Consider the following 112,140-nt stretch of genomic DNA (forward strand, 5'->3'; position numbering starts at 1 on the left):
GCGCGCGCGCCGCCCCCCCCGCCGCCCCGACGGCGGTACCGACCCACCGGCGGGCCGCGGGGTTCGCCCCTGAGTGGCGCTCCCCGCGAGATGGCGCTCCCGTCGCGCCTAAGCGATCGACGTTCGTCGACCCTTGTCCCCGCAGGGCTCGCCGACTACCGTCTGATCGATGATCGACTACCTGGTCATCGGCGGGGGCATCGCCGGCGCCAGCGCCGGACACCACCTCGCCGCGTACGGCACCGTGGTGCTGCTGGAGATGGAGAACGTTCCCGGCCAGCACTCCACCGGCCGCTCGGCGGCGACGTTCTCCGAGTACTACGGCGGGCCGGCGGTGCGCGCACTGACCCGGGCCAGCCGGCGCTTCCTCACCGCGCCGCCGCCGGGGTTCGCCGAACACCCGCTGCTCACCCCGCGCGGCGTCCTCACCCTCTGCCCACCGGGCAGCGAGGAGGCCTTCGAGGCGGCGCTGCGCGACGGTGCCGAGGTGGACCCGCCGGCCCGCGAGATCGACGTCGCCGACCTGCCCCGGCACTGCCCCGTCGTGCGGCCGGAGTGGTGCCGGCGGGCGATGGTGAAGCCGGCCGTGCAGGACCTCGACGTCGCCGCGCTGCACCAGGGCTACCTGCGCGGCATCCGGGCGGCCGGCGGCCGGGTCGTGTGTGGCGCAGGGGTCCACCGGCTGCGGCGCGGCGGCGACGGCTGGCAGGTGGACACGGACGCCGGCGAGTTCACCGCCCGGGTCGTCGTCAACGCTGCGGGCGCCTGGGCCGACGAGGTCGCGGCGGCGGCCGGCGTACGGCCGATGGGGTTGACGCCGCTGCGGCGCACCGCCTTCCTGGTGGACGCGCCGGCCGGCGTCCCGGCGACGGACTGGCCGATGGTCGCCGACGTCGACGGCAGCTTCTACTTCAAGCCGGAGTCGGGGCGCCTGCTGGTCTCCCCGTGCGACACCACCCCGGCACCCCCCGGCGACGCCCGCCCGGACGACCTCGACGTGGCGATCGGCGCCGACCGGGTGCAGGCGGCGACCACGCTTGAGATCCGCCGCGTCCACCAGCCCTGGGCCGGGCTGCGGACCGCCGCCCCGGACGACGTGCCCGTGATCGGCCCGGCGACCGACGCGCCGGGCTTCCTCTGGATGGCCGGGCTCGGCGGCTACGGCGTCCAGACCTCGCCCGCGGCGGGCGCCCTGCTCGCGGCGCTGGCCGTCGACGCCCCGCCCCCGGTGGACCCCACCCCCCTCTCCCCCTCCCGCTTCCCCTGACCCCACCTCCCGGGGACCCCGGTGTCGATCATGGGGTTGGCGGCGGTCGAGGAGATCGACTTCGCCGCCCACCCCATGATCGACGGGATGTCCCGAGTGGGCGGGGGGAGGGGTCAGTCCGTCAGGGAGCGGCGGGGCAGCATCGTCAGCGCCGAGATGCCGGCCGACAGCAGTGCCGCCAGCAGCATCACCTGGAAGACCGCCGGATAGCCGGCCACGCTGGCGACCAGGCCGGCCAGGGGCGCTCCGGCCACCAGGCCGATGTCCCAGAACGAGGTGAACGCGCCGAGCGCCGCTCCCTGGTGGGCCGGGTCCGTCCGGTTGATCACCAGCAGGGCCAGCGCCGGGAAGAGCAGCGAAAGCCCGGCGCCGATCACCAACCCCCCGGCGACCGCGACCAGCAGGTTCGGCGCGAACGCGACGAGGAGCAGCCCCACCGCCTCCACCAGAGCCGAGCCGACGGCCACCCGGCCGGCGCCGAGCTTGTCGGGCAGCCCGCCCACGAAGAGCCGGACCCCGACATAGGTGAAGCCGAACGCGTTGAACGCGGCGATGCCGTTCTCGACGCCCCGGTCGGCCATGTGCAGCGCGACGAAGGCGGCCAGCGCGGCGTAGCCGAACCCGGCCAGGGAGAGCGCGACGCCCGGGGCCACCGCGCTGCGCGGCAGGATGCCGGCCCGGCTCGCCGAGGTCGCCTGCTCCGGCCCGGGCCGGACGGCGACGAGCGCGGCCCCGGCCACCGCCGCCAGGACCGCGAACAGCCACACCGCCGGATAGCCGGAGGTACGCAGCAGCACCGCGCCGAGCAGGGCGCCCAGCGTGATGCCCAGCCACATGTAGATGCCGTACAGGCCGACGACGCGGCCCCGCCGGTCGGCTGGCGCGAGCGCCACCAGCCAGGCCGCGCCGGCGGTGTAGACGGCCGCCTCGCCCACCCCGTGCAGGACCCGGACGCCGACCAGCACGCCGACGTTGCCGGCCAGGAAGTAGGCCGCCCCGGCGGCGGCGCACACCGCCGCGCCGGCGAGCATCACCGTCCGGTACCCGTGCCGGTCGCCGAGCCGGCCGGCGACGGGCCGGGCGATCACGGCGGAGACCGCGATCGCGGCGATCACCACCCCCACCTCGACCCGGTTGCCGTCCAGCTCGTCGAGCACGTAGAACGGCAGCACGGCCAGGGAGGCGCCCACGCCGAGCAGACACAGGAAGATGGCGGCGAAGAGCGGCACGATGGGCCGGTAGAACGAGAGTTTCCCGCCGGTCGTGGTCATACGGTGACGCTCCTAGGCGGTGTCTTCAAAGGATCTTGGTGTCGGACGATGTAGCGCGTGGGTCCCCGTTAAGAGTTTGTCTTACGTCGATTGAGAGCCGTTGTCTAGGTGCCTGCCGACGGTGGTGACCGGTGGTCGCCCGCGTGCCGATGATCGGCGGGTGCTCAACGGGATCGTGTGGAAGATCCGAGCCGGTGCGGCGTGACGTGGCGCGACGTGCCGGCCCGGTACGGGTCCTGGCAGTCGATCTGCACCCGTTTCCGCAGGTGGGACCTGGATCGGGTGCTCGCTCGGATGCTCGCTGGCGTGCGGGCCGACGCGGACGCGGCCGGGGACGTCTACTGGCTGGTGTCGGTCGACCCACGCCGGGCGCTCGGGACCTGGCCGACCTCGGGTCCGCCCGGACCACGTCATCGCCGACAGGGGCTACCGGCACCGGAGCGATCAGGGCTGGCCTGCGTCGGCGCGGCGGCCAGCCCGGCGGCGTGCCCGACCGGCGGTATCGGGCACACGATTCCCGAACGTGCTGACCAGCAGGCCAACCGCCGCCGGCAGGGCAGCCACGGCGGCCGGCCATCGGCGTTCGACAAGCAGCGCTACAAGCGTCGCAACGTCGTGGAGCGTCGCTTCGACCGGCTGGAGCAGTGCCGCAGCGTCGCGACCCGGTACGACAAGACCGCCACGTCGTACCAGGCCACCGTCACGATCGCCGCGCTACTGCAATGGTGGTGAGCTCTCCTGTGGTGAGCTCTCCAAGACACCGCCTAGGCCGGTACGACGTGGAAGAAGTGGGTCGGCAGGTGCACGGCCAGGCCCTCGTGGATCTCGGCGCAGACGGCCGGACCGTCGGTGGCGAAGGTACCGGGCGGCGGGGTGCCGACGCGGATCGCGGAGCGCCCGGCGTCCAGCAGGCGGGCCGCCATCGCGAAGTCACCCACCACCGCCTCCCCCGGCGCCACCATCCGGGTACGGCTGATCTGCACGCCGTTGCGGGTCAGGTCCGCCAGGAACGCGCCCCGCCCGAGCAGGTGGGTGTAGTAGTCCCTCGGGTTGACGATCATCGCGTGCGGGGTGGCGCCGGTCTGCTCGATCTCGTCGCAGGCGGCGAGCAGGCCGCTCAGCCAGTCGTGCCGGTACGGCAGCCGCCCGATCTCGGGGTGCCGCAGCAGGCCGCCCTCGCCGATGGTCAACGCCTGGTTCTCGGCCGTGGCGAGGCGGACCAGCAGCCGGTAGTCGATGAAGACGGCCAGCGCCTCCGGGTCGTCGGCGAGCTCCTCGGGGATGCGTACCCAGGCGCGGATCGGGTGCACCCCGGCGGAGGCGGTGCCGAACCGGAAGGCGGCCTCGCGGCGCAGGCCCGACTCGTGCACGGCGGCGGCCTCGCTCTCGTCCGGGCGGCCCTCGCACCAGAACCGGACCGGCTCCATGCCGACCGACCGCTTGCGGAACAGGTTGCGGACGGTCACCCGGGGGCGTTCCTTGGTCGGCTGGAAGGCGTCCGTGATGGTGTAGTCGAAGCGCACCTCGGCGCCGGCGGGATCGTCGGCGTACGCGCGGGCGAACAGCTCACCAGGCGACAGCGTCGACGACGCGGTCACGGGCGGCGCGGCGGTGGTGGTCATGAGTCCTCCCCGATGGAGATGGCGTGCCGGATCAGCCGCTGGTAGAAGGGCTGGTGGTGGTCGTGGTACGACCGCAGGGTGTCGTTGTTGGCGACGGTCGTCTCGAAGGACTTCTCGACCGGCGAGAAGCCCGAGGTGCGTTCGACGTCGAGGTGCCACTTGCGGGTGCGCCGCCACTCGGCGCGCTCCCCCGGCGCCCAGTTCAGCGCCTCCGGCAGGAACGGCAGCCCCACGGCCTCACACCAGGCCGCCACCGTCTCGCCGGGGTGCCGCAGCAGGTCCTCGGCGCGGATCACCACGGGCGGCCGGCGCGCGGTCCGGCTGACGAGGTCGAACAGCTCCCACTGGTGCTCGTAGCCGATCTCCGGGCAGGTCACCGTCGGCTTGATCGCGTAGTGCGAGCTGATCGTGCGGGCCGGGTCGCGGACGATGAAGGTGTGCGTGACGTCCGCGATCGCCTCGGGATCGGCGAACAGGTGCCGGTAGCGGTATTCGAGCGTGTCCTTGACGAAGACCGTCCGGTCCCGGCCCAACTCGATCAGGTGCGCGACGACCTCGGCCGCGTCGGTCACGGTGACGGTGCCGCCGTCGGCGGCGGGCAGCTCGACGTGCCCCTCGTCGACGAGGGTGACCAGCGGCTCGTGGACGACGGTGACGTCACCGCGGGCGATCATCATGCGCAGGAACGCGGTGGAGAGCGCCCGGGGATGCGCCCACATGGCGATCACCGGCATGCCGGCCTCCCGTACCGCGTCTCGCGCCGCCTGAGCGCGGCCCCGCGGCGGGCCGCGTTCACTGGGACCACGCCGTCGGCTTGCGGTCCCACCGGTGGCCGCGCAGCGTCTCCAGCGCCCCGGCGTCCAGCGGTACGCCGTCGCTGACGGCCAGGTTGGCGCGGACGTGCTCGACGCGGCGCATGCCGGGGATCACCGTGCTCACCGCCGGGTGGTGCAGGATGAACCGCAGCGCCAGCTCCGGCATGGTCATGCCCGCCGGCACGTCGGCGGCCAGCCGCTCGGCGCGTTCCACGCTGGGCAGCAGGTTCTCCGGCCCGAAGTACGTGCTGCGCCAGTCCTCCTCCGGCCAGGTGCTGTCGGCGGTCAGCGTGCCGGTCAGCGTTCCCTCGTCGAACGGGACCCGGGCGATGATCGCGATGTCGTCCCGCTGGGCGCGCGGGAACAGCTCGTCCTCCGGCGCCTGGTCGAAGATGTTGTAGATGACCTGCACGACGTCGATCAGGCCGGTGTCGAGGGCGGCGTGGCAGTTCGTCGGCTCCCACCGGTTGACGCTGATCCCGATCCCGTCGACCAGGCCCTCCCGCTTGAGGTCCGCGACGGCCTCCTGCCAGCGGCCGTCGGCGGCCCACCGGTCCTCCCAGACGTGGAACTGGAGCAGGTCGATCCGGTCCACGCCGAGGTTTTCGAGGCTGCGGTGGGTGAACTCGCGGATGTGCTCGGCCGGGAAGACGTCGTCCAGGGTGTCCTGCGGGCCGGGCGGCCACTCCCGGTTCTTCGGGGGAATCTTGGTGGCCAGGTAGAGCCGGCGGTCCGGGTGCCGGCGCACCAGCCCGCCGAGGAGCTGCTCGCTGACGCCCCGCCCGTAGACCCAGGCGGTGTCGAAGAAGTTGCAGCCCCGTTCCACGGCCTCGTCCAGGCAGGCCGGTGCGGTGTCGTAGTCCCAGCCGGTGAAGCCGCCGGGCCCGCCGCCGATGCCCCACATCCCGTACCCGACCTCGCTGACCTGCCAGCCGAGCCGGCCCATCCTGCGGTATCGCATTCCACTCCCTCATCCGTGCCGGTCACCGCGTCACGCGCGGCCGTTCACCCTGGTCCCGCCGGCAGCAGCAGCCGGTCGGCCTCCCGCCGCACGTGCTCGCCCAGCCAGACGCGGTAGGCGCCGACGGACGGGCCGAGCCGGTGGTCGGTGAAGCCCCGGCGCCGCTCCAGCTCGGCGCAGCCGTCGCGACGGAAGAGCCGGGGGTTGTCGGTGAGCAGCGTCGCGAAGACCGCGCGCAGCCGCTCCTCGTCGGCGCCCGCGCCGGGCGGGAAGAGGGCCAGCAGCACGGCGGCGTCGCGGTCGCCCTCGGTCGCCGCCTCGCGCAGCCCCGCCAGGAACCGCGCGCAGCTGACCCGGGGCAGGGCGTCGGCGCCGGCCAGCGGCAGGTCGGTGAAGTCGACGCTCACCGGGTGCAGGACGTGCAGCGTGCCGCCCCACTGTCGCGGGTCGACCACGGTGGCGACGATCCGCCGGGCGGCCCAGTCCACCGGCGTCCAGTCGGAGCGCACGGGCGCGTCGGGCCGCATCCGCAGCTGATGGCAGGCCGCCAGCAGCAGGTGGGTCAGGGCCCGGGGGTTGGGGTGCCCGTCGTCGGCCGCGGGCATCACCTCGCCGAGGCGTAGCACCGTGATGGTCGCGCCCCGCCGCCGGGCCTCGTCGAGGTACCGCTCCGCCACCCACTTCGACCGGCTGTAGCCGCTGGTCGGCGGGACGGCGAGAGCCGGGTCGTACGTCTCGGGCAGCGGCTGCGGATGGCGGGCGGCCTCGCTGTCGAGGACGCCGAGGGTGGAGACGTGGTGCAGCGGCTTCGGTCGGCCCGTCAGGCACAGCCGCAGCAGCTCGGCGGTACCGAGGACGTTCGCGGCGCGGTGGGCCCGGTAGTCGAACAGGAAGTTGACCAGCGCCCCGGCGTGCAGCACGAGGTCGCAGTCGTGGGCCAGCCGGCCCCAGGTCTCCGGGGTCAGGCCGAGGGCCGGGCGGCCGAGGTCGGCCGCGTACCCGTGCAGGCGCAGGCCGTGGCCGGGCCGCCACAGGCCCCGCTCGGCCAGCGCGCGCACGACGCGGGCGGTGGCCTCGGCGTCGTCGGCCGCGCGGGCCAGGCAGAGCACCCGGACGTCGGTGGTGGCGAGCAGCTCGTGGACCAGGCGCGCGCCGACGAAGCCGGTGGCGCCGGTGACCAGGACGGTACGCGGCGCACGGCGCCGGCCGACGGGACGTACGGGCAGGTCGGCCGGGACCTTCGCGTCCCGCTCCACCAGCTCGTCCTCGGTCTCGGTGGGGTCGGCCGCGCGCAGCCGCACGGCGAGCGCCCGGGCGAGCCGGGCGGCGCTGCGGTGGGTGAACAGGTCCTGCACGCCGACCCGGAGGCTCTGGTCCGCGCCGAGCGCGGTGACCACGTCGAGGGCCTGGAGCGAGTCGCCCCCGGCGTCGAGGAAGTCGGCGTCCGGGTCGAGGTCGGGCCGGCCGAGGACCGTCCGGAACACCCCCAGCACCCGGTCGGGCAGCGTCCGCGCCTCGGCGGGCGCGGCCGACGGGCGCGACCGCTCGACGAGCGTACGGTCCAGCCAGGCCTCCAGCGCCTGCCGGTCGACCTTGCCGTTGCCGGTCAGCGGCAGCGCGTCGCGCACGACGACGTGCCGGGGCACGTGGGTCCGGGGCAGCAGCCGGCGCAGGTGTGCCCGCACCGCCGGCTCGGTCACCTCGGGGTCGGCGGCGAGGAAGAGGGCCAGCGACTTCCCGCGGTGCTCGCGGGCCAGCAGGACCTTCGCCTGCCGTACGCCGGACAGCCGGGTGGCGGCGGTCTCGATCTCGCCGGCCTCGATCCGGACGCCGTTGACCTTGAGCTGGTGGTCGCGCCGGCCGGCGAAGTGCAGCCGGCCGTCGGCGGCGACGCGGCCGAGGTCGCCGGTGCGGTAGAGCCGCGGGCCCGGGATGCCGGGCAGCGGGTTGGGCACGAACACCTCGGCGGTACGGGCCGGGTCGCCGAGGTACCCCTCGCCCAGGCACACGCCGCCGATGACGATCTCGCCGGTCTCGCCCGGCGGCAGGGGCCGCAGCTCGGCGTCCACCACGGCGGCGTAGCAGTTGTCGATGGGCCGGCCGATGGGGATGACGTCGCCGTCGGCGCGGGCGACGGTGTGGAAGATCATCCCGATCGACGCCTCGGTCGGGCCGTAGCCGTTGGTGACCGCGACCCCCGGCACCAGCTCGACCAGGCGGTGCACCGCCCACGGGTCGATCTCCTCGCCGCCGACGATGACGTTGCGCAGCGTCGCCACCGCACGCCGGGCGGCCGGGTCGCGGTCCAGGACCGAGACGAGCGCGCCGAGCACGCTCGGCACGAAGTCGGTCATCGTGACGGCCTCGTCGGCGATGGTCCGCACGGTCCGCTCGACGTCGAGGAAGCCGCCCTCGACCGGCACCACCGTCCGACCGCCGGTGGTGAGCGGCCAGAACATCTGCCACACCGACGAGTCGAAGGTGTGCCGGCTGTTCTGGAGCACCACCTCGGCGCCCGTCGCCGCGAAGTAGCGGGTCATGAACCGCAGCCGGTTGGCGATCCCGTCGTGCCGGTTCAGCGCGCACTTCGGGGTGCCGGTGGTGCCCGAGGTGAAGATGCCGTAGATCAGGTCGGCCGGACCGATCGGCACGCCGGGCCGGCGCCGGGTCGGGGTGACCTCGTCGAGGTCCACCGGCAGGCAGGGGACGCCGCCGGTGTCGGGGCGCGGGTCGGAGCCGCGTACCACCGCGAGCCGAGGGCGGACCACCCGCAGCGAGGCGAGCAGCCGGTCCGCCGGCCAGCCGGGATCGACGGGTACGAAGGCCGCGCCGAGCTTCATCAACGCCAGGTCCACGACGGGCAGTTCGAGCCCGTCGGCGAGCAGGACGGGCACCACGTCGCCCCGCCGGACGCCCCGCCCGGCCAGGGCGGCGGCGACGCCGTTGGCCAGGTCGTCGAGTTCGCGGTACGTCAGCGAGCGGCCCCGGAACGACACCGCCCGACGGTGCGGGTGCCGGTCGACGCGCTCCTCGACCATGCCGGGCACGGCGAGGAAGGGCCGGTCGTCGTACGGCGTCCCGGCGGCCGCTTGAGGGGTGGCGGTGCACCGGCAGGTGGGTCCGTCCGAGACGGGAACCGCCGCCGCGTATCCGGTGTCGCCCGCCCTCATCACGCCTCCTGTCCCCGAGCTCGCCCGGCCTGTCGTCGCGCCGCGGACGGGACGAATCCGACCCGACGCACAGCAAGGGTGTTTATCGTCACCGGTCGATGCCCTGACTACTGGTCAAGGACACTAGAGGGCCGACCGGAGGGAGGGAATACGCAACTTTCCGCTACATTGATTTCCGTCACTTGGAAATGGCGACCGCGCCCCCGAGCGGCTCCCCGCGCGCCACCCGTCCGGCGGACAGGCTCCCACCAGGGAATCCTTCGCCCACACGTCGGCGTACGCGGAGATTCCACGCTGGACCGTCGGCCGCGCGCGGAGGCGGACCGACGGCGCGGACGGACCGTCCCCGCCACGCGAACGAGCAGGCACGATGACGGGCGGTAGCCGGCGACGTGCGGGCCGCTGGACCGACGGCGGCTTCAGCTGGCGCGGCCAGGAATCGGACGGGCACACGCGCGAGGCCCGACCGGACGAGCCGGCCGGACCCCCCGAGGGCGCTCCGAGTCGGCCGCCGACGAGGCCACGGCGCGCTCACCGTCGGCGCAGCCGGTACAGCGGGTCGCGGGTGTCCCGCTCGCTGATCGCCGCCGTCATCGCGGTCAGCTCACCCTGCGCTCGTGACCCTGCCAGAACCGCTCCCGCAGCTCGCGGCGCAGGATCTTCCCGCTGGGGTTGCGCGGCACCCGGTCGATGAACTCGTAGTGCAGGGGCTGCTTGAAGCCGGCGAGCTTGCCGCGCAGGTGCAGCGCCAGGTCGCGCTCGGTGAGCTGCTGGCCCTCCACCGGCACCACGAACGCGTACACGGCCTCGCCCCAGCGCTCGTCCGGCACGCCCACGACGGCCGACTCGGCGACCAGCGGGTGGCGGCCGATGACGTGCTCGACCTCCACCGGGTAGACGTTCTCCCCCGCGACGATGATCATGTCCTTGATCCGGTCGCGGATGAACAGGTAGCCGTCCTCGTCGAGCAAGCCCGCGTCCCCGGTGACGACCCACCCGTCGACAAGCGTCTTCGCCGTGGCCTCCGGCAGGTTCCAGTACTCCACCATCACGCCCGGCGACCGCAGCCATACCTCGCCGACCTCGCCGGGGGGCAACGGATCGCCCTTGTCGTCCACGATCTTGACCTCGAAGCCCGGGTACGGCAGCCCCGCCGACTGCATCTTGCCGCTGTCCGGGGTGTGGTCGGCCGGGGGCAGGCAGACCGCGGAGTTGCCGGTCTCGGTGAGGCCGTAGATCTGGGCGAACTCGCAGCCGAAGCCCTCGATGCAGCGGGCCAGCAGCGCCGTCGAGATGGGCGCGCTGCCGTAGACGATCTTGCGCAGCGAGGCGAAGTCCGCCTTGGTGACGCCGGGCTCCGCGAGCAGCAGTCGCAGCATCGAGGGCACCGCGAGGATGGTGGTGACCCGCAGGGTCCTGATCAGCTCGACCGCACCGGCCGTGGTGAACTCGCGCATCACCACGTTCGTGGCGCCCGCGGCGAAACCCATCGCCGCCCACGACAGGCCGCCGATGTGGAAGCCGCCGTTGCAGAGGAGGCTGACGTCGCCCTCGCGCAGGTCGAGCCAGTCCAGGTTCTCCGAGGCGAGCCCGTCGCGTACCGCGAGGAAGCTGCGGTGCGCGAGGACGACGCCCTTGGGCAGTCCGGTCGTTCCGCTGGTGTACATCTGCGCCAGCGGCGTGTCGGAGGTGACCTTGGCCAGCACGTTCGCGTCCGGCTGCGCCGACACCCAGGCCGCGAAGCCGGCGCGGGCCACGCCGTCGGAGTCCAGCGCCACCACCTGTCGCAGCATCGGCAGTTCCGGCGCCAGCTTCTCGGCGACGACGGCCGAGTCGGAGTCGACGAAGAGCAGGGCGGCCCCGGAGTCCCGCAGGATGTGCTCGACCTCGCCGGCGGCCAACCGCCAGTTGATCGGTACGAAGACCACGCCGGCCTTCGCCGCCCCGAAGAACAGGTCGTAGAAGTGCTCGGACTCCTTGCCCAGGTAGGCGATGCGGTCGCCGGGGCGCAGGCCCGCCGCCTGGAGGCCGCGCGCGACCTGGTTGCTGACGCGGTGCAGGGTGGCGTAGTCGACGCGCCGGCCCTCGCAGATGATCGCGACGGCGTCCGGCTGCTGGGCGGCGTGCCTGCGCACCACGTCGACGAGCGTGCGCAACTGAACAGTCACCGGAGTCCTCCTCAGGGGGCGTACGGGTGGGGGCGGCTCACGCCGCGTCGGACGCGATTCGCATGCCGGGCGGGTCGACCAGCGCCATCCGCACCTCGCCCTCGGCGATGCCGCCGTTGGCGTCCCGCAAGCGCCACGGCATGTCGATGATCTGGACGAACTCGCCCTCCGCGCTCGCCAGCCCGTCGGCCGCGGTGACCGGAGCTGACGTGAGGTACCGGGTCTTCGCGCCGGCGTACGGACGCAGGACGTCCGCCGGCAGTACCGGGTCGTTGGCGAATGTCGCCCGCCCGATCGGCGCGCTGTTCTCGACCGGCGATGGTGTCATCGCTGTTCCTCCTTCGTGCACGAGCGCGAACTGAACGTAATCAGCGCGTGTCCATCTCCCGGTAACAGTGGAAGAACTCGTCCCGTCCAGCGCGAAGCGCTCCGGCGCGCTGCCGACGCAGAAGCCCGAGCTGACGCATCGGTGGAGTCCACCGGCGCACACGCGGCGGTCGGGCGGGCGCACGGGCAGGGGTCAGCCGGAGCACGCGCGGGGGCCCGGCCGGACGAGCCGGCCGGGCCCCCGGGGGCGGTGCGGTTCAGCCGCCGAGGCTCGCCGCCGCCGAGGCGATCGCCGGGGCGAAGGTGCTCACCTGGGTGTAGACGCCGGGGTAGTAGGGCCGGGCACAACCGTTGCCCCAGCTCACGATGCCGACCTGGATCCAGGCGTTGTTCGCGTCCCGCCGGAACATCGGGCCGCCCGAGTCCCCCTGGCAGGTGTCGATGCCGCCGCTGGCGTAGCCGGCGCAGATCTCCTCGCTCGCGATGATCTGGCCGCCGTAGTAGGAGTTGCAGGTCGCGTCGCTGACGAACGGCACGGTGGCCTTGCGCAGGTAGCGCTGCTGCGCGCCGCCCTCGCGGGTGGCGCCCCAGCCGGCGACCGTGAAGGTGCCGTTGTCGTACGCGGTGCTGGTGGCGATATTCAGCGTCGGGAGCGTGGTGACGGGCGTGGCCAGCCGGATGAGGGCCCAGTCCTTGCCGTTGCCGTTATAGCCGGGCGCCCGGTAGACGTAGTTCGAGCGCACCTGGATCCGGCTCGACGACTGGAGGTCCACCACGCCGAGGGTGGCGGTGATGCTGGTGTTCGTACCGGTGCCGCCGACGCAGTGCGCGGCCGTCAGCACCAGGCGCGGGCTGTAGAGGGAACCGCCGCAGCCCATGGAGAGCCGGACCATGAAGGGGAACTCGCCCTGCGCGGCCAGCGTCCCACCCACGACGTACGGGGTCACCTCGGGCCCGGGCTTGGCGGAGGCCGGAACGGCCAGGACGAACGAGCCGGCGGTGACCGCCACCAACGCGGCGGCCAACCGGCCGACGAGTGTGCGCCAACGGACCATGGGAGCCTCCCGAACCCTCGCGACGCGCCAAGGCGGCGCGCCGGAAACCGATGGCGGGAGCCTATGGATATCTATCGATGGATGGCAATGCCCCGACACATCCCGCGTCGGTCATACCGCAGTCGACCAGGATTCGGCGCGCCGGACGCGCGCCGCCCGTTTTGCACCGGGACCACCCGGGTAGGGCGTTCACATGGACACGAACACGAAGGCACACCTCGTTGGCGGGCCCCGGGACGGCAGCACCCTCGACACGGGCGGAGACGCCCTGCTGGAGGTGGAGATCGACGGCATGATGCACCGGTACATCCGGACCACGAAGCAGCACGGCGAGGACGGCACGATCTACAACTACGACGGCATGGTGGCGCCGGACGGCGGGGAGCCCGGCGTCGAGGACCCCGAGGCCCGGGTGGCCTCCCCGAAGGCCGACGCGGAGGGCCACGGCGGGAAGCACTGAGCTGCGGATCAGCCCCGGCCGGGCGTGGATGAACCGCGGCCGGCCGGGTAAGCAGCCGGCGACCTGGTGGAACGACCGGAGGTCGCGAGACGCCGCGACCGGGCGCGCGGGCGGGCGGCGCAGGCCGGCCCGCCCGGGCGTACGGTCAGTTGTTGCTGATCCAGTTCCAGGCCGACACGACCCACTCGGTCTGCTGGAGATAGGCGACCCCGAGACCGGCCAGGAAGACCGCCGTCACCAGGTGCGCCCCGCGCGCGCTGCGCCGCACCCGGCCGAGCTGCCGCTCCAGCACCACGCGGCCGAGCAGCCGGGCCAACGCGAAGAGGCCGGCGGCCACGAGCAGGCTCAGCAGGAAGATCAGGAACGGGCCGGCGAGGTCCCCGCCGCCCGAGATGGCCCAGATCCCCCAGCAGACGAAGGCGAAGAGCGCCCCGGCGGCACTCCACTCGCCGCCTCGCTTCAACTGCTCGACGTGCCAGCTCAGCGGCCGGCGCGGGGCCGGCGTGTCCGGCCAGCCCGTGCCCGTCGGCTCGTGCCCGACGACGGGGAACGGCTCGGTGCGCGACGTACGGGACCGCCCGACCGAGGCCACCCCCCGTTGGTACGCATCGCGCTGCGGCGGCACCCCGGCACCGGGCTGCGGCGGCACCTCGACGGTCCGCTCGGCCCACGGCTGCGTCTGGTCGGCCATCTCGTCCCTCCCCTGGACCCGACGGCGACCACCGGCCACCGTCCGGTTCCGAGGGTAGCCAGCCGGCAAATGGGTCGCCGAGCCCGCACCGGGACGCGGGCCCCGATCCCCCCGCCCCGGCGAGGGCCGGCGGGCCGGACGGGGACGGACGACCCCGTCGTCGTGACCGAGGTCACCGGCCCACCGCTACGAGGTCGTGACCCGGCGCAGCTCGTACCGGCGCAGCAAGCGCGGCGGACGCACGAGCCGGCGTCGATCGCGCCGGGGCGGTACGGTCGGCTGATGGGCGACACGGAGCGACGCCGGCGCCGGCTACGGCACCCGACCGGTGACACGGGCGGGACCGACGGCCCGAACGCGACGACCGCCGAGGTGCACGACGGCTCCGAGCCGCCGCGCAGCCGCCGGGGCGGCTCGGGGGACGAGGGCGATCGCGGCCTGCGCGGTCTCGTCGGCCCCGGCTCCTCCCAGGTGAGCGTGACCGCCGCGATGCGGGCCCGCGACGCCGCCCGCCCCACGGACGAGGACCTGGCCGCGGCCGAGGAGCGAGTGGTGATCATCCGCCGCAACTGGACGCCCCGCGAGGACCTCCCCCGCCGCTGATCCCCGGTCCTGGTGGGAGAGGCATGGCCCCGTGGGAGGCATGGCCCCACCCAGGATCCACACCACCCCTCCGGCGTGCGGACGGCGCCCGGCCGCCAGGACGGTCAGGCGGTCAGGGCAGCGTGGGGAGCTGGCGGGTGTTCTCGTAGTCGGCCACCTGGGCGATCCGGCGGGCGTGCCGCTCGTTGCCCGAGAATGGGGTGGTCAGGAACGCCTCGACGATGGCGGTGGCCTCGTCCAACGTGTGCTGGCGGGCGCCGACCGCGACGACGTTCGCGTCGTTGTGCTCGCGGGCCAGCTGGGCGGTGTCGATGCTCCAGGCGAGGGCCGCCCGGACGCCGGCCACCTTGTTCGCGGCGATCTGCTCGCCGTTGCCCGAGCCACCGATGACCACGCCGAGGCTGCCGTCGTCCGCCACCACCCGGTCACCCGTGTGCAGGCAGAAGGCCGGGTAGTCGTCGTCCGGGTCGTAGGCGTGCGGGCCGACGTCGACCACGTCGTGCCCCTCCTTGGTCAGGTGGTTGACCAGGTGCACCTTCAACTCGAAACCGGCGTGGTCGGATCCCAGGTAGACGCGCATACCGCGCAGTCTGTCAGGCTCGCCTCCGGGACGACGCGCGGGCGGCGCCCCGGAGGCGGATTCGTCACAGGGTCAGCGGGACAGCTCGGCGACCACCAGGCCGCCGCGCGCCTTCGGGGTGAACCAGGTGCTCTTGCGCGGCATCTTCTCCCGCGCCAGGTTGACCGCGACGAAGTCGTCCACCGTCACCGGGGCGACCAGCACGGCCAACTCGGCCCGGCCCGCGTCGACCTCGCCCGTCAGCCAGCTCGCCGGGTAGTCACCGCCGACGTAGGTGATCCGCTTGTCGCCCGGGTCGAGCCCGAGCGCGTCGCGCAGCAGCAGCCGCTCGACCAGGGCGTGGTCCAGGTTCTCCAGCCGGTTGTCGCCGACGTGCGGCAGGGTGACCGCGTACCCCCGGCCGGCGAGGCGGAGGTGGACGGTGCCGCCGGCCGCCGGGACCTCGACCGGACCGTCGATCGGGCCGATCTCCGCGCCGGCGGCGCGGAGCCGGGCGAGCAGGTCGTCGGCGGTGGTGGTCAGCTCGCTGACCAGCCGGTTGTAGGGCTGGATCGCCACCGACGCCGGGGTCGTGATCACCGAGAGGAAACGCGGCAGCCCACCCGTCTGCGCGGCCAGGCTGCGGTGGTTGCCGTCGGCCACGACCAGCTCGCCGCCGCCCGCCAGGGCGGTCAGCTCGTCCTGGCGCGGGCCCGGCCCGAGTAACCAGATGGCGTGGGTGCGCCCCGCCTGGTCGGTGTCGGTCGCCGCCGGCGCGCCGGCCGCCTCGGTCGCCGCCGCGAGGGCGGCGTGCAGCTCGTCGCCGCGCCCGGTCTGCAACAGGAGTACGGGCGACAGCAGGTGGCCCAGCGCCTCGGCCAGGGCCACCCGCTCCCGCACCTTGGCGATGAAGACGTCCTCGTTGCGGATGACCAGACCCGGCTCGTCGGCTCGGGTGGATATCTGGTCGGTGTCGACCATGGCCCAGAGCCCGTACGCCGTCTCCTCCCCCGGCGCGCTGATCCGGTAGAGGACCACGACCTGCTCGGCCGGGGTGTAGCTGCCGTCGGCCTTGGCCTCGGCGAGGCGGCTCACCGCGTCCGGCAGGGCGTCGAGGAAGGACTTGCCCAGGCTCTCCGGCGCCCGGTGCGGCATCTCGATGCCGAGGGCACTGTGTGGGTTCGCCTCGATGATCGCGGTGATCTCCGCGTCGTCGGCGAACTCGTCGTAGTTCTGCGCGCCGGTGCCGCCAGTGGTGATCCAGGCCCGGGCGATCGGATGCACGACCGTCATGTGCGAAGACGCTACCGGCGACGTGGGTCCCGCCGGCGCGGGACCCACGCGGGGTCCACCAGATGAAAGGGCTACCGGGGCGGGGCGCCGGGTCAGGCGGTGCGGTCGGGCTGTCCCGCCGCCCGGCGGTGTCGGCCGCCCGGCGTGGGCGCGCCCGCCGGTCGGCGGCCCGGCACACCCGGTCCCGCCGGCACGATCCTCCGGGGCCCGGCCGACGCGGCCGGCACCGGCCGGTGCTCGACCCGCGGAGCGGGCCGGGGCTCGGCCGGCGCGACGGGGTGGGGCTCGGCCGGCGGGGTGAGCCGGGAGGTGGCCGGCACGCGGGCGACGCCGACCACGATCGGCGGGGCGAGCAGGTCCACCATGTGGGCCGGAAGGTCGGGGCGGACCGCCGGCCACCGGGAGTCGTCGACCGACCAGTACGCCGCGTCCGGGCGCTCGGTCACCCCCTCCCGGGTCGACGGATCGTCACCGGGCACACGGTGCTTGGCCATCGGAATTGCCTCCACGAGCTGCGGGGTGCGGCCCTGCGGGTCGCTGCGGCGGACACCGAGGCCAACGATCCCGCCGCCGCCCCGGTGACGCCCCACCCGCCCGACCCCCACCCTTCCCGGGCCCCGCCTCCCCCGCCCGCCTTCGTCGATCAAGGGGTTCGAGTCAGGAATCCGAGGCGAACCCCTGACCGACGCGGGATGAGCCACGGGAGGGAGGGCGGGACGGAGGGTCAGTCGAAGATGGGGCCGAGGTCACGGGTGCGCTTGAGCTCGTAGAAGCCCGGGGTGCCGGCGACCAGCAGGACGCCGTCCCAGAGCCGGCCGGCGGCCTCGCCCTTCGGGGCCGGGGTGACCACCGGGCCGAAGAAGGCGACCGTGCCGCCGTCCGGGCCGGGCGCGTGGATCACCGGGGTGCCGACGTCGGTGCCGACCGGACGCATGCCGGCCTCGTGGCTGGCCCGCAGCGCCTCGTCGTAGCCGGTGCCCTCGGCGGCGTCGGCCAGGGCCGGGTCGAGCCCGACGTCGGCCAGCGCGGCGGCGCACAGCTCCCGCGTGATCTTCTCCTGCCCAAGGTGGATCCGGGTGCCGAGCGCGGTGTAGAGCTTGCGGACGGCGTCCTGGCCGTACCGCTGCTCCACCGCGATGCAGACCCGCACCGGGCCCCAGCCGTCCCGCATCAGCTCCTGGTACTGCTCGGGCAGCTCCCGGCCCTCGTTGAGCACCGACAGGCTCATCACGTGGAACCGGATGTCCACGTCCCGGACCTGCTCCACCTCCAGCAGCCAACGGGAGGTGATCCACGCCCACGGGCAGAGGGGGTCGAACCACATGTCTACGGCGGCACGCTCGCTCACGGCTGGTCCCTTCACGACGGGTGCGCCAGCCTCCCGGCGCCTCCTGCGATCCTCACCCCCGCAGCTATCGACCGGCAGCGGAATGAGAGTTTGACCTCGAACACCGCAGGGTGTTCGTGCATGGAAGACTCGAATCCGGCCGTCACGAGCGGTCGATGACGGCGCCAATACGGCGTGCGGCGAAACGGGATGGAGACGAAAAGTGCCGGGAGTGCGCAACCTGACGCAGGTCGAGGCCACCGAGCGGGCCCGCCTGCTCGACGTGACCGGGTACGACATCAGTCTGGATCTCTCGTCCGCCGTACGGGCGGCCGAGGCTCGTACCTTCCGCTCGACCACCCAGGTCCGGTTCCGGTGCGCGCAGCCCGGCGCGAGCACCTTCATCGAGCTGGCCGCCGACTCCGTGCGGTCCGCGACGCTGAACGGCGCCCCGGTGGACCTGAGCGAATGGTCGGCCGAGAAGGGCCTGCCCCTGTCGGGACTGGACAGCGAGAACACGCTGGTCGTCGAGGCGGACTTCGCGTACTCGAACAGCGGGCAGGGCCTGCACCGCACCGTCGACCCGGTCGACGGCGAGACCTACCTCTACAGCCAGTTCGAGACCGCCGACGCCCAGCGGGCCTTCGCCTGCTTCGACCAGCCCGACCTGAAGAGCGTCTACACCTGGCACGCCACCGTCCCGGACCACTGGAAGGTGGTCTCGAACATGCCGGTGGAGCGGGAGGAGGCAGCGGGCGAGGGGCTGAAGACGGTCCACCTCGCCACCTCGGTGCGGATGAGCACCTACGTCACCGCCCTCTGCGCCGGGCCGTACCACGAGGTGCGCGACAGCCACGACGGCATCGACCTGGGCGTGTTCTGCCGGGCCTCGATGGCGCAGCACCTCGACTCGGACGACCTCTTCCTGGTCACCAAGCAGGGCTTCGACTTCTTCCACGAGCAGTTCGGCGTGCGCTACCCGCTGCCCAAGTACGACCAGCTGTGGGTGCCAGACTTCAACGCCGGCGCGATGGAGAACTTCGGCTGCGTCACGCACGCCGAGGGGCACTACATCTTCCGCTCCCAGGTGACCGACTACGAGTACGAGCAGCGGGCGAACACGATCCTGCACGAGCTGGCGCACATGTGGTTCGGTGACCTGGTCACCATGCGCTGGTGGAACGACCTGTGGCTGAACGAGTCGTTCGCCGAGTGGGCCAGCCACTGGTGCAACACCCACGCCACCCGGTTCCGCGAGGCCTGGACGACGTTCCTGTCCATCCGGAAGAACTGGGGCTACCGGCAGGACCAGCTCTCCTCCACCCACCCGGTCTACTGCGAGATGCCGGACCTGGAGGCGGTCGAGGTCAACTTCGACGGCATCACCTACGCCAAGGGCGCGAGCGTGCTCAAGCAGCTGGTCGCGTACGTCGGCGAGGAGCCGTTCCTGGCCGGCCTGCGGGCCTACTTCGCCAAGCACGCGTGGGGCAACGCCACCTTCGACGACCTGCTCTCCGAGCTGGAGACGGCCTCCGGCCGGGAGCTGCGCAAGTTCGCCGCCCAGTGGCTGGAGACGGCGCAGGTCAACACCCTGCGGCCGGAGCTGACGATCGGCGCGGACGGCACCTACGAGCAGGTGGTGGTGCTCCAGGAGGCGCCCGCCGGGCACCCGACGCTGCGTACCCACCGGATCGGGGTGGGTCTCTACGACCTGACCGACGGTCGGCTGGTCCGCCGCGAGCGCCACGAGGTCGACGTCACCGGCGAGCGCACCGAGCTGCCCGTGCTGCGCGGCCTGCCCGCCGCCGACGTGCTGCTGCTCAACGACGAGGACCTCACCTACACCAAGCTGCGCCTCGACGAGCGGTCGATGGCCACCGTGGTGCAGCACATCGCCGGCTTCGATTCGTCGCTGGCCCGCGCGCTGTGCTGGACCGCCGCCTGGGACATGACCCGCGACGCCGAGCTGGCCGCCCGCGACTACGTGGCGCTGGTGCTGGCGGGGCTGCCCGCCGAGACCGACATCAACCTGGTCAACGCCGCCCTGCGGCAGGCCAAGTCGGCGCTCAACTTCTACGCCGACCCGGCCTGGGCACCGACCGGCTGGGCGGAGCTGGCCCGCACCGCGCGGACGGCGCTGGCGGCGGCGGAACCGGGCAGCGGCTTCCAGCTGACCTGGGCCCGCGCGTACGCCTCGGCGGCCCGCTCGGCCGAGGACCTGGCCATCCTGCGCGGCTGGCTGGCCGGCGCCGACGTCCCGGCCGGCCTCGCCATCGACACCGAGCTGCGCTGGGCCGTGCTGGGCGCGCTGGTCGCCAACGGCGCGGCCGGTACCGCCGAGATCGAGGCCGAACTGGCCGGGGACCGGACGGCCAGCGGCGAGCGGGAGGCCGCGTACGCGCACGCGCTGGTGCCGACGGCGGAGAACAAGGCCGCCGTCTGGGCCGAGCTGACCGGCCCGGACGCACTGCCGAACTGGCGCAACCGGGCGCTGTTGCAGGGCTTCACCCACCCGGCGCAGATCGAGCTGGTCGCGCCCTACCGGGAGAAGTACTTCGCCGCGGTGGACAAGGTCTGGGGCAGCCGGGACAGCGAGCCGGCGCAGGAGTTCACGCAGCTGGCGTACCCGGCGTACCTGGTGGACGACGAGACCGTGGCGGCCACCGACGCGTGGCTGGCCGGCGACGGTCACCCGGCGTCACTGCGCCGGCTGGTGGCCGAGGGCCGCGACGGCGTCGTCCGCGCCCTGCGGGCCCGCGAGCGGGACGTCCGCAGCGCCTGACGCACGCGGCACACGACGAAGCCCGGTCCGCGTTGCGGACCGGGCTTCGTCGTGAGGCGGGAGGCGCGAGCCGCGCCGGGGTCGCTCAGCCCTTGCCGGCGTGGCTGGCGAGCTGGTCGAGGCCGTTGATGATGCCGCCGGCCAGGTCGCCGCCGCCGAACGCCGCCACCATGGAGAGCGCGGCGAGCCGGGCGTAGGTGTCGGGGATCCGCTTGCGGGCGTGGCGACCGGTGACGATCTCCAGCTGCCGCTGGTTGGGCGACACCGCGATCAGGACCGACCGGTCGGGCTCGGCGAGCTGGCGGTGCAGCCGCTCGGCGTGCTCCCGGATCGGCTCGTCGAGACCGCCGACGAAGACCGAGAAGACCAGGCCGGTGCCCTGGTCGGCCAGGCGCAGGGCCTCGTCGATGCGCAGCAGCTGGCGGGTCGAGAACGGCCCGTCCAGCACCTCGGGCGGGGTTCCCGTCCCGGCCTGCTTCTCACCAACGGTCACTTGCGCCTCCGGTTCCACCGGCCGGCGGCTCGACGCCGGCCCGCTCGAGCTTGTGGCTGGTCAGCGCCGGCGCCTGGGCGCCCGCTGCCAGGGCGGTGCCGGCCGAGTCGGCCAGCTGCTCCGGCCGGCCCAGGAACCAGACCGGAGTGAAGTCGAAGGGCCGGCCCGGTCGGTAGCGCTTGGCGCCGCCACCGCCGCCACCACGGCTACCGGCGTACGCCAGACCGGCGATCACCAGCACCGCGGCCGCCGGGATGCCGACGAAGACCAGCAACGTCTCGGTTACAGACAATCCCAACGCCCCCAGGCGGAAGAAGAGACCTCAAGGATCCGGGTCGGGTGGACGATCATGGCGCCGACCGCCCGACACCGCTGCCATTCACGTTAGCGGAGGCCACGGCCCGCCAGATTGCGGGGTGGCGATCCCATCCGCCACCGGCGTGCTCCAGCTGCGCAGCCGTCGCGATCAACCTCGCGTCGTCGCCGTACCGACCGGTCAGCAGGACCCCCACGGGCAGCCCCTCGGCGGTGACGCCCACCGGCAGCGACACGGACGGATCGCCCGTGACGTTGAAGACGGCGCAGTACGGCGAGAACCGGCGTTGCCGGTCGAAGTCCTCGACCGGGTCGCCGCCCTCGGTGAACCAGCCCAACGGCGCCTGCGGCGCGGCGAGGGTGGGGCAGAGCAGCAGGTCGCAGCCGGCGGTGCGGCGGACGCCGAGGCGTACCTGTGCCTGGAGCTCGCCGAGCGTGGCGCTGAGGGTGCCGGCGGAGATCTCCGCGCCCCGGGCCCGCAGGTGGCGGGTCAGCGGCAGCAGCGCGCTCTCCCGCCCGGGCGGCACGGGCGCGAGCGCCAGCACGTACCAGACGATCTCGAACAGCGGCCACACGGCGGGCCCGAGGGGCGCGGGCACGTCGACCACCTCGTGGCCGGCGGCGGTGAGCAGCGCCGCCGCCCGGTCCACGGCGGCGAGGCAGTCGGGGTGGACCGGCTCGTCGGCGAGCATCGGCGCGGTGAACCGCCCGACCCGCAACCGCCCCGGGTCGGCCGCCCGGGCCGCGCCGAGCCAGCCGCCTCCGGGCGCAGCGGGCGCCAGGTAGGGCTCGCCGGGCACCGGCCGGGCCAGCACGTCGAGCAGCGCCGCCACGTCGGCGACCGTGCGCCCGATCGGCCCGTTGGTCGGCAGGCCGTAGGCGCCGGAGCCGACCGGCCCGCCGGAGACCAGGCCCCGGCTCGGCTTGTAGCCGACCAGGCCGCACAGCGACGCGGGGATGCGCAGCGAGCCGCCGCCGTCGGAGCCCTGGGCGAGGGGCACCAGCCCGGCCGCGACGGCCGCCGCCGCCCCTCCGCTGGAACCACCGGCGGTGTAGGCCAGGTCCCACGGGTTGCGGGCCGGCGGCGCGACCAGCCCCTCCGAGTAGAGCGAACAGCCCAGCTCGGAGGTGGTGGTCTTGCCCAGGCTCACCAGCCCCGCCTCGGCCATGAACCGGACCACGTCGGCGTCCACGGGCGGCACGAAGTCGGCGAACGCCGCCGAGCCGAAGGTGGTGCGTACCCCGGCGGTGAGGGTGAGGTCCTTGATCGCGGTCGGCACGCCGTGCAACGGGCCGCGCTCGCCGGCGGGGACGGCGTCGGCGGCGCGGGCGGCCGCACGGGCCCGTTCGGGGGTGACCGTGACGAACGCGCCGACGGTGTCGCCGAGCGCGTCGACGCGGGTCAGATGGTGCTCGACCAACTCGACGCTGGACAGCTCGCCGGCGGCGATCGCGGCGGCCTGCTCCAGCGCGGTCAGGTCGTGCGGCTCGGCCATCCCCTCATCCTGCCCGCCCGTCCCCCGCCGTGCCGCACGACACGACCGGCCGGCGCTGCGACGAGCGCCATATCCCCCTGACATGACCACATCGGGATGACCGCCCACCGGCTCCGGCACCGAGGATGGACCCGATCAACGGTGATCACCGCACATCGGTGGCTCGGCGATCGAGGAGCACCGGGACACCTGCCCGCGCTCCTGAATCCCACGCTCCGGAGCCGTCGCGCGCACTGGGGGCCGCGACGGCTCCGGATTCCACCCCCGCCGGGCGGCGGGGGCGGCGTCGCCGCGCCGCTAGGGGCGGGTGCCGAGGAACCGCAACGCGTTGCCGCCGAGCAGCATGCCGCGCTGTTCCCCGGTGAGGAAGTCCGCCTCGCGCACCACCCGGCCGACCGGCCGCTCCCCCAACGGGTACGGGTAGTCGCTGCCGACGAGCACCCGCTCGGCGCCCATCGTGTCGACCAGCAGCCGCAGCGCGGGCGCGGAGAAGACCACCGAGTCGACGCAGAACCGGTCGACGTACGAGCTGGGCGGGGCGGTGGAGGCGCCGCGTACCAGGTCGCCCCGGCGGTGCCAGGCGTTGTCGGCGCGGCCCAGCCAGAACGGGAAGCTGCCGCCGCCGTGCGCGAAGCAGATCCGCAGCGTGTCGGGCACCCGGTCGAAGACGCCGCCGAGGATCAGCGCCAGCACCGACAGGTGCGTCTCGGCGGGCATCCCGGCGAGCCAGCGGGCCATCCACCGGTCCAGCCGGGGACCGCCCGGCATGTCCCACGGATGCACGAAGACCGGCGCCCCCACCTCGGCGCAGTGCGTCAGGAACTCCACGATCCCGGCGTCGTCGAGGTCGCGGTCACCGACGTGGTTGCCGATCTCCACCCCGGCGTGCCCGGCCGCGAGGCAGCGGTCCAGCTCGGCGCAGGCCGCCTCCGGGTCCTGCAACGGCACCTGGCAGAACGGCACCAGCCGGTCACCACCGGCGGCGGTGACCTCCAGGGTGAGGTCGTTGAAGATCCGGGCCACCTTCACCGCCTGGTCGGCGGGCCGGTCGTAGCTGAAGAAGACCGGGGTGGGCGAGACGACCTGCACGTCCACGCCGTCGGCGTCCATGTCGCCGAGCCGGGTGGGCGCGTCCCAGCACTCCGCCCCGACCGGGCGGAACTCCGTCTCCCCCACCATGATCATGGCCGCCCGCTCGGAGTCGACCCGCAGCCAGGGCCAGCCGGACCCGCCGCACGCCGCGCCGAGGTCCGGCCACCCCTTCGGTACGACGTGCGTGTGCACGTCGACCACCGGCAGCCGCGCCTGCCCCAGCAGGCCCGGGGCGGGACCGCGCATCAGCCCTTGCCCGGGTGCAGCGCGCCGCAGTTCGCGCAGGTGCGCGCGGCCTCGTCGGCGTAGAACGCCTGGAACACCGGGGGCAGGTCGGCGGCGATGTCCCGGACCTGCAACTCCACCTCGTGCACCTTGTGCCCGCACTCGGTGCAGTACCACTGGAACTTCTCCAGCGTGCCCTCCTCGCGGACCCGCTCCACGACCACGCCGATCGAGCCGGCCTCGGGCCGCTGCGGCGAGTGCGGGGTGTTGCGCGGCAGCATCCACATCTGGCCCTCGCGCACGTGCACCGTACGCGGCCCCTCCGGGGTCATCAGGTTGACGTGCATGTTGCCCTTGACCTGGTAGAAGAACTCCTCGTACGGGTCGACGTGGAAGTCGGTGCGCTGGTTGGGCCCGCCCACCACCATGACGATGAAGTCGTCCCCGCCCGGGAACATCTCCTTGTTGCCGACCGGCGGCTTGAGCAGGTGCTGGTTCTCCGCGATCCAACCGGGGAAGCTGAACGGCTCCGCGATCTCACTCACGACTGACCTCCTGACGGAAGAAGGGCCACGGCCTGAATCTCGACGAGCAGGTGCGGGTGCGGCAGCTGGTGCACCGCCACCGTCGTGCGGGTCGGGCCGGTCGCGTCGAAGAACTCGGCCCACACCTCGTTGTAGCCACCGAAGTCGTTCATGTTGACCAGGTAGCTGGTGACCTGTACGAGGTCGCAGAGGTCGGCGCCGACCGAACGCAGCAGGTCGCGGACGTTCTCGATCACCGCCCGGGTCTGCGCCCGGATGTCGAGGTTCGTCGTGCCGAACTCGTCCACCTCGACGCCGGCGAAGGTGTTGTCCGGCCGCCGCGACGACGTACCGGAGACGAAGACGAACCCGCCGGCGACCTTGACGTGCGGGAAGGCGCCCCGGGGGACGGCCTTGCCCGCGACGACGCGCGCCTGCCCGCTCATGCCGACGCCCGCAACGAGGCCGTGCCGAGCTTCTCGACCACGGCGCGGACGTGGGCACCGGGGCGCAGCGGGACGGCGGCGGTGGCCGCGCCGGCCAGGAAGACCCAGCCCTCGCGCAGCCGCACCCCGTGCCGGCCGGCCAGCCGGATGCCCTCGTCGAGGGCCCGTCGGGGATCGCCGAGGATGGCGGCGGTCGAGCCGACCTGCGCCACCCGTCCGTCGACCTCCAGCAGCACGCCCAGGTTCTCCAGCCCGTCGGGCACCGGGCTCCACGGCCCGATGACGAACGCGGCGGCGGAGGTGTTGTCGGCGATGACGTCCGGCAGGGAGAAGGTGAAGTTCGCGTACCGGGAGTCGATCAGCTCGATGGCCGGAGCCACCGCGCGGACCGCGTCGGTGAAGTCGCCGACCGGCTCCCCCGGCTCGGGCAGCCGGTCCAGCAGGAACGCCACCTCCGGCTCGGCCCGGGGGTGGATGAAGGCGGCCGGGTCGACGCTGCCGCCGTCGGGCACCCGCATGGTGTCGGTGAGCCGGCCCCAGATCACCTCGTCCACGCCGACCTGCGCCATCTTCGCCTTGCTGGTCAGGCCCATCTTCAGCCCGACGAGGCGCTCGCCGCGCTCCAGCCGGCGCTGCACCAGCGCGGTCTGCACCGCGTACGCGGCGTCGACGTCGAGACCGGTCTCGGCGGCCAGTTGCCCGATCGCGGTGGCGGTGTCCGCCGCCACGCCCAGCCGCTCGGCGATGCCCGCGGTGTCCGGCCCGATCATGCTCTGCCACCCTTCTGCTCGCGGTCGCCGGCGAGGTCCAGCGCCACGTCCACGATCATGTCCTCCTGGCCGCCGACCATCCGGCGGCGGCCCAGCTCGACCAGGATCGACCGGACGTCCACGCCGTAGCGGTCGGAGGCCCGCTCGGCGTGCCGCAGGAAGCTCGAGTAGACCCCCGCGTAGCCCAGCGAGAGCGTCTCCCGGTCGACCTGCACCGGCCGGTCCTGCAACGGCCGGACGATGTCGTCGGCGGCGTCCATCAGCGCGAAGACGTCGCAGCCGTGCTGCCAGCCGTGCAGCTCGGCGACCGCGACGAAGACCTCCAGCGGGGCGTTGCCGGCGCCGGCACCCTGCCCGGCCAGCGAGGCGTCCACCCGCACCGTCCGGCCGTGGGCCGCCTGCGGGCCGGCCGCGGCGTCGCCGAGGATCCGCCCGTGCTCGACCGCGACCACGCTGTTGGCCACCCCGAGGGACAGGTTGTGGTGCGCGTGGATGCCGATCTGCGTGGCCGGCTCCAACACCTGCCGGTACGCGTCGACCCGCTCCGCCACGTCCGACATCAGCAGCCGGCCGCCGGAGTCGGTGACGTAGACGCAGTGGGCGCCGTACGACTCCATCAGCCTGGCCTGGGCGGCGAGCCCGGCCGGATCGAACATGTGCGACATCATCAGGAAGCCGGAGACGTCCATGCCGTTCTCCCGCGCCCACGAGATGTGCTGGGCCGAGATGTCCGCCTCGGTGCAGTGGGTGGCGATCCGCACGCTGGTCACGCCGAGGGCCTTCGCCGCCTTCAGGTCGGCGATGGTGCCGATCCCCGGCAGCAGCAGCGTGGTCAGCTTCGCGGTCGTCATCACCTCGGCCGCCGCCGCGATCCACTCCGCGTCGCTGGCCGCGCCGTGGCCGTAGTTGACGCTGGAACCCGCCAGCCCGTCGCCGTGCGCCACCTCGATCGCCGCCACCCCCGCCGCGTCCAACGCGGCGGCGATGGTGCGCACCTGCTCGACGGTGTAGCGGTGGGCGACCGCGTGCATGCCGTCGCGCAACGTCACGTCCTGGATGTACAGGTCGGTCATGACAGCACCTCCGAGGCGGTCTCGGGGCGCAGCGCGACCAGCCGCTCCGCGGTGCGCAGCGCGGCCGAGGTCATGATGTCCAGGTTCCCGGCGTACGCCGGCAGGTAGTGCCCGGCGCCGGAGACCTCCAGGAACACCGAGACCTGCAACCCCGTCAGGTGCCGGCCCAGCGCCGGCACGTACGTGTCGACCCGGTCGAACTGCACGTCCTGCTTGAGCCGGTAGCCGGGGACGTACTCCCGCACCGTCGCCACCATCCGCGCCACCGACGCCGCGATCGCGGCCCGGTCGGCGTCGGCGTCCGGGCAGAGGCAGTAGACGGTGTCGCGCATCAGCAGCGGCGGGTCCGCCGGGTTGAGCACGATGATCGCCTTGCCCCGGTCGGCGCCGCCGACCACCTCGATCGCCCGCGCGGTGGTCTCGGTGAACTCGTCGATGTTGGCCCGGGTGCCCGGCCCCGCCGACCTCGACGCGATCGAGGCGACGATCTCCCCGTACGCCACCGGCGTGACCCGGCCGACGGCGGCCACGATCGGCACCGTCGCCTGTCCACCGCAGGTCACCATGTTGACGTTCCGCTCGCCCAGGTGCTCGTCCAGGTTGACCGGCGGCACCACGTACGGGCCGATGGCCGCCGGGGTGAGGTCGACCACCGTGCGACCGTGCGCGGCCAGCACCGCGTCGTTGTGCCGGTGCGCGCCCGCCGACGTGGCGTCGAACACCAACTCGACGTCGGCGAACTCCGGCATCGCCACCAGGCCGTCCACGCCACCGGCGGTGGTCGCCACGCCGAGCCGCCGGGCCCGCGCCAGGCCGTCGGACTCCGGGTCGATGCCGGCCATCGCCACCATCCGCAGCGACTCCGAGAGCCGGAGCACCTTGATCATCAGATCGGTGCCGATGTTGCCCGACCCGATCACCGCCACGCCGGTGGTCACGACGCCTCCCCGGAGAAGCAGGTGCGCACCGAGCCCAGACCGGAGATCCGCGCCTCGTACGCCGCGCCCGGCGTCACCGGCACCATCGGGCCGAGCGCCCCGGAGAGCACCACGTCGCCCGCGCGCAACGGATCGCCCGCGCGGGCCATCGTCTGTGCCAGCCACTCCAGCGCGTGCAGCGGATTGCCGAGGCAGGCCGCGCCGGCCCCGACCGAGACCGGCTCACCGGCCTGCTCCAGCACCATCCCGCACAGCCGCAGGTCCACGTCGGCGAGCCGACGCGGCGCGGTGCCGAGCACGAAGAGGCCGCTGGAGGCGTTGTCCGCGACGGTGTCCACGATCGAGATGTCCCACCCCGCGACCCGCGAGTCGACGATCTCGATCGCCGGCAGCACGTGGTCGACCGCCCGGATCGCGTCCGCGGTGGTGATCCGCTCGTCGGGCAGGTCGGCGCCCAGCACGAAGGCGACCTCCGCCTCCACCCGGGGCTGGAGCAGCCGGTCCATCGCGACCTCGGCCCCGTCGGGCACCGCCATGTCGTCCAGCAGCACCCCGAAGTCCGGCTGGAAGACGCCGAAGCTCTCCTGCACCGCCCGGGAGGTCAGCCCGATCTTCGCGCCCACCCGCCGGTGGCCCCGCTGCGACCACTGGCGCACCTGGAGCTGCTGGACGACGTACGCCGACGTGACGTCCCCCTCGGGCAGCAGCCGCCCGCGCAGCGGCGGGCAGGGCTTGCCGTTCTCCCGCGCGGCGACCAGTTCCCGGGCCGCCGCCTCGTAATCAACGCTCATGTCGGCTCCTCGCTGCCCTCGGAGCCGCCACGGGGCTCCACGGCACTGCGGCTGATGATCCGCTCGCTGCGCTCGCTCATGTCAGGTCCACGCAGACGTTGGTGAGTTCGGAATAGAAGTCGAGTGAGTGCACGCCGCCCTCGCGCCCGATGCCGGAGGCCTTCATCCCGCCGAACGGGGTGCGCAGGTCGCGCAGGAACCAGGTGTTCACCCAGACGATGCCGGCGTCGAGCCGGGCGCCGGCCCGGTGGGCCCGGCCGACGTCGCGGGTCCAGACCGTCGCCGCCAGGCCGTACTGGGTGCCGTTGGCCAGCACGTAGGCCTCGTCCTCGTCGTCGAACGGGGCGACGTGCACCACCGGGCCGAAGATCTCCTCGGTGTTGGTGCGGGCCTGCGGGCCCAGCCCGGTCAGCACCGTCGGCAGCACGTACGCGCCGCCGTCGCGGGCGTCGCCGAAGCGCGGCGCGCCGCCTCCGGTGAGCACCTCCGCGCCCTCGGTCCGGGCCAGTTCGTAGTGACCGAGCACCTTGTCGCGGTGTTGGTGCGAGATCAGCGGCATGTTCACCGTGGCCTCGTCGGCGGGCCACCCGTACGGCAGCGCGGCGGCCCGCTCGGCGAGCCGGGCGGTGAACTCCTCGAACACCGGCCGCTGCACGTAGATCCGCTCGGTGCAGAGGCAGACCTGGCCACCGTTGGTGAAGCTGGAGCGCACCGACCCCGCCACCGCCGCGTCGAGGTCGGCGTCGGCGAAGACCAGCCCGGCGTTCTTTCCGCCCAGCTCGAAGGAGACGGCCTTCACCCCGTCGGCGGCGGCCCGCATGATGGTGCCCCCGGTGGCCGACTCGCCGGTGAAGGTGATCGCGTCCACCCCCGGGTGCCGGGTGAGGAACTCCCCCGCCGAGTCCGGGCCGAAGCCGTGCACCAGGTTGAACACGCCGGCGGGCACGCCAGCGGCGGCCATCACCTCGGCGAGCAGCGTCGCCGAGGCGGGCGTCTCCTCGCTGGGCTTCACGATCACGGCGTTGCCGCAGGCCAGCGCGGGGGCGACCTTCCAGGTGAGCAGCAGCAGCGGCAGGTTCCACGGCACGATCACCGCGACCACGCCGACCGGCTTGCGGACCGCGTAGTTCAACGCCCGGCCGCCGGTCGGGGTGACCGTGGTGAAGGACTCCGTCGGCGCGGTCGCCACGATCTCCGCGAAGGCGCGGAAGTTCGCCGCGCCACGCGGGATGTCCAACGTCCGCGCCTGCGAGATCGACTTGCCGGTGTCGGCGACCTCGGCGGTGACCAGGTCGTCGAAGCGTCGCTCCAGCTCGTCGGCGACCCGGCGCAGCACCTCGGCGCGCTCCCGCTCCCCCATCCGGCCCCACGGCCCGCGCAGCGCCGCCCGCGCGGCGGCGACGGCGTCGTCCACGCACGCCCGGTCGGCCTCGGCCACCTCGAAGACCGGTTCGCCGGTCACCGGGCTGCGCTTGGTGAACCGCCGCCCGGCCTCGACGAACTCGCCGCCGACGAAGTTGCGCAGCAGGCCCGGGCCGTCGGGCGCCCGCCCCGCCATCAGCCGGGGATCCCAGGTCACGGTCATCGACGCCTCCCTCGCTTGATCGTGAGGCCGACCGCGCCGGCCAGCACCGCCGCCACCCCGGCGGCCACCGCCCCGAGCACCCGGTGCTGCCGGCGGACCCGGCGACGCACCTCCGCGTACGGGGTGGTCGAGAAGGACACCAGCTCGTAGCGGGAAACGTACCGGCCCGGCAGCACCCGCTCCAGCGCGTGCTCGACCTTCCGGCCGGCCTGGAACAGCGGCGAGGCGACCTTGTCCCGCATCTCCACGAAGTTCGCCAGCGCCATCTGCGCGATCGCCTCGGCGTTCTCCTGCCGCCGCTGCTGGAACAGCGGCAGCGCCTCCGACCAGTCGTCGGCGCACTCGTCCAGGCAGCGGTCCAGCTCGACCACGTCCTCAAAGGCGCAGTTCGCGCCCTGGCCGTAGAAGGGGACGATGGCGTGCGCCGCGTCGCCGAGCAGGCCGACCCTCCCGTACGCCTGCCACGGGGTGCAGCGGACGGTGCCGAGCACGCCCACCGGGTTGTGCTGGTAGTCGTCGACGAGGCCCGGGGCGAGCGGCGGCAGGTCCGGGTAGTGCTCGGCGAAGTGCCGCTCGATGGCCGCCGGGCTGCCCAGCGAGGCGAAGCTCGCGGTGCCGTGGGTGGGCCAGAAGAGCGTGCAGGTGAACGAGCGGTCCGGGTTCGGCAGCGCGATCATCATCGAGGTGCCGCGCGGCCAGATGTGCAGCGCCTCCGGGTCGAGGGCGAAGTCCCCGCCCAGCGGCGGGATCGTCAGCTCCTTGTAGCCGTAGTCGAGGAAGTCCACGCTCTCGGTCAGCAGCCCGTACGCCAACAGCTGCCCACGCACCGCCGAACCCGCGCCGTCGGCGCCGAGGACGACCGACGCGGTGGCCGCGACCGTGCCCTGCGGGGTCTCGAAGGTCATCCCGCCGCCGGTCGGGTCGAGCCCGACGAGCCGGTGGTCGAAGGCGACCCGCACCCCGGGCAGGGCGGTGGCCGCGTCCAGCAGGGCGTTGTTCAGCGCGCCCCGGCTGATCGAGTTGATCGCCCGGTCACCGGAGGCGCTGTACGACTGGAACTGCGCCTCGCCGTCCACGGGGTGGATCATCCGGCCGCGCATCGGCAGCCCGTCCGCCAGCACCTGCTCGTCCAGGCCGATCCGGCGCAGCGCGTCCAGGCCGCGCTCGGAGAGCGCCAGGTTGATGGAGCGTCCCCGCTCCACCGTGCCGGTACGCGGGTCGGGCCGGCGCTCGTAGAGCGCCACCGGGTAGCCGCGCCGGGCCAGGAAGCAGGCCAGCAGGCAGCCGGCCAGGCCCGCGCCGACCACCGCGATCTCGTTGCGTTCCTCCGTCATGAGCCCGCCTCCGCAACGGTCGCGGCCAGCGCCTCGGCGACCCGCCAGCAGTCGTGGAACGTGGAATAGAGCGGCACCGGGGCGAACCGGATGACGTCCGGCTCCCGGGCGTCGGCGATCACGCCGTGCTCGTGGCGCAGCCGCTTGGCCAGCCCGGCCGCGCTGCCCGCGCCGATGCGCACCGAGAGCTGGCAGCCCCGCCGCTCCGGCTCCCGCGGGGTGACCACGGTCAGCGGACGGTTCGCGGTCACCTCGTCGAGCAGCCCCGCCAGGTAGCCGGTGAGCCGGACGCTGCGCTCGCGCAGCGCGGGCATCCCGACGGCGTCGAAGAGCTCCAGCGAGGTCCGCACCGGGCCCATCGCGAAGATCGGCGGGTTGGAGATCTGCCAGGCCTCCACGGTGGCCGGCGGCCGGGAGACCGGGGTCATCTCGAACCGGGTGGCCGCCTCGGTGCTCCACCAGCCCTCGAAGCGGGGCAGGTCGGCGTCGCCGAGGTGCCGCTCGTGCACGAAGACCCCGGCGAGCGCGCCGGGCCCGGAGTTCAGGTACTTGTAGGAGCACCAGGCGGCGAAGTCGACGTCCCACTCGTGCAGCGCGAGCGGGACGTTGCCGGCGGCGTGCGCCAGGTCCCAGCCGACCACGGCCCCTGCCGCGCGGCCGGCGGCGGTGATCGTCGGGATGTCCATCAGCTCGCCGGTGAGGTAGTTGACCCCGCCGAGCAGCACCAGCGCCACCGTGTCGCCCTCGGCGGCCAGGTAGGCGGTCACGTCCTCGGTGCGCAGGGTGTCCTCGCCGGCGCGCGGCCGCAGCCGGACGACCGTGGTGTCCGGGTCGAGGCCATGGAAGCGGGCCTGGCTGCGCACGGCGTAGCTGTCCGAGGGGAAGGCGCTGTCCTCGATGACGATCCTGGTCCGCGCCCCGGCCGGCCGGTAGAAGCTGACCATCAGCAGGTGCAGGTTTACCGTCAGGGAGTTCATCACCACGACCTCCGCCGGCGTGGCGCCGACCAGTCGCGCGGCCGGCGCCGTCAGCAGCTCGTGGTACGGCAGCCAGGGGCGCTCGGCCTCCAGGTGGCCCTCGACGCCCAACCGGCTCCACGCGTCCAGGTCGGCGACGAGTTCGTCGCGGGTGGCCCGGGGTTGCAGGCCGAGGGAGTTGCCGGCCAGGTAGGCGGCCTCGGGGTACCGCCCGCCGTCGGCCGGCGGCACGTGGAACAGGTGGCGGTGCCCGGGATCGGCGGCGTCGAGGCCAAGGGCCTCGGCTTCGCCGGCGGCGAGCCCGGACGACTCAGGTGCTCCGGTGTTCATGGGGTGTTCTCGCTCTCGGGTCACATCGCTGTCCGGGCCGACCACAGCTCGGGGAAGACCACCCGGGCCATGCTGCGCTGCAACCACGCGAGCCCGGCGGAGCCGCCGCTGCCGACCTTGGCGCCCATTGTGCGCTGCACCGCCTTGACGTGGTGCTGCCGCCAGTCGCCGAACTGCTCGGCCACCTCGGTCAGCGCCTCGCCCAGCATCCGCAGGTGGTTCTCCGGCCCCGGCTCGGCGTAGATCCGCACCCAGGCCGCCTCCACGGCGGCGTGCGGCTGGTGCTCGGCGGCGACCTCCCGGTCGAGCAGGTCGGCCGGGAGGTCGTGGCCGTGCCGGGCCAGCAGGGCGAGCACGTCGTCCCAGAGGCTCGGCGCCGCCAGGGTGGCGCGCAGGTCCGCGTACACGTCGGTCTGTCGCCGGAACGGCCGGATCAGCGTCTCGTCGCGGAGGCCGAGCAGGAACTCCAGGTGGCGGTACATCGCCGACTGGAAGCCGGAGCCCTCGCCCAGCAGGTTGCGGAACCGGTTGAAGTCGGCCGGAGTCATCCAACGCAGCCCCTTCCAGGCCGCGTTCAGCCCTTCCAGATGCAGCGCGGCGCGGCGCAGCGGGGCCAGCGCGTCCCACACCCGGTCGGCGCGCAGCAGGCGCTGCGTCTCGCGCAGCTCGTGGCAGGTCAGCCCGAAGTACAGCTCCATGATCTGGCTGACCATCAGGAAGGACATCTCACCGGGGTCGTCGCTCAGCGGCTGCTGAAGCCGGTGCAGCGTGCTGGCCTGCACGTACGCGTCGTACGGCACCCGCTCGGCGAACTCCAGCGTCGGTTCGCCGCCGTTGCGGGCGGCGCGGGCCGCGCGCTGCCGCGGGGTCGCCGGGCGCACCGCCGCCTTGGCGGGTACGCGCACGTCCGTCTGCTCCACCGGTGGCCTCCATCTGCTCTTCGTCACCCGGGACGGCCGACGGTCGGCCGTTTTCGGGATGCCGACATGATCTCTCGGCGGAACCGCCGGATGGAATGCCGGATCAACGGCACTCATCCCGTCTGACCTGCGACGCAGAAGGCATGAGCCGGATTCGGCTTCGAGAAAGTAAGGTCGCCTCATGGACGACATGGACTGGGCGCTGCTGCGGGAACTGCAGGCCGACGCGCGCCTCTCCTTCAGCGAGCTCTCCCGGCGGGTGCACCTGTCGCCGCCGGCCGTGGCCGAGCGGGTACGCCGGCTGGAGGAGTCCGGGGTGATCACCGGCTACCACGCCCACGTCGACCTGACCCGGGCCGGGCGCACCGTGGTCGCGCTGATCCGGATGTCCTGTTACGGGGCGCGGTGCATCCTGCACGACCCGGATGTGGCGGGTTGGCCCGAGATCCTGGAGATCCACCGCATCACCGGCGACGCGTGCAGCATGCTCAAGGTGGCCGCCGGGTCGATCGGGGACTTCGAGGCGGTGATCGACCGGCTCGCCCCGTACGGGCAGCCGTCCAGCACGATGGTGCTCTCCACCCCGCTCCAGTGGCAGCCCGTCACCCCGCTGCCCCCCGCCGACCGGCCCCGCTGACCGGCCCCCGGGTTTGCCCTCCGGCCAGCGGGAAAGCAGGCCCTGTTGCCCGGGGAGGATTCCGGTGTTCGTCACCGGAAGGGGGGATCATGCCGGTGCTCACAGCGTTCCAACGTGCCCTGACCCGCGCTCTGACCGTGTTGGGCCTGGTCGGGGCGTTCGTCCTGACGGCCGTCGTACCCGCCTGGGCGGGTGAGGAGGCCTTCGTCGAGGTGGTGCCCAACAGCGCGCAGGCCGGCACCCGGGTCAGCATCCGGGCCGGTTGCGACAACGCCAACGACCGCCAGGCCGACGTGCACTCCGACGCCTTCGGGCGGGTGATGCTGCGGCCGGACGACGGCTTCCTGACCGGCCAGGTCACCATCCCGGGCAGCAAGGAGCCCGGCGACTACCCGGTGAACCTGCGCTGCGACAACGGCAGGACCGCGACCACCACGCTCACGGTGCTGAACATGGAGCAGCCCAGCAAGGGCCCGGCCACCGGGGGCGGCGGCACCGCCGGCGCCTCGGGCACCGGCTCGATGCTGATGGTCGGCGGCCTCGCGGTGGTGGCCCTGGCCGTGGGCTTCGGCTTCTTCGGCAACCGCCGCCGGACCGGGGCCGGTTCCTGACCCGCCGTCGCCATGGCCGGCTCCCGGAGGCGTACCAGGCGACCGGACCCGGACCGGATCCGGGCGACCGGCCGGCGGGCGCTGCGGGCGTCCGGCCGGGCGGCGGTCGCGGCGGCCCGGCGGCTGCGCCGGGTGGCCGGGGAGGCGGTGTCGGCGAGCGTCGCCACCACCGATCCGGGGGCCCGACCGCTGCCGGCCCGACCCCGCCACGGCCGGATCCCGGCCGGCCGCCGCCGGCTGGCCCCCGGCCGGGGGCCCGGCCTGCCGGTCCTCGTGATCGGTACGTTGATGGCGCTGATCATCACGATGCTCGGCGTGGAGCGGATCGCCGGCGTGAGCGTGCTGCCGGACCGGTTCCTCGCGGGGCTGCGACCCGCCCCGAAGAAGTTCCCGGTGCTGCCCGCCAGCCGGCCCGTCGGCATCGCCATCGACCCGATCGACGTCCGGGCGCCCGTGCACGGCGTCGGCATCGCTCCGGACGGCAGCATCGCGGTGCCGGAGGCCGCCCGCGCCCACGAGGCCGGCTGGTACGACCAGGGCCCGACCCCGGGGCAGTACGGTCCCTCGGTGATCGTCGGGCACGTCGACACCGGCACCGGGCCGGCGGTCTTCCACAAGCTGCGCGACCTGCGCGACGGGGACCGGATCGAGGTCGCCCGGCAGGACCGCTCGGTGGCCGTCTTCGAGGTGGACTCCGTCGAGCGCTTCGACAAGGACCGGCTGCCGGTGGACGAGGTCTTCGGGGACTTCAGCCGTCCCCGGCTGCGCCTGATCACCTGCGGCGGGCGCTGGGTGGGCGGGGAGACCGGATACGCCGACAACGTGGTGGTCTTCGCGTCCCTGGTGCGGGCCCGTACGACGTGACCGGCGGCCGCCCGGGGCAGCCGCGTCGGCCCGGCCCCGGTGCGGCTCGCCGCGTTCCGGGGGGGGGATGACGGTCAGGCCGCCTCGGGCTCGCGCAGGTCGAGCCAGTCGGCCCAGCGGGGGTCCGGCGCCCGGTGACCGAGCACCCGCCAGGCGGTGCCCTTCGGGGCCGCCGGCAGCGCGTGCAGGCGCCAGCCCAGCTCGGCCGGCGTCTTGTCGCCCTTCGTGTGGTTGCACCGGGCGCAGGCCGCGACGACGTTCTCCCAGGCGTGCCGGCCGCCCCGGCTGCGCGGAAAGACGTGGTCGATGGTCTCGGCGGGCCCCCGGCAGTAGGCGCAACGCCAGCCGTCCCGGGCGAAGATGGCCCGCCGGGAGAGCCCGACGTGGGTGCGGTAGGGCACCCGCACGAAGCGGGTGAGCCGGACGACCGACGGCACCGGCAGCGCGTCGCGGGCGCTGTGCAGGATGCCGTCGCCGTCGGCGACGCAGACCGCCTTGGCGGAGAGCACGAGAATGGCGGCACGACGCACCGACACGACGCACAGCGGCTCGTAGGTGGCATTGAGGACCAGCGCACCGGAGCCCACCGTGGGTCGTATGTCAGGCATCGCGTTCACCCTCCCGGTTCAGCGGCCCCTGCTCACCACCGCCGACCGGAAACGGGCACGGCGACCCACCACGGCCGACGCCGGCCGGATCACCGACGTCCGTGCGCCCATCGTCCCTGATCGGCCCCCGGATTGCACGTACTAATCGGGGGTCCCTCCGGAAGCGATCCCCACACGTGTCAGGATGACCGGTTCGCCCGCGTCCGGCGGCGGCGTCCCGCGAGGGGTGCCGGGCCGGTCACGACGCGGAGGGTCGACGGGATCCTGCCCCGCCGGGTGGGGTACGAAGACAGCGTGACCGCTGCCAGCCTGACGCCCCTCGCCCTGCCCGCCGTCGAGGCGCCGGACCCGGCTCCGTCGCCGACCTGCCTGGACGACGCCCTCTGCCGGAGCGTCTACGACATGACCGGCTCGGTCTGGTTCGCCGAGGGCAGCTACTGGATCCTGCTCAAGCCGCTGCGGGTCGTGCTGATCCTGCTGCTGGCGATCGCCGCCCGGTGGCTGGTGCACCGGACGATCCGCCGGCTGGTGCGCACCACCACCGACGCGGGCGTGCCGACCATGCTGCGTCCGCTACGCGAGCGGATCCCCACCGCCACCGTCGAGCCGGGCGAGTTCGTCCCGGAGCGACGCCGGCAGCGGGCCGAGGCCATCGGTTCGGTGCTGCGCAGCCTGAGCACCGCGTTCATCTTCGGCATCGCGCTGCTGATGATCCTCAAGGAGTTCAGCTTCGACCTGGCCCCGCTGCTGGCCAGCGCCGGCATCGCGGGCGTGGCCCTCGGCTTCGGCGCGCAGAGCCTGGTCAAGGACCTGATCGCCGGCCTGTTCATGCTGATCGAGGACCAGTACGGCGTCGGCGACACCGTGGACCTCGGCGAGGCGACCGGCGTGGTGGAGTCGGTCGGTCTGCGGGTCACCACCGTCCGCGACGGGCGGGGCGTGCTCTGGTACATCCGCAACGGCGAGATCGTCCGGGTGGGCAACAAGAGCCAGGGCTGGGCCCTGGTGGTGGTCGACCTGCCGATCGGCTTCGCCGGCACGGAGGAGGCCACGGCCGTGCTGCGGACCGCCGCCGCCTCGGTGGCGATCGACCCCGACCTGGCGCCGGAGATCGTCGAGGCGCCGGAGGTGCTGGGCGTCGAGCAGATGACGGTCGACGGCGCGGTCATCCGTACGGTGGTCAAGACGACCGCGGACGGGCAGTTCGCCGTCGGCCGGGAGCTACGTCGCCGGCTCGCCGAGGCGTTAGAGAACTCCGGCATCACCGCGAAGATCGCCGCCGCCCGGTTCTACCCCGGCATGCCGGTCCGCGCCCCCGGCGAGACCGGGCAGGGCGGCGCCACCTGAGGCGCCCGAACGCCGGGCGGCGGGGGTCGCGAGCCGGGTGGCCCCTCGGGTATCGTCCGTTCGTTCAGTCGGAGATGCGACGATCTACCCCTTCGCCCTAGCCACTCGTCGGACGATCGGGCAAAATCCGGTGCACGCTCCCCGGAGCGTGATCACGTCCTCGCTGATCCGTAGATCTGACGACGGTTCCCGGGCCGTCCATCACGAGTGGCCCGCCCAGGGGAACGATGGAGGCGACGGTGCCTGACGAGCGACCATCCCCGGAAGGGCCGGCAACCTTCCGCGAGGTGTTCGCCAATCGCGAATACGGCGCCGTCTTCACAGCGAGCGCTCTCTCCTGGATCGGCGACTACATCGCCAAGGCCGCGGTCACCCTGCTGGTCTACGAGGAGACCCGGTCAGTCGCACTCTCGGCCGCCGCCTTCGCGGTGAGCTACCTGCCCTGGCTGGTCGGCGGTCCCCTGCTCGCCACGCTCGCGGAGCGGCACCGCTACCGGCAGGTCATGGTGATCTGCGACCTCGTCCGGATGGTGCTGATGGTGTGCATCGCCATCCCCGGTATGCCCGTCCCGGTGATCCTGGCCCTGCTCTTCGCCACCACGCTGGCCAATCCACCGAGCCAGGCCGCCAAGTCGGCGCTGATTCCCCTGATCCTCACCGGGGACCGCCTGGTGGTCGGGCTGTCGATGATCAGCAGCGTCGGCCAGGCCGCCCAGGTCGTCGGCTACCTGGCGGGCGCGGCCATCGCCGCGTTCAACCCGACCGCCGCGCTCCTGGTGAACGCGGCGACCTTCGCCCTGTCGGCCGCGCTGGTCCGCTTCGGCGTGGCCGACCGGCCGACGGCGATGACCGCCGCGCACCGCAGCCACCTGCTGCGGGAGACCGCGCAGGGCTTCCAGATCGTGTTCGGCACCCCGGTGCTGCGGGCCATCGCCGTGCTGGTCTTCGCCGCCATGCTCTTCTCCGTGGTGCCGGAGGGCCTCGCCGCCGCCTGGGCGAGCGAGCACGCCGGCCGGCTGGACGCCGGGGCCGCCCAGGCCATCATCATGGCGGCGAACCCCGTCGGCTTCATCCTCGGCGGCCTGATCGTCAGCCGGGCGTTCGGGCCGGACCGCCGGCTGAGCCTGATGCGGCCGCTGGCGGTGCTCTCCCCGCTGGCCCTGGTGCCCGCCCTGTTCGACCCGCCGCCGCTGGTGGTGGCGCTGCTCGCCGCGGCCTGCGGGTTCGCCGTCGCGGGCATGCTGCCGGTGGCCAACGGGCTCTTCGTCCGGGCCCTGCCCGACGGCTTCCGGGCCCGCGCCTTCGGCGTGATGGCGACCGGCGTCCAGGTCATCCAGGGCATGGCCGTCCTGGTCACCGGGTTGCTGGCCGAGCGGTACTCCATTCCGCTCGTGGTCGGGGTCTGGAGCGCCGTCGGGGTGCTGCTGATGACCCTCGCCGCCCTGCGCTGGCCGAGCCGGTCGACCATCGACGCGGCCGTGGAGGCGGCCCAGCGGGCGAGCGGGGCGGCCCCCCAGCAGGCGGGCGGGCCCGCCACCGCGGCGAGCGCGCAGGGGCGCTCCGGGGAGGAGCGGCCCGGCGGGCCGGCGGACGGCTGGACGGTCGCCCCGGCGAGGCGGGACAGCAGCGGCACACGGTGACCCGACCCACAGCCGGCACCCCCGGTCGCCCGGCGCGGCACCTGGCAGGATGGAACGGTGAATGCCGCAGGTGAGTCCGACCGGCCCGGTGCGTCGATGACCCTCTTCGAGGCGGTGGGCGGCGAGCCCACCTTCCGCAAGCTGGTGGACGAGTTCTACGCCGGGGTCGCCGCCGACCCGCTGCTGCGCCCCATGTATCCCGAGGAGGACCTGGGCCCGGCCGCGGACCGGCTGGCCCTGTTCCTCATGCAGTACTGGGGCGGCCCCAACACGTACTCGGCGCAACGGGGGCACCCGCGGCTGCGGATGCGCCACGCGCCGTACCGGATCGGCGCCGCCGAACGGGACGCGTGGCTGCTCCACATGCGCCGCGCCGTCGACCGTCTCGACCTGCCGCCGGAGATCGCCACCGCGCTGTGGGACTACCTGGAGCGGGCCGCCTACTTCATGGTCAACGCGATGGAGGATCCGGCGGGGCCGGCCTGACCCGAGCGGCCGTCGGGCGACCCGGCGGCCGCCGGCCGGCCGCCGGGAGGTCCGGCCGACTTCGTACGGGCACCCGGTCGTCCGACGGGCGTCGGGCGGCTCAGAGCAGGGCGCCCTCGTCGTGCAGCCAGTCCACGAAGCTGGTGGCGACCGCCGCGCCACAGTCGAGCATCTCGACCAGCAGCGCGTCGTGCGCCCCGGCGCCGAACGGCACCTGCAACTCCGCGTAGATCGGCAACTGCCCGCGCTCGGTCGGGTCGCCGATGTAGGCCTTGCAGAAGCGGCGGGTGTGGTTCCACTCGTTGACCACCCGGTAGGCGCGGTCGGCCCAGTCCGGCGGCACCGTCGCGTGTGGACGGGCCCGCATCACCAGGATCTCGTCCTCCGGGCCCTCCAGGGTGACCAGCACGGCGTGTCGCTCCCACATGGCCAGCAGGTTGCCGTCGCCGTCGGCCAGGTAGCGCACGTCGAGCATGTCGAGCGCGTCGCAGACGCGGCGCAGGGTGACCGGCTCGACCGTGGCGGGCATGTCCGCTATCACGGCACGCTCCGTCGGCGGGCAGTCGTCTCCCGGCTGACGCGGGGTCGGTGGTCCGACCCGGACGGTGCTCTCCACTGTGATCCCGCTCTGCCTTTCCGGGTCGCCGCCGCCGTTGGCGGGACCGGGGCGCCATGACCACCACGGCATCGCTCGCGCACCTCACTCCCCAGCGGATCCAGCCGCCTACGGTGCGTTGGATCCGAGGATGGACGGTACCCGGACAGCCGGGTTGAAGCACCCCCCCAACGACAGCACCAGGACAGAAGAATGACCATGGGTCATCCGAACGGATGAACTCAGACGGGCCGCACGGCAAGATCGGTGGCCTTCTGCGACCAGATCGCTCCGTACGGTCCCACCAGACCGACCCATCGGCCGACCGTTCGCACCTGGACGTCGCCCCCGCCGCCCGCCTCGGCGGACCCCTCGGCCGCCCCGAGGAAGCCCATCCGGACCAACCCCTGGACCATCCGCTGGGTCACCTCGATCGGCTCGCCGGGCGGGTCGTCCGGGGTGACCACCACGGGCACGTGGTCGAGCAGCGCGTCCCGCAGCGCCCGCTGCCCGACCGCCCGCCCGCCGACGCCGTGGGCGCTGGCGTCACGCAGGGCTCCCGCGGCCGCCGCCGCGATCCGCCGCAGCTCCGCGCCCGGCAGCGTCTCCACCCGGCGGCTCGCCGTGGGCGGCAGCGGCCACCGCCACCGCTCGTCCCGCCGCGTCGGCAGGGCCGCGCCGCCCGCCGCGAGCTCGGCCAGCAGCTCGCCGGCCGAGACCGTGGCGTCGCCGGGGCCGTCGCCGGCCACCGGGCGGACGACCAGCACGCCCCACGGCAGGCGCCCCCAGAGGGCCGTGCGGCCCGTCGCGCCGGTCGACCGGAGTCGGACCGGCGCGTCGCGGTCCAGCCGGACGAGGCGGGCCAGGAAGGCCCCCGCGTCGGCGGCGTCGGCGATCCCGTGCCCGGCGACGGCCGGCCCGCCGCCGCCGGTCCGCGCCGGGGCGGCCGGCCCGTCGGTCGCCGTCACGCCACCGGACCCTGCGGCGCGTACGTGAGCAGGAACGTCCGCTCCTCCGGGGTGATCCGCCGGGGCCGCTGCCGGGTCAGGTCGAAGGGCACCAGCACCGAACGGGCGCGGCTGGCCAGGACGTCGCCGTCGAAGAGCTCGTAGGCGACGGTGAAGGACGCGCCCCGGATCTCCTCCACCCACAGCTCGATGCGCACGGTGGGGGCGGCCTCCGCGGTGGCCCGGCCGAGGGCGTACTCGACCGGGCGCAGGTAGTCGATCTCGTGCCGACTGATCACGACGCCGTCGGCGAACGAGCCCACTCCCCACGCCCGGCCGCCGGCGAACATCAACGCCACCCGCGCCTCCTCGTAGAGGGTGAGGAAGCGCGAGTTGTTGACGTGGCCGTACGCGTCCAGGTCGGACCACCGCAGGGTGCAGTGGTAGACGAAGCGGTCTGCCACGTCAGTCGCGGGTCAGCTTGCGGTAGGTCACCCGGTGCGGGCGGGCCGCCTCCGCGCCGAGCCGGTCGACCTTGTTCTTCTCGTACGCCTCGAAGTTGCCCTCGAACCAGAACCACTTGGCCGGGTTCTCGTCGTCGCCCTCCCAGGCCAGGATGTGCGTGGCGACCCGGTCGAGGAACATCCGGTCGTGGGAGATGACCACGGCGCAGCCGGGGAACTCCAGCAGCGCGTTCTCCAGGCTGGAGAGGGTCTCCACGTCCAGGTCGTTGGTCGGCTCGTCGAGCAGGATCACGTTGCCGCCGATCTTCAGCGTCAGCGCGAGGTTGAGCCGGTTGCGCTCGCCGCCGGAGAGCACCTTCGTCGGCTTCTGCTGGTCCGGCCCCTTGAACCCGAACGCGGCGATGTACGCCCGCGACGGCATCTCGACCTTGCCGACCATCAGGTGGTCGAGCCCGTCGGAGACGACCTCCCAGACCGTCTTGTCCCCGGCCAGGCCCTGCCGGTTCTGGTCGACGTACGACAGCGAGACGGTCTCGCCGACCCGGACGTCGCCGCTCGTCGGCTGCTCCAGCCCGACGATGGTCTTGAACAGGGTGGTCTTGCCGACGCCGTTGGGGCCGATGATGCCGACGATGCCGTTGCGCGGCAGCGAGAACGACAGGTTCTCGATGAGCACCCGGTCGCCGAACCCCTTGGTCAGGTTGTGCGCCTCGATCACGGTGTTGCCCAGGCGCGGGCCCGGCGGAATCTGGATCTCCTCGAAGTCCAGCTTGCGGGTCTTCTCCGCCTCGGTGGCCATCTCCTCGTAGCGGTCGAGGCGGGCCTTGGACTTGGTCTGCCGCGCCTTGGCGTTGGAGCGGACCCACTCCAGCTCCTCGGTGAGGCGCTTCTTCATCTTGGCGTCGCGGCGGCCCTCGACGGCCAGCCGGGCGGCCTTCTTCTCCAGGTAGGTGGAGTAGTTGCCCTCGTAGCCGACGGCCCGGCCGCGGTCCAGCTCCAGGATCCAGCCGGCCACGTTGTCGAGGAAGTACCGGTCGTGGGTGATCGCCATGACGGTGCCCGCGTACTTGGCCAGGTGCTGCTCCAGCCAGGAGACGCTCTCCGCGTCCAGGTGGTTGGTGGGCTCGTCGAGCAGCAGCAGGTCGGGCGCCTCCAGCAGCAGCTTGCACAGCGCCACCCGGCGCCGCTCGCCCCCGGAGAGCTGGGTCACGTCGGCGTCCGGCGGCGGGCAGCGCAGCGCGTCCATCGCCAGTTCGAGCTTGGAGTCGATGTCCCACGCGTCGGCGTGGTCCAGCTCCTCCTGGAGCTTGCCCATCTCCTCCATCAGCTCGTCGGAGTAGTCGGTGGCCATCTGCTCGGCGATCTTGTTGAACCGCTCCAGCTTGGCCTTGGTCTCGGCGACCGCCTCCTCGACGTTGCCGAGCACGGTCTTGGCGTCGTTGAGCGGCGGCTCCTGGGCGAGCAGGCCGACGGTGTAGCCGGGCATCAGCCGGGCCTCGCCGTTGCTCGGCCGGTCCAGGCCTGCCATGATCTTGAGGAGGCTGGACTTACCGGCGCCGTTGGGGCCGACCACACCGATCTTGGCCCCCGGGAGGAAGCTCAGCGTCACGTTGTCGAGCACGACCTTGTCGCCGTGCGCCTTGCGCGCCTTTTCCAGGACGTAGATGTACTGGGCCACGGTGCGGGCTACCTCCGTAGGTTGCGACTGGGGTCGGCGGGCGCGGGCGCGGGCTGCGTCTCCACCCGCCGCCGCCGGCCGGGCGGCCGGCCGCACGCACGCCACCGTCAATCCTGACAGGTTCGCGGCGCCACCCCCACATCACCCCGCCTCCGACGCTCCGCCCGCGCCCTGCCACCCCTGCTTCCGAGCAGGGGTATCGACAAGATCACGCCAGGGGTTGGACCATGGTGGGAAGGGTAGGTGACTCCGGCACGGGGCCCCAGAAGCCGCAGCTACGCTCAGTACGCTCATTCGCGGTTGACCCGTCAGCACCCGGAGGTGGCCGAACGTGACCGTCCGCAGCTCCTTTGTCGTAGTGGCGAACCGGCTACCCGTCGACGAGGTGAGCACCCCCGAGGGACGGCAGTGGCGTCGCAGCCCCGGAGGGCTGGTGACCGCACTGCACCCCGTCCTCGCCGAGCACCAGGGCACCTGGGTCGGCTGGGCCGGCGGCACCGGCGCCGCCCCCGAGCCCTTCGACCTGGAGGGCATCCGGCTGCACCCGGTGCCGTTGAGCGCGGAGGAGCTGGAGCGCTACTACGAGGGCCAGTCCAACGCGACGATCTGGCCGCTCTACCACGACGCGGTGGAGACGCCGGCCTACAAGCGCCGCTGGCGCGAGGCGTACCGGCTGGTCAACGCCCGCTTCGCGGAGGCCGCGGCGGAGGTCGCGGCCGAGGGGGCGACGGTCTGGGTGCAGGACTACCAGCTCCAGCTCGTTCCGGCGATGCTCCGCGAGCTGCGGCCCGACCTGCGGATCGGCTTCTTCCTGCACATCCCGTTCCCGCCGATCGAGCTGTTCATGCAGATGCCGTTCCGCACCGAGATCCTGCGCGGCCTGCTCGGCGCCGACCTGGTCGGGTTCCAGCAGCGCCTCGCCGCGCAGAACTTCGTCCGGCTGGCGCGGCACCTGCTCGGGCTGCGCTACGAGGGGCAGATGATCCAGGTCGACGGCCGCCAGGTGAAGGCCGGCGCGTTCCCGATCTCCATCGACACGAAGGAGATGGAGCGGCTGGCCGCCGACCCGGGCATCCAGGCCCGGGCGAAGGAGATCCGCGAGGAGCTGGGCAACCCGAAGACGATCATCCTGGGCGTCGACCGGCTGGACTACACCAAGGGCATCGAGTTGCGGCTGAAGGCCTTCCGCGAGCTGTTGGCTGACGGAAAGTTGACAGTTCCCGACGCGGTCATGGTGCAGGTCGCCACGCCCAGCCGCGAGCGCGTGGAGCACTACCAGGCACTACGCGTGAAGGTGGAGCGGGAGGTCGGCCGGATTAATGGCGAGTTCGGCAGGGTCGGCGTGCCGGCGGTGCATTACCTGCATCAGTCGTACAGTCGCACTGAACTGGCCGCGATGTACGCCGCCGCCGACGTGATGATGGTGACCCCGCTGCGAGACGGAATGAATCTGGTAGCCAAGGAGTACGTCGCATCGCGCGCCGACCAGGGCGGTGCACTCGTGCTCAGCGAGTTCGCCGGCGCCGCCACCGAGCTGCGTCAGGCGTTCCTGTGTAACCCGCACGACCCTGACGCGGTCAAGGATGCCCTGCTGAGGGCCGTGCACGTCGAGAAGCCGGAGGCACGCCGCAGAATGCGGACAATGCAACGCCATCTACGCACCCACGATGTGGGGCACTGGGCGAAGTCCTTCCTCACCGAGCTCGGTGTGCCTCAAGCGGAGGTCGCGTGAACGCCGCCAGCGAGATCATCACCCCGGCGGCCGGCACGATGGACCCGGAACTGCGCGCCGCCATCGGCCGCATCGCCCGGGTGCCTCAGCTTCTGATCGCCTGCGACTACGACGGCACCCTGGCGCCGATCGTGGAGGACCCGAGCAAGGCCGTGCCGCTGCCGGAGTCGGTGGCGGCCGTCCGGGCGCTGGCCGCCCTGCCCCAGACCACCGTGGCGGTGGTCTCCGGGCGGGCCCTGCGCGACCTGGCCGCCCTCTCCCGGCTGCCCAGCGAGGTCCACCTGGTCGGCAGCCACGGCTCCGAGTTCGACATCGGCTTCGTCGAGCGGCTCTCGCCCGAGCTGATCGCGGTCCGGACGCGGCTGCGCGACGCCCTGCGCGAGATCGCCGCGGCCCACCCGGGCATCCGGCTGGAGCGCAAGCCGGCGAGCGTCGCGGTGCACACCCGCGGGGTGGCCCCCGAGGTCGCGGCGGCCGCCATCGAAGCGGTCCGCAGCGGCCCCGCGACCTGGGAAGACGTCACGGTCACCCAGGGCAAGGAGGTCATCGAGCTGTCGGTGGTCGCCACCCACAAGGGCACGGCCGTCGACCAGCTGCGCACCCAGCTCTCCGCCAGCGCGGTGCTCTTCATCGGCGACGACGTCACCGACGAGAACGCCTTCGGCAACCTGCACGGGCCGGACGTCGGCATCAAGATCGGCCCCGGTGACACCAGGGCCGGCTACCGGGTCGCCGAGCCGATCGAGGCCGCCCGCGCCCTCGGCCTGCTGCTGGAGACCCGCCGGCACTGGCTCTTCGGCGAGCGGGCGGTGCCCATCGAGCGGCACTCGATGCTGGCCAACGGGCGGACGGTGGCCCTGCTCACCCCCGAGGCGAAGGTCACCTGGCTCTGCCACCCCAAGCCGGACTCGGCGGCGATCTTCGCCGACCTGGTCGGCGGCAGCCCGGCCGGGCACTTCAGCGTCGCGCCGGAGCGCGGGGGCATCCCGCTCGGCCAGCGCTACCGCTCGGGCACGATGACCGTCGAGACCCGGTGGTCGGGCCTGACCGTCACCGACTGGCTGGACAAGCCGGCCAAGGAGACCACGCCCGACGGCCCGGCCGTCGTGACCGGCGACTCGACCCTGGTCCGGGTGCTGACCGGCTCGGGCCGCGCCCGGCTGGAGTTCGCGCCCCGGCCGGAGTTCGGCCAGGTCGCGGTGCAGTTGCAGCCGATCGGCGACGGCCTGCTGGTGCTCGGCTCGAACGAGCCGGTCGCGCTCTACTCCCCCGGGGTCGAGTGGCAGGTCACCAACGACGGCGGCTACGAGACGGCCAAGGCGGTCGTCGACCTCTCCGCCGCCGGTGGGCAGGTCGTGCTGGAGCTGCGCTTCGGCACGCACAGCCTGGAACACCACCGGCTGCCGGTCCACGAGCGGCAGGCCCTGGCCGAGCAGCCGTGGAAGGACTGGGTCGCCACCCTGCGGCTGCCGAGCACCGCCCGGGACCTGGTGGTCCGCAGCGCGCTGACCCTGCGCGGGCTCTGCCACGAGGCCACCGGCTCGATCCTGGCCGCCGCGACCACCTCGCTGCCGGAGGAGCTGGGCGGCGTCCGCAACTGGGACTACCGCTACTGCTGGCTGCGGGACGCGGCGATGACCGCGCGCTCCCTGGTCGACCTGGGCTCGATCGAGGAGGCCGAGGCGCTGCTGCGCTGGGTCGACGGGTGCATCGAGCGCACCGGCGGGCACCCGGAGCGGCTGCACCCGCTCTACACGGTGGACGGCTACGAGCTGGGCGCCGAGGCGGTCATCGACACCCTGCCCGGTTACGCCGGCTCCCGGCCGGTCCGGGTCGGCAACCTCGCCAACCACCAGCTCCAGCTCGACGTCTTCGGCCCGATCGCGGACCTCATCGCGGCCGTGGCCGACGCCCGCGGCTCCGTCCGCGAGGACGAGTGGCGGGTGCTCGACAACATGGTCGAGGCGGTCCGCCGCCGCTGGCACGAGCCCGACCACGGCATCTGGGAGGCCCGCCTCCCCCCGCGGCACCACATCTTCTCGAAGGTGATGTGCTGGATGACCGTCGACCGGGCGCTGCACGTGATGCGCCAGCACGGCGGCGAGGACCGGCCGGAGTGGGTGGAGCTGCGCGACCGCATCGGCGCCAACGTGCTGGAGTACGGCTGGCACGAGACCGTCGAGGCCTACAGCGTGGCGTACGGGGACGAGGACATGGACGCCTCGTCGCTGTGGATCGGGCTGTCCGGCCTGCTCCCCGGCGACGACCCGCGCTTCCTCTCGACCGTCCTGCGGATCGAGGCGGACCTGCGCAGCGGCCCGGTCGTCTACCGCTACCACTGGGACGACGGCCTGCCCGGGCGCGAGGGCGGCTTCCACATCTGCACGGCGTGGCTCATCGAGGCGTACCTGCGCACCGGGCGGCGGACCGACGCCGAGGAGCTGTTCTCGCAGATGGTGGACACCGCCGGCCCGACGGGCCTGCTGCCCGAGCAGTACGACCCGCTGGCCGAGCGCGGGCTGGGCAACCACCCGCAGGCCTACAGCCACCTCGGCCTGATCCGCTGCGCCCTGCTGCTGGACAACATGCTCAAGCAGTGACCTGACCAGCGACGACGGCGGCCGGAGAGGGATCTCTCCGGCCGCCGTCGCTCATCCCACGGGATCAGACCCGACCCGAACGGACCCGAGCCCGCCCACGGGGATGTCCGGGGAGCCCGCTCGCGGAGGGATCAGGCCTGACCGCCCGGAGCGAGCGGGCTCCCCGGACATCCCTCAGGACCAGCCCCGGCGAGGGCGGTGACCACGTCCCCCAGCACCACCACCGCGGGCGGGCGCAGCCCCGCGGCGACCACGTCGGCGGCCACCGCGCCGAGCGTGGAGCGGAGCACCCGCTGCGCCCCGGTCGTCGCCTCCTGCACCACGGCGGCCGGCGTCTGCGCCGGCCGGCCGTGCGCGACCAGCGTCGCGGTGATCGCCGCGAGGTTCTTCAGCCCCATCAGGACGACCAGCGTGCCGCGCAGCCCGGCCAGCGCGTCCCAGCGGACCAGGGAGGCCGGCGAGTCGGGGGCGACGTGCCCGGAGACCACGGTGAACTCGTGGGCCACCCCCCGGTGGGTGACCGGGATGCCCGCCACGGCCGGGGCCGCGATCGAGCTGGTCACGCCGGGCACCACGGTCACCGGCACACCGGCCGCCGCGCAGGCCAGCAGCTCCTCGCCGCCGCGGCCGAAGACGTACGGGTCGCCGCCCTTGAGCCGGACCACGACCTTCCCGGCCAGGGCCCGGTCCACCAGGATCCGGTTGATCTCCTCCTGCGCGCGGGACGGCCCGTACGGGATCTTGGAGGCGTCCACGAGTTCGACGTCGGCGCGCAGCTCGTCGAGGAGCAGCCCCGGGACGAGCCGGTCGGCGACCACCACGTCCGCCTCGGTGAGCAGCCGCCAGCCCCGGACGGTGATCAGCTCCGGGTCCCCGGGGCCGGCACCGACCAGCGCGACCCGCCCGGTAGGGGTGCGGGGAAGGGTCCCCTCCTGCGCCGCGGGCGTCGACAGGGGGCCCGTCCGCACGCCCAGGAGGTCGCGGACGGCGTCGCGGACGGCCATCGCCCGGCGCGGGTCGCCCCCGCCGAGCACCGCCACGGTCACCGGCCCGTGCCGGGTCACCGCCGGGGTCCAGGCGGTGGCGGCGGCGCGGTCGTCGGCGCGTACGCAGAAGATGCGGCGTTCGGCGGCGGCGGCGCTGACCGACGCGGCGGCGAGCGGGTCGTCGACCGCGACCTGGACCAGCCACGCGCCGTCCAGGTCGTCGGGGGCGAAGCGGCGCGGCGCCCAGTGCAGCCGTCCGGCGTCGACGTGCGCGCGCAGCGCCGGGGTCAGCTCCGGCGCGACGAGGAAGACGTGCGCGCCGGCGTCGAGCAGGGCCGGCACCCGTCGGGTGGCCACCGCTCCCCCGCCGACCACGACCACCCGTCGGCCGGCGAGCCGCAGGCCGAGCGGGTACGGGTTGCCGCTCACGTCGCCGCCTCGCCACGGGGTCCGATGGTCCGCCCGCTCACTTCTCGGCCACCCCCGCCGAGTCGAAGGTGGCGACCTCGTGCAGCACCCGGACCGCGCCGGTGACCACCGGCAGCGCGAGCAGCGCGCCGGTGCCCTCGCCCAGGCGCAGCCCGAGGTCGATCAGCGGCTCCAGGCCCAGCCGTCGCAGCGCGACCGTGGCCCCCGGCTCGGCGGAGCGGTGCCCGGCCACCATGGCGGCCACGGCGTGCGGGGCGAGCGCCGCCGCGGCGAGCGCCGCGGCCACCGCGATCACCCCGTCCAGCAGCACCGGCGTCCGGCGGGCGGCGGCACCCAGGATCAGCCCGGCCAGCGCGGCGTGCTCCAGTCCGCCGACGGCGGCCAGCACGCCCAGCGGGTCGGCCGGGTCGGGGGCGTGCCGGCGCAGCGCGGCCCGCACGACGTCGACCTTGCGGGCGTACGTCGGGTCGTCGACCCCGGTGCCCCGGCCGGTCGTCTCCGCCGGGTCGATGCCGGCGAACGCGGCGATCAGGGCGGCGGCCGGCGTGGTGTTGCCGATGCCCATGTCCCCGGTGAGCAGGATGCCCGCGCCGGCGTCGATCAGCTCGTCGGCCACCCGGATGCCGGTCTCGACGGCCGCGCGGGCCTCGTCGCGGGTCAGCGCGGCGGTCACCGCCAGGTCCCGGGTGCCGGGGCGGACGTTCGCCGCGACCAGCCGGGGCGCGCCGCGGGTCGGCGGGGCGCCGACGCCCTCCTCGTTTGGCGCGGCGACCGGGAGCGGGGTGGCCACCCCGACGTCGACCACGGTGACCGTGGCGCCGGCCTGCCGGGCGAACGCGTTGACCACCGCGCCGCCGGCCAGGAAGTTGCCGATCATCTGCGCGGTGACCTCCTGCGGCCAGGGCGTCACCCCCTGGGCGTGCACGCCGTGGTCACCGGCGAAGATGGCGACGGCGGCCGGTTCGGGCAGCGGCGGCGGGCAGTGCCCGGCCAGGCCGGCGAGGCGTACGGAGAGTTCCTCCAGGGCGCCGAGCGAACCGGCCGGCTTGGTGAGCCGCCCCTGCAACTCCCGGGCGGCGGTCATCGCCGGCTCGTCCGGCGGCCGGATCGCCGCGATCGTGGTCTCCAGCATCATGCCTCCAGGATCTCCGCCAGTACCTCGGTGAACGCGTCGGTGGTGGCCGGGTCGCGCACGGCGATCCGCAGCCAGTCCGGGCCGAGACCGGGGAACGTGTCGCCCCGGCGCACCGCCCAGCCGCGCCGCCGCAGGGCGAGCCGCACGTCGGCGGCACCGGCGACGTGCACCAGCACGAACGCGCTGGCGGGGCGGCCGGCGACGCGTACGCCGGGCAGGGCCGACAGGCGGGCGACCAGGTGGTCGCGGTCGGCCGCGAGCCGGGCGGCGATGGCGCGCTCGGCCTCGACCGCGACGGGCGTGGCGCAGGCCGACGCGGCGGCCAGGGCCGGGGTGGAGACGGCCCAGAGCGGCTGGGCGGCGGCCAGCCGCTCCAGCAGCGCGGCCTCGCCGAGCAGGTAGCCGATCCGCAGGCCCGCCAGGCCCCAGGTCTTGGTGAGGCTGCGGACCACCAGCAGGCCCGGCAGGTCCCGCCGGGCGGCCAGCGACTCCGGCTCGCCGGCCACGCCGGGGGCGACGGTGGTGTCGGCGAACGCCTCGTCGACCACCAGCACCCGACCGGGCCGGGCGAGGGCGGCCAGGTCGCCGGCGGGGTGCAGCACCGACGTCGGGTTGGTCGGGTTGCCGATCATCACGAGGTCGGCGTCGGCGGGCACCCTGGCCGGGTCGAGCCGGAAGTCGTCGTCCGCGTCGAGCAGCACCCGCTCCACCTGGTGCCCGGCGGCACGCAACGCCGCCTCGGGCTCGGTGAACTGCGGGTGCACCACCACCGGCCGGCGCACGCCGCGCAGCGCCCGGGCGAGCAGCACGAAGCCCTCGGCCGCGCCGGCGGTCAGCAGCACCTCGGCCGGCGGGCGGGCGTGCCGGGCCGCGACGGCGGCCCGCGCCGGCCCCGGGTCGGGGTACGCGGCGAGGTCGCCGAGCGCGGCGGTGATCGGATCGGCCAGCCAGTCGGGCATGGCGTCGCGCCGCACGTTGACGGCGAGGTCGACCAGCCCCGGCCCCACCTCGGCGTCGCCGTGGTGGGTGAGGTCGGGCTCGCCCCCGGTGGGCTCGGTTCCTGGGAGGGTCTCGGTCGGCTGACCACGCATGTCCGCGATCCTGCCGGGAAGGTGGCGCGCGGGACAGCGGATCCCGGCGTGGGCCGCGTCACCACACGGGCGTTTATGAATATTTCTCAAGTACGAATCGGAAATGTCATAACTTGAGCTGGTGAGCAATCGACCCCTTGCTGCCGCTGGTCGTCTCGTTCCCCTCCTCCGCGCCGGACTGATCGCCGGCATCGTCGTCGCCGCCGTGGCGTACCCGGTGGCCGCCGCCACCGGCCTCGGCGCCAAGGTCACGGCGCACGCCATGGAACACAAGACCAAGATCCTCACCACCGCGCTGCCGGCCGAGACGTCGTACGTCTACGCGCCGGACGGCAGGACGGTGCTGACGATGTTCTACGAGGAGTACCGGCAGTACACGAAGCTGGCCGACATCTCGCCGAACATGCAGCAGGCGATCGTCGCCGCCGAGGACAACCGCTTCTACCAGCACCGGGGCGTCGACCCGAAGGGCGTCGCCCGCGCCTTCGTGGCGAACGCCCGCTCCAGCGGCGTCTCCCAGGGCGCCTCCACCCTCACCATGCAGTACGTGCGGATGGCGCTGCGGGACAGCGCGAAGACGCCGAAGGAGGTGCAGGAGGCCACCCAGCAGACCAGCCTGCGCAAGGTCCGCGAGATGCGGATGGCGATGGACCTGGAGAAGGAGCTGAGCAAGGAGCAGATCCTGGAGCGCTACCTCAACTCCGCGTACTTCGGGCACCGCGCGTACGGCATCTACGCGGCCAGCGAGATCTTCTTCTCCAAGGCCCCCCGGGACCTCAGCCCCGTCGAGGCGGCCACCCTCGCCGGCCTGGTCAAGTCCCCCTCCGAGTACGACCCGGCCAGCTCCGACCAGAAGGACGCCACCGGCCGGCGCAACTACGTGCTCGACCGGATGGCCCAGCTCGGCTACCTCTCGCCGGACGCCGTCGCGCAGGCGAAGACCGAGCCGATCCGGCTGAAGCTGACCTACCCGCCGAACGACTGCGCCGCCGTGCCCGAGAAGTGGAACAGCTGGGGCTTCGCCTGCGACTACCTGAAGAACTGGTGGAGCGCGCAGCCCGCGTTCGGCGAGAACCGGCTGGAGCGGATGGACAAGCTGCGCCGGGGCGGCTACCGGATCGTGCTCAGCATGGACCCGAAGATCCAGGAGGCCGCCGAGAAGAACGTCGGCGCCAAGGAGAACACCGGCAGCCCGTTCGCCAACGGCATCGTGGTCTCCGAGCCCGGCACCGGCCGGGTCAAGGCGATGGCGGTGAACCGGACGTACTCGCTGGACCTGAGCCAGAACGGGCAGAGTTCCAACCCCGAGGCCGGGCCGAAGGTCAAGGCGAACTACCCGAACACCGTGGCGCCCCTGCTGGGCGGCGGCGACCTGCCGGGCTACCAGGCCGGCTCGACGTTCAAGATGTTCCCGATGCTGGCCGCGCTGGACGCGGGCATGCCGCTGTCCACCTCGTTCAACGCCCCGCACCGGTACCGCTCCGAGGTCTACGACGGCTGGGCGCCGTCCAACGCCAGCGGCGCGATGAGCGGCAACCAGACCATGTGGTCCGGCTTCGGCAAGTCGGTCAACACGTACTTCGTGTGGCTGGAGGAGCAGGTCGGCGCGGACAAGGCGGTCCACCTCGCCGAGCAGCTCGGGCTGCGCTGGCGCACCGACGTCGACAAGGAACAGGCGTCCCCGGCCAAGGTCAAGAAGTGGGGCGCGTTCACCCTCGGCGTCTCCGACGCCACGCCGCTGGAGATGGCCAACGCGTACGCCGCGATCGCCGCGGACGGCCGCTACTGCGAGGCGATCCCGGTGCAGGCGATCTACAACCGCGACGGCACGCCGACCACCTGGAAGACGGCCTCCGGGATCGAACGCGAGGTCGCCAAGCCCCGCTGCCGGCAGGTGGTGAACGCCGACGCCGCCCGCGCCGCCACCGACGCCGCCCGCTGCCCGACCGGCGACACCCCGGCGCGCGGGAGCTGCGGCGGCTGGTCGACCGCGGACAGCGTGCGGGGCACCGTGGGCCGCCCGGTGGCGGGCAAGACGGGCACCACCGACAGCACCCGGTCGGCCTGGTTCGTCGGTTACACCCCGGAGCTGGCGGCGGCGAGCTTCATCTCCGACCCGGACAACCCGTTCAACGCGGTCGGCGACGGCCAGTCCCAGATCCCGATCAAGGCGGTGGCGCAGACCCTCCGCGACGGCCTCAAGGGCCAGCCCACCCGCCAGTTCACCCCGCCCTCGGACCGCATGGTCGGCTGAGCCGGGGAGCTCCGCCGGCCTCCTCTGATCGCCGTGCCGCCCGAGAGGGCCGGCGGCTCAGCGGAGGTCGGCGGAGACGAGGGACCAGACCTCCAGGTCGACCCGGCCGCCGCGGACGAAGCCGGCGTTGCGCAGCAGGCCCTCGTAGCTGAACCCGGCCTTCTCGGCCACCCGGCGGGAGGCCAGGTTGCCGGGGGCGACCCGCAGCTCGACGCGCTGGAAGCCGTGTTCGAGGATCAGCGCGATGGCGAGCGCGTCGACCGCCTCGGCCGCCAGGCCGAAGCCCCGCGCGTGCGCCGCCATCGCGTAGGAGACCTCGGTGCACCGGGCGCCCCAGTCGGTGCGCCGGGTCCACAGGCAGCCCACCACCCGGTCGTCCTCGCGGCGTACCACCGCGTAGTGGTCGCCGTCGCCGCTGTCGCGCCGCTGCCGCGCCAGGTCGGTGCACCAGGCCAGCCCGTCGATCCGGCCGGAGGTGTCGGCCAGCGGCAGCCACCGCTGGGTCTGCCGGTCGGCGAAGACCTCGTCGGCCGCCGCCGCGTCGGCCCCGGTCAGCGCGCGTACCTCGGTGCGGGGCGTGGAGACCGTCAGCGCCGGGAAGCGGCGGACCGCCACCTGGCCGATCACGCCGGCACCCCGTGGGGCCGGGCGGTCGCGGGGTCGGCCGCCGCCCGCGCCGCCGCGTCGACCAGCCGGGCCGCCAGCTGCGGGTACGCCGCCCAGTGCAGGGTGAGCTGCGAGGCGTGCACGCCCCGCCAGACGAAGCCCTCGGGCGCCCCGCCGTCCCAACTCCACGCCGGCCGCGCCCCGGCGCGCGGGGTGAGCAAGCTGCCGTGCTCCTTGTGCCCCGCCACCACCGTGCCCGCCGGCCCCACGAGGCTGTCGGTCAGCGCGGTCGCCTCCCGGTAGCCCACCACCAGGCCGTCGCGGCGGGTCGCCACCGCGTCGAGCACGCCGCACATGGGCAGCCCGTCCAGTTCCCGGGCCAGCCAGAGCAGGCCGGCGCCCTCGGCGACGACGGGCCGCCCGGTGCGGGCCAGCTCGGCGACCGCGATGCAGAGCCGGCGGTTGGCGGAGAGCTGCCCGGCGTACGACTCGGGCAGCCCGCCGCCGACGACCAGCCCGCCGGTGGCGGCGGGCAGCGCCTCGTCGTGCAGCGGGTCGACCGTCACCACCTCGGCGCCGGCCGCCCGGAGCAGCTCGGCGGTCTCGGCGTGGCTGTAGCTGCCGCCCGGCGCACCGGCGACCGCGACGACCGGGCGCGACCCGGCGGTCTCCCGCCCCACCTCCGGCGCCCAGGGCGGCGCGGGCAGCGGCGGGGCGGAGCGGGCCAGGCCCAGCAGCCGGTCCAGCTCGACGGTGGCGGCGACCGCCTCGCCGAGCCGGCGGACCGCGCGGGTGGCCTCCCCGGTGCGGGCGAGCGCGGGCACCGCCCCGTACCGGCGGGCGGGCAGCACGGACGGCAGGTCCTGGCGACGCAGCGCGCCGTAGACCGGCACCCCGATGTCGTCGAGCGCCTCGCGCAGCAGCTCCTCGTGCCGGGCGGACGCCACCCGGTTGAGGATCACCCCGCCGAGCCAGAGCTGCTCGTCGTACGACCGGAAGCCGTGCACCAGGGCGGCCACCGACTGTCCCGTCGCGGCGACGTCGACCACCAGCACGACCGGGCTGCGCAGCGCGGTGGCCACGGCGGCCGTCGACTCGCTCTCCGGGCGGCCGGCGAGGCTGTCGTACAGCCCCATGCTGCCCTGCACCACCGCGAGCCCGGCGCCGGCCGCGCCGTGGCCGACGAGCGGGGCGATCCGGTCGGCGCCGACCAGCCGGGGATCGAGGGTCCGACCGGGGCGGCCGGCGGCCAGCCCGAGGTACGCGGCGTCGACGTGGTCGGGGCCGACCTTGAATCCGGCGACGTCCAGGCCCCGGTCGGCGAACGCGGCGAGCAGCCCGATCGCCAGCGCGTTCTTGCCGTGGCCGGAGGACGGCGCGCTGAGCACCAGGCGCGGCACGACGGTCATCATCGACTCCCTGCGGGGCGGCTGGGGACCTGCGGCGGGCCGACCGCGCGGTCCGCCCGCGTGACGATAGCCCAACCGACCGGCGGGTGACCGCCGCCGAACGGCCCCTGTCGGCGCGCGGCCGGGCGGACCCGGCGGCGGCCCGCCCGGGCCCGGAGGGGGGCTGTCGGAGCGAGTGCCTCCGGTCACAGGGGTAGCCTCGTGGGCGTGTACCGGTTCCTGCTGACGCCGCGCTGGCTGGGCATTCTCGTGCTGACCCTGGTCGCCGCGGCGGTGATGGTGCTGCTCGGCAACTGGCAGCTGGACCGCTACCACGGCCGCACGGAGATCAACCAGCGGATCGACGCCGGCCTGCGGATGGACCCGGTGCCGCTGCGTGACGTGCTGCCCGCCCCGACCGGCGGCAGCGGCACGGCCGGCCCCGCTCCCGCCGCGGAGAGGGCCTGGACCAAGGTCACCGTGACCGGCCGCTACGACCCGGCGAACGTGGTCCTGGTCCGGGGGCGCTCGGTGGACCGCACGGTCGGCTTCGAGGTGGTCACCCCGCTCGTGCTGGCCGACGGCACGGCCGTGCTGGTGGACCGGGGCTGGATCCCGCCGGCCCGGGGTGGCGACGCGACCGTCCAGCCGGACGTGCCGGCCCTCCCGACCGGCGAGGTCACCGTGACGGGGCGGGTGCACCTGAGCGAGAGCGGCTCGGTCGCCGTGACCCGGCGTGACGGCAAGCTGGAGACCCGGCGGATCGGCGTGCCCCGGCTGGCCCGGGAGCTGCCCTACCCGGTGCACGGGGCGTACCTACTGCTGGACGAGCAGGCCCCGGCCGAAGACCCCGCCTTCAAGGACGTGCCGGTCGGATACACCAACAACTGGCAGAACTTCGGCTACGTCGTGCAGTGGTGGATCTTCGCCGTCATGACCCTGTTCGGCTACGGCTGGGTGGCCCGCCGGGAGGCCCGCCGGCTGGCGGGCGTGGGGCCGCGGGGGCCCGTCGACCGGGCCGCCGAGCCCGCGGCGCAGGGCGCCGCCTGACCGTCCTCGCCGGCCGGGCCCGCCCGCCCGCTCAGCCGGTGACGCGACCGGCGTGGATGGCGCGTACGGCGTCGATGGTGTCGGCCTCCGCCGCCGTCTTGTCGTCGCGGTAGCGCACCACCCGGGCGAAGCGCAGCGCCATCCCGCCCGGGTAGCGGGAGCTGGTCTGCACCCCGTCGAAGGCGATCTCGACCACCTGCTCGGGGCGGACCCGCACCACCCAGTCGCCGCGCTCGACGGCGAGGCCGAGGAAGCGCTCGGTCTGCCAGCGCAGCAGCTCGTCGGTGAGGCCCTTGAACGTCTTGCCGAGCATCACGAAGTCGCCGGTGCGCGGGTCGCGGGCCCCGAGGTGCAGGTTGGACAGCCAGCCCTGACGCCGGCCGCTGCCCCACTCCACCGCCAGCACCACCAGGTCGAGGGTGTGCCGGGGCTTCACCTTCACCCAGGCGGCGCCCCGCCGGCCGGCGTCGTAGGGGGCGTCGGGTGCCTTCACGACGACCCCCTCCTGGCCGGCGTCGATGGCGGCGGCGAACGCCTCGCCGGCCCGCTCGGGACCGTCGACCTCCATCCGGCCGACCAGCAGCGGGGCGTCGACCGCGGCGTCGAGCGCGGCCCACCGCTCCCGGCCGGGCCGGTCGACCAGGTCGTCGCCGTCGAGGTGGAGCAGGTCGAAGAAGTACGGCGTCAGCACCGTCCCGCCGGTGGCCGCGGCGGCGGCGAGCACGGCCGGTGCGACCGGGGCGCGGCCGGCGCTGCTGGGCGTGGTGCGCCGCGCCGCCCGGCTCGACGTCTGCTGGAAGGGCAGCGGCCGGCCCGTCTCGTCGAGCCCGATCGCCTCCCCGTCGAGCACCAGCTCGCGGGCGGGCAGCGCCCGCACGGCGGCGACCACCTCCGGCACCCGGGCGGTGATGTCGTCCAGGCTGCGGGTGAACACGGCGATGTCGTCGCAGGAGCGGTGCACCTGGATCCGGATGCCGTCGAGCTTCACGTCGACCACGGCGGGGACGCCCGTGGCCGCGAGCGCCTCGTCGACCGAGGGCGCGCTCTGGGCCAGCATCGGCGCGAGCGGGCGGCCGACCTGGAGGCCGAAGGCGGCCAGCGCCGGCGCGCCCCCGTCGAGCGCGGCGACCGCGACCGCGCGCAGGTCGCCGGCGAGCAGCAGCGCCCGGCGTACGGCGGCGACCGGCACGTCGGCGGCCCGGGCCACCGCGTCGGCGAGCAGCCCCGCCTGCGCGCCCTGGCGCAGCTCACCGCTGAACAGGCCGGTCAGCAGCCGCTGCTCCTCGGCGGTGGCGGCGGCGTAGAGCGCGCCCAACAGCGCCCGGCGGCGGGCCTGGGAACCCGGCCCGTGCACGGACGCGATCTCGTCGACGGCCGCGTCGACGGCCGCCACGGTCAGGGTCGGCTCGGCGGCCGGCGGCGGCAGGTCACGCAGGCTCGCCCAGCCCACCCCGGTCTGCCGCTGGCGCAGCTCGCCGGCCAGCCAGCCGGCGCCCGCCGGGACCTCGGGCGGGTCGAGCGCCCGCAACGCGGCGGCGAGCAGCTCCACCTTGGCCCGTCGGGCCCGGGTGGCGCCGACGGCGGCGGAGGTGGCTGCCAGGTCGAGGAACCGCACGGGCTCCATCCTGCCAGCCACCTCCGACACGACCCGGGCATTGCCGTGCCCCGACCGCCGGCAGACACCGCCCGGTCAGGGATGGGCGCCGCCGCGCTCGCGGTGGCGCTCCCTGCCTGGACGCTGAGCGGGTCAGGCCGAGACGGGTTCCTCGATGCGCAGGCCGCGGGCGCGGATCTCCTCGGCGACCCGGGAGAGCCCTCTGTCGAGCGCGACCAGCGCGGCGGACAGCTCGCCGAGCTGTTCCTTGAGCGTGTCCTCGGACCACGCGGAGACGTCGACGTCCCCCAGTGCGCTGACGGCGGCCTCGAGCCGGCCCATCACCTCGTTCGTACGCATGTTCGAGAGGCTATAACAACCGTGCGGCCGACACACCGCAAACTCCCACTTCGACCGCGAAGTTACGGTTCCGACACCTAACGCCCGTCGACGCCCGCCTCGGCGACCTTCTTGAGCAGCAGCGCCTCGGCCAGGCAGACCCGGGCGAACTCCCCGAGGTGCAGGCTCTCGTTCGGGCCGTGCGCCCGGGCGTGCGGGTCCTCCACGCCGGTCACCAGGATCGCCGCGCGCGGGAACATCTCCTGGAAGGTGGCGATGAACGGGATCGAGCCGCCGATGCCGAGGTCCACGGGGTCGGTGCCGTCCCAGGCGGTCCGGAACGCCGATCGGGCCGCGTCGAACATCGGGCCGGACGCGTCGATGACGCACGGGTTGCCGTCGTGCTCGAAGGTGATGGTCACCCGCGCGCCCCACGGCGCGTGCTTCTCCAAGTGGGCGCGCAGGGCCGCGTACGCCCGCTTCGGGTCGTCGCCCGGCGCCAGCCGTACGCTCAGCTTGGCCTTCGCGGTGGGAACGAGGGCGTTCGGCGCCTCGGCGGTGGCCGGGGCGTCGATGCCGAGCACCGCGAGGGCGGGCTTGGTCCAGAGCCGGTCGGTGATCCGCCCGGTGCCGATGAGGCCCACGCCCTCGGCCAGCCCGGCCTCGGCGCGGAACCGGTCCTCGGGGTAGTCGACGCTCGCGCCCTCCCGGCCGACCAGCCCGTCGACGGCCACGTCGCCGGCGTCGGTGTGCAGGGTGGCCAGCAGCCGCACCAGGGCGGTCAGCGCGTCCGGCACCGCGCCGCCGAACATGCCGCTGTGCACGGCGTGGTCGAGGGTGCGCACCTCCACGAAGCAGTTGACGATGCCGCGCAGGGAGGTGGTCAGCGCCGGTACGCCGATGTCCCAGTTGGCGGAGTCGGCGATCACGATGACGTCCGAGGCGATCTCGTCGCGGTGCTCGGCGAGCAGCCGCTCCAGCGAGTCGGAGCCGTACTCCTCCTCGCCCTCGATGAAGAGCACCACGCCGACCGGCAGCGCGTCACCGTACGCGCGCAGCGCCGCCACGTGCGCCATGATGCCGGCCTTGTCGTCGGCGGCGCCCCGGCCGTAGAGCCGGCCGTCCCGCTCCACCGGCTCGAACGGGTCCGACTCCCACAGCGTCAGGTCGCCGACCGGCTGCACGTCGTGGTGGGCGTAGAGCAGCACCGTCGGCGCCCCGGGCGGGGCCGCCTTCTTCCCGATGACCGCCGGCTGGCCACCGGAGCGCACGATCTCGACGTCGAGGCCGCAGCCGCGCAGCAGCTCGGCCACCGCCTCGGCGGAACGCTCCACGTGCGAGTGGTCGAAGCCCTCGAACGCGATGCCGGGGATGCGGACGAGGCGTTCCAGGTCGGCGCGGACCCCGGGCAGCTCCCGCTCGACGGCGGCCCGGACCTCGGACTCGGACATGATCGGTGTGGTCATGACCGGCATCGTATGCCGGCCTTACCGACCGCACCGCCCGAGCCCGGCGCGACGGGCGGGTCCGGGCCTGGCCGGCGCTTCAGCGACGGCGCACGCGGCAACTGTTCGCGACGTCGCGCCGCCCGACGGGCTCAGCGCCGGCGCACGTAGTAGCGGTCGGCGTCGTGCGGCAGGCCCGGGGCGCCGTCGACCACCAGGTCCGCCCGCGCCTCCGTGCCGTCGGCGGCGAAGTGCGCCCGCTCGCCGAGATGCCAGCGGCGCAGTTCCGGCAGGATCCCGGGGCCGTCGCGCTCGAGCGCCCGGGCCAGCCGCAGCGGCGCCGGGGCGGTGACGAAGACGGCCAGGGTCAGGTCCGCGGCCGCAGCGGCCCGCGCCGCGCTCACCCCCTCGACGAGCAGCACCGGCACGACCGGGACCGGCACCGGGCGCGGCAGGAAGGCCCGGCGCACCCAGCTGTACCGGCGGTACGCCCCCGGCCGACCGGCGCGCAGCGGCCCGAGCACCCACTCCTCCAGTCGGGGCCAGAAGGTGAGCTGGTCGTCCCAGCCGTCGAGCAGGTCGTCGGTGTGCACCACCGCCGGCGGGCCGCCGCCGGGCAGGGCGGCGAGGGCGTCCGCGAGCCGCGCCGCGAACACGCTCTTGCCCGCGCCGCTCGGCCCGTCCACCGCCACCAGCCGGGTCCGTCCCAACCGCGCCGGGCTGGCGAGCACCCGCCGGGCCAGCCGGTCGTACGCCTCGACCACCGCCACCGCCACGTGGCCGACGGTAACCAGGCCGGATCCCCGGCCGCCGGGCGGGCCGGGCGGCGGGAAGCCCGGCGTCGGCGGGAAGCCCGGCGTCAACGGGAGGCCGGCGTCGGCGGCTCGCACGGGCACTCCGATCGGGGGTCGCCCGAACGAGCGGTCGTCGGGCGGGCCGAGGCGTTCGTCGGGCGGTACCCGGGACGGGGCGGGATGATCTGCTGGTGTCCCACAGCGTGATGAGTCCGGGCGTTGACGCCCTCCTGGAACAGGCCCGCGCCGGGGTACGCCGGCTGACCCCGCACCAGACCGTCGAGGCGGTCCGTACCGGGGCGTTGCTGGTCGACACCCGCACCGACGTGCAGCGGCGGGAGCAGGGCGACCTCCCCGGCGCCATCGTGATCGACCGGACGGTGCTGGAGTGGCGACTCGACCCGGCCAGCGCGTGGCGGATCCCCGAGGCCACGGGGTACGACCAGCGGATCGTGGTCGTGTGCCGCCAGGGCTACAGCTCCAGCCTCGCGGTCGCGAGTCTGCGGGCGCTCGGGCTGCACCACGCGACCGACATGATCGGTGGCGTGCAGGCGTGGCGCGAGGCGGGGCTGCCCATGTCCGACCGCCCCGCCGACATCCGCCACTGACCCCGACCCCAGTCCCCGCCCGGGTCGCGCCCCCGCCGAGGCCCCGTGCAGCTAGCCGCCACACCAACCCCAGGGCGCGTGCCTCACCCGCCGAACACCGGTGATCAAGAGGTTTGCGTCATGATTCGCGGCTCCATCGGACGCAAACTTCTTGATCAACTCGCGAGCGGGGGGAGGGAGCGGTGCGGCGGTGTGGAGCGAGCGCAGGGGCGCGGGGGCGCGGGGGCGCGGGGGCGCCGAGGGCGCGGGTGCACCAGCGGTGCGGGGGTGCGAGGGCACGGGTGCGCCGGCCGTGCGGGGGCGCAGGGGCGCTGGCGGTGCCGGGGTGCGAGGGCACCGGGGCGCCGGGGCCACCAGGTGCGGCGGCGCGGGTGGATGGGTTTCAGGGGCGGGGTGGGGCGCCGGGTGGGATGAAGGGGAGGCCGGCGGGCGGGCCGGACTCGATGAGGCGCCAGAGGGCGTCGGTGTCGAGGTGCTCCTCGACCAGGTCGCCGAGCAGGTCCAGGGAGCGCTCGCGGGCGGCGGCGAAGACGGTGTCGGGGGCCACCATGAAGCCGGTCCGGCCGGCGAGCCGGGCCACCTCGGTCAGGAACCGGCGGCGGAACGCGTCGGACTCGAAGGCGCCGTGCCAGTGGGTGCCGTGCACGGCACCGACGACCGCACCCTCGCCGCTGCCGTCCGCGCAGGTCAGCAGGGGGGTCAGCGCCGGGTCGGCGTGTGAGACGTACCCGTGGTGGATCTCGTAGCCGCGAACCGGGACGTCGCCGGCGGTGCCGGCCGACTGGCGGACGGTCTTGCGCGGGTCGAAGGTGACCTCGATCGGCAGCAGGCCCAGCCCCGGCACGCTCCCCTGCCGGCTCTCCACCGGGTCATGGATCGCCCGGGCCAGCATCTGGAAGCCGCCGCAGATGCCGAGCAGCGGCCTGCCCGCCGCCGCGTGGGCCAGGACGGCGTCGGCCAGGCCGGTCTGCCGCAGCCAGGCCAGGTCGGCCACGGTCGACTTCGAGCCGGGCAGTACGACCAGGTCGGCGGCGGCCAGTTCGGCCGGCTCGACGGTCAGCCGGACCCGTACGCCCGGCTCGGTGGCGAGCGCCTCGACGTCGGTGGCGTTGCTGATCCGGGGCAGCCGGACCACGGCCACGTCCAGCCAGTCGGTGCCGCGCGGGGCGGCCGGTCGGCCGAGCACCCGGCCGTAGGCGAGCGAGTCCTCGGCGTCGAGCCAGAGGTCGAGCGCCCAGGGCAGCACCCCGTACGTCGGCCGGCCCGTGACCTGGCGCAGCATGTCCAGCCCCGGCCGGAGGAGCCCGAGGTCGCCCCGGAACTTGTTGATCACGAAGCCGGCGATCAGCGCCTGGTCGGCCGGGTCCAGCAGGGCGACGGTGCCGAACATCGAGGCGAAGACCCCACCCCGGTCGATGTCGCCGACCACGATCGTGGGCAGGCCGGCGTGCCGGGCCAGGCCCATGTTCACGTAGTCGCCCGCGCGCAGGTTGATCTCCGCCGGACTACCGGCGCCTTCACAGATCACGACGTCGTACGCGGCCCGCAACTCGGCTAGCGCCGCGTACGCCGTCTCGGCGAGCCGGGGACGCAGCTCGCGGAAGTTGCCCGCGGTGACCGTGTCGACCGCCTTCCCGAGCAGCACCACCTGGCTGGCCAGGTCACTGCCCGGCTTGAGCAGCACCGGGTTGAACCGCAGGTCGGGGGCGAGCCCGCAGGCGGCGGCCTGCATCGCCTGCGCCCGCCCGATCTCGCCGCCCCGGCCGTCCGGGCCGACGACGACGGCGGAGTTGTTGGACATGTTCTGCGCCTTGAACGGCGCCACCTGCACACCCCGGCGGTGCAGCCAGCGGCAGATGCCGGCGGTGAGCACGCTCTTGCCGGCATCGGAGGTGGTGCCGGCGACCAGCAGGCCGCCGCTCACCGCTGGCTCCCCCGCCCCGCTGACGCCACGACGCTCCCGACGACGGGCCGACCGACGACGGGCCGGCCGACGCCGACGCGCCCGAGGACTCCCCGCCCGAGGAGGCGCTGTGGGAGGACACGCTGTCGGAGGACGCGCTGCCCGAGGACATCACAGTGCACGGCCCGGCGGCCGACGGCGCCCACCAGCCGACCGAGGGTCAGCGGGTACGCGGCGGCCAGCCCGAGCGCGGCCAGCCCGACCGCGCCCGAGATCCGGGCGGCCCGCTTGAGGTGCCGCGCCTCGGGCCGGGGGCCGTCGCCGAGGAACGGGCGCACCTCGGAGCGCCCGAAGTAGACGTTGCGCCCGCCCAGCCGTACGCCGAGGGCGCCGGCCATCGCCGCCTCGCACTGCCCGGCGTTGGGGCTGGGGTGGTCATTGCGGTCCCGGCGCCACACGCGCCACGCCCGCTCCCGGTCGCCGTGCGCGATCGGCGCGACCGCGACGGTGAGCAGGCCCGTCAGTCGCGCGGGCGCCAGGTTGAGCAGGTCGTCGAGGCGGGCGGCGGGAGTGCCGAACCGGGCGTAGCGCGGCGAGCGGTGGCCCACCATCGCGTCGAGGGTGTTCGCCGCGCGGTACCCGAGCAGGCCGGGCAGCCCCGCGACGGCGCCCCACAGCAGCGGGGCGACGACCGCGTCCGAGGTGTTCTCGGCGACCGACTCCACGGTGGCGCGGGCCAGCTCGGGCTCGTCGAGCGCGGACGGGTCCCGGCCGCAGAGGTGGCCGAGCCGCTGCCGGGCCGCCGGGAGGTCGCCGGCGCGCAGCGCACGCCCCATCACGGTGGCCTCGTGCCGCAGGGTGCGCCCACCCAGCACCGTCCAGGTACCGGCGGCGACCAGGGCCGCCCGGGCCACCGGCCGACGTCGGGTGGCGACCGTGGCGGCCACCCCGAGCAGCACCGGCGCGCCGACCGCCAGCGCGGTGAACGCCGCTCCGGCAAGTCGCTCCGGGCGGTACAGCCGCCGCTCCAGTGCCCCGGCGGCGCGGCCGAAGCCGGCCACGGGGTGGTACCGGCGAGGGTCGCCGAGGAGCGCGTCGAGGGCGTACCCCGCGACCAGTCCCGCCGCAGTCGCCACCGGCGTTGCCTGTCGCACCCGCCACCACCTCCGGCCGGCCAGCCTAGCCGAGCGCCCACCCGTCCCCACCCGAGAACCCGACCACCCGCGCCCTGTCCGTCGCCGTCCCCGATCGCCCCGGACCGTGCCCGCCCCCCTGCCTCGCGCCCGCCCGGCCGGCCAGGCGGGCCGAAAGGATCAACGACCACACGGACGGGGGCGGACGGACGCCGGCACGCAGCCCCACGACGCCCGTGATCATTTGACGTCGGCCCGGGCGAGACGACGGCCCACGCCCGGCTGATCCGCAAACGATCACCGCGCGACCGAAGCCGCGATCGGGCAGCGCCCAAGGGTGAGCGTTGGTGGCCCGTACCGGTGGGCGACCTGACCGCCGCGCCCCGAAGCGCCGCCCGCCGGAACGCCACCCGCCAACGCACCGCCCACCGGAGCGCCGCGAGCGACACGCGGGGTGACGACGGCACTGCCGGCGCCACCCCGCCCCCGTCGTGTCGCCCGGGCGCGGCCACTCACCCGGGCTGCGGCACCCGGCCCCGCCCCCGTCATGTCGCCCGGACGCGGCCACTCACGCAGGCTGCGGCACCCGCCCCCGCCCCGTCGTGTCGCCCGGACGCGGCCACTCACGCAGGCTGCGGCGCCCGCCCCCGCCCCCGGCGGCCACGGCCGGTCGGGGAGACGCCCGCCCCGACCTCCTCGAACGCCGGGCCCGGCTCTCCCGCCGCCAGGTCGCGCCGGTCACCCCGAGCACCCGGCGCGTCCTGCGAAAGACCGGTCACCGGCGTCGGACCGCCGGCCTCCGGCGACGGGCCGTCGGTGTCCGGCGCGTGGCCGCCCGGCCCTCGGCCCTCCTCCGACCCTCGGCCGTCCCCCGACCCTCGGCTCTCCCCCGGCTCTCGGCCGTTCTCCAGCTCCGGGCCGTCGGGCTCCTCGTCATGGGGGCCGTCCGCCGGGTCGTCGAAGGGGTCGAGCGAGCCGTCGACGGCGGCGTCGGTCGGCAGGGCGCGGCCGGCGGGGTACGCGCCGAAGTCGGGCTCGAAGTCGTCGTCGAGCGGTCGGCGGTCCGGCAGGACGGGGGCATCCTCGTCCGGCACCGGCTCGGTCGCCTCACCGTGCACCCGGTGCTCGGCCTCGGTGTCCTCGACCGTGCTGGTCGTCATCGTCGGCCGGTTGCGCTGGAACCGGCTGCGGCCCCGGGACAGGTCGTGGCCGACGGCGACCGCCTCCAGCTCGTAGAGCGAGCGGTGGTTGCCCGCGTCGTCCGTCCAGTCGCGGGTGTAGAGCCGGCCGCAGACCACCACCGGGTCCCCGACCATCACCGAGGCGGCCACCCCCTCGGCGAGCTTGCGCCAGCAGTTGACCCGGACACGCAGGCTGTTGCCGTCGACCCAGCGCCCGCTGTCGCGGTCGAGCCGGCGGGCGGTCGAGGCGACCTTGAAGTTGGCCACCAGGGTGTTGCTCTGGGTGGTGCGACGCCACTCTGGCGCGGTCAGCACGTTGCCCACGATCGTGACGTAGGTGTCGAACATCGTCCCTCCAGGGGGAGATCGGGCTTGCCATCGCGAGTCGACTCGGTGCCGAGCCTGGGCCCTCGGCCCGGGCGCCGCCAGCACCGCGCGCCGACCTGTGGACAACCGGACCGCCTGTGGACAACAACCTGATCAAGGTCCCGGTGTGCTAGGGCCGGGCGGCCCTGGGGAGCCCGCGCGATTCGGCTCGATGATCGTGTGACCGGCCGCCGCCACGGACGGGGCGACACGTCACGTTCCGGACGGAGCGCGGCGGGGTATGGATTCGATCAACCGCACCGCCGACAGCACGACGAACGAGAGGTCAGCGATCATGAAGATGACCAGCACCGCAGCCGCCACCGTCTCCGGCGAGGCGCGGCGATGAGCGCCGTCGCCAACCCGGCCACCGTGGCGGAGTGCCTGCGGGTCGGCGCGGGGTTCTCCCAGGGCGACCGGAACTGGATCGCGGAGCAGTTCGCCACGCTCGACTCCCGGCTGGCCGGGTTCCACGCCGACGCCACCGAGCTGGAGGTGTCGGTCAAGGACCGGGAGGCCAAGGGTCAGAAGGTCACCCTGGAGTGCTGGATCGCCGGCCGCCAGAAGATCGTCACCACCTCGGCCGAGGAGGACCTGCACGCCGCGCTCAACGACGTCCGGGACGACCTGCGGCGACGACTCAACGACGCGAAGACCAAGCAGGAGCCGCGGCACAACAAGCACCTGCGCGACGTACCCCCGCCGGCCGCCGAGCTCGAGCCCGACACCGACCCGGCCCGCGCCGAGGCGGAGACCGTCTGACGCGTGCGCCCGAGGCCCCGTCCGCCGGGTGCGGGCGGGCGGGGCCGGGCAGCGCCCAGAGCTACCGCCCGGTAGCTTCCCGGCGTACCGTCGGGGTCGTGGAACCGGACCTGCTGGGCCCGCCGTACGAGCGGGAGACGATCGACCTGGGCACCGACGACGAGGGGCCGGTGGTCGCCACCCTCGTCCGTCGCCGGGCCGACCGCCCGACGGGGCGGGCCGTGCTCTACGTGCACGGCTTCACCGACTACTTCTTCCAGAGCCACCTCGGCGACTTCTTCGCCGAGCGGGGTTGGGACTTCTACGCCCTGGACCTGCGCAAGTACGGTCGCAGCCTGCGGCCGCACCAGACGCCGAACTTCTGCCGCGACCTCAGCGACTACTTCCCCGAGCTGGACGCCGCCGCGAGGATCATCCGCGAGGACGACGGGCACGACACGCTGCTCGCGATGGGCCACTCCACCGGCGGGCTGATCATGCCGCTCTGGGCGCACGCCCGCCGCGACGCCGGCATCATCGACGGGCTCTTCCTGAACAGCCCCTTCTTCGACATCAACGCCCCGTGGCTGGTGCGCCGCCCCCTCGCCGCCGCCGTCGGCCAACTGGGTCGCCGGGCGCCGCGCCGGGTGCTGCCGTTCGGGCTGGGCACGGTCTACAGCGAGAGCCTCCACGCCGAGCACCACGGCGAGTGGACCTACGACCTGGCCTGGAAGCCGCTCGCCGGGTTCCCCGTCCGGGCCGGCTGGCTCAACGCCGTCCGCACCGCCCAGCGGCAGCTCCGCGCCGGCCTGGACATCCAGGTGCCGGTGCTGCTCGCCTGCTCGACCCGCTCGTTCAAGGGCACGAAGTGGCACGAGTCGGCCGCTCTCGCCGACGCCGTCCTAGACGTCGAGCACATGGTCCGCTGGGCGCCCCGCCTCGGCCGGCACGTCACCGTGGCGCGCTTCGACGGCGGCATGCACGACCTCACGCTCTCCGGCCCCGCCGTACGCGAGAAGGTCTTCGCAGAGGTCGGACGCTGGGCCGACGCGTTCTTCGACGCCGGGCCGACGGTCCGCGCCGGGGAGCGCCCACCGGCGAGCCGGCAGCCGGCGGACGAGGCCGACCCGGCGACCGCCCCCGCGCAGGGCGGCTGAGCGCCCACCGCCGGCCGCGCGCCGCGCCGCCGGCCTCACGCCCCGTCAACGGCCGCCCGGATGCGGTCGAAGGTGGCCAGCGGGTGGCCGCCGTCGCGGGCCGGCAGGACCAGGCCCAGGCACCGCAGTCCCACCTCGCCGTCGTCGCCGACCTGCACGCCGAACACCGGCGCCCCCACGTAGCCCGTCGGCAGCTCCGCCATGAGCCGGACGCCCCCGCCCACGCGCGCCACCCGCTCGATCGCCACCTCCAGCGGCCGAGCGCCGCCCGCGCCGATGCCGTGGGCGAGCACGACGGCCGAGCCGGGCTCCGCGCCGATCCGGGCGATCGCGTCCCGGTCGGCCGCGATCGCATCCGGCACCTGCTGGGTACGCCACCGCCAGCCCTCCCCGGCGGCGTGCTCGTGCAGCCCGGTGGTGGGCATCACGGCGACACCGGGCTCCTCGTGGTGCCGCCACCGGTCGGCGAGGTCGGACAGGGCCACGGCGTCGGCGGCGACCCCGGCCGGTTCGGTCACGCTCGCCCGCAGCCCGATCTCCCCCGCCCCGGCGTGGGTGAGCGCGTCGGCGGTCAGCAGGTGTTCCCGCCCCTGCCAGGTGAAGAGGAACGCGGTGCCCTCGCCCCGGTCGCCGTCCGCCGCCCCGGCGTCGGTCCGGCGGGTGGGCAGGATCGCACGGCCGAGGAGCTGGCACAGCTCGTAGGCGACGTCGTTCTCGGTGTCCGGGTCAAGCAGCACCAGCCGAGGGTACGACCCGAAGGTCCCTTGGCCGCGCGGACGCCGGAACCCGCGTGACCGGCGCCGGGGTCGCGTGCGACCCTGATCCGCGACGTGGCACGCGACCACCCGATCCACCGGTCACCCGGTGGGCGGCGGTACCCTTCTCGCGCGACACGCACGCGCGCGCCCGTAGCTCAGCGGATAGAGCAGGGGACTTCTAATCCCAAGGCCGCAGGTTCGAATCCTGCCGGGCGCACAGGTACTTCTCTCGGCCGAACGACTCCCGTGGAGCTATTCGTGGAGCCATCGAGCTACTGCCGGGCCCGTGGCAGGCGTCAAGCGGCAACGTGGCGAGATCATGAAGCTCCCCAGCGGGTCACTCCGCGTGAGGGTCTACGCAGGTGTCGACCCGCTCACTGGCAAGCGGCACTACCTCACCGAGACGGTCCCGGCCGGTCGGACCGCCGAACGAGAGGCGGAGAAGGTACGGACCCGCTTCCTCAACGAGGTTGACGAGAAGCGCAGCCCACGCACCCGAGCGACGCTGAACCAACTGCTCGACAAGTGGTTGGATGTCGCCGACATCGAGCCGACCACCCGCATGGGCTACGAGAACAAGCTGAACAAGCACGTACGGCCGGTGCTCGGCAAACTGGCGCTGACCCGGCTCGACGCCGAGACGTTGGAGTCGTTCTACGCGAGCCTGCGCCGCTGCCGCGACTGGTGCGGCGGCAAGGCGTACGTGAAGCACCGCATGGAGGGCGAGCACACCTGCACCGCGAAGTGCCGGCCGCACGTCTGCAAGCCGCTCAGCCCGTCGTCAGTGCGGCAAATCCACTGGATCCTCAGTGGCGCCCTCAGTCGCGCCGTCCGGTGGCGCTGGATCGCCGTCAACCCTGCGGGACAGGCCGAGCCACCCGCGCCGCCACACCCCGACCCGCAGCCGCCGAATCCGGCCGACGCCGCGCGCATCGTCAACGAGGCGTGGCGCGACCCTGATTGGGGCGCGCTGGTCTGGCTCGCCATGACGACCGGCGCCCGGCGCGGCGAGCTGTGCGCGCTGCGCTGGCAGCATCTCGACCTGGGCGCCGGTGTGCTGACGCTGCGGCGCAGCTCCTACCTGGACGCGGACGGCGAGCTGCGGGAGAAGGACACCAAGACGCACCAGCAGCGGCGGGTGGCACTCGACCCGGAGACGATCGAAGTGCTGCGCGAGCTACACGGCCGGTACCTCGACCGCCTGGCGCAGCTCGACGCCGAGGCCGACGCCGCTGATTACGTCTTCTCCCCCGAACCAGACAACAGCCGTGGCTACCGGCCCGACACCATCACCCAGCGGTATGGCCGGCTCGCCACCCGGCTCGGCATCAGCAGCCACATCCACGCCCTGCGCCACTACTCGGCGACTGAGCTGATCAACGCGGGTGTCGACGTACGGACGGTCGCCGGCCAGCTTGGTCATGGTGGCGGCGGAACAACCACGCTCAGGGTCTACGCAGCCTGGCTATCGGAGTCGGACCAGCGTGCGGCCGGGACGCTGGCCGCTCGGATGCCACCGCGCCCGGTCGCGCCGACGCAGCGCACGGTGGCAAGCAGTCCGTATCAGAGGATCGCCGCCGAGGTGCGCGAGCAGATCACGGCCGGTCGGCTACGGCCCGGCGACCAGCTCCCGGCAGTTGCTGAGCTGGCTTCAACGCATGGTGTTTCGATCGGAACCGCTCACCGCGCCGTGGCGCTGCTGACTGCCGAGGGCTTGGTGAATGTTGTCCGAGGTCGCCGGGCAATCGGCACACACTCTCATCTGCAACGGTGACACCCGCATTACGAGATCAAGTTGCCTACCCCGACCACCTGCGTAGACCGGGGTCTAGCAGCGGAAACGGCTCTCGACATCTCACACCGCTCCCCTGCCGTCCGTCGCCCTCTTGGGGACTGAATGCGGACTGCCAGCACCAGGAGTGGCCTTGGGGCTAGAAGAAGATCTTGAAGGCTGTACCGGGACGATCCGTGGGGATCGTGAGTGCGCGGGCCCGGCCGGGTGCGTGCACACCCGGCCGGGCCGCGTCAGATCGCCGCTGTGCGGCGTGCGCTCACAGTGCGGGGACGAGGGTGCGCAGCACGGGGGACGTGCCGTCGTGGTGGGTCACGACCGCGTACAGCCGCGTGTCAGCGGCGCCCCAGGCCAGGCCGCGCGGCGCGAGGTCGTTGGTGGCGGTCTCCCGCACCCCGAACTCGTACATCCAGGTCGGCTGGTCGCCGGTCACCTCGTAGCCGAACAGGTCGGTGCCGTCGGCGTTGGGGCTATCCGAGCCGAGCGCGAGCTGACCGGCGGTGGCCACGCCCACGGCGGTGGGGTAGGCGCCGCTCGGGTAGGTGCGCTCGATCGACAGGCCGACGACCGACCTGAGGGTGTGGTACTGCGCGCCGTCGGCGGTCACCAGGTTCGCGCCGTCTGCGGTGACCGCCATGTCCTGCACGATGTTTGGCACGTCGATCGCGCAGGGGCCCGGCCCCCAGCAGATCGGATCCGGTGAGCCGGTGGTGATGTCGTACGTCTTCAGCTGGGTCATGCTGAGGTCGCGGGCCGCGACGACGAGCCTGGTGCCCCAGCCCTCCCGCTCGGAGACCGCGAGCAGCGGCACGCCCTGGACAGTCGGCAGCGAGGTCACGTGAGTGGTGATCACTCCGGTGGTCGGGTCCAGGGCGCTGACGCTGCCGCCGAAGTTCTGCGAGCAGCCGGCGCTGAACCAGAGCTTGCCGACGGCGAGCGCCAGGTCGCCCGGGCAGGCGGCGCCAGTGTCGTACCGCTTGAGTTCCCGCCGCTTCTTGAGGTCGTGGACGGCGATCGCGTTCGCGCCATTGAGCGCGGCGTAGAGGCGGGTGCCGTCCGCGCTGAGGGCGAGCCCCGAGACGCGGGTCTGTCCGTCGATGATCCGCAGGACGGTGCCGTTCTGGTCGGTCACGACGATCCGGTCACCGCCGGCGAGGTACACCTCGTTGTGCGCCGCGTTCACCTGCATGTCGGCATACGAGGACAGCGGAAGCGGGGTGGCCGTGTCCCCGGTGATCCCCGCGGCTGAGGCGGGACCCGCCACGGCGAGCGCCCCTGCCATGGCGATCATCGATGCCAGCACTGAACCGGTCACTGTGCGAAACCGCACGCGCGGTCTCCCTTCGGTCGTCGTCCTCGTGACGCCCGGCGACCCGTTTCGGGCCACTCATAGGCGGGCGACAAGTTTTCGCTTCACCGGATCAAGCGGCCACCCGGCCATGATCGTTACATGATGGACCAATTTCTGAGTCGATGGCTTGTCTGCCGTCGACCCGCAGCGGGATAGCACTGCACTGAGGCGGATCTCCTCTCTCCTCGTCGGGCAGTCGCCAGACCGTCGAGCCTCCCCGGACGGGGACAAGGTGGAGCGCTCTACCGGACGAACGGCCTTGGCCCCGTCCGGGGGGAGGCTGGTAGCCCTTGTGGTGCCCGGCGAGGTGATCCGCGGCGGCATCTCTGAGGAGGGCCGGGGTTCGGGGCGGAGCCCCGAGGTCTTCAAGGTCTTGTGGTCGACCTGCCCGGCCACGCACGGGCCGTTCTCGTCCGCGTCCGCGCCAGCGACGGCCGCGAACACGCCGAGATCCGCGTACGCGTCGCCCTGGCCGACGTCGACCCGGCCGCCCGACGCCAGCTCGGCACCCTGCTCGCCGACCTGCGCGACCTGGTGACCCGCGCCGCCGCGACTCGCCAGCCGCGCCCCGGCCGCGCCGCCGCCTGACTTTCCCTCCCCGACTCACGACAGGAGCACGTCATCGTGACCCGACCGCCCGCACACGACCACGCCGCCGAGCAGGCCGTGATCGGCGCTGCGCTGCTCAACCCGTCCGTCGTCGCCGACCTCGCCGCGACGCTCACGCCGGCCGACTTCCACCGGCCCGCGCACGGCCGACTGTGGGAAACGCTCTGCGCGATGCACGCCGCCGGCGAACCCGTCGACCCGATCGCCCTGGCCGCCCGACTCGCCGCAACCGGCGACCTCGCCAAGGTCGGCGGCGCCCCGTACATCCACACGCTGATTGCCGCCGTGCCCACCACCGCGAACGCAGGCCACTACGCCCGCATCGTCGCCGACCACGCCCGGCGCCGCCAGGTCGCCAACCTCGGCGTCTACTTCGCCGAAAAGGTCGACCAAGGCGCCGACGTTGCCGACATTCTCGCCACCGGCCGCGCGATGCTCGACCACGCCGCCACCGGCACCCAGTGGGCACCGCTGATCCCTCTCGGCGACCGCCGGCACCTCCCCGAGTTCCCGGCCTACGTGCTGCCCGAATGGGTCGCCGAGCACGTCTACGCCGTCGCCGAGTTCACCCAAACCCCCGTCGACCTCGCCGGCTGCATCGCCCTGGCCGCCCTGTCCACCGCCGCCGGGGGCCGCGCCGACCCGCCCTCCATGGGAGCGGGCCGCCGCCCGGCCCGCCACGTCAGGCGAACCTTGACGCACATACGGACGCTGGCGGGCCGGGCGGTGGTCTGCTCGGCTTGCCCGGGTCGGTGGCAGGCGGGATGGCCCTGCACCACCACCCAGCCTCACAGGGTCGACTAACAGAGCGTTACTACGCCTCGATACGTCCGCCCCCGTCAACCCGATCAGCACGTGGAGCTATTCGTGGTGCGAAATGCAGGCCACCACGGAAAGGCAGGAACACCAGGGAAGAAGTTTTTGCAGCTAGAGCGCCTGCCGAAACCAGAGACAAAGAGGTTAACGCCACTTCTAATCCCAAGGCCGCAGGTTCGAATCCTGCCGGGCGCACCACCATCGCAGCAGGTCGACGGGCTTGCCGCAGGGCTCTGCCCCCGAACCCCGACCCGATCAGCCGCAGATCACCTTGCCGGGCACCACAAGGGCTACCAGCCGCCCCGGCCGGCAAGGCTGGACGGTCTACGACTGCCCGGCAAGGAGATGGCTCTCCGTGGCCGTCGCATGTACCCGTGGCGCAGGGCTCGCGCGTCCCCTGCGGTCAGGCCGCATCAGGTGTCGAAAGGCGGGATTCGCCAAACGGTCGCAGAGAAGGACTTCCCGTCCCAGACGTCAGCAGCGAACACATCCTCTGCGACACCCAGCGTCGTCTCCACCTCAACGTCGCCGGCTTCTGACGGTGGATTCAGGCTGATCCACGCTAGAGGGCTGAGCTCGCCGGAGCACAGCAGCATCCCATGCTCGGAGGTTTTCACGAGGACCCGCTGGTCGCTGAGGAAACTTCCGTACAGGTCGAATGCGAAGTTCTCGATTGCCAGATCATCGGCGTGGAGCCGAGCGAAGATACGCCGGCTCGGCCATTCCAGGACGGAAATTTCGTCGTCGAAGCTGGGGTGAGGCATGAGCAGGAGACGATCTCCGGACGGTGCGAAGCTCGCCGCAACCACGTCTTCGGCGACAAGCTCCACCTTGACCCTGTCGCCCAGCACCTGAGCGACATAGATCAAGGTGCCGTCCTGCCCCATACCCGCGTCCAGAACCACCGATCCGTCGTGCGGATGTGGCACGGCGGACACGCCGGCATCCACCGCATCAAGAAGAACGGCCTGGTCAAGGATGTCTACCGAGCTCAGATCCACCAGGTACACCAGATGCTCGCCCTTGGCGTCGTACTCGCGGCCCTGGTATTCAAGTCGTTCGAGTCTCGGCGCGGTGACGAGCAGACGGCCGTTCGGCAGCATCGTTGCGGAATCCGCTGCCGCAACATCGACCGCGACTGCCCGCCCTGCCGTCACGATGATGACCGAACGGGTGTCGGTGACGACGACGGTCATCAGGTCCGGAGTTGCCGCGAGAAGCTTGGCTGTCGGCGGCACGTCCAGGACCAGCCGCCGGATGGGCTGCAACTGTTCGTCCAGCACGCTGACTGCTCCGTCGAGCAAGCGGTACCTGACCACCGGCCCAAGCGACAGCGGCGCAAGATCATGGCCTAGCCGCAGATCTGGGAGTCGACCTATCCGTTCCGCTGCGATCCGATGCACTTGATCATCCTGCCAGCATCGGACGAGTGGCGATCGACCTCGTAGCTCGCTGCCGCACAGCCGAACGCGTGGTCGTACAGCCGAGACAGCTTCCGGGCCCGACGCGGGCCGACCACTACGGACAGGCTGACCAGGGGAAGGTGACCTGACCGCAGCGTGCATCTGCTCACGGGGGTCACCGAGCAGGACGGCCGCCGACGCCGGGACAACCTGGGCGTCTTCCTCACCGAGGAGGCGAGGCGACTGGTCGAGCCCCACGTCGCGAGCTGCTGGGTCGAACCCCTTCCGGTGGTGCTCAGGTCTCAACATCCCGCAGCAAGGGCGGTTGACGTTTTCCGCCGACGTGACGGCGGTGCCGACTGCGGTCCGTCGACCACGGTCATCCCTTCAACGGCACCTGGATCGCCTTCCACTCAGGATGCCCTTGCCAGCGGACCCACAGCTCGCGCGGCCTCTGCGAGGGCCACCAATAGGTGATCTTGAACCGCCTCTCCTGGCCTGGGGCCATCTGAAGAGTCTTCAACTGACCCTTGAAGGAACAACCTCGGCCGATCCGCGACTCGTCGATCTCGACGTTCCGGGCGGTGGCGGTGCCGATGTTGCACAGGGCATAGAGGTAGTGCCCCTTGAACTCGATCCACCAGGCAACGTATGGGGGCTCCTGAGCCAACGCCTCCTGAACCGCCTCGATCTCGGTCGGGGCGTGGCTCGACGCTGACTGTCCGCCGGCCAGCCTCAACGATTCCCGGGCGATAGCTACCTGCTCTTCCGCTGCGGCAGCCTGCCGGACTCCGGCCTGGGCGGAGATCTCGGCCGACCGCGCCGAGGCCCTGGAGGATCTGGCGGAGCTGATGGGGATGATCGTGCCGACTGCGGAGAGTCCAAGGGCGGACCAGGCGGGAGCGTCACCCCAGTCGATGGCCATGGCTGCCAGTATTGCCAGGCCGGTCAACGGTCGGCCGGCAGCGCGTTCGCATCCTGCCGGGCGCACCACAGATGGTCAGCGGAGCCGGACGTCGAGGGTCGGGAAGTCGTACCAGCTCAGTTCGAAGGACGACCCGGCCTCCGGGACCGCCGGGAACACGCCCCAGCTCTCCACCCGCTTGCCGGGCGCGATGCTGAAGGACTCGTCGGGTCGCGTCGTGGTGCACCAGGTGGACTCGGGACGCACGGTCCGGCCGTCCGACAGGACGATCCGTGAGGAGGTCCGGTCGACCTCGACGGTCGGGCAGCTCACCGGCCACGCGACGGATGAGTCGTTGCGGTACGTGAGGTTCAGCCGCAGCTTGCCGCCGGTGGTCTCCGCGCTGACGAGCGTGACGGTCAGCCCCGCCCGGCTGTAGACCAGCTCGTCGAGCGGGTAGGTCCGGGCTGCCGGCTGCGACGACGACGGACCCGAGCCGGTGGCCGCAGAGCCCGCCGGCTGGCCGCCAGTGGTGGCAGCGCCAGTGCTCGCGGCGACCGGCCCGGACGCGGTGGGGTCGACCGGCCCGGATGCGGTGCGGTCGGCCAGGTACCAGCCGCCGAGGGTGCCGACCACGGCGAGGCATGCCGTCACGGCGATGACGGCGAGCAGGCCCACGTACCTCTTCTGCACGGTCGGCTCCCGGCTCGGTGCGGCGACGATGGCGCGAAGGTAGCACCACGGTCCAATGTCGGCGGTACGCCGGAGGCAGGGCGTAGCGTCGGGGCATGGACGTCGACTGGAACGGTGAGCTGCTCGAACAGCTCGACTGGCACTGGCGGGGGCAGGCCCGCCCGCGCCTCGACGGGCTGACCGACGCCGAATACCACTGGGAGCCCGTCCCCGACGCCTGGGGCGTCCGGCCGCGCGGGCGGAGCACCGCCCCGATGGCGCTCGGGCAGGGCGACCACCTGATCGAGTTCGCGTCGCCGCAGCCCGAGCCCGCGCCCGTCACCACGATCGCCTGGCGGCTCGGGCACGTCGTCGTGGGGGTGTTCGGCGCCCGCGTCGCCGCCCACTTCGGCGGTCCCCCGGTGGACTACGGCTCCTTCGCGTACGCCGGCACCGCCGACGCGGCGCTGGCGCAGCTCGACGAGGCGTACGACCGGTGGGTCGCCGGGGTGCGCGGCCTGGGCCGCGAGGGCCTGGCCCGGCCGTGCGGCCCGGCGGAGGGGCCCTACGCGGACCGGTCGCTGGCGACGCTCGTCCTGCACATCAACCGGGAGGCCATCCACCACCTCGCCGAGATCGCGCTGCTGCGCGACCTGCACCTGCGACTCGGCTGACCCCGGCGGGCGACCGCGGGGCACCCGGGCCGGCCCCGGGTGCCATATGCTGCGCCGGTTGTCACGGGGGCACGGGGAGGACCACATGCGACGCTGGTTGGGCGTCACGGCTTCGGCTGCGCTGGTCGCGGCGGCGGTGAGCGGGTGCGGCACGCCGGCCGGCACGGACGGGGACCTGACCGACGACTGGCGGCCGGTGGCCGAGGCCCGCCAGTTCGCGCCGCAGGCCGGCGAGTGCCACGTGGTCGCCGAGCCGTCCGCCTACCTCACCAGCCACCAGCCGGTCGACTGCGCGAAGGCGCACCTGGTCGAGACGTTCCACATCGGCACGTTCACCGGCGACCTCGCCGCCCGCCCGATCCCTCCCCGCGTCGGGTCGGCGGCGATGCGGGGCGCGTTCGCCGAGTGCGACGCCAAGGCCAAGGAGTTCGTCGGCGGCGACTGGCGCGACGCCCGCCTGTCGGTGCAGGTGGCGCCCACGTCGCCGGCCGGCTGGACGGGCGGCAGCAGGTGGTACCGGTGCGACCTGTTCGAGCTCGACGCGGTGAGCGGCGCCAACGGCGACAACGACCGGCCTGTCAACCGGGCGGGCAGCCTGCGGGGCGTGCTGAAGGCGGCCACCCCGCTGCGGTACGGCTGCGCCGAGGCAGACGAGTGGGGACACCTGCTGACGGTGGCGTGCACGAAGGTCCACCGCTACGAGTACGTGGGCGTGTGGACCGCCCCGGACGTGTCCTACGAGGACGCCATGAAGGACGAGAAGGCCGTCCACGCGCAGTGCCGGCCGGTCATCGCCCGCTACGCGAAGGTGCCGGTCGACGGCATGCTCCGCTACCGCACGGGCAGCACGTACCGCTTCCCGTCCGAGGAGGCGTGGGCGCGCGGCGACCGCGGGGTCCGCTGCTGGTACTGGTCCAGCGGGAAGAAGCTGACCCGGTCGATCGCCGGCGGGGGAACGAAGGCCCTGCCGATCAACTGACCGGGCGTCCGCGGGGGCAGCTCGGGCAGGTCACTGTATCTGTCGGCGGTTCAAACCCGCACCGGGAAGGGCTGACGGACCGGCGACACAGCATGCACCGAGGGTGATCACGGGCGGGTGCTCGTGCTATTCTCCGGCGTCGATCTCGCCGCGCGGACCCGATCGGGTCGTTGTCGCAGAAGGACGCCGCTTCCCCGATGCCGGCCGATGCCGCCCCCAGCACGTCGCCGACCACGCTGGACACTCCGGCCGGCGGCGCCTTCGCCCTCATCTTCACCCGGACGCCGGCGCTGCTGCGGCTGACCTGCGGTCTGGTCGGCGCGGTGGTCGCCCTGTCGGTGCGCACCCCGCCCGTCGAGCCGGCGCTGCTGGTTCCGGCCGTGGCGGCGCTGACCGCCTGGTCGGTCTGGTACGCGGTCCGCGCGCTGCGGCACGGCATCGGCGGCGCGCTGCTGGTCGGCGACGTGGCCGCGACCACCGCCGCCTGCCTGGCGATGCCGGTGCTGGTGGCCCCGGAGGTGCTTCCCGGCGAGGTGAGCTGGATCGCGGTGCTGGCCAGCACCACGGTGATCAACGCGCAGTTGAGCGGCGCGGTCCGGTGGTCGGTCCCGGCGGGGCTGCTGGTGACCGTCGCCTACGCGACCGGCGCGCACGCCGCCGGTCAACCCGACGAGGCCGCCGCGCACGCGGCGGCGCTGCTGGTGCAGACGGCCTGTGCCGCGCTGATGACCGCCATCATGCGGCGGCGGATCGACCGGGCCGACGGCGCCTTCGTCGCGCACCAGCGGCTCACCCGGGAGGCGCTGGTCGCCCGGACCGCCCGCGAGGCGGAGCGGCGGCAGAACCGGGACCTGCACGACACGGTGCTGGCCACGCTGACGATGGTCGGGCTCGGCGCGGTCGCCGGTCCGTCCGCCGCGCTGCGCGAGCGGTGTGCCGCCGACCTGCGTACCCTCACCGCGCTGGCCGACGCGCGGACGACTCCCGCCGGGGGGCGGGTGCCGCTGGACGAGCGGCTGCGGGCGGTGCGCGCCCGGTTGCCGGAGCTGCCGGTCACCACCGAGCTGGCGCCCTGCGCGGTGCCGGCGCCGGTGGCGGAGGCGCTCGCCGAGAGCGCGTACGCGGCGTTGTCCAACGTGGCCCGGCACGCGCCCGGCGCGACCGCCGCGCTGCGGCTGGCCCGGGTCGACGGCACCGTCGTGGTCGAGGTCGCCGACGACGGTCCCGGTTTCGACCCGGCCGCCGTCCCGGCGCACCGGTACGGACTGCGCGAGTCCGTACGCGGCCGGACGTCCGCGGTCGGTGGGCGCGCCGAGATCGACTCCCAGCCCGGCGCCGGCACCCGGATCCGGTTGGAGTGGTCCGGTGTCGACTGAGACGACGACCGCGTCGGCGCGGGCGGTGCCGGCAGCGCGTACGCCCGGCGGAGGTCCGCTCCCGGCGGACCCGGCGGCGGCCGTGGCCGCCGCCTCCGACGGGGGCGCACGGATCGTGGCGGTGGTCATCGCGCTGGCCTGGCACGCGGCGATCGCGCTGCCCGCGGCACTGGCCGCGCGGGCGGAACTCGCCGCGCCGGCGGTGGTCCTGGCCGGCTGGCTGCTCGTGGCGGCGGTCGGGGTGCTGGCCGGCCTCCGGCTGCTGCGCGGCGCTCCCCTGCCGGCCTGGCCGCTGGCCGCGTTGCTGCTGGTGGTCGACCCGGTGGTCTTCGCCGCGGCCGGCGAGCGGCAGCTCTTCACCGCCGCGAACTGGGTGTGGGGCACCCTCGGCTGGTTCTTCGTGGTGGTGCTGTGGGGGCGGCGGGCGGCCGGGCTGCTCGCCGTGCTGGGCGCGCACTCGCTGATCGCGCTGGCCGGGGTGCTCGGTCACGGCGCGACCGCCCCCGCCGACCTGGCCCGGTACGCGATGTACGTCTACGCCACCGCGACGCTCCAGGTGGGGGTCTTCGTGGGCAGCACGGCGATCGCGCGGCTGGCCCGGCAGCGGGCCGGCGCGGCGGCGGCCGCCCACGCGGCGGAGGCCGAACGGGACGCCGCCGAACGGGCCCGGCGGGAACGGCGCGCCCGCCTGACGCTGGTCAGCGGCGCCGCCGAAGAGGTGCTCGCGGAGCTGGCCGACGGCCGGGCGGACCCGGCCGACCCGGACGTGCAGCGGCGGGCGGTGCTGGCCGCCGCCCGGCTGCGCAGGCTCATCGCCGAGTCCGACGACGTGCCCGACCCGCTGCTGCACGAGCTGCGGGCCGCCGCCGACCTGGCTGACCGCAACGGGCTGCCGATCGACCTGGTGACGATCGGCGACCCGCCGCCCCTGCCGGTGCAGGTGCGCCGCCGGCTGGCCGACCCGCTCACCGCGCTCCTGGCCGACGCCCGGGGCTGGGCCCGGCTGACCGTGGTCGCCGGGCCCGACGAGGTGGTGGTCAGCCTGGTCACGCCCGACCGGCCCGGTCCCGACACCGCCGGACCGCCGGGCGACGACGGGCGGGTGGAGTACCTCTACGAGCGGGACGGGGAGATCAGATGGGCGCAGACCCGGTGGCGGGGGTGACCGGCGGTCGACCCGTCGGCGTGGCGATCGTGGACGACCACCCGGTCGTCATCGAGGGGGTCCGCGGCTGGCTGGCCGCCGAGCCCCGGCTGACGGTGCTGGCGACCGGCGACGACCCGGACGCCGTGCTGCGGGTCGCCCCCGACGCCGACGTGGTACTGCTCGACCTGCGGCTGCACGGGCGGATGGCCCTGGACAAGCTCGCCGAGCTGAGCGCGGCCGGTCGGCGGGTGGTGGTCTACTCGGAGCACACCGACCCGCAGACGATGCTCGCCGCCCTGGACGCCGGGGCGGTCGCGTTCCTGGCCAAGCACGAGGGGCGGGAGCACTGCGTGGCCACCGTGCTGGCCGCCGCCAGCGACCGCCCGTACGTGCCGCCGGCGCTCGCCGGGGCGATCGTGGGTGACTCCCGCCCGGACCGGCCCGCCCTGTCCGACAAGGAACGCGAGGCGCTGCTGCTGTGGTTCCAGTCGATGTCGAAGGCTTCGGTGGCCCGTCGGATGCGGATCAGCGAGCACACCGTGAAGCAGTACGTCGACCGGGCGCGGATCAAATACACCCGAGCGGGGCGCCCGGCCGCCACCAAGGCGGCGCTGCTCGCCCGGGCGATCGAGGACGGCCTAGTCCGGCCGGAGGAGATCGGCATCTATCGGTCACAGGCTTCCTACGACCGGCCGACCCCCTAACGGGCGTCATGACAGCCGGCCGGGGGTCGGCGACGCTCGTCATGAGATGCCGTCGGCACCGGAGGTCATGACGATGCACGATGACGCGTCCCCCTTCTTCATCGCCCCGCACCGCTTCGACGCGGACGACGAGGTGGCCCCGGCGCTGGACCGGCGGCACGAGCTGGTCGTCGAGGCCGGCGAGCGGGTGCTCGCCCGGCACCGGCTGCACGCCTCGGGGCACCTGCTCGGCCCGACCGAGGCGCGGCGGCGGTGGACGCTGCCCGAGCCGGTGGCGGTGACCGTCACCGACCGGCGGATCGCGTACGTCGGCGGCGGGCCGCAGCTCGCCCTGGTCGACGGGGCCGGTGACGGCGCGCGGCACCGCCGGGGCGTCCGGCTGCCGGGCCTGGTCAGCGGTCAGATCCGCTGGCAGTGGCCGTCCCGCCTGGAGCTGCTGGCGGCGGGGCCCGCGGAGCCCGCCCGTCTGCTGGTGGTCTGCGACGCGCTGCGCACCATCCAGCAGCCGGCCCTCGGCCTCGCTGGCCCCGCCGGGGAGGTCGTCGAGCTGACCCGGCGGGTGCGCCGGGCGGTGGCGGGGTTCCGGCTGGCCCACCCCGAGTTGGTGGACCTCTCGCCGCCCGAGCGTGACGTGCTGGTGGTGCGGGCCGGGGCCGGGCCGGGCGCCGGCGAGGCCCGGATCACCCTGCCCGGGTCGCTGCCGGTCGAGTTCCACTCCCGGGACGACTACTACCGGCCGGGACGCTTCGACCGTGGGTGGCACGGGCCCGCAGCCGGCGCAGCATCCGGGCATCGGTGAAGCCGACGGTGCGGGCGGCCGCCTCCACGGTGGCCCCGTGCCCGATGAGGTGCTCGGCGCGTTCCACCCGCAGCAGCTGCTGGTAGCCGAGCGGCGTCAGCCCGGTGGCCTGCCGGAACAGTCGGGTCAGCGTCCGCTCGGCCACCCCGCCGGCGGCGGCCAGGTCGGCCAGCGGCAGCGGCTCGGCGAACCGGCGGTCGATCAGGTCCTGCACCCGGTGCACCGCGTCGGAGAGGTGGGACCGGTGCCGCATCATGGCGCCGGCCTGCGGTTCGTGACCGTTGCGCCGGGAGTGCACGACGAGGGTGCGGGCGATCCGGGCCGCCACCGCCGGCCCGTGCCGGGTGGCCACGAGGTGCAGCGCCACGTCGATGCCGCTGGCGATGCCGGCGGAGGTGACCACCCGCTCGTCGACCACGTAGAGCACGTCGCGGACCACCCGCGCCGCCGGGAACCGGCGGGCCAGGTCGTCCTGCACGTCGTGGTGGGTGGTGCAGTGCCGGCCGTCGAGCAGGCCGGCCCGGCCGAGGGCGTACGCGCCGGCGCAGACGCTGGCGACGGTGCCCCCGCCGGCGTGGTGGTCGGCCAGCCGCCGCAGGTCGTCCGCCCCGACCGGCCCCTGCGGTCCGTGCGCGCGCAGCCGCCATCCGGGTACGACCACCAGGTCGTCGCGGGTCAGCTCGGGCCACCGGAGCCCGGCCACCAGCGGTACGCCCTGCACGGTCGGCACTACCTCCCGGTCGGCGACGTAGTGCAGCCGGTAGTCGTACCCGAGATCGGCGGCGGTGGAGAAGACCTGGGCCGGGCCGGCGAGGTCCAGCAGGTGCAGCTGCGGGACGAGCAGGAAGACGACCCGGGGCATCGGCTCAGGCCCGCGCGCCGGCCGGGACCGCGCCGGTCACCTCGGCCACGGTGCGGATGGTGGCGAAGCGGCCGGCGAGGGCGTACTCGGTGCGGGCGGTCATCTCCTCGTTCGACAGGGTGCGCGGGTCGGCGAGGATCTCCTCCTGCGTGGCCGTGGCCGGCAGGTCCCGGTGCGGGGTCGGGAAGGTCACCGTCGCGTCCGTCACGAAGGTCACCTGGTAGCCGAGGTCGCAGCCGACCCGGGCGGTGGTCTCGACGCACTGTTCGGTGCGGATGCCGCAGACGGTGATCTCGCGGACGCCCGCCGTCGTCAGCACCTGCTGGAGGTTGGTGGTGGTGAAGGCGTTGTGCGACGTCTTCACCAGCGTCGGTTCCCCGGGGGCGGCCGACAGCCCTTCGATCAGGCGGACGTGCCCGCTGGCCGGGTCGAAGACCCCGCCGGTGCCCGGCTCGGCGTGCAGGACCCAGACGACCAGGTCGCCGCGCTCGCGGGCGGCGCCGACGAGCCGGCCGACCTGGCCCACGATGTCGGGGTTCGAGGCGTACGCCCAGACGGGGCGGCGGCGGAAGGACTCCTGGACGTCGATGACGACGAGTGCTGATCTGCTCATGGGTTGAATCCTCGCCGGGCGCGCGTCGGCGCGGCAGGCACCATCCCGCCCCGCTGCGGAACGATCCGGCCACCCCGCCGAGATGGGGGCGTGGGAGTTCGGGTCAGGCGTCGGGGTTGACCGCGGCGGCCCGGCGGCGGACCTCCAGGGCGGCGGCCTCCTCCAGGGTGGGCGCGGTGCCGCCGAGGTGCACCGGCAGCCACCAGGTGTCGTCGGGGCCGGCGGGCGCGTCGGGGTAGTTCCGCTGGGCCCGGTCGACCAGCGCGCTCAGCCGCGTCTTCAGGTCGACGGTCATCGCGTTGGCGTCCGGGTAGTCGGCCGGGTCCATCGGCTCGCCGATCAGGATGGTGATCGGGGTGTGCCGGCGGGTGAGGGTGCGCGGCCGGCCCTTGGTCCAGAGCCGCTGGGTGCCCCAGAGCGCCATCGGCAGCACCGGCACACCGGCCTCGGACGCCATCCGGGTGGTCCCGCTCTTGAGCTCCTTGACCGTGAACGACCGGCTGATCGTGGCCTCCGGGAAGACGCCGACCACCTCACCGCGCTTCAGTGCGCTGACCGCCGTCGCGTACGACCCGGCACCCGCCCGCCGGTCCACCGGGATGTGCCGCATGCCCCGCATCAGCGGGCCGGACACCTTGTGCGTGAAGACGGACTTCTTGGCCATGAACCGCACCAGCCGCTTCGACTCCTGCGCGCCCAGCCCGCAGAAGATGAAGTCGAGGTAGCTGACGTGGTTGCTCGCCAGCACCGCTCCGCCCGTACGCGGGACGTGGTGGGCGCCCTCGATGGTGATCTTCAGGTCGAGGACCCGGAACATCGTCTTGGCGGCGGCGATCACGGGCGGGTACACGAGTTCCGGCATGGCGCGAACTTACCCTGCCAGGCTGAACCCCATGCCGACCCGCCGGGCCAGCGTGGCGGGCCGGTCCCCGCCCGCCCGTGCCGGCCAGCCAGGGCCTTCTGCGTGGTCACCGTCTCGATGATGGGCTGGCCGACGACGAACTGGCCGATGCCGTCGCGGCCGGCCGGCGGCGCCCGGTCCGCCCGGTCGCCGCCGGCCCCACGCACGCGGCTCGCGCTAGTCGGTGAGCCGGTGCATGTCGAGGCGGCCCCGGGCGAACGCGTCGACGCGACCCCACCGGCCCGGGATGTCCAGCACCTCGATGCGGCCCATCCCGATCGGCAGCCGGGGCTCCACCGCGAGGTGCCCCTCGTGCGGCTCCAGGCCGAGCATCGTGCGCAGCAGCAGCAGCGGCGTGCCGGTCGACCAGGCCTGCGGGCTGCACGCCGTCGGGTACTCCACCGGGAACTTGGTCAGCTCGCGGGGGTAGCCCCCGAACGCCTCCGGCAACCGGCCCTCGAAGTAGGTGGCCGCGTCGAGGATGCCGCTGGCGATGACCGCCGCCTCCTCGGCGAAGCCGTACCGGCGCAGGCCCCAGGCGATGAACGAGTTGTCGAACGGCCAGATCGTGCCGTTGTGGTAGCCGATCGGGTTGTAGCGGACCTCGCCCTCGGCCAGCGTCCGCACCCCCCAGCCGGTGAAGAGCCGGGGACCGACCAGGTGCTCGGCGATCTTCTCGGCCCGGTCGTGGTCGACGATGCCGCTCCAGAGCAGGTGGCCGATGTTGGAGCTGAGCACGTCGCACTGGCGGCCGTCCGGGTCCAGGGCCAGGGCGTAGTACTGGCCGTCCTCCACCCAGAAGTCCCGGTTGAACCGCTCCTTCAGCGCCGCCGCCTCCCGCTCCAGCCGGTCGGCGAAATCGGGGTCACCCCAGAACTCGCGGGCCAGGCGGGCAGCCCGCAGCTTCGCGTCGTACGCGTACCCCTGCACCTCGCAGGTGGCCCGGGGGAACGGCGGCAGCGTGCCGTCACGGTAGGAGATGGAGTCCCAGGAGTCCTTCCAGCACTGGTTCTCCAGGCCGGTGTCGGTGTTGCGCCGCTCGTACCAGATGTAGCCGCTGCCGACCAGGTCGGCGTAGTCGTCGATCCACCTCAGCGCGGCCCGGCACTCCCGCTCCAGCTCCATGACCAGCCCGGTGTCCCCGCTCCACTTCTCGTACTCGTCGAGCAGCACCAGGAACAGCGGGGTCGCGTCCACCGACCCGTAGTACGGCGAGTGCGGCTGTTCCTCGAAGGCGGCCGTCTCGCCGTAGCGCATCTCGTGCAGGATCCGGCCCGGGTCCTCGTCGCGGAAGTCGTCGAACCGGGTGCCCTGGAGGGAGGCCAGGATCCGCAGCGTGGTCTTCGACAGGTCCGGCGTGAACGGCAGCGTCTGCAGGCAGGTCAGGATGCTGTCGCGGCCGAACATGGTCATGAACCAGGGCAGGCCGGCGGCCGGCAGCGACGCCCCGCCGAGGGAGAGCGGCGAGAAGCGCAGCGCGGCCAGGTCGATCAGGCTGCGCCGGTACGTCGAGGCGACCCGGTCGTGCTGGCTGTTGACCTTGGGGGCCCGGGCGATCCACTCCTCGAGGTCGTGCTGGAGCGCGAGCCGCTCGGTGGTGTGTGCCCGCAGGCCCATCCGCAGGTCCCGCCCGCCCGGGGAGAGCGCCATGGTCCTGACGTCGATCTCGGACTCCCACCGCTCGTTGGGCTGGAGGTGGATGGAGTAGGCGAAGCCCTTGCGGTCGTACCGCGGTGCCGGGGACGCGGAGATCAACGTCTCCCGGATGAAGTTGCCCCGCCGGTAGCCCAGGCGCAGCCGGTCCGACTCGACCTCCGTGTAGATCTCGCCCTTCTTGTTGAGGATCTCGTCCTTGACCTGGAACAGATCGGCGAAGTCGGACGCCGCCTCCATCCTGATCTCCAGGTCGACCGGCTTCTCGTCGTGGTTGAGGATGGTGAGCGTCTCCCGGAAGCTGCCCCCCACCGCCCGCTCCCGGATGATCGAGAGCTTGGCGTCGATGTAGTGCGTCGCCATCCCCGGCACCAGGAAGAAGCGGGCCTCGTAGTACTGGAGGTCGTCGTACGACAGGGGGGTGAGCCGGTCGCCGTTCACCGTCAGCACCCACGTCGACAGGAAGCGGGTGTCCAGGGAGAAGAACCCGGTCGGCTCGCTCGGTGTCGCCTCGATGTCCCCGGTTTCCTCCGACACCACGAAGGTGCTGCCGTCCAGGATCCGGACCGTGTTGCTCTGTGCCATCACCGCACCTCCCGATGGACCTCGAAATGCCGGCGTGGTCCGCGGGCGTCCGGATGGCCGGGGAAGAGCCGCTCCAGCTGCACCACCAGTCGGAGGTCCCCGCTCACCGTCATGTCCCCCCGCAGCAGCGCCGCCACCCCGTGCTCGCGGCCGGCGGCGAGGTCCTCGAAGAGGTCGGGGCTGGTGCCGAGCACCGTGTCGGCCTCCTGGTCCTCCCGGCTCACCTGCAGGTGCCCGTGGTCGATCCGCAGCAGCCAGTGCGTCGTGTGCGCCCCCTCGTGCAGGTCCAGGCGCAGGGTTCCCGAGGACTTCGCCAGCAGGGGGTCGTACCCCCGCCGGTCGAGGTCCTCGAAGAACCTCGTCGTCGCGTCCACCATCGGGTCATCTCCTCCCCGTCGGTCAATGTCCCGAGCAGGGGGTCCCCGTCCGGTGCCGGGCCAACCTCGCCCGGATCGGGTGAGTCGCCCCCATCCGGCGCGTCGCGACGCAGCGGCTCGCTCCCCCGTGCCGGGCCGCACCGGCTAGATCACCAGGGTGTCGTAGCGGCCCTTCCACCGGCGGACGTGGCCACGCCACCCGGCGAGCAGCGCGATGACGGTCCAGCCGACGCCGCCGAGGAGCAGTGCCGCCAGCATGCCGCCGGAGTCGACCCGGTCGGCGACCTCAAGCTCGACCACCCCGTCCGGGTCGGTGAGCACGGCGAGCCTGTCGCCGACCTGGTAGCCGGGATTGCTGCCCTGGTAGACCAGCGGCTCATCGAGGCGCCCGTCGGCACCCTGGAGCGTGAACGCGTGCCGCTTGCCGACGACCTGCACGTCGACGATCGTCACCTCCTGGCGGACGCCGCGCGTCTCCAGCACCGCCTCTGGGGCCAGTTGCACCGATCCCACGAGGACGAACAGGGCCGGAATAACCGCGAGGAAGGCCAGCCACGCTGCCCGGTGCAGCAGACGTACGGCGAACACGAAGGCCAGGCAGAGAAGCAGGCCGGTGACGATCGGGACGACCGTCGCGCCGACCGCCACGTACGCGACGGCGGTGTTCAACCCGATCACGACCAGACCGAGCAGCACCACCAGCATCGTCGTCGTGATCGACCTGCCGGCCGACCAGGCTCCCGCCATCGGTCCGGAACTCGTTGCCGCGGATGATGCCGTCATGGTGCGTCGCTCGTGGGGTCGCCATCCGGTCGACGGGATCCGGCCTGGTGTGGGGGGCTCTGCAGACACGGCAGGATCATAGGACTGGCAGCCCACCCGGGGCCGACGTCCCGGAGCGGGCGGACCCCCGCCAGCAGGCCGATGCCGTTCGGCCACCTCCGGGCGCCGCGCGCGAAGGTAGCCGTCGGCGAGTGTCGCCCGGGGCGTCGGCGCCACGCCCATCACGGCGAAGACGCGACGCCGGCTCCCGCTTCGGGGAGCCGGCGCGCCGCGGCGGACGGTCAGTTGTTCGGTTCGTCGGCGCTGATGTCGGCGAGCACCGACTGCGGCTCTCGCTCCACGGCGAGGTCGCCCATCGAGACCAGGCCGACCAGCCGCCCGTCGTCGATGACCGGCAACCGGCGGACGGCGTAGGTCCGCATCAGGTCGGCGGCGGCCACCGCGTCGTCGTACTGGCTCACCGTGATCACGTCCTTGCTGGTGACCCGGTTGAGCGGCGTCGAGTTCGGGTCCAGGTTCTCGGCCACGCCCCGGACCGTGATGTCCCGGTCCGTCACGATGCCGATGACGTCGTCGCCGTCGGTCACCACCACGTCGCCGATGGCGCTGTCGCGCATCTCCTGCGCGGCGGCGGTCAGCGTGTCGTTGCCGTCCATCGTCACCAACCGGGTCGTCATGAACTCTCCGACCGTTGTCATGGTGCTCCCCTCTCGGTGTCGGCACCGCCGTCTACCCGCCGACCGGACGGGGTAACGCGACGCGCCTCGGGCGAGCCCGGGTCAGGTGGTCCCACCGACGGACGCGACGGGCCCCCGCCGAAGCCGGCGGGGGCCCGGGGAAGGCGCGTCGGTCAGCGGCGCTCGGCGGCGACCAGCTCGGCGAGCTGCACCGCGTTGAGCGCGGCGCCCTTGCGCAGGTTGTCGTTGGAGCAGAACAGGGCGAGGCCGTGCTCGACGGTCTCGTCGGCGCGGATCCGCCCGACGTAGGTCGGGTCCTGCCCGGCGGCCTGCAACGGGGTCGGCACGTCGGCGAGCGCCACGCCGGGGGTGCCGTCGAGCAGCTCGCGGGCCCGCTGCGGGGTGATCGGGCGGGCGAAGCGGGCGTTGATCTGGAGCGAGTGGCCGGTGAACACGGGCACCCGGACGCAGGTGCCGGAGACGCGCAGCCCGGGGATCTCCAGGATGCGGCGGCTCTCGTTGCGCAGCTTCTGCTCCTCGTCGGTCTCGAAGCTGCCGTCGTCGACGATCGAGCCGGCCAGCGGGAGCACGTTGAAGGCGATCGGCCGGGCGAAGGAGCGGGGGGCCGGGAACTCCACGGCCGCGCCGTCGAAGGCGAGGCCGGCGGCGTGCTCGGCGACCTTGCGGACCTGCTCGTCGAGCTCGGCGACGCCGGCCAGGCCCGCGCCGGAGACCGCCTGGTACGTCGAGACGACCAGGCTGACCAGCTCCGCCTCGGCGTGCAGCGGGCGCAGCACGGGCATCGCGGCCATCGTCGTGCAGTTCGGGTTGGCGATGATCCCCTTGGGGCGTACGGCGGCGGCGTGCGGGTTGACCTCGGCGACGACCAGCGGCACCTCGGGGTCCATCCGGAACGCCGAGGAGTTGTCGATGACGACGGCCCCGGCGGCGGCGACCCGCGGCGCGAGTTCCTTCGCGGTGCCCTTGCCGGCGGAGAAGAGCACGATGTCGAGCCCCGAGTAGTCGGCGGTGGCCGCGTCCTCCACGGTCACCTCGCCGTCCCGCCAGGGCAGGGTGCGCCCGGCCGACCGCGCCGAGGCGAACAACCGCACCTGCTCCGCCGGGAACTCCCGCTCCGCCAGCACCTGCCGCATCACGCCACCGACCTGGCCGGTGGCCCCCACAATGCCGATCCTCATGCCCGCGAGGCTACCCAGCCCGGCCACCCGGCCGGGAACGCTTTCCCACCGACCGGGCCGGCGGCGGCCCCGCCCGGCGGTGGCCGTCGTCACCCGGGCGGCCGCCGGGACGGAACGACGGCGCCGGACGGGCCGGTGGGACGGAAGAATCGTGGGCCGGCGGGACGGCTCGCCGAAGCATCCACGTCGGCCGCCCGGCCACGGCCACGGCACCGGCCGGGGGCGGCGCGACCGAAGTCACACCGCCCCCGCCGGTCAGGAGGCGGGCTCGACCAGCTCACCCAGGCCGGTGGCGACGAGTTCGTCGCGGATCACCGCGGCGTCGCCCTCCACCACGAGGGCCAGCTCCTCCGGGCGCAGGTGCGCGGCGGCCGCCGCCGAGACCTCCGCCACGTCGGCGGCGAGCAGCGACTCCCGCAGCCGGGCGTGGTAGTCGTCCGGCAGGTCGTGCACGACCAGGGTGGTCAGCGCGGAGGCGATCGCCCGGGGGGTCTGCAGCTCGACCGAGAGCTGCCCGGCCCGCCAGGAGCGCGCGACCGCCAGCTCATCCTCGGTCACCCCGGTCTCCCGGGTACGGGTGATCTCCCCGACCGCCTCGACGACGGCCGGCGCGGTGACCGCCGTCTGCACACTGGAGCTGACCCCGAACCGGCCGAACCGGCGGGCCGAGGCGAAGTCGCCCCGGATGCCGTACGTGTAGCCGCGCACCTCGCGGATCAGGTGGTTGAGCCGGGAGGTGAACGCCCCGCCGAGCACCGTGCCGGCGAGCGTCATCGGCACGTGGTCGGGGTGGGCGCGGTGCGGCGACGGGTGGCCCAGCCGCAGCGTGGACTGCACCGAGCCGGGCCGGTCCACCAGGATGATCCGCCGGCCGGAACGGGTCGGCACCTCGATCGGGCCGCCCCGGTCGACCGGCCCGCCGCCGGTGCCGCCGAACGCCGCCGCGCCGAGCGCGTCCAGGTCCAGCCGGTCCAGGTCACCGGCGACGATCAGCGTGCCGGGGCGGATGAACCACTCGGAGTGGAAGACGGTGACGTCCTCGGCGTCCAGCGCGGCCACCGACTCCGGGTCGCCGTAGAGGGGGCGGCCCCAGCGGTTTCCGGCGCCGAACAGGTCCGCGCGCAGCGCCGCGTCGGCCCGCGGGCCGGGGTTGGCCCAGTCCATCCGCAGCGCGGTCGCCTCGTCGTCGCGAACCCGCCGGACGTCGTCCGGGTCCAGCTTCGGGGTGCGCACCGCCTCGGCGAGCAGCTCCACGGCGGCGCTCAGCCGTTCCACCGGCACCTGCACGCTGACCTGGAAGGAGTCCCAGTCCAGCCCGATCACCAGCTCGGTGCCGAGCCCCTCGATCGCCAGCGCGTACGCCGTCGCGTCGCGCTGCGCGGTCCCCTCCTCCAGGGCCTTGGCGAGCACCGCGCCGAGCCCTTCCTTGCCGGTCGGCTCGCGGCCGGCGCCCGCGTCGAGCAGCAGCAGCGCCACGGCCAGGTTCTGCCCGGGCAGGTGCGCGGCGACCACCTGACCACCCGCCACCGTGCGGCGGACCACCTGCGGGAACCGGTACGGGCGGGCGGCGCCCGGCCCGGGACGGTCAGCGATCAGCGTCATCAGGGCTTCTCCTCGGGCAGGTAGGTCAGGGTCACCCGGTCGTCGGCGGCGAGCACCTCGGCGGCGGCCTCGGCGATCTGCTCGGCGGTCACCGCGAGCCAGGCCGGCAGTCGCTCCGCGGCCTTCGCCGGGTCGCCGAACTGGGTGGCGTAGCGCCCCAGCGTGTCCGCCCGGCCGTCCACCGTGGACATCTGCCGCCACCAGGAGGTGCTCAGCAGGGACTTGGCCCGGTCCAGCTCGGTGGCGGTGACCGGGACGGTCACCAGTTCGTCGACCACCTCGGCCAGCCCGGCGGCCAGCCGTTCGGCGCTCACCCCGGGGCGGGCCGTGGCGGTGGCGATCAGCGGCGCGGGGGCGTGCGCCAGGTCCACCCCGTACGCCCCGACCAGGTCGGGCTGGGCGATCCGCTCCCCGTCGGCGAGGCGCTGGTAGAGGCGGCTGCCCCGGCCGCTGCCCAGCACGGTGGCGAGCACCGTCACCACGTCGTAGCCGGGGCTGCCGAAGAGGTGGGTGCGGTGCGCGACGTAGACGCGCGGCGCCGGCACGTCGGCGGTGACCGTCTCCACGGCGGGTCGGCCGGTGGCCGGGACGCTCCGGCCGTCCGGCGCGGACGGAATCTCCGCGCGGGGCGGGATCGCGCCGAAGTACTTGTCGGCCAGTGCGAACACCTCGGCGGCCGAGGCGTCGCCCACCACGGTGAGCACCGCGTTGTTGGGCGCGTAGTAGGTCCGGTGGAACGCCTGGAAGGTGTCCAGGTCGGCGGCGTTCAGGTCGGCCATCGACCCGATCGTGGCGTGGTGGTAGGGGTGCCCGGGCGGATAGAGCAGCGGCAGCAGCCGCAGCCAGGCGTCGCCGTAGGGCACGTTCTCGTAGCGCTGGCGCCGCTCGTTCTTGACCACGTCCCGCTGGTTGTCCAGCGTCTCCTGGGTCAGCGCGGGGACCAGGCCGCCCATCCGGTCCGCCTCCAGCCACAGCGCCAGTTCCAGGTGCTCGGCGGGGACGGTCTCGAAGTAGTTGGTGCGGTCCGGGTTGGTGGTGGCGTTGAGGGAACCGCCCGCGCCCTGTACCAGCTTCATGTGCTCGGTCTTCGCCACGTTGGCCGAGCCCTCGAACATCAGGTGCTCGAAGAGGTGGGCGAAGCCCGTCTGCCCCGCGGGTTCGTGCCGGGAGCCGACGTCGTACCAGAGGTTCACGGCGACCGCGGGGGCGGTGCGGTCCTCACTCACCACCACGCGCAGGCCGTTGTCCAGTCGGGTGGTCTCGATGGGCCAGGGGTAACCGCTGTCGGGCATGGCACGACGCTATCCGATCAGGTACGCGGGAAGGGGACGCGCCGCACGTGGCGAGGCATCGACCGCCGGCGGCCGGGTACCGGGGGAGGATGCCGCCTGCCGCCACCGTGACCGACCGGGCCGCCGTCGCGGTCGACCGCGCGACCGCCGCCCTGACCCGGCTGCGCCGGGCCCGCCTGCTGCACCCCGCGGGCCGCTCGTTCGCGGGCGAGGTGGTCGTCTGGGGTACGCCGGGACCGCCGACCGGGGTGCCGCTGCTGGACGACCCGGGTCGCTTCCGGGCGACCGTCCGGCTCTCCAAGGGCGTGCCCACCCCCGGCGGCTGGCCGGACGTGCTGGGGCTGGCCGTGCGGCTGCACCTCGACGCCGGCCGGCCGTTCGACCTGCTGGTCAGTTCCAGCGGGGCCGCGCCGCTGCTGCGGAACCTGCCGCTGCCCCGGCGGCGCTTCGCGGGGACGTACAGCACGATCATGCCGTTCCGCGCGGGCCGGCGGCGGCTCTTCCTGGCCGCCCTGGCCGACCCGGAGTCGCCCGACCTGGGCCGCAGCCTGGCCGAGGTGGCCGCCGCGGCCCGGGCGGACGCGCCGCGCCTAGCGCTCGCGGTCGCGTCCGCCGTCGGGCCGTGGCGGCCGTTCGGCCAGGTCGTCCTCGGTGCCCAGCTCAGCGCCCGGGAGGACGCCGCGCTGGCCTTCGACCCGATCGGCAACCTGCCGCCCGGACTGCGGGCGGTCGGCCCGATCGCCTGGCTGCGGGAGCACACCTACCGGGGCTCCCGACGGGCCCGGGGTGCCGTAGCTCAGTCGGGGGGTTCGACGGGGGTCACCGTCTGATCGGAGGTACGCCGCTCCAGCACGGTGTCCGGAGCGGCGTTGCGGTCCTCCTCCCGGATGTCGGACTCGGCGAGGATGGCTTCCGCCTGCGCCTGGGGGTCGTCGCTGCCGACCGCCGCCTCCTCGGGCAGCAGGTGGGCGCGGGACTCCACCCGTTCCTGGTCGCTCTGCTCGTGACTCATGACCGCCCACATACCCCGCCGCCGCCTCCGGCACGCCGCATGATCGCGCCCGGCCCGGCGGGAGGGCCGCCCGCACCGGGCGGGGGCGGGCCGGCGCGCAGGTGGAGGCGGGCCGGCGCGGGCGGGGGCACAGGCGGGCCGGTCAGGAGCGGAACGGGCCGCGCACCTCGTAGGTGACGCCCCCGGAGGAGGAGCCGGACGTGCCGCGCTGCGACGAGAAGTAGAACCGGCTGCCGTCGGGCGAGAACGCCGGCCCGCAGATCTCCGACGAGGACTGGCCGGTGATCCGCAGGAACGGGGCGACCACCCCGGTCGGCGTGATCACGTTGATCTCCATGTTGCCGCCGTCCTCGGCGACGTAGAGGTCGCCCGAGCGGGCCCCGGTGATGTTGTCCACCCCGGTCAGCGGCGCCGTCCCGGAGACCAGCGAGTCGTCGTACGCCAGGTCGATGCGCTGGTCGACCGCGTCGTAGGCCCAGACCCGGTTGTCGCCCTTGGTGGTGAACCAGCAGGTGCCGTCCGCGTACCAGCAGCCCTCGCCGCCGTTGAACTTCTTCGCGCCCGCGACCTGGTCGCGGGTGAGCGTGGGCGAGCCGTCCGGGTCGGGCACCCGCGCCCAGCTCACCGGGCCGCTGGTGCCCGTGCCGGCGACCAGCACCTCCAGCGTGCCGGCGGAGAGGTCACCCCAGGTGGTCGGACGGAACCGGTAGAAGCAGCCGCTGGTCTCGTCCTCCGTGAGGTAGACGACCCGGCGGTCCGGGTCGCAGGCGGCGGCCTCGTGGTTGAACCGCCCCATGGCGGCCCGCCGCACCCCGGCCCGGTCGCCCTGCGGGTACGTCTCGTAGACGTACCCCCGGCTGACCTCCTCGCCGGAGAGCCAGGTCCCCCACGGCGTCGCGCCGCCCGCGCAGTTGCGGTTGGTGTTCGACAGGATGCGGTACGCCGAGACGACGCTGCCGTCGGCGGCGAAGCGCACCGCGGACGCCCCGCCGGTGGTGAGGATCTCGGAGTTCGAGACGTAGATCCAGCCCGTGCCGGCGACGAAGCAGGCGCCGCCGTCGGGCGCGTCGTGCCAGGTGTACGACGTGCCGGGCACCGTCTGCCGGGAGCGGGCGATCACCCGGCTGGTGAAGCCGGCGGGCAGTTGGATGCCGTTGGCGTCGGCCGCGCCGAGCGGCCCGTAGGGGCTGGCACCGGGCTGAGCAGGGGCGGCGTGGGCGGCGCCGGCCCAGAGACTGCCGGAGAAGGCGGCGGCGCCGCCGAGGACGGTGGCGCGCAGGACGGTACGACGGTCCATCGGGAACCTCCGGAGAACAGCGGTCGGTGTCGATGAAACTACCGCCGCAGACATCGACGAAGGTGAACGCAAGGCGAGTCTTTCCCGACGACCCGGGTGGACCTTCCCGCACGGTCGGGTACGCTGGGCCGCGTGACGCGTTCGTATCGATGGTTTAGGCAGCCGGCTCGCACGCCGGTGACTTCACCATGATCTGACGTCACCACATTCGAGCCGGCCGGGCAGGAGCTCTCGTTCCTGCCCTTTTGCGTACGAGCAGCCGGCTCGACCCGGGCACCGGCCCCGGGGCACGGTCGGCGGAAGGATTCCCACCGTGACGACCCCGGAGACCGTTCGGGTCAGCGACCAGCGGATCGACCGCGTCGTGCCGCTGACCACCCCGGCCCTGCTGCACCACGAGCTGCCCCTCGACGACACGCTCGCCTCGGCCGTGCTGGCCGGGCGACGCGCGGTCGGCCGGGTGCTGGACGGCGCCGACGACCGCCTCCTGGTGGTGGTCGGCCCGTGCTCGGTGCACGACCCGGCCGCCGCCCTGGAGTACGCCCACCGGCTGCGCGCCGCCGCCGCCCGGGTGGCCGACGACCTGCTGGTGGTGATGCGGGTCTACTTCGAGAAGCCGCGCTCGACGGTGGGCTGGAAGGGCCTGATCAACGACCCCGGGCTGGACGGCTCCGGCGACGTCAACACCGGCCTGCGTACCGCCCGCGCGCTCCTGCTCGACGTGCTGCGCCTGGGGCTTCCCGTCGGCTGCGAGTTCCTCGACCCGATCACCCCGCAGTACATCGCCGACACGGTGGCGTGGGGCGCGATCGGCGCGCGGACGGTGGAGAGCCAGGTGCACCGGCAGCTCGCCTCCGGCCTGTCGATGCCGATCGGCATGAAGAACCGTCCGGACGGCAGCATCGGCACCGCCGTGGACGCCATCCGGGCCGCCGGCGTACCGCACGTCTTCCCCGGCATCGACTTCTCCGGCACGCCGGCGATCCTGCACACCCGGGGCAACGCGGACGGGCACCTGGTGCTGCGCGGCGGGGGCGGCCGGCCGAACTACGACGCGGAGTCGGTGGCGGGCGCCCTGGAGCTGCTGCGCGCGGCCGGGCTCCCGGAGCGCGTGGTGATCGACGCGAGCCACGCCAACAGCGGCAAGGACCACCGCAACCAGCCGAAGGTGGCGGCCGACGTGGCCGCCCAGCTCGACGCCGGCCAGCGCGGCATCGTCGGGATCATGCTGGAGAGCTTCCTGCTCGCCGGCCGCCAGGATCTCGACCCGACCCGCGAGCTGACGTACGGCCAGTCGGTCACCGACGCCTGCATCGGCTGGGACAGCACCGAGGAGGTCCTCACCCACCTGGCCGCCGCCGTCCGCACCCGCCGCCGCACCCCCGCCCCCACCCCCGCCTGACCCGACTCTCCCCCACCCGCCCCGGGCCGGCCCGCCCGGGCCAGGCCTGGCCTGGCCTGGCCTGGCCTGGCGATCATGAGATTGGCGGCGAAGTCGATCTCCGTTTCTGCCGCCAACCTCATGATCACCCAGAACAGTGCGACGGGGGCAGCGCGGCCGGGAGCAGGGCGGCAGGAGGCGAGGGGGCGGGGACGGGGTGCGGCGGGACAGGGGAAGGTGGGAGAGACAACGCCGCCCCCGGGCCCGGAGGCTCGGGGGCGGCGCTGGTGTCGGTGTGCAGGTCGCCTCTCGGCGAGTGGCGCGACGCGGCTCCAGCCGAACGGTATTCCGCGAAGGCAATTTGGGTGAGGCCCGGGGACACTGGACACACCGACACCTGACTCAACGGGCGACCCGCCGCCGGTGTTCCGGCCCCCACCATGACCGCCGTCACAGCCCCGACGGCCACCACCCGGGTCAGCGGGCGCCGGTCGCGCGGTGACGTTTGACCGATTCGGACGCGGGTAGCTGACCGACGTGACCGACGACGCACCTGTGACGGACGCGCCCGTGATCGAGGAGCCGGACACCCGACGCCTCGACGAGCTGCTCGAGGATCTCTACCACGGCCAGGAGCGGATCAGTCAGGCGGACATCTACCGCCGGGCCGTCGCCGCCGAGCTTCCCGCGCAGCTCCTCACCCGCATCGCCGCCCTGCCCGGGGGCGAGTACGCCGTGGACGAGGTGGCCGACCTGCTCGGCGGTTCGGTCACCTGACGCCCCGCGGCTCCGGTCGGGCCGTCGGCGCGGCCCGACCGGGTCGTGCCGGCCCCTCGTCCGCGAGGCGAGACGCGCCACCCGTCCCCCGGGGGCGGCCGGCCTTCCCGCACCGGAGGTCGACGAGCAGTGAGGAGAGCGACATGTCCCACCACGAGGAAGAGCACGAGAAGCTGCCGGCGCTCGGTCAACCAGCCGAGGGCCGGGACACCCTGCCGGAGCCCGACTTCGCCAACGAGCACGACCGCACTGCGGTCGACCGGGACATCATCACCGGGGCGGACGCCGACGAGCGCGAGCCGGAGGCCTCCCGGGGCTGGGCCGGCGAGGACCACGGCACCACCCCGACCTGACGCTCCGGCGGCCGACGAGGCACGCCGAAGGACGGCGAGGACGGCACGACCAGGGGACGGCACGACCAGGGGACGGCACGACGAAGGACGACACGAGGACGGTACGACGGAGGGGGCCGGCTGCGCGCCGGCCCCCTTCCGTACGTCGTCAGTCCTCGTCGTGGTCGCCGCCCTCGGCCACCTGCTGGGCCACCGCGTACGCCATCTGGAGGAAGTCCGAGGCGGCCACGGCGGTCAGCGCGGTCGCCACCAGCCGGGTGAGCCGGGGAGCGAGCACCAGCCCGCCGGTGAGCCCGGTGGCGACCCAGACGGCGAGGCAGAACGGGCAGCTCAGCAGCTCCCCGATCGCGTGCCGGGTGGAGCTGCCCTGGTCACGTACCTGCTCCATCACCTCGCCGCTGCCGATCGGCTTGTCGTACCGGGTGAACGGGGCCCGCAACGGGCTCGTCACCGCGTCCTTCGACAGCAGCCGGCTGAGCTTGTGGGTGGCGATGGCAAGCAGCACCACGTCGGCCGGGGCGGGACGCTCGGGCACCGGGCGGCCGGTCGCCTTCACCAGACCGGCGATGCCGGCGGTCACCCCGGCGTAGGTTCCCATCGCAACCAGGTAGCCGCCCAGCGGCCGGTGCTCGTGCGGCGCGTACGCCTGGCGCAGCCGCGCCACCTTCTCCTTCAGGGCGGTCACCCGGTCTCCTCGATCTTCTCGGTCGTGCGACCGGCTCAGCCGGCCTGCAGGTTGTCGGCCACCTCACGGGCGAGGCTGTCCAGCGCCTCGTCGGCCAACCGCTCGGCGTCCGGCCCGCCGGTCAGGTCGAGCCGCGTCCGGGCGCCGCCCGCCTGGGCGGGCTCCACCCGGATCTCGGCCGACCACTCCTCGGCGGCGCTCCACCGGGCCCGCAGTTCCTCCGCGCTGACCTCCTCCGCCGGGGTGCCGTCGGCCCGCAGCGGCTCGGGCAGCCACGCCGACGCCCGGGCGGGGTCGGTGGCGGTGCTGAACACCACCTCCGGCGGCGCGGACATCCCGCGCTCGGCGTACGCCATCACGCGTCCCGCAGCCGGCTCGGGTCGACCTCGCGCCCGGGATGCCGGGCGAGGTACTCCGTCTCCAGCTCGGCGGTGCGCCGCAGGTGGTTGGCGAGCGCGGAGTCCGACGCGTGGCGCAGGGTGTCCAGGCGGGTGCGGTGCAGGCTGTGCATCTCCCGGATCAGGTCCTCGTCGGCCAGCTCGGCGGGGTCGACGCCGAGCAGCTCGCCGTCGGGCGGGTCCGCCTCGCCGGAGGCCCTGTCGTGGACATGGTCGCCGTCCCACTCGGGCATCCGCTGCTCCGGACTGCCGAAGTCGTCCTGCCGTACCGATCCCGTCATGATCGACCCCCTGCTCTGGTTTGGGCTCGCGTCTAGACGGATGCCCACACCGGGTGGCACCAAACCACCCGCGGCTACGACGCCGCGTCGGAGACCGCGTCGGCCCCCGGTACTCTCGATGCCATGAAACGGCTCTGGACCCCGGCGTGGATCGCGCGCCACGTGGCCATGGTCGTGCTGGTCACCGGTTTCCTGGGGCTGGGCTGGTGGCAGGTCAGCCGGGCCGCCGCCGGCAACGCGATCAGCTGGGGCTACGCGGTCGAGTGGCCGATCTTCGCGGGCTTCGTGGTCTTCGTCTGGTGGCGTGAGGTCCGGCACACGCTGCGGGGACCGGCGGCGCCGGCCGACGCGCCCGGTGAGGCGTCGACCGCCGCCGGGACGCGGCCGGCCGACGCCTCGGAGGCCGCGACGCGCCCGGTCGTACGCCGGCCCGTGCGGGTCGCCCGCGTGGCCGCGGCTGCCGACGGCGGCGAGGACGGCGACCTGGCCGCCTACAACCACTACCTGCAATGGCTGAACGACAACCCGGGTGCGAAGCCCGGCGACTACCCCGGCTGAGCCGGGCGCGAAAGGACGGACGACGGTGGGCGCAGCCCTGACCCGGTACCGAGTCATCGCCTGGATCGTCGGCGTGGCGCTGATCCTGCTGGTCGTGATCGGCATGCCGATGAAGTACGGCTTCGACGACCCGATCCTGGTGGAGACCGTGGGCCAGGCGCACGGCTTCCTCTACATGCTCTACCTGGTGGCCGCCTTCGACCTGGCCCGCCGGGCCGGCTGGCCGCTGAAGCGGATGGTCCTGGTGATGCTGGCCGGCACGGTGCCGTTCGTCTCCTTCTACGCCGAGCGGCGGGTCAGTTCCTGGGTGACCGCGGAACGCGCCGAGCGCGCCCCGGAGCCGGTCGCCGGCTGACGCCGGTTACCGGTTGGGCCGCCACGGGTCGACCGAGGCGAGCGGGTCCTCCCAGCCGCCGTACCGGTTCATCTCCCGGGCCCGGCGCAGGGCCCGGGTCACCTGGCCGAACTGCCGCTCGTCGTCGCTGCTGAACAGCAGCACCCGCTCGCCCCGGCGCCGGCCCCACAGCTCGTACGCGGGCGGTCGCCACCGGTCCCCCACCAACGCGACCAGCACGGGCAGCAGGAACACCAGGCCCAGGACGAGGTACGCCCCCGCGGTGAGCCGTTGCAGCCCGCCGGTGAAGCCGAGCAGCAGGCCGACGCCGCCGATCATGGCGCCGGTGACCACGACGGCCCGTACCGCGACGCGGTCGTGGGGGCCGCGGCCGGTGTGCAGGTGGGTCAGCTCGGTGACCCGCCAGCTGTTGCGGCCGACGGTGAACCGGTCGACCGTCACGATGATCCCGGGTCGGGCGTAGAGGAGGGTGTTCTTCCCTGCGGTCGGTCGCGCCGACCGCGTCTGTCGTGTGGCGCCTTGAGGGTTCACGGTTCTACCTCCCGCGGCTGGTGCCGGGTCGGCTTTCGTCGCCGGTCTCGCATCGGTGCCGGTCGACGGGATTCCCGGCTGCGCGCTTCATTGTGTGGCGCACGTGCCAGCCCGGAGGGCGATTTCGGCTCGCGTCCGAGGTCGGCGGGTGCCCGGGCCGCCGGTTGCGGCCACCATGTCGGTCTTGTCGGTCATAACTGCTCAGCTTCCGACGGCATACGTCGAGAACGACGAATGGCGCGGATCGCCCGACCGCCGGCAATAGCCGCGGTCACCCTGCGGCGAGCCGGAGAAGTCGATCACGCAGCGTGCCCGTCGTGATCAGCAATTTCCGTCACTCGGCCAACATTCGACCCTGCTTCAACTGCGCATCACTCCTGCCCCGGGATAGGTTGTCCGGGCCGGCCCGGTCGATCGCCGTCCACCCGGACAGCACCGGCCCGGTGTCGCCGGGGGCGTCAGCAGCCCGCGGCGGCCGGTGGGAGAGGAGCCTTCCGCTCTTGTCGTCCCTCAGGAACACGCTGCGCGCCCTGGCGGTCGCCGTGGTGTCGGCCACGCTGCTCGCCCCGGTGGCACCCGCCCGGGCCGAACCGTCCCCCGCCGAGCTGACCCGGCGGATCGAGAACTCCTCCAACCAGCTGGAACACGTCGTCGAGGCGTACAACAAGCTCCGGGAGGAGATCAAGACCAACGAGGCCGCCGTGGCGCGGGTGCAGAGCCGGATCGGCCCGCTGGAGCAGGAGACCGAGCGGAGCCGGGCGGACGTCGGCGAGCTGGCGGTGACCGCGTACAAGACCGGCAGCAACCTGACCACCGCGGACGCGCTGCTGCGTCCCGGCGGCGCCGACACCCTGCTGGACCGGCTGGGCATGCTCGACCAGCTCACCCGGCAGCGGCAGGAGAAGATCTCGAACTTCACGGGCAACCAGCGCCGGCTGCTCGACGAGAAGACCCGGCTGGAGATCACGCTGGGCCGGCAGGCCGCCCAGGCCCGCGAGATGACCGCCGCCAGGAAGCGCATCGAGCGCGACCTGGCCGAGCTCTACGAGCTGCGCCGGCAGGCGTACGGCCGGGCCACCGAGAAGCCGGCCGCCCGGCCCGACAGCGCCAGGGAGGCGCCGGCGGTCTCCGGCCGGGCCGGCGTCGCGGTGCGGTACGCGTACGGCGCGCTCGGCAAGCCGTACGTCTGGGGCGCCGACGGGCCGAACGGCTACGACTGCTCGGGCCTGACCTCGGCGGCCTGGCGGGCGGCCGGCAAGTCGCTGCCGCACAACACCCGGATGCAGTGGGGCGCGGTCACCCACATCAGCCGGAGCGAGCTGCGCCCCGGCGACCTCGTCTTCTACAGCGGGCTCGGACACGTGGGCCTCTACGTCGGCGGCGGTCAGGTGATCGATGCGCCGAGCGCCGGACGCAACGTGCTCAAGCGGGGCATGAACCTGATGCCCATCCAGGGCTACGGCCGGGTCCGCTGACCGCAGCCGAGGACAACGAACGGCCGGCGTCCCCCTATCGGACGCCGGCCGTTCGCCGTTCTTCCTACCCTGCTCAGGCCGCCTGGAGCCCTTCGGCCCGGGCCAGCTCGCGGAGCCGGCCGAGCGCCTGGATCTCCAGCTGCCGGATCCGCTCCCGGGAGAGCGAGAACCGCGAGGCGACCTCGGTGAGGGAGTGCTCCCGGCCGTCCTCGAGCCCGTAGCGGGCCCGCATGATGCCGGCCGAACGGTCGTCGAGGTGGTTGAGCAGGCCCTCGATCCGCTGCCGCTCCAGCCCGGTGAGGACGATCTCCTCCGGCGACGGCGCGTCGCTGTCGGCGACCAAGTCGCCGAGGTTGGTGTCGCCGTCGTCGCCCACCGGGGTGTCCAGCGAGACGGTGTCCTGCGACCAGCGGACCAGCTCGTTGACCCGCTCGACGGTGACCCCGAGGGACGCCGCGATCTGCTCCGGCTCCGGGTCGCTGCCCAGCTCACGGGTGAGCTGGCGGGCCACGTTGCGCATCCGGTTGACGTCCTCGACCAGGTGCACCGGCAGTCGCACGGTGCGCTCCTGCTGGGCGATCGCCCGGCTGATCGCCTGGCGGATCCACCAGGTCGCGTAGGTGGAGAACTTGTAGCCACGCACGTAGTCGAACTTCTCGACCGCCCGCACCAGGCCGGTGTTGCCCTCCTGGATCAGGTCCAGCATGGGCATGCCCGACCGGACGTAGCGGCGGGCGATCGACACGACCAGCCGCAGGTTGGCCCGGATGAACAGGTCCTTGGCCCGCTCACCCTCGGCGACCAGCCGCTCCAGGTCGTCCCGGTCGACACCGGCGGGGACGCGGTCCTCGCCCAGCAGGTGCTCGGCGTAGAGGCCGGCCTCGATCGCCTTGGAGAGGTCGACCTCCTTGGCGGCGTCCAGCAGTGGCGTCCGGGAGATCTCGTGAAGGTAGACGCCGACCAGGTCGCGCTCCTCGGCAACCTCGTCGGTTCGCATGCCGATGTTCTTGTCCACGTTGCCCACGGTCCCCTCGCTCGCGCCGGTTGCCCGGTTCCTTGCCATCCCCACGTCCATCAGCCCTCCCCCGTAACTTGCGCCGTGCCCACCGGTGCTGACACCTACACAACAGCTGAGACGCGTCGGGGATTCCATGTCGTGAGTCGAAACTGTCACGAATGCCTGATAATCCGCTGAGAGCGCGGTCCATGTTTGCTGTCAGCACCCCATGTGGCGGCTCTCCGATGGGCACCACACCAGGGGCGGCGGATCGACGCGTCGCCGTCTCCCGGACCATGGCAGCACCGCCCGCCGGGGGACGCAGCGACCCGGGTCACCGTCGCGCTGCGATCCTGGTCACTGTCAGGACACGCGCCGGTGCACCGGTCGGTTCATCCACGCCCGTGGTAATACCCCACCCCCCGGTGAACAATCCGCACCGGTGATCCATGCCCGTACGTGACGGGGGTCGCAGGGTGGGTGGGAACGCGGGGGTGGGTCAGGAGGCGAGCAGGGCCAGGGCGCCGCGGACCTGGTCGGCGGAGCGGGCCAGGGCGGCCCGCGCGGCGGACACCTCCACGCCGGAGACGAGCAGGACCAGCGCCACCTTCATGTCGCCGTCGGCCTCGTGCAGGGCCCGGCGGCAGATCTCCTCCGAGCAGCCGGTGGCCTCGATCAGGATCGAGATCATCCGACCCCGGAGCTTGGCGTTGGTGGCGACCATGTCGATCATGAGGTTCGAGTAGACCCGACCGAGTCGGACCATCACGGCCGTGGAGAACGTGTTCAGCACCAGCTTCTGCGCGGTGCCCGCCTTCATCCGGGTCGACCCGGTGACGACCTCCGGTCCGGTGTCCACCCCGATGAAGACGTCCACCGAGCGGGCGGCCGCCGCCTCCGGGTTGGCACAGAGCAGCACGGTCGAGGCCCCCTTGGCCCTCGCCGCGGCGAGCGCCCCCAGGACGTACGGTGTGCGTCCGCTGGCGGCGAGCCCGACCACGAGGTCACCGGCCCGCACGCAGTCGGCTGCCTCGGCCGCGCCGCCCCGGTCGTCGTCCTCGGCGTCCTCGACCGCCCGCCACATGGCCTCCGGCCCGCCGGCGATGTGGGCGCAGAACCAGTGCCGGGGCGAGTTGAAGGTGGGCGCGAGCTCGGCGGCGTCGAGCACGCCGAGCCGGCCGGAGGTGCCGGCGCCGAAGTAGTGCACCCGGTGCCCGCCGCGCAGGGCGGTCACCGCCAGGTCCACCGTCGTGGCGATCTCGTCGAGGACGGCCGCGACGGCGCCGGGCACCCGCCGGTCCGCCTCGTTGATCACGGTGAGCACGTCCCGGGTCGACATGAGGTCAAGGTCCGCGCTGAGCGGGTTGCGCCGCTCCGTCGGCGCGCCGACCCGGATCACCGGCCGGGCCGTCACCGGGGCCGTCACCTCGTGGGGTTCCACCGCGCCCGCCGTCATGCCCGCCTCCGTCCCGGGCCGACCCGGTGTGACCGGACCGCCTCGGCTGTCGCTTCGAGGGCCTTCCTGGCCCGGGACCGGTTGCGCGCGGCCACCCCGACGAAGAGGCAGTCGACGACGGTGAGCTGGGCCAGCCGGCTCGCCATCGCGCCGGAGCGGTAGGTGGTCTCGCGGGCGGCCGTGGTGAGCACGAAGTCGGCCACCTCGGTGATGGGCGAGCGGGGGAAGTTCGTGAGCGCCACCGTGGCCGCCCCCCGGGCCCGCGCCTGCTCCAGCACCTCGATCACGTCGGAGGTGGTGCCGGTGTGCGAGATGCCGACCGCGACGTCACCCCGCCCGAGCAGCGCGGCCGAGGTCAGCGCGGTGTGCACGTCCGGGAAGTAGAAGGCGGTGCGGCCGATGCGGTGCAGCTTCTGCTGGAAGTCCGAGGCGACGAAGCCGCTGGCACCCGCCCCGTAGACGTCGATCCGGCCGGCGCCCGCGATGGCGTCCACGACCTGTTCGCAGATCGCCGGGTCGAGCTGCTCGGCCGTCTCCTCGACGGCCCGCGCGTCGTTGAAGGCGATGGTCGCGATGATCTGGGCGAGGTCGGCGCCGGGCGGGATGTCGCCGCCGACGACCCGGGCGTCCGGCGGCTCGACCCGGCGGGCGGCCTCGGCGGCGAGCCGGATCCGCAGCTGCGGGTAGCCGTCCATGCCGACGGACCGACAAAAGCGGATGACGGTCGCCTCGGATGTCTCGGCGGCGGTGGCGAGGTCGGTGATGGTCCGACGCGCGGCGTCGGCCGGATCGGAGACCACCAGCCGGGCGACCCGCTGCTCGGCCGGCGACAACGACGGGAGCAGGCCGCTGATGTGGACGATCAGCCCACCCGGCTCGTGACTCGCAGAAATCTTCGGACTCTTCGCCACGGATGAAACTTACTTTCACGAAGCGTGAGCGTCAACCATGACTCCCCGTATTGAGAAAAGTACCGCCTGCCCGGTTGGGCCGTTTCGCCCTACATGCTGTTCCCACGGACGCCGTCGCCTCCCGCGCGACCTGGCCGGGGTCGCCCGACGGTCGCCGCCGATCCGCACGCGACCTGGTGCAGGCGATGCCATCCCGCCGGCCGTGACGCCCGGCACGCGGCGCGGCGCCAGGCAGTCGGGCTCGACCGCACGCCGTCGGCTCAGGCGGTCAGCCGGCCGAGCGCGACCGGCTCCGCGCCGGGCGGCGCGGGCACACCGGCGGGCCGGCCGTCGCGCCCGTCGGCGGCCGGCAGCCAGCCGGCCATGTGGGCCTGGATCTGCCGGGAGACCTCCTCCGGTGGGCGTCCGGCGTCCACCACCACGAAGGTGGGGTACTCCGGCAGGGTCCGGTAGGCGGTGTCCGCGGCGGTCAGGTAACGCATGCTCTCGTGGTCGGTGCCGCGCTGCTCGATCCGCCGGTACGCCTCGGCGGGATCCACGGTCAGCAGGAAGGTCACCTGCGGTCGCGGGAACATCCGGTAGCCGGCCCGGGCCAGCCGCTCCCAGCGCTGGCCCCCGTGCGCGCGGATGCTCGCGTACTGGCAGGCGGAGTAGCGGTCCATGACCGCGACCCGGCCGGTGGCCAGGCAGCTGAGCAGGGCGACGGCGATCGCCAGCCAGCGGAGCACGGACTCCACCGCCAGCATCCCGGTGCGCCCGACGAGCCGCTGGGCGTCCGGGCGTCCGAGGCGGTGCGCGAGGCGGCCCAGCCAGCGCCGCCCGCCGGCGTTGCGGTGGTAGGTGGCGGGGCGGCCCGCCGCGGTGAGCGCGTCGGCGAGCCGGTGCGCCTGGGTGGTCTTGCCCGAGCCGTCGATGCCGATCAGGGCGACGGCGCGCAATCGGGCCCTGCCGCGCCGCGCCTGCGGTGATCTGGACACTCTGCACAGGCTATCCGACCCGCGCTCGTGTCCCCGAAGCTTTGTACCGTTTGCTCCCGGTTGACCCCGACCGTGCCCCCTGCCAGGTGTGGCCCGCCGGGATGCCGGGTACCGGAGTTGGATCAGCCGCCCACCACCATCGACGGGAGACGCCAATGGCAGAGCGCGGGGACGAGAGCCTGGTGCACACGCTGAAGAAGGTCGCCGCCGTGCTCAAGCAGGAAGAGATTCCCTTCGCGCTCGGGGGCAGCTTCGCGGTGTACGCCCACGGCGGTCACTCAAGCGAGCACGACGTCGACTTCCTCATCCGGGAGGTCGACGTGGAACGCTCCCTGGAGGCGCTGGTCGCGGCGGGCTTCACCGCCGAGCGGCCGCCCGAGGACTGGCTGGTCAAGGTCTTCGACGACGGTCGCATGGTGGACCTGATCCACCGGCCGATCGAGACGCCGGTGACCGAGGAGACGTTCGCCGACACGGTCGTCCGGCCGGTCGACGCGATTCACATGCCGGTGCTCTCGGCCACCCAGCTCATGGTGCACAAACTGCTGAGCTTCTCGCAGCACTACTGCGACTTCGCCCGGGGCCTGCCACTGGCCCGCTCCCTGCGCGAGCAGATCGACTGGGAACGGGTACGCAAGGAGACGCAGCACTCGCCGTACGCGGAGGCGTTCCTGGTGCTGCTGGACCGGCTGGAGGTGGTGCCGCACTCCGGCACCGTCGAGGGAGAGGGGACACCGTGACCGAGCACCGCGACGTCGCCACCGGACCGCCCGACGAGTACGTCGAGGCGGAGATCCACCGGCTGCTCACCGAGGACCCGGACGTGGCCGAACAGGGCATCACCGTGGTCCGACGCGAGCGCGGCCTCGTGCTCTACGGCGAGGTCGAGAGCCCGCACCGCCGGGAGGAGATCCTGCGCCGGGTGGCCGAACGCTTCCCGGACGTGCCGGTCACCAGCGACATCGGGGTGATCCGCGCGCAGGCGCCCACGGAGATCGAGCAACTGCCCTGAGGAGGTTCCATGGTGATCCGGATCGCCGCCGTGGGCGACGTGCATCTGGACGAGGACGTGGTCGGCCGGTTCCGGCCGGCCCTGGACGAGCTGCCCGAGCACGCCGACGTGCTGCTGCTCGCCGGCGACCTGACCCGGCACGGGACCGAGTCCGAGGCCCGGTGCGTGGCCACCGAGTTCGGCGGGCTCGGCGTGCCGGTGGTGACCGTGCTGGGCAACCACGACCACCAGTGCGACCAGGTGCCGCAGGTGGTCAAGGTGCTCGAGGACGCCGGGATCACCGTGCTGGAGGGCGACGGCGTCGTGCTGGACTGCGCCGGCGGCCGGCTGGGTGTGGCCGGGGTGAAGGGGTTCGGCGGGGGGTTCGCCGGCCGCTGCGCCAGCGACTTCGGCGAGCCGGAGATGAAGGCGTTCGTCCGGACCACCACGGAGAGCGCGGACGCCCTCTCCGCCGCGCTGAGGGGGCTGGACTGCGACGTGCTGGTGGCGCTCACCCACTACTCGCCGGTGCCGGACACGCTCGCCGGCGAGCCGCTGGAGATCTACCCGTTCCTGGGCTCGTACCAGCTCGGTCAGGCGATCGACTCGGCGCCGACCGCGCTGGCCCTGCACGGGCACGCGCACGCCGGCAGCGAGCGGGGCACCACGCCCGGCGGGGTCCGCGTGCGCAACGTCGCCCACCCCGTGATCAAGCAGGCGTACAGCGTCTTCCACCTGGGCGACCACCTCGATCCGGCACAGGTTTCCGGCGTCGGCAGCTCGGGTATTCAGCAATCATGGAGCTGATTCTCTGGATTCTCGCAGTCGTACTCGTGGTCGCCGGCATCCTCGCGCTGTTCCGGCGGCAGATCCTGTGGGGCGTCGTCCTCATCGTGGTCGGCCTGCTCGTCGGGCCGGGTGGTGTGAGCATCTTCAATTGATGTGGCGGCTAGAAGCCGCCGTCAGGGACCCACCGGGGTCGTCGTGACCGGAACTCCGTCCTCCCGACAGGAGAATCCGGACACGACGACCCCGGTGTTCTGCCTACCGGGGTGTGATCGCGGGTTTACCGTGCGCCTCCGGCGGAGACATCTCGACCATGGAGATGTCTGGGAGCGCTGAACGTACGGGTGGCGCCCGGCAGTGGTGGGCGCTGCTCGGCTTCGGGGCCGCCGTGTTCGTCGCCGCGGCGATCGGCGGGCTGGGCGTGCGGGGCACCTCGGCCGAGTACGCGAGCCTCGAACAGCCGGCGTGGGCTCCCCCGTCCTGGCTCTTCGGACCGGTCTGGAGCCTCCTCTACGCGATGATCGCGGTGGCCGGCTGGCTGGTCTGGCGGCGGGTCGGCTTCGGCCCTGCCCTCTGGGCGTGGATCGCCCAGCTGGTGCTCAACGCCGCCTGGACCCCGCTGTTCTTCGGCGCCGGCCGCTACGGGCTGGCGTTCGTCGAGATCCTGCTGATGTGGGTGGCGATCGGCGTGACGGTCGCGATCTTCCGCACGGTGTCCCGCCCGGCGACCCTGCTGATGCTGCCCTACTGGGCGTGGGTCACCTTCGCGGCCGCGCTGAATTTCGCCATCTGGCGCCTCAACAGCTGAACGCCCCCGACCTCGCGACGTGCACCGGGCCATCCCGGCCGGCGACAGGCGGCCCCCGGCCGGTAGGCGGACCGCACGACACGGCACGGGCCCCGGTGAAGCCGGGCCCCGTGCCGTCGCCCGCTCAGCAGCGGGGCACGTCGTGGATCCTCAGCAGCGGGGGACGCCGGGGATGTAGCCGTCGGAGCCGGTGTAGACGTACGCGTCGGCGATGTACTGGCCGCTGCCGATCCGGTCCCAGATCGTGCTGGTGCCGTAGGTGCCGGTGACGCTGGTGCCGCTGGTCTGGCAGTAGATGGTCACCCGGGCTCCGTCGGCGACGGTGCCCACCGCGGTGTAGCCGGTGCCCGGGCCGGAGCGGACGGTCAGCGCCGACCCGGCCGTGTTGACCGTGCCGGAGCCAGTGCTGCTGCCGCAGCCGTTGTCGCTGGTGTAGTTCTTGGTGCCCCAGTAGAGGGCGAGCGCGCCGTTGAACCGCACCTGGATGTCGGCGCCGTTGAGCCGCTGCTCGTAGTGCAGGTGCGGGCCGCTGGAGCCGCCGGTGCTGCCGACCCAGCCGATCACCTTGCCGTAGCCGACGGTCTGACCCACGGAGACGTTGAAGCCGTTGAGGTGGGCGTAGTAGGTGCTGTACCCACTACCGTGGTTGATCCGGACGTACTTTCCGTAACTGGTGCCGCCGAGATCCGTGACCCGGTCGACGGTGCCGGGCGCGCTCGCCACCACCGGATCGCCGAGGTCGTCGGTGCGGTTGAAGTCCACCGCGTACGCCGGGCTGTGGCCCGTCCGGGTCTGGCCGGACCAGGTCTGCCCGCACGGGAACGGAACCTTGAACGTCGGGGCGGCCATCGCCGGGGCCGCCGGGACCAGCACGCCCACGGCCAGCAGACCGGCCGCCAGCAGGCCCAACCACCGCTTACCCATCCAGAACCTCCTATGTTGAAATCCTTCGATCACCTGCTTGCAGCGTGTCAGAAAATGCCGTCGATGAAAAGGGGTCCGACCTCCGTGTGGGAGCGTGCCCAACAGGGGGCCTACGGGTTTCTGGATTGTTACTTCCTCGTGTCCAGTTAGGGGTGGACCAGTCCAGATGCAAGCGCTTACATGTGGGTGACGTCCATCGGACCGGCGCGGGTTCGATCCCTGCACGCGCCGGCAAGGAAGGAGAACGGCATGGCGTTTGCCAGATCACGCCAGGCTCTCGCGATCGCCGGCGTCCTGGGGCTGGCGCTGAGCGCCACCGCCTGCGGCACCGGCAACGACAAGAAGAGTGACACCGCGGGCTCCGCGGAGTGCGCCGCATACGAGAAGTACGGCGACAACGACGGCAAGAAGGTCACGATCTACTCGTCGATCCGGGACATCGAGGCCGACCGCCTCACGGAGTCCTGGAAGCAGTTCGAGGACTGCACCGGCATCGAGATCGACCACGAGGGCAGCGCCGAGTTCGAGGCGCAGCTCGGTGTCCGGGTCGACGGCGGCAACGCCCCCGACCTCGCGTTCATCCCGCAGCCGGGTCTGGTCAAGCGCTTCGTCGACTCGGGCAAGCTCAAGCCGGTCGGCGCGGACACCAAGAAGATGGCCGAGGAGAACTTCCCGGCCGACTGGCTGAAGTACAGCACCGTCAACGGCCAGCTCTACGGCGCCCCGCTCGGCTCCAACGTGAAGTCCTTCGTGTGGTACTCGCCGAAGACCTTCAAGGAGAAGGGCTGGACCGTCCCCACCAGCTGGGACGAGCTGATCAAGCTCAGCGACCAGATCGCGGCCACCGGCGCCAAGCCGTGGTGCGCCGGCATCGAGTCCGGTGACGCCACCGGCTGGCCGGCCACCGACTGGATCGAGGACGTGATGCTGCGGACGCAGACCCCCGAGGTCTACGACCAGTGGACGAGCCACGGCATCCCGTTCAACGACCCGAAGGTCGTCGAGGCCGTCGACAAGGCCGGCACCATCCTCAAGAACGAGAAGTACATGAACGGCGGCTACGGCGGCGTGAAGAGCATCGCCACCACCGCCTTCGGTGAGGCCGGTCTGCCGATCACCACCGGCAAGTGCGCGCTGCACCGCCAGGCGTCCTTCTACGCCAACCAGTGGCCGAAGGGCACCAAGGTGGCCGAGGACGGCGACGTCTTCGCCTTCTACTTCCCGGCGATCGACGCCAGCAAGGGCAAGCCGGTGCTGGGCGGCGGCGAGTTCGTCGCGGCCTTCAACGACCGTCCCGAGGTCCAGGCCGTGCAGACCTACCTCGCGTCCGGTGAGTACGCCAACAGCCGCGCCAAGATCGGCGACTGGGTGTCGGCGAACAACAAGCTCGACCTGGCCAACGTCGCGAACCCGATCGACAAGCTCTCCGTCCAGATCCTCCAGGACAAGAGCACCGTCTTCCGGTTCGACGGTTCGGACCTGATGCCGGCCACCGTCGGCGCGGGGACGTTCTGGAAGGGCATGGTCGACTGGATCAACGGCAAGGACACCGCGACCGTGCTGCAGGGCATCGAGAGCAGCTGGAAGTGATCTGAACCGGTGGGCCGGTCCGCGCACGCGGGCCGGCCCACCGGCTGATTAAGGACCTGGGAGGGTCGATGGAGTTCGACTTCGCTGAGGAACAGCCGAAGTTCCTCATGCTGATGTACGGGCTGATCGCTTTCGTCGCGGTGGTGGGCGGTCTGCTCCTGCTCCTCGACGTGGTGCCGGCCTGGTTCGCCCGCCGTCGGGAGGCGCAGATCGTCGCCGCCTCCGCGAGCGGCGCCCCGCTCCCCCGCCGGCGCAAGCCACGGGAGGGCATGTTCGCGCTCTTCTTCCTACTGCCGACGGTGCTGCTGCTCACCATCGGGCTGGTGGTCCCGGCCATCCGCACCACGCTGCTGTCGTTCATGGACGGCAACAGCAACGAGTGGGTCGGGCTGCGCAACTACGGCTGGATGTTCTCCGAGGACTCCATCGTCCGGGTGCTGATCAACACCCTGGTGTGGGTACTCCTCGTCCCGCTGGTGGCCACCTCGTTCGGCCTGCTCTACGCCATCATGGTGGACAAGGCCCGGTTCGAGTCGGTGGCCAAGTCGCTGATCTTCCTGCCGATGGCGATCTCCTTCGTGGGCGCGAGCATCATCTGGAAGTTCGTCTACGCCTACCGGGGCGACGGGCAGGAGCAGATCGGCCTGCTCAACCAGATCGTGGTCAGCCTCGGCGGCGAGCCGAAGCAGTGGCTGTTGGAGTCACCGCTCAACACGCTGCTGCTGATCGTGATCATGGTCTGGATCCAGGCGGGCTTCGCCATGGTGGTGCTCTCGGCCGCGATCAAGGCGATCCCCGCCGACATCGTGGAGGCGGCCCGCCTCGACGGGGTCACCCCGTGGCAGATGTTCTGGCAGATCACCATGCCGAGCATCCGACCGGCGCTGATCGTGGTCGTGGTGACGCTGTCGATCGCCACCCTCAAGGTCTTCGACATCGTCCGGACGTCCACCAACGGCAACTACGACACCAGCGTGATC

At 73.6% G+C, this 112,140-nt stretch carries 109 protein-coding genes, 1 tRNA gene and 3 pseudogenes (1 of these 113 only partly in view); 43 read left to right on the top strand and 70 right to left on the bottom strand.

Annotated elements, in window-relative coordinates; translation table 11 throughout:
* Positions 1-169 precede the first annotated feature (169 nt).
* Positions 170-1,267, top strand: coding sequence for an FAD-binding oxidoreductase (locus AB0G13_RS01350; protein WP_357867162.1), 1,098 nt, complete (start codon positions 170-172; stop codon positions 1,265-1,267).
* A 113-nt stretch (positions 1,268-1,380) separates the two neighbouring features.
* Here AB0G13_RS01350 and AB0G13_RS01355 read toward each other — a convergent pair whose 3' ends face one another.
* Positions 1,381-2,538 carry an MFS transporter gene (locus tag AB0G13_RS01355; protein WP_357867165.1) on the bottom strand — a complete coding sequence of 386 codons (1,158 nt, stop codon included), beginning with the start codon at positions 2,536-2,538 and terminating at the stop codon, positions 1,381-1,383.
* A 133-nt stretch (positions 2,539-2,671) separates the two neighbouring features.
* Here AB0G13_RS01355 and AB0G13_RS01360 point away from each other — a divergent pair.
* Both AB0G13_RS01360 and AB0G13_RS01365 read left to right on the top strand, forming a co-directional pair.
* Positions 2,672-2,772, top strand: a pseudogene (locus AB0G13_RS01360) (transposase); the annotation flags it as partial.
* Positions 2,773-2,832: 60 nt separating this feature from the next.
* Positions 2,833-3,270 (top strand): transposase, encoded by a 438-nt coding sequence (locus tag AB0G13_RS01365; RefSeq protein WP_357867463.1) that lies wholly within the window; start codon positions 2,833-2,835, stop codon positions 3,268-3,270.
* 32 nt (positions 3,271-3,302) lie between these two features.
* On the opposite strand, the gene AB0G13_RS01370 is transcribed toward AB0G13_RS01365, so the two are convergent.
* From AB0G13_RS01370 to AB0G13_RS01400, 7 genes are all read right to left on the bottom strand, one after another.
* The gene (locus AB0G13_RS01370; protein WP_357867168.1) at positions 3,303-4,160 is read right to left on the bottom strand and encodes a family 3 encapsulin nanocompartment shell protein; all 858 of its coding nucleotides are present in this window, start codon (positions 4,158-4,160) and stop codon (positions 3,303-3,305) included.
* Complete coding sequence (locus AB0G13_RS01375) at positions 4,157-4,894, bottom strand: hypothetical protein (RefSeq protein WP_357867170.1); 738 nt, start codon at positions 4,892-4,894, stop codon at positions 4,157-4,159. Before AB0G13_RS01375 ends, AB0G13_RS01370 begins: the two co-directional genes overlap by 4 nt.
* Positions 4,895-4,952: 58 nt before the next feature.
* Positions 4,953-5,936: an aldo/keto reductase gene (locus AB0G13_RS01380; RefSeq protein ID WP_357867172.1), complete on the bottom strand. Its 984-nt coding sequence runs from the start codon at positions 5,934-5,936 to the stop codon at positions 4,953-4,955.
* Positions 5,937-5,980: 44 nt separating this feature from the next.
* Positions 5,981-9,106, bottom strand: coding sequence for an amino acid adenylation domain-containing protein (locus tag AB0G13_RS01385; protein WP_357867175.1), 3,126 nt, complete (start codon positions 9,104-9,106; stop codon positions 5,981-5,983).
* A gap of 599 nt (positions 9,107-9,705) precedes the next feature.
* Complete coding sequence (locus AB0G13_RS01390) at positions 9,706-11,274, bottom strand: fatty acid--CoA ligase (RefSeq protein ID WP_357867177.1); 1,569 nt, start codon at positions 11,272-11,274, stop codon at positions 9,706-9,708.
* 37 nt (positions 11,275-11,311) lie between these two features.
* Positions 11,312-11,602, bottom strand: coding sequence for a hypothetical protein (locus AB0G13_RS01395; RefSeq protein ID WP_357867180.1), 291 nt, complete (start codon positions 11,600-11,602; stop codon positions 11,312-11,314).
* A gap of 256 nt (positions 11,603-11,858) precedes the next feature.
* Positions 11,859-12,656 carry a serine protease gene (locus AB0G13_RS01400; protein ID WP_357867183.1) on the bottom strand — a complete coding sequence of 266 codons (798 nt, stop codon included), beginning with the start codon at positions 12,654-12,656 and terminating at the stop codon, positions 11,859-11,861.
* A gap of 193 nt (positions 12,657-12,849) precedes the next feature.
* Here AB0G13_RS01400 and AB0G13_RS01405 point away from each other — a divergent pair, with 193 nt between their 5' ends.
* Positions 12,850-13,116, top strand: coding sequence for a hypothetical protein (locus tag AB0G13_RS01405; protein WP_357867186.1), 267 nt, complete (start codon positions 12,850-12,852; stop codon positions 13,114-13,116).
* A gap of 145 nt (positions 13,117-13,261) precedes the next feature.
* On the opposite strand, the gene AB0G13_RS01410 is transcribed toward AB0G13_RS01405, so the two are convergent.
* Positions 13,262-13,807, bottom strand: coding sequence for a hypothetical protein (locus tag AB0G13_RS01410; protein ID WP_357867188.1), 546 nt, complete (start codon positions 13,805-13,807; stop codon positions 13,262-13,264).
* Between the two features lie 282 nt (positions 13,808-14,089).
* Between AB0G13_RS01410 and AB0G13_RS01415 the strand changes: the two genes are divergently transcribed.
* Positions 14,090-14,410 (top strand): hypothetical protein, encoded by a 321-nt coding sequence (locus AB0G13_RS01415; RefSeq protein WP_357867191.1) that lies wholly within the window; start codon positions 14,090-14,092, stop codon positions 14,408-14,410.
* A gap of 112 nt (positions 14,411-14,522) precedes the next feature.
* Here the strand turns inward: AB0G13_RS01415 and AB0G13_RS01420 are convergent, their stop codons facing one another.
* The 4 genes from AB0G13_RS01420 to AB0G13_RS01435 all read right to left on the bottom strand — a co-directional run bounded on the left by AB0G13_RS01420 (position 14,523) and on the right by AB0G13_RS01435 (position 17,610).
* Positions 14,523-14,990, bottom strand: a complete 468-nt coding sequence (locus AB0G13_RS01420; RefSeq protein ID WP_357867194.1) for a ribose-5-phosphate isomerase — start codon at positions 14,988-14,990, stop codon at positions 14,523-14,525.
* Positions 14,991-15,062: 72 nt separating this feature from the next.
* Positions 15,063-16,262, bottom strand: a complete 1,200-nt coding sequence (locus AB0G13_RS01425; RefSeq protein WP_357867197.1) for a DUF1015 family protein — start codon at positions 16,260-16,262, stop codon at positions 15,063-15,065.
* Between the two features lie 92 nt (positions 16,263-16,354).
* Complete coding sequence (locus AB0G13_RS01430; protein ID WP_357867200.1) at positions 16,355-16,756, bottom strand: hypothetical protein; 402 nt, start codon at positions 16,754-16,756, stop codon at positions 16,355-16,357.
* A gap of 230 nt (positions 16,757-16,986) precedes the next feature.
* Entirely contained in the window at positions 16,987-17,610 is a 624-nt protein-coding gene (locus AB0G13_RS01435) for a disulfide bond formation protein DsbA (protein WP_357867203.1), read from the bottom strand.
* A gap of 211 nt (positions 17,611-17,821) precedes the next feature.
* On the opposite strand from AB0G13_RS01435, the gene pepN reads away from it, so the two are divergent.
* The gene (pepN, locus tag AB0G13_RS01440) at positions 17,822-20,371 is read left to right on the top strand and encodes an aminopeptidase N (protein ID WP_357867206.1); all 2,550 of its coding nucleotides are present in this window, start codon (positions 17,822-17,824) and stop codon (positions 20,369-20,371) included.
* A gap of 85 nt (positions 20,372-20,456) precedes the next feature.
* On the opposite strand, the gene AB0G13_RS01445 is transcribed toward pepN, so the two are convergent.
* The 14 genes from AB0G13_RS01445 to AB0G13_RS01510 form a co-directional block, all read right to left on the bottom strand.
* Positions 20,457-20,864 (bottom strand): DUF5130 family protein, encoded by a 408-nt coding sequence (locus AB0G13_RS01445; protein WP_121399402.1) that lies wholly within the window; start codon positions 20,862-20,864, stop codon positions 20,457-20,459.
* Entirely contained in the window at positions 20,851-21,138 is a 288-nt protein-coding gene (locus AB0G13_RS01450) for a hypothetical protein (RefSeq protein WP_121399403.1), read from the bottom strand. Before AB0G13_RS01450 ends, AB0G13_RS01445 begins: the two co-directional genes overlap by 14 nt.
* 73 nt (positions 21,139-21,211) lie before the next feature.
* A complete protein-coding gene (locus tag AB0G13_RS01455) occupies positions 21,212-22,675 on the bottom strand; it encodes an amidase (protein WP_357867210.1) in 1,464 nt (487 codons plus the stop codon).
* 297 nt (positions 22,676-22,972) lie between these two features.
* Entirely contained in the window at positions 22,973-24,013 is a 1,041-nt protein-coding gene (locus AB0G13_RS01460; protein ID WP_357867213.1) for an amidohydrolase family protein, read from the bottom strand.
* Positions 24,013-24,537: a 3-hydroxyanthranilate 3,4-dioxygenase gene (locus AB0G13_RS01465; RefSeq protein WP_121399407.1), complete on the bottom strand. Its 525-nt coding sequence runs from the start codon at positions 24,535-24,537 to the stop codon at positions 24,013-24,015. The genes AB0G13_RS01460 and AB0G13_RS01465 overlap by 1 nt, the downstream gene beginning before the upstream one ends.
* Positions 24,534-24,962 carry a RidA family protein gene (locus AB0G13_RS01470; RefSeq protein WP_357867217.1) on the bottom strand — a complete coding sequence of 143 codons (429 nt, stop codon included), beginning with the start codon at positions 24,960-24,962 and terminating at the stop codon, positions 24,534-24,536. Before AB0G13_RS01470 ends, AB0G13_RS01465 begins: the two co-directional genes overlap by 4 nt.
* Positions 24,959-25,732, bottom strand: coding sequence for a fumarylacetoacetate hydrolase family protein (locus tag AB0G13_RS01475; RefSeq protein ID WP_357867220.1), 774 nt, complete (start codon positions 25,730-25,732; stop codon positions 24,959-24,961). Before AB0G13_RS01475 ends, AB0G13_RS01470 begins: the two co-directional genes overlap by 4 nt.
* On the bottom strand, positions 25,729-26,805 hold the full coding sequence (dmpG, locus tag AB0G13_RS01480) for a 4-hydroxy-2-oxovalerate aldolase (protein WP_357867223.1): 1,077 nt from the start codon (positions 26,803-26,805) through the stop codon (positions 25,729-25,731). The genes AB0G13_RS01475 and dmpG overlap by 4 nt, the downstream gene beginning before the upstream one ends.
* Positions 26,802-27,743: an acetaldehyde dehydrogenase (acetylating) gene (locus tag AB0G13_RS01485; protein ID WP_357867226.1), complete on the bottom strand. Its 942-nt coding sequence runs from the start codon at positions 27,741-27,743 to the stop codon at positions 26,802-26,804. The genes dmpG and AB0G13_RS01485 overlap by 4 nt, the downstream gene beginning before the upstream one ends.
* A complete protein-coding gene (locus AB0G13_RS01490; protein ID WP_357867229.1) occupies positions 27,740-28,534 on the bottom strand; it encodes a fumarylacetoacetate hydrolase family protein in 795 nt (264 codons plus the stop codon). The genes AB0G13_RS01485 and AB0G13_RS01490 overlap by 4 nt, the downstream gene beginning before the upstream one ends.
* 76 nt (positions 28,535-28,610) lie before the next feature.
* Positions 28,611-30,092, bottom strand: coding sequence for a 2-hydroxymuconic semialdehyde dehydrogenase (locus tag AB0G13_RS01495; protein WP_357867466.1), 1,482 nt, complete (start codon positions 30,090-30,092; stop codon positions 28,611-28,613).
* 23 nt (positions 30,093-30,115) lie between these two features.
* A complete protein-coding gene (locus tag AB0G13_RS01500) occupies positions 30,116-31,453 on the bottom strand; it encodes an NAD(P)/FAD-dependent oxidoreductase (protein ID WP_357867232.1) in 1,338 nt (445 codons plus the stop codon).
* Positions 31,450-32,760, bottom strand: coding sequence for a kynureninase (kynU, locus tag AB0G13_RS01505; RefSeq protein WP_357867235.1), 1,311 nt, complete (start codon positions 32,758-32,760; stop codon positions 31,450-31,452). The genes AB0G13_RS01500 and kynU overlap by 4 nt, the downstream gene beginning before the upstream one ends.
* 20 nt (positions 32,761-32,780) lie before the next feature.
* On the bottom strand, positions 32,781-33,680 hold the full coding sequence (locus AB0G13_RS01510) for a tryptophan 2,3-dioxygenase family protein (protein WP_357867238.1): 900 nt from the start codon (positions 33,678-33,680) through the stop codon (positions 32,781-32,783).
* A gap of 181 nt (positions 33,681-33,861) precedes the next feature.
* Here AB0G13_RS01510 and AB0G13_RS01515 point away from each other — a divergent pair, with 181 nt between their 5' ends.
* The 3 genes from AB0G13_RS01515 (at position 33,862) to AB0G13_RS01525 (ending at position 35,792) form a co-directional block, all read left to right on the top strand.
* Entirely contained in the window at positions 33,862-34,317 is a 456-nt protein-coding gene (locus AB0G13_RS01515; RefSeq protein ID WP_357867241.1) for an Lrp/AsnC family transcriptional regulator, read from the top strand.
* A 137-nt stretch (positions 34,318-34,454) separates the two neighbouring features.
* Positions 34,455-34,928 carry a hypothetical protein gene (locus AB0G13_RS01520; RefSeq protein ID WP_357867470.1) on the top strand — a complete coding sequence of 158 codons (474 nt, stop codon included), beginning with the start codon at positions 34,455-34,457 and terminating at the stop codon, positions 34,926-34,928.
* 12 nt (positions 34,929-34,940) lie between these two features.
* Complete coding sequence (locus AB0G13_RS01525; protein ID WP_357867244.1) at positions 34,941-35,792, top strand: class F sortase; 852 nt, start codon at positions 34,941-34,943, stop codon at positions 35,790-35,792.
* 74 nt (positions 35,793-35,866) lie between these two features.
* Here AB0G13_RS01525 and AB0G13_RS01530 read toward each other — a convergent pair whose 3' ends face one another.
* Positions 35,867-36,400: an HNH endonuclease gene (locus AB0G13_RS01530; protein ID WP_091628780.1), complete on the bottom strand. Its 534-nt coding sequence runs from the start codon at positions 36,398-36,400 to the stop codon at positions 35,867-35,869.
* A 294-nt stretch (positions 36,401-36,694) separates the two neighbouring features.
* Here AB0G13_RS01530 and AB0G13_RS01535 point away from each other — a divergent pair, with 294 nt between their 5' ends.
* From AB0G13_RS01535 to AB0G13_RS01545, 3 genes are all read left to right on the top strand, one after another.
* Positions 36,695-37,747 (top strand): mechanosensitive ion channel family protein, encoded by a 1,053-nt coding sequence (locus AB0G13_RS01535; RefSeq protein ID WP_357867247.1) that lies wholly within the window; start codon positions 36,695-36,697, stop codon positions 37,745-37,747.
* Between the two features lie 227 nt (positions 37,748-37,974).
* Positions 37,975-39,387: an MFS transporter gene (locus tag AB0G13_RS01540; protein ID WP_357867249.1), complete on the top strand. Its 1,413-nt coding sequence runs from the start codon at positions 37,975-37,977 to the stop codon at positions 39,385-39,387.
* Positions 39,388-39,483: 96 nt separating this feature from the next.
* On the top strand, positions 39,484-39,873 hold the full coding sequence (locus tag AB0G13_RS01545) for a globin (RefSeq protein ID WP_357867473.1): 390 nt from the start codon (positions 39,484-39,486) through the stop codon (positions 39,871-39,873).
* Positions 39,874-39,973: 100 nt separating this feature from the next.
* Here the strand turns inward: AB0G13_RS01545 and AB0G13_RS01550 are convergent, their stop codons facing one another.
* From AB0G13_RS01550 to ettA, 4 genes are all read right to left on the bottom strand, one after another.
* A complete protein-coding gene (locus tag AB0G13_RS01550) occupies positions 39,974-40,561 on the bottom strand; it encodes a YbjN domain-containing protein (protein WP_357867252.1) in 588 nt (195 codons plus the stop codon).
* A 149-nt stretch (positions 40,562-40,710) separates the two neighbouring features.
* The gene (locus AB0G13_RS01555) at positions 40,711-41,364 is read right to left on the bottom strand and encodes a hypothetical protein (RefSeq protein ID WP_357867475.1); all 654 of its coding nucleotides are present in this window, start codon (positions 41,362-41,364) and stop codon (positions 40,711-40,713) included.
* Positions 41,365-41,432: 68 nt separating this feature from the next.
* A complete protein-coding gene (locus tag AB0G13_RS01560; protein WP_357867255.1) occupies positions 41,433-41,879 on the bottom strand; it encodes a thioesterase family protein in 447 nt (148 codons plus the stop codon).
* A gap of 1 nt (position 41,880) precedes the next feature.
* Complete coding sequence (ettA, locus tag AB0G13_RS01565; RefSeq protein ID WP_357867258.1) at positions 41,881-43,557, bottom strand: energy-dependent translational throttle protein EttA; 1,677 nt, start codon at positions 43,555-43,557, stop codon at positions 41,881-41,883.
* A gap of 331 nt (positions 43,558-43,888) precedes the next feature.
* Between ettA and AB0G13_RS01570 the strand changes: the two genes are divergently transcribed.
* Together AB0G13_RS01570 and otsB are read left to right on the top strand one after the other, a co-directional pair.
* Positions 43,889-45,289 (top strand): trehalose-6-phosphate synthase, encoded by a 1,401-nt coding sequence (locus tag AB0G13_RS01570; RefSeq protein ID WP_334607924.1) that lies wholly within the window; start codon positions 43,889-43,891, stop codon positions 45,287-45,289.
* The gene (gene otsB, locus AB0G13_RS01575; RefSeq protein WP_357867262.1) at positions 45,286-47,889 is read left to right on the top strand and encodes a trehalose-phosphatase; all 2,604 of its coding nucleotides are present in this window, start codon (positions 45,286-45,288) and stop codon (positions 47,887-47,889) included. Before AB0G13_RS01570 ends, otsB begins: the two co-directional genes overlap by 4 nt.
* Positions 47,890-48,020: 131 nt before the next feature.
* Here otsB and cobA read toward each other — a convergent pair whose 3' ends face one another.
* Genes cobA through cobC form a run of 3 tightly spaced genes read right to left on the bottom strand, consistent with a single transcriptional unit; the run spans position 48,021 to position 51,530 of the window.
* Positions 48,021-49,304 (bottom strand): uroporphyrinogen-III C-methyltransferase, encoded by a 1,284-nt coding sequence (cobA, locus tag AB0G13_RS01580; RefSeq protein ID WP_357867265.1) that lies wholly within the window; start codon positions 49,302-49,304, stop codon positions 48,021-48,023.
* A 37-nt stretch (positions 49,305-49,341) separates the two neighbouring features.
* Positions 49,342-50,436: a nicotinate-nucleotide--dimethylbenzimidazole phosphoribosyltransferase gene (cobT, locus tag AB0G13_RS01585; protein WP_357867477.1), complete on the bottom strand. Its 1,095-nt coding sequence runs from the start codon at positions 50,434-50,436 to the stop codon at positions 49,342-49,344.
* On the bottom strand, positions 50,436-51,530 hold the full coding sequence (gene cobC / locus AB0G13_RS01590) for an Rv2231c family pyridoxal phosphate-dependent protein CobC (RefSeq protein ID WP_357867268.1): 1,095 nt from the start codon (positions 51,528-51,530) through the stop codon (positions 50,436-50,438). The genes cobT and cobC overlap by 1 nt, the downstream gene beginning before the upstream one ends.
* Before the next feature lie 121 nt (positions 51,531-51,651).
* On the opposite strand from cobC, the gene AB0G13_RS01595 reads away from it, so the two are divergent.
* Positions 51,652-53,784, top strand: a complete 2,133-nt coding sequence (locus tag AB0G13_RS01595; RefSeq protein ID WP_357867272.1) for a transglycosylase domain-containing protein — start codon at positions 51,652-51,654, stop codon at positions 53,782-53,784.
* Positions 53,785-53,841: 57 nt separating this feature from the next.
* Here the strand turns inward: AB0G13_RS01595 and AB0G13_RS01600 are convergent, their stop codons facing one another.
* Together AB0G13_RS01600 and AB0G13_RS01605 are read right to left on the bottom strand one after the other, a co-directional pair.
* A complete protein-coding gene (locus AB0G13_RS01600) occupies positions 53,842-54,411 on the bottom strand; it encodes a GNAT family protein (RefSeq protein ID WP_357867275.1) in 570 nt (189 codons plus the stop codon).
* Positions 54,408-55,799, bottom strand: a complete 1,392-nt coding sequence (locus AB0G13_RS01605; protein WP_357867278.1) for a cobyrinate a,c-diamide synthase — start codon at positions 55,797-55,799, stop codon at positions 54,408-54,410. The genes AB0G13_RS01600 and AB0G13_RS01605 overlap by 4 nt, the downstream gene beginning before the upstream one ends.
* Before the next feature lie 201 nt (positions 55,800-56,000).
* On the opposite strand from AB0G13_RS01605, the gene AB0G13_RS01610 reads away from it, so the two are divergent.
* The gene (locus AB0G13_RS01610; protein ID WP_357867281.1) at positions 56,001-56,828 is read left to right on the top strand and encodes an SURF1 family protein; all 828 of its coding nucleotides are present in this window, start codon (positions 56,001-56,003) and stop codon (positions 56,826-56,828) included.
* Between the two features lie 31 nt (positions 56,829-56,859).
* Here the strand turns inward: AB0G13_RS01610 and AB0G13_RS01615 are convergent, their stop codons facing one another.
* The 4 genes from AB0G13_RS01615 to AB0G13_RS01630 all read right to left on the bottom strand — a co-directional run bounded on the left by AB0G13_RS01615 (position 56,860) and on the right by AB0G13_RS01630 (position 60,982).
* Positions 56,860-58,452 (bottom strand): ATP-dependent DNA ligase, encoded by a 1,593-nt coding sequence (locus AB0G13_RS01615; protein WP_357867283.1) that lies wholly within the window; start codon positions 58,450-58,452, stop codon positions 56,860-56,862.
* Positions 58,453-58,575: 123 nt separating this feature from the next.
* The gene (locus AB0G13_RS01620) at positions 58,576-58,782 is read right to left on the bottom strand and encodes a hypothetical protein (protein ID WP_357867286.1); all 207 of its coding nucleotides are present in this window, start codon (positions 58,780-58,782) and stop codon (positions 58,576-58,578) included.
* A gap of 77 nt (positions 58,783-58,859) precedes the next feature.
* Positions 58,860-60,212 carry a dipeptidase gene (locus AB0G13_RS01625; RefSeq protein ID WP_357867480.1) on the bottom strand — a complete coding sequence of 451 codons (1,353 nt, stop codon included), beginning with the start codon at positions 60,210-60,212 and terminating at the stop codon, positions 58,860-58,862.
* A 146-nt stretch (positions 60,213-60,358) separates the two neighbouring features.
* Positions 60,359-60,982: a hypothetical protein gene (locus tag AB0G13_RS01630; protein WP_357867483.1), complete on the bottom strand. Its 624-nt coding sequence runs from the start codon at positions 60,980-60,982 to the stop codon at positions 60,359-60,361.
* A gap of 224 nt (positions 60,983-61,206) precedes the next feature.
* On the opposite strand from AB0G13_RS01630, the gene AB0G13_RS01635 reads away from it, so the two are divergent.
* On the top strand, positions 61,207-61,608 hold the full coding sequence (locus AB0G13_RS01635; RefSeq protein ID WP_357867486.1) for a rhodanese-like domain-containing protein: 402 nt from the start codon (positions 61,207-61,209) through the stop codon (positions 61,606-61,608).
* A 382-nt stretch (positions 61,609-61,990) separates the two neighbouring features.
* Here the strand turns inward: AB0G13_RS01635 and AB0G13_RS01640 are convergent, their stop codons facing one another.
* The 3 genes from AB0G13_RS01640 to ssb form a co-directional block, all read right to left on the bottom strand.
* The gene (locus tag AB0G13_RS01640) at positions 61,991-63,532 is read right to left on the bottom strand and encodes a cobyric acid synthase (RefSeq protein WP_357867289.1); all 1,542 of its coding nucleotides are present in this window, start codon (positions 63,530-63,532) and stop codon (positions 61,991-61,993) included.
* Positions 63,529-64,647 (bottom strand): cobalamin biosynthesis protein, encoded by a 1,119-nt coding sequence (locus AB0G13_RS01645; protein ID WP_357867489.1) that lies wholly within the window; start codon positions 64,645-64,647, stop codon positions 63,529-63,531. The genes AB0G13_RS01640 and AB0G13_RS01645 overlap by 4 nt, the downstream gene beginning before the upstream one ends.
* A 620-nt stretch (positions 64,648-65,267) precedes the next feature.
* Positions 65,268-66,173: a single-stranded DNA-binding protein gene (gene ssb / locus AB0G13_RS01650; RefSeq protein WP_357867292.1), complete on the bottom strand. Its 906-nt coding sequence runs from the start codon at positions 66,171-66,173 to the stop codon at positions 65,268-65,270.
* Between the two features lie 363 nt (positions 66,174-66,536).
* On the opposite strand from ssb, the gene AB0G13_RS01655 reads away from it, so the two are divergent.
* Together AB0G13_RS01655 and AB0G13_RS01660 are read left to right on the top strand one after the other, a co-directional pair.
* Entirely contained in the window at positions 66,537-66,953 is a 417-nt protein-coding gene (locus tag AB0G13_RS01655) for an HPF/RaiA family ribosome-associated protein (RefSeq protein ID WP_357867295.1), read from the top strand.
* 98 nt (positions 66,954-67,051) lie between these two features.
* On the top strand, positions 67,052-68,089 hold the full coding sequence (locus AB0G13_RS01660; protein WP_357867298.1) for an alpha/beta hydrolase: 1,038 nt from the start codon (positions 67,052-67,054) through the stop codon (positions 68,087-68,089).
* Positions 68,090-68,124: 35 nt separating this feature from the next.
* Here the strand turns inward: AB0G13_RS01660 and AB0G13_RS01665 are convergent, their stop codons facing one another.
* Positions 68,125-68,826 (bottom strand): hypothetical protein, encoded by a 702-nt coding sequence (locus AB0G13_RS01665; protein ID WP_357867301.1) that lies wholly within the window; start codon positions 68,824-68,826, stop codon positions 68,125-68,127.
* A gap of 165 nt (positions 68,827-68,991) precedes the next feature.
* Between AB0G13_RS01665 and AB0G13_RS01670 the strand changes: the two genes are divergently transcribed.
* Together AB0G13_RS01670 and AB0G13_RS01675 are read left to right on the top strand one after the other, a co-directional pair.
* Positions 68,992-69,064, top strand: a tRNA-Arg gene (locus AB0G13_RS01670).
* Between the two features lie 69 nt (positions 69,065-69,133).
* Positions 69,134-70,621: a tyrosine-type recombinase/integrase gene (locus AB0G13_RS01675; RefSeq protein ID WP_357867303.1), complete on the top strand. Its 1,488-nt coding sequence runs from the start codon at positions 69,134-69,136 to the stop codon at positions 70,619-70,621.
* A gap of 277 nt (positions 70,622-70,898) precedes the next feature.
* Here the strand turns inward: AB0G13_RS01675 and AB0G13_RS01680 are convergent, their stop codons facing one another.
* Positions 70,899-71,930 (bottom strand): hypothetical protein, encoded by a 1,032-nt coding sequence (locus tag AB0G13_RS01680; RefSeq protein WP_357867305.1) that lies wholly within the window; start codon positions 71,928-71,930, stop codon positions 70,899-70,901.
* Between the two features lie 432 nt (positions 71,931-72,362).
* On the opposite strand from AB0G13_RS01680, the pseudogene AB0G13_RS01685 reads away from it, so the two are divergent.
* Positions 72,363-72,578 (top strand): annotated as a pseudogene (locus tag AB0G13_RS01685) (hypothetical protein); the annotation flags it as partial.
* A gap of 36 nt (positions 72,579-72,614) precedes the next feature.
* Positions 72,615-73,241: pseudogene (locus tag AB0G13_RS01690) on the top strand (DnaB-like helicase N-terminal domain-containing protein); the annotation flags it as partial.
* Between the two features lie 587 nt (positions 73,242-73,828).
* On the opposite strand, the gene AB0G13_RS01695 reads toward AB0G13_RS01690, so the two are convergent.
* The 3 genes from AB0G13_RS01695 to AB0G13_RS01705 form a co-directional block, all read right to left on the bottom strand.
* Positions 73,829-74,698: a hypothetical protein gene (locus AB0G13_RS01695; protein ID WP_357867308.1), complete on the bottom strand. Its 870-nt coding sequence runs from the start codon at positions 74,696-74,698 to the stop codon at positions 73,829-73,831.
* Positions 74,699-75,197: 499 nt separating this feature from the next.
* A complete protein-coding gene (locus AB0G13_RS01700) occupies positions 75,198-75,743 on the bottom strand; it encodes a hypothetical protein (RefSeq protein WP_357867311.1) in 546 nt (181 codons plus the stop codon).
* A gap of 75 nt (positions 75,744-75,818) precedes the next feature.
* Positions 75,819-76,415, bottom strand: coding sequence for a hypothetical protein (locus AB0G13_RS01705; RefSeq protein ID WP_357867314.1), 597 nt, complete (start codon positions 76,413-76,415; stop codon positions 75,819-75,821).
* Between the two features lie 95 nt (positions 76,416-76,510).
* On the opposite strand from AB0G13_RS01705, the gene AB0G13_RS01710 reads away from it, so the two are divergent.
* The 6 genes from AB0G13_RS01710 (at position 76,511) to AB0G13_RS01735 (ending at position 82,073) form a co-directional block, all read left to right on the top strand.
* Entirely contained in the window at positions 76,511-77,068 is a 558-nt protein-coding gene (locus AB0G13_RS01710) for a DinB family protein (RefSeq protein WP_357867317.1), read from the top strand.
* A gap of 85 nt (positions 77,069-77,153) precedes the next feature.
* Positions 77,154-78,047, top strand: a complete 894-nt coding sequence (locus AB0G13_RS01715; protein ID WP_357867320.1) for a septum formation family protein — start codon at positions 77,154-77,156, stop codon at positions 78,045-78,047.
* A 197-nt stretch (positions 78,048-78,244) separates the two neighbouring features.
* Positions 78,245-79,423, top strand: a complete 1,179-nt coding sequence (locus tag AB0G13_RS01720; RefSeq protein WP_357867492.1) for an ATP-binding protein — start codon at positions 78,245-78,247, stop codon at positions 79,421-79,423.
* A 25-nt stretch (positions 79,424-79,448) separates the two neighbouring features.
* On the top strand, positions 79,449-80,588 hold the full coding sequence (locus tag AB0G13_RS01725) for a hypothetical protein (protein ID WP_357867495.1): 1,140 nt from the start codon (positions 79,449-79,451) through the stop codon (positions 80,586-80,588).
* Complete coding sequence (locus tag AB0G13_RS01730; protein ID WP_357867323.1) at positions 80,561-81,274, top strand: response regulator transcription factor; 714 nt, start codon at positions 80,561-80,563, stop codon at positions 81,272-81,274. The genes AB0G13_RS01725 and AB0G13_RS01730 overlap by 28 nt, the downstream gene beginning before the upstream one ends.
* Positions 81,275-81,347: 73 nt before the next feature.
* Complete coding sequence (locus tag AB0G13_RS01735; protein WP_357867326.1) at positions 81,348-82,073, top strand: hypothetical protein; 726 nt, start codon at positions 81,348-81,350, stop codon at positions 82,071-82,073.
* Here the strand turns inward: AB0G13_RS01735 and AB0G13_RS01740 are convergent.
* The 10 genes from AB0G13_RS01740 to AB0G13_RS01785 all read right to left on the bottom strand — a co-directional run bounded on the left by AB0G13_RS01740 (position 81,955) and on the right by AB0G13_RS01785 (position 92,617).
* Positions 81,955-82,935 (bottom strand): DJ-1/PfpI family protein, encoded by a 981-nt coding sequence (locus tag AB0G13_RS01740; RefSeq protein ID WP_357867329.1) that lies wholly within the window; start codon positions 82,933-82,935, stop codon positions 81,955-81,957. The two genes, AB0G13_RS01735 and AB0G13_RS01740, sit on opposite strands and share 119 nt — an antisense overlap.
* A 4-nt stretch (positions 82,936-82,939) precedes the next feature.
* Positions 82,940-83,548, bottom strand: a complete 609-nt coding sequence (locus tag AB0G13_RS01745) for an isochorismatase family protein (RefSeq protein ID WP_357867332.1) — start codon at positions 83,546-83,548, stop codon at positions 82,940-82,942.
* 103 nt (positions 83,549-83,651) lie between these two features.
* On the bottom strand, positions 83,652-84,410 hold the full coding sequence (locus AB0G13_RS01750; RefSeq protein WP_357867334.1) for a lysophospholipid acyltransferase family protein: 759 nt from the start codon (positions 84,408-84,410) through the stop codon (positions 83,652-83,654).
* A 216-nt stretch (positions 84,411-84,626) separates the two neighbouring features.
* On the bottom strand, positions 84,627-86,687 hold the full coding sequence (locus tag AB0G13_RS01755; protein ID WP_357867337.1) for a glycogen debranching N-terminal domain-containing protein: 2,061 nt from the start codon (positions 86,685-86,687) through the stop codon (positions 84,627-84,629).
* The gene (locus tag AB0G13_RS01760; protein WP_357867340.1) at positions 86,687-87,064 is read right to left on the bottom strand and encodes an SCP2 sterol-binding domain-containing protein; all 378 of its coding nucleotides are present in this window, start codon (positions 87,062-87,064) and stop codon (positions 86,687-86,689) included. The genes AB0G13_RS01755 and AB0G13_RS01760 overlap by 1 nt, the downstream gene beginning before the upstream one ends.
* A 144-nt stretch (positions 87,065-87,208) precedes the next feature.
* Positions 87,209-87,811, bottom strand: coding sequence for a hypothetical protein (locus tag AB0G13_RS01765; protein ID WP_357867343.1), 603 nt, complete (start codon positions 87,809-87,811; stop codon positions 87,209-87,211).
* Positions 87,812-88,128: 317 nt separating this feature from the next.
* Complete coding sequence (locus AB0G13_RS01770; protein ID WP_357867346.1) at positions 88,129-88,545, bottom strand: CBS domain-containing protein; 417 nt, start codon at positions 88,543-88,545, stop codon at positions 88,129-88,131.
* A 152-nt stretch (positions 88,546-88,697) separates the two neighbouring features.
* Positions 88,698-89,723 (bottom strand): aspartate-semialdehyde dehydrogenase, encoded by a 1,026-nt coding sequence (locus tag AB0G13_RS01775; protein WP_357867349.1) that lies wholly within the window; start codon positions 89,721-89,723, stop codon positions 88,698-88,700.
* Between the two features lie 255 nt (positions 89,724-89,978).
* On the bottom strand, positions 89,979-91,325 hold the full coding sequence (locus AB0G13_RS01780) for an insulinase family protein (protein WP_357867352.1): 1,347 nt from the start codon (positions 91,323-91,325) through the stop codon (positions 89,979-89,981).
* The gene (locus AB0G13_RS01785) at positions 91,325-92,617 is read right to left on the bottom strand and encodes a pitrilysin family protein (RefSeq protein WP_357867357.1); all 1,293 of its coding nucleotides are present in this window, start codon (positions 92,615-92,617) and stop codon (positions 91,325-91,327) included. The genes AB0G13_RS01780 and AB0G13_RS01785 overlap by 1 nt, the downstream gene beginning before the upstream one ends.
* An 89-nt stretch (positions 92,618-92,706) precedes the next feature.
* Between AB0G13_RS01785 and AB0G13_RS01790 the strand changes: the two genes are divergently transcribed.
* Positions 92,707-93,447, top strand: a complete 741-nt coding sequence (locus AB0G13_RS01790; RefSeq protein WP_357867360.1) for a phosphodiesterase — start codon at positions 92,707-92,709, stop codon at positions 93,445-93,447.
* On the opposite strand, the gene AB0G13_RS01795 is transcribed toward AB0G13_RS01790, so the two are convergent.
* Positions 93,414-93,629: a hypothetical protein gene (locus AB0G13_RS01795; RefSeq protein WP_357867363.1), complete on the bottom strand. Its 216-nt coding sequence runs from the start codon at positions 93,627-93,629 to the stop codon at positions 93,414-93,416. The two genes, AB0G13_RS01790 and AB0G13_RS01795, sit on opposite strands and share 34 nt — an antisense overlap.
* Positions 93,630-93,771: 142 nt before the next feature.
* Positions 93,772-94,926, bottom strand: coding sequence for an alkaline phosphatase PhoX (locus AB0G13_RS01800; RefSeq protein WP_357867366.1), 1,155 nt, complete (start codon positions 94,924-94,926; stop codon positions 93,772-93,774).
* A gap of 304 nt (positions 94,927-95,230) precedes the next feature.
* Between AB0G13_RS01800 and AB0G13_RS01805 the strand changes: the two genes are divergently transcribed.
* The 3 genes from AB0G13_RS01805 to AB0G13_RS01815 all read left to right on the top strand — a co-directional run bounded on the left by AB0G13_RS01805 (position 95,231) and on the right by AB0G13_RS01815 (position 97,437).
* Positions 95,231-96,328 (top strand): 3-deoxy-7-phosphoheptulonate synthase, encoded by a 1,098-nt coding sequence (locus tag AB0G13_RS01805; protein ID WP_357867498.1) that lies wholly within the window; start codon positions 95,231-95,233, stop codon positions 96,326-96,328.
* A 507-nt stretch (positions 96,329-96,835) separates the two neighbouring features.
* Positions 96,836-97,084: a hypothetical protein gene (locus AB0G13_RS01810; RefSeq protein ID WP_357867501.1), complete on the top strand. Its 249-nt coding sequence runs from the start codon at positions 96,836-96,838 to the stop codon at positions 97,082-97,084.
* A gap of 143 nt (positions 97,085-97,227) precedes the next feature.
* On the top strand, positions 97,228-97,437 hold the full coding sequence (locus AB0G13_RS01815; RefSeq protein WP_357867369.1) for a hypothetical protein: 210 nt from the start codon (positions 97,228-97,230) through the stop codon (positions 97,435-97,437).
* A 148-nt stretch (positions 97,438-97,585) separates the two neighbouring features.
* Here the strand turns inward: AB0G13_RS01815 and AB0G13_RS01820 are convergent, their stop codons facing one another.
* From AB0G13_RS01820 to AB0G13_RS01830, 3 genes are read right to left on the bottom strand one after another with little or no spacing between them, the layout of a single operon-like run.
* Complete coding sequence (locus AB0G13_RS01820) at positions 97,586-98,122, bottom strand: DUF1360 domain-containing protein (RefSeq protein WP_357867372.1); 537 nt, start codon at positions 98,120-98,122, stop codon at positions 97,586-97,588.
* A 35-nt stretch (positions 98,123-98,157) separates the two neighbouring features.
* Positions 98,158-98,478, bottom strand: coding sequence for a hypothetical protein (locus AB0G13_RS01825; RefSeq protein ID WP_357867375.1), 321 nt, complete (start codon positions 98,476-98,478; stop codon positions 98,158-98,160).
* Positions 98,478-98,804 (bottom strand): DUF6158 family protein, encoded by a 327-nt coding sequence (locus AB0G13_RS01830; protein WP_357867504.1) that lies wholly within the window; start codon positions 98,802-98,804, stop codon positions 98,478-98,480. Before AB0G13_RS01830 ends, AB0G13_RS01825 begins: the two co-directional genes overlap by 1 nt.
* Positions 98,805-98,924: 120 nt before the next feature.
* Between AB0G13_RS01830 and AB0G13_RS01835 the strand changes: the two genes are divergently transcribed.
* Positions 98,925-99,359: a hypothetical protein gene (locus tag AB0G13_RS01835; protein ID WP_357867377.1), complete on the top strand. Its 435-nt coding sequence runs from the start codon at positions 98,925-98,927 to the stop codon at positions 99,357-99,359.
* 25 nt (positions 99,360-99,384) lie between these two features.
* Positions 99,385-99,714: a DUF3817 domain-containing protein gene (locus tag AB0G13_RS01840; RefSeq protein ID WP_357867380.1), complete on the top strand. Its 330-nt coding sequence runs from the start codon at positions 99,385-99,387 to the stop codon at positions 99,712-99,714.
* A gap of 6 nt (positions 99,715-99,720) precedes the next feature.
* On the opposite strand, the gene AB0G13_RS01845 is transcribed toward AB0G13_RS01840, so the two are convergent.
* Positions 99,721-100,245 (bottom strand): DUF6232 family protein, encoded by a 525-nt coding sequence (locus AB0G13_RS01845; protein ID WP_357867382.1) that lies wholly within the window; start codon positions 100,243-100,245, stop codon positions 99,721-99,723.
* Between the two features lie 500 nt (positions 100,246-100,745).
* Between AB0G13_RS01845 and AB0G13_RS01850 the strand changes: the two genes are divergently transcribed.
* Positions 100,746-101,720 carry an NlpC/P60 family protein gene (locus tag AB0G13_RS01850; RefSeq protein WP_357867386.1) on the top strand — a complete coding sequence of 325 codons (975 nt, stop codon included), beginning with the start codon at positions 100,746-100,748 and terminating at the stop codon, positions 101,718-101,720.
* 73 nt (positions 101,721-101,793) lie between these two features.
* On the opposite strand, the gene AB0G13_RS01855 is transcribed toward AB0G13_RS01850, so the two are convergent.
* The 4 genes from AB0G13_RS01855 to AB0G13_RS01870 all read right to left on the bottom strand — a co-directional run bounded on the left by AB0G13_RS01855 (position 101,794) and on the right by AB0G13_RS01870 (position 106,061).
* Complete coding sequence (locus tag AB0G13_RS01855) at positions 101,794-102,783, bottom strand: sigma-70 family RNA polymerase sigma factor (protein WP_357867507.1); 990 nt, start codon at positions 102,781-102,783, stop codon at positions 101,794-101,796.
* Positions 102,784-103,216: 433 nt separating this feature from the next.
* Positions 103,217-104,173, bottom strand: a complete 957-nt coding sequence (gene murQ, locus AB0G13_RS01860) for an N-acetylmuramic acid 6-phosphate etherase (protein ID WP_357867389.1) — start codon at positions 104,171-104,173, stop codon at positions 103,217-103,219.
* Entirely contained in the window at positions 104,170-105,084 is a 915-nt protein-coding gene (locus AB0G13_RS01865; RefSeq protein ID WP_357867392.1) for a MurR/RpiR family transcriptional regulator, read from the bottom strand. The genes murQ and AB0G13_RS01865 overlap by 4 nt, the downstream gene beginning before the upstream one ends.
* Before the next feature lie 260 nt (positions 105,085-105,344).
* The gene (locus tag AB0G13_RS01870; protein ID WP_357867395.1) at positions 105,345-106,061 is read right to left on the bottom strand and encodes a dTMP kinase; all 717 of its coding nucleotides are present in this window, start codon (positions 106,059-106,061) and stop codon (positions 105,345-105,347) included.
* A gap of 101 nt (positions 106,062-106,162) precedes the next feature.
* On the opposite strand from AB0G13_RS01870, the gene AB0G13_RS01875 reads away from it, so the two are divergent.
* The 5 genes from AB0G13_RS01875 to AB0G13_RS01895 all read left to right on the top strand — a co-directional run bounded on the left by AB0G13_RS01875 (position 106,163) and on the right by AB0G13_RS01895 (position 108,646).
* Positions 106,163-106,801 carry a nucleotidyltransferase gene (locus tag AB0G13_RS01875; protein ID WP_357867398.1) on the top strand — a complete coding sequence of 213 codons (639 nt, stop codon included), beginning with the start codon at positions 106,163-106,165 and terminating at the stop codon, positions 106,799-106,801.
* Positions 106,798-107,073, top strand: coding sequence for a hypothetical protein (locus AB0G13_RS01880; RefSeq protein WP_121399527.1), 276 nt, complete (start codon positions 106,798-106,800; stop codon positions 107,071-107,073). Before AB0G13_RS01875 ends, AB0G13_RS01880 begins: the two co-directional genes overlap by 4 nt.
* Positions 107,074-107,082: 9 nt before the next feature.
* Positions 107,083-107,859 (top strand): metallophosphoesterase, encoded by a 777-nt coding sequence (locus AB0G13_RS01885; protein ID WP_357867401.1) that lies wholly within the window; start codon positions 107,083-107,085, stop codon positions 107,857-107,859.
* Positions 107,850-107,993, top strand: a complete 144-nt coding sequence (locus tag AB0G13_RS01890; RefSeq protein ID WP_165947907.1) for a GPGG-motif small membrane protein — start codon at positions 107,850-107,852, stop codon at positions 107,991-107,993. The genes AB0G13_RS01885 and AB0G13_RS01890 overlap by 10 nt, the downstream gene beginning before the upstream one ends.
* 158 nt (positions 107,994-108,151) lie before the next feature.
* Positions 108,152-108,646 (top strand): TspO/MBR family protein, encoded by a 495-nt coding sequence (locus tag AB0G13_RS01895; RefSeq protein WP_357867404.1) that lies wholly within the window; start codon positions 108,152-108,154, stop codon positions 108,644-108,646.
* Between the two features lie 150 nt (positions 108,647-108,796).
* Here AB0G13_RS01895 and AB0G13_RS01900 read toward each other — a convergent pair whose 3' ends face one another.
* Entirely contained in the window at positions 108,797-109,570 is a 774-nt protein-coding gene (locus tag AB0G13_RS01900) for a peptidoglycan DD-metalloendopeptidase family protein (protein ID WP_357867407.1), read from the bottom strand.
* Between the two features lie 249 nt (positions 109,571-109,819).
* Here AB0G13_RS01900 and AB0G13_RS01905 point away from each other — a divergent pair, with 249 nt between their 5' ends.
* Positions 109,820-111,160, top strand: a complete 1,341-nt coding sequence (locus AB0G13_RS01905; RefSeq protein WP_357867410.1) for an ABC transporter substrate-binding protein — start codon at positions 109,820-109,822, stop codon at positions 111,158-111,160.
* Between the two features lie 68 nt (positions 111,161-111,228).
* Positions 111,229-112,140 carry the 5' portion of a sugar ABC transporter permease gene (locus AB0G13_RS01910; RefSeq protein ID WP_357867413.1) on the top strand. Its footprint extends 138 nt past the window's final position, so the window shows 912 of its 1,050 coding nt (coding positions 1-912); its start codon is at positions 111,229-111,231; its stop codon lies beyond the right edge, outside the window.

Source organism: Micromonospora sp. NPDC023633, assembly GCF_040640035.1.
Lineage (GTDB): Bacteria > Actinomycetota > Actinomycetes > Mycobacteriales > Micromonosporaceae > Micromonospora.

Coding starts and splice junctions, on each gene's coding strand:
- AB0G13_RS01815 (WP_357867369.1), top strand. CDS start 97,228: ATGTCCCACCACGAGGAAGAGCACGAGAAGCTGCCGGCGCTCGGTCAA.
- AB0G13_RS01825 (WP_357867375.1), bottom strand. CDS start 98,478: ATGGCGTACGCCGAGCGCGGGATGTCCGCGCCGCCGGAGGTGGTGTTC.
- AB0G13_RS01750 (WP_357867334.1), bottom strand. CDS start 84,410: ATGCCGGAACTCGTGTACCCGCCCGTGATCGCCGCCGCCAAGACGATG.
- AB0G13_RS01735 (WP_357867326.1), top strand. CDS start 81,348: ATGCACGATGACGCGTCCCCCTTCTTCATCGCCCCGCACCGCTTCGAC.
- murQ (WP_357867389.1), bottom strand. CDS start 104,173: ATGACGGCGGGCGCGGTGGAACCCCACGAGGTGACGGCCCCGGTGACG.
- AB0G13_RS01495 (WP_357867466.1), bottom strand. CDS start 30,092: ATGGCGGGGCGGGCGCCCGACGGCCCGGGCCTGCTGCGCAACTTCGTC.
- AB0G13_RS01890 (WP_165947907.1), top strand. CDS start 107,850: ATGGAGCTGATTCTCTGGATTCTCGCAGTCGTACTCGTGGTCGCCGGC.
- AB0G13_RS01635 (WP_357867486.1), top strand. CDS start 61,207: ATGAGTCCGGGCGTTGACGCCCTCCTGGAACAGGCCCGCGCCGGGGTA.
- AB0G13_RS01415 (WP_357867191.1), top strand. CDS start 14,090: ATGGGCGACACGGAGCGACGCCGGCGCCGGCTACGGCACCCGACCGGT.
- AB0G13_RS01475 (WP_357867220.1), bottom strand. CDS start 25,732: ATGATCGGGCCGGACACCGCGGGCATCGCCGAGCGGCTGGGCGTGGCG.
- AB0G13_RS01375 (WP_357867170.1), bottom strand. CDS start 4,894: ATGCCGGTGATCGCCATGTGGGCGCATCCCCGGGCGCTCTCCACCGCG.
- kynU (WP_357867235.1), bottom strand. CDS start 32,760: ATGAACACCGGAGCACCTGAGTCGTCCGGGCTCGCCGCCGGCGAAGCC.
- AB0G13_RS01430 (WP_357867200.1), bottom strand. CDS start 16,756: ATGGCCAAGCACCGTGTGCCCGGTGACGATCCGTCGACCCGGGAGGGG.
- AB0G13_RS01885 (WP_357867401.1), top strand. CDS start 107,083: ATGGTGATCCGGATCGCCGCCGTGGGCGACGTGCATCTGGACGAGGAC.
- dmpG (WP_357867223.1), bottom strand. CDS start 26,805: ATGACCGACCTGTACATCCAGGACGTGACGTTGCGCGACGGCATGCAC.
- AB0G13_RS01835 (WP_357867377.1), top strand. CDS start 98,925: ATGAAACGGCTCTGGACCCCGGCGTGGATCGCGCGCCACGTGGCCATG.
- AB0G13_RS01350 (WP_357867162.1), top strand. CDS start 170: ATGATCGACTACCTGGTCATCGGCGGGGGCATCGCCGGCGCCAGCGCC.
- AB0G13_RS01745 (WP_357867332.1), bottom strand. CDS start 83,548: ATGAGCAGATCAGCACTCGTCGTCATCGACGTCCAGGAGTCCTTCCGC.
- AB0G13_RS01800 (WP_357867366.1), bottom strand. CDS start 94,926: ATGGACCGTCGTACCGTCCTGCGCGCCACCGTCCTCGGCGGCGCCGCC.
- AB0G13_RS01525 (WP_357867244.1), top strand. CDS start 34,941: ATGGCCGGCTCCCGGAGGCGTACCAGGCGACCGGACCCGGACCGGATC.
- AB0G13_RS01900 (WP_357867407.1), bottom strand. CDS start 109,570: ATGGGTAAGCGGTGGTTGGGCCTGCTGGCGGCCGGTCTGCTGGCCGTG.
- AB0G13_RS01785 (WP_357867357.1), bottom strand. CDS start 92,617: ATGCCCGACAGCGGTTACCCCTGGCCCATCGAGACCACCCGACTGGAC.
- AB0G13_RS01855 (WP_357867507.1), bottom strand. CDS start 102,783: ATGGCAAGGAACCGGGCAACCGGCGCGAGCGAGGGGACCGTGGGCAAC.
- AB0G13_RS01620 (WP_357867286.1), bottom strand. CDS start 58,782: ATGCGTACGAACGAGGTGATGGGCCGGCTCGAGGCCGCCGTCAGCGCA.
- AB0G13_RS01720 (WP_357867492.1), top strand. CDS start 78,245: ATGCCGGCCGATGCCGCCCCCAGCACGTCGCCGACCACGCTGGACACT.
- AB0G13_RS01715 (WP_357867320.1), top strand. CDS start 77,154: ATGCGACGCTGGTTGGGCGTCACGGCTTCGGCTGCGCTGGTCGCGGCG.
- AB0G13_RS01755 (WP_357867337.1), bottom strand. CDS start 86,687: ATGGCACAGAGCAACACGGTCCGGATCCTGGACGGCAGCACCTTCGTG.
- AB0G13_RS01605 (WP_357867278.1), bottom strand. CDS start 55,799: ATGACCGTCGTGCCGCGCCTGGTGCTCAGCGCGCCGTCCTCCGGCCAC.
- AB0G13_RS01455 (WP_357867210.1), bottom strand. CDS start 22,675: ATGGCCGAGCCGCACGACCTGACCGCGCTGGAGCAGGCCGCCGCGATC.
- AB0G13_RS01545 (WP_357867473.1), top strand. CDS start 39,484: ATGACCCTCTTCGAGGCGGTGGGCGGCGAGCCCACCTTCCGCAAGCTG.
- AB0G13_RS01410 (WP_357867188.1), bottom strand. CDS start 13,807: ATGGCCGACCAGACGCAGCCGTGGGCCGAGCGGACCGTCGAGGTGCCG.
- AB0G13_RS01530 (WP_091628780.1), bottom strand. CDS start 36,400: ATGCCTGACATACGACCCACGGTGGGCTCCGGTGCGCTGGTCCTCAAT.
- AB0G13_RS01765 (WP_357867343.1), bottom strand. CDS start 87,811: ATGGCGGGAGCCTGGTCGGCCGGCAGGTCGATCACGACGACGATGCTG.
- AB0G13_RS01500 (WP_357867232.1), bottom strand. CDS start 31,453: ATGACGGAGGAACGCAACGAGATCGCGGTGGTCGGCGCGGGCCTGGCC.
- AB0G13_RS01875 (WP_357867398.1), top strand. CDS start 106,163: ATGCCGGGTACCGGAGTTGGATCAGCCGCCCACCACCATCGACGGGAG.
- AB0G13_RS01795 (WP_357867363.1), bottom strand. CDS start 93,629: ATGAGTCACGAGCAGAGCGACCAGGAACGGGTGGAGTCCCGCGCCCAC.
- AB0G13_RS01700 (WP_357867311.1), bottom strand. CDS start 75,743: ATGGCCATCGACTGGGGTGACGCTCCCGCCTGGTCCGCCCTTGGACTC.
- AB0G13_RS01655 (WP_357867295.1), top strand. CDS start 66,537: ATGAGCGCCGTCGCCAACCCGGCCACCGTGGCGGAGTGCCTGCGGGTC.
- AB0G13_RS01895 (WP_357867404.1), top strand. CDS start 108,152: ATGGAGATGTCTGGGAGCGCTGAACGTACGGGTGGCGCCCGGCAGTGG.
- AB0G13_RS01680 (WP_357867305.1), bottom strand. CDS start 71,930: ATGATCGCCATGGCAGGGGCGCTCGCCGTGGCGGGTCCCGCCTCAGCC.
- AB0G13_RS01470 (WP_357867217.1), bottom strand. CDS start 24,962: ATGAGCGGGCAGGCGCGCGTCGTCGCGGGCAAGGCCGTCCCCCGGGGC.
- AB0G13_RS01730 (WP_357867323.1), top strand. CDS start 80,561: ATGGGCGCAGACCCGGTGGCGGGGGTGACCGGCGGTCGACCCGTCGGC.
- AB0G13_RS01625 (WP_357867480.1), bottom strand. CDS start 60,212: ATGTCCGAGTCCGAGGTCCGGGCCGCCGTCGAGCGGGAGCTGCCCGGG.
- AB0G13_RS01380 (WP_357867172.1), bottom strand. CDS start 5,936: ATGCGATACCGCAGGATGGGCCGGCTCGGCTGGCAGGTCAGCGAGGTC.
- AB0G13_RS01550 (WP_357867252.1), bottom strand. CDS start 40,561: ATGCCGTGGTGGTCATGGCGCCCCGGTCCCGCCAACGGCGGCGGCGAC.
- AB0G13_RS01775 (WP_357867349.1), bottom strand. CDS start 89,723: ATGAGGATCGGCATTGTGGGGGCCACCGGCCAGGTCGGTGGCGTGATG.
- AB0G13_RS01515 (WP_357867241.1), top strand. CDS start 33,862: ATGGACGACATGGACTGGGCGCTGCTGCGGGAACTGCAGGCCGACGCG.
- AB0G13_RS01490 (WP_357867229.1), bottom strand. CDS start 28,534: ATGAGCGTTGATTACGAGGCGGCGGCCCGGGAACTGGTCGCCGCGCGG.
- AB0G13_RS01370 (WP_357867168.1), bottom strand. CDS start 4,160: ATGACCACCACCGCCGCGCCGCCCGTGACCGCGTCGTCGACGCTGTCG.
- AB0G13_RS01905 (WP_357867410.1), top strand. CDS start 109,820: ATGGCGTTTGCCAGATCACGCCAGGCTCTCGCGATCGCCGGCGTCCTG.
- AB0G13_RS01710 (WP_357867317.1), top strand. CDS start 76,511: ATGGACGTCGACTGGAACGGTGAGCTGCTCGAACAGCTCGACTGGCAC.
- AB0G13_RS01740 (WP_357867329.1), bottom strand. CDS start 82,935: ATGCCCCGGGTCGTCTTCCTGCTCGTCCCGCAGCTGCACCTGCTGGAC.
- AB0G13_RS01365 (WP_357867463.1), top strand. CDS start 2,833: ATGCTCGCTGGCGTGCGGGCCGACGCGGACGCGGCCGGGGACGTCTAC.
- AB0G13_RS01355 (WP_357867165.1), bottom strand. CDS start 2,538: ATGACCACGACCGGCGGGAAACTCTCGTTCTACCGGCCCATCGTGCCG.
- AB0G13_RS01540 (WP_357867249.1), top strand. CDS start 37,975: ATGGAGGCGACGGTGCCTGACGAGCGACCATCCCCGGAAGGGCCGGCA.
- AB0G13_RS01770 (WP_357867346.1), bottom strand. CDS start 88,545: ATGACAACGGTCGGAGAGTTCATGACGACCCGGTTGGTGACGATGGAC.
- cobT (WP_357867477.1), bottom strand. CDS start 50,436: ATGCTGGAGACCACGATCGCGGCGATCCGGCCGCCGGACGAGCCGGCG.
- cobC (WP_357867268.1), bottom strand. CDS start 51,530: ATGCGTGGTCAGCCGACCGAGACCCTCCCAGGAACCGAGCCCACCGGG.
- AB0G13_RS01385 (WP_357867175.1), bottom strand. CDS start 9,106: ATGAGGGCGGGCGACACCGGATACGCGGCGGCGGTTCCCGTCTCGGAC.
- AB0G13_RS01400 (WP_357867183.1), bottom strand. CDS start 12,656: ATGGTCCGTTGGCGCACACTCGTCGGCCGGTTGGCCGCCGCGTTGGTG.
- AB0G13_RS01405 (WP_357867186.1), top strand. CDS start 12,850: ATGGACACGAACACGAAGGCACACCTCGTTGGCGGGCCCCGGGACGGC.
- AB0G13_RS01780 (WP_357867352.1), bottom strand. CDS start 91,325: ATGACGCTGATCGCTGACCGTCCCGGGCCGGGCGCCGCCCGCCCGTAC.
- AB0G13_RS01425 (WP_357867197.1), bottom strand. CDS start 16,262: ATGACGGTCGTGCATCCGATCGCCCGGGCCTGGATCACCACTGGCGGC.
- AB0G13_RS01460 (WP_357867213.1), bottom strand. CDS start 24,013: ATGCGCGGTCCCGCCCCGGGCCTGCTGGGGCAGGCGCGGCTGCCGGTG.
- AB0G13_RS01790 (WP_357867360.1), top strand. CDS start 92,707: ATGCCGCCTGCCGCCACCGTGACCGACCGGGCCGCCGTCGCGGTCGAC.
- AB0G13_RS01760 (WP_357867340.1), bottom strand. CDS start 87,064: ATGGTGGACGCGACGACGAGGTTCTTCGAGGACCTCGACCGGCGGGGG.
- AB0G13_RS01615 (WP_357867283.1), bottom strand. CDS start 58,452: ATGGAGCCCGTGCGGTTCCTCGACCTGGCAGCCACCTCCGCCGCCGTC.
- ssb (WP_357867292.1), bottom strand. CDS start 66,173: ATGTTCGACACCTACGTCACGATCGTGGGCAACGTGCTGACCGCGCCA.
- AB0G13_RS01395 (WP_357867180.1), bottom strand. CDS start 11,602: ATGACACCATCGCCGGTCGAGAACAGCGCGCCGATCGGGCGGGCGACA.
- AB0G13_RS01420 (WP_357867194.1), bottom strand. CDS start 14,990: ATGCGCGTCTACCTGGGATCCGACCACGCCGGTTTCGAGTTGAAGGTG.